Below are 111956 nucleotides of genomic sequence, written 5' to 3'. Positions count from 1 at the left end.
TCGAGGTGGCAGTCGAGACGAACGGCACGCGTGTGCCCCCCAAGGGCATCGACTGGCTCTGCGTCAGCCCCAAGATCGGCTCTGAGCTGGTCGTGACCAGCGGTGACGAGTTGAAGTTGGTCTACCCCCAGTTGGGAGGTGACCCCCGTCAGTTCGAGCAGTTGGACTTCCGGTACTTCCGGCTCCAGCCCATGGACAACCCTGACGTTGAAGCCAACACCAGGGCGACGGTCGAGTACTGCATGAAGAACCCGCGCTGGATCCTCTCTCTCCAGACGCACAAGTATCTGGGAATTCAGTAATGGAAATCTTCCGCGAGTTCACGTTCGAAGCCGCGCACCGCCTGCCCCGGGTTCCCGAGGGACACAAGTGCGCACGCCTGCACGGCCACTCTTACAAGGTCATCGTCCATGTAGAGGCGCCCGTGGACCCTGAGGCGGGTTGGGTCATGGACTTCGGGGACCTCAAGAAGGCCTTCAAGCCCATCGAAGCGCAGCTCGATCACTACTACCTCAACGACATCGAGGGCCTGGACAACCCGACCAGCGAGGTCCTCGCCCGCTGGATCTGGGATCGGCTGAAGCCGGCCCTGCCTGACCTCTCTGCGCTCACGGTCCGCGAGACGTGCACCTCCGGCTGCACCTATCGGGGCGAGTGAGCATGCACGACATCCAGAACGAGACCGATGCCCGAGGTATCGAGATCGACGACGTAGGCATCAGCGGCCTTCGGTACCCGCTGTACTTCGAGGACGGTCACCTCCGCCAGGAGGGCGTCGCCGAGATCGAAGTAACCGTGCGGCTCCAGCACGACCGCCGCGGAACCCACATGAGCCGCATGGTGGCCTTCGCTCATGAGCACCTGCGCCGGTTCGATCCCCGCAAGCTGCCGTACCTCCTGAAGGTCGGGGCGGACCTCCTGGATGCACCAGCATTCGCTGTGGCGATCGATGTTCCCTTGAGTACGACCGTGGTGGCACCTGCAAGCGGTCAAGAATCGCTGCAGGTCCACGATGTCCGCTTCGAAGGCCGCTGGGACGACGGTGCCGCGACGGTGATCACCTCCGTCACCACCGAGGTGACCAGCCTCTGCCCGTGCTCGAAAGCTATCTCGGACTACGGTGCGCACAATCAGCGCAGCCGAGTCACCCTTTCCGTGACGGGAGACGGAGATACGCCGTACCCCTTCGGCGTACAGCAGGCCGTAAGGCTCTTGGAGCGGTGCGCGTCCGCGCCGGTCGTGCCCTTGGTCAAGCGCCCCGATGAGCGAGTGCTGACGATGCAGGCGTACGACCACCCCATGTTCGTCGAGGACATGGTGCGGAAAGTCAGCCACGACTGCCGGGAGCGAGGTCTTCGTCACCGTGTGAAGGTCCGCAACCTGGAAAGCATCCATAGCCACGACGCCGTCGCTTACGTCGCTGGATGATCTCTACGGCCGATGTAGGGACCTGCACCCATCGTTCTGCTCATTGCATTTTCCCTGGGGCTCCTTCCAGAGGGAGGGGAGTTGGGTCGTGAGGCCGTGCTGTGCGGCTGACCCGAGCGGCAGGCAGGGGACGGACGGACCGTTCGCCGAGTTCGATCGCGCCACACTTGGTGCCGCGAGCGCGGCGAACGCCCGCCTGGTTCTGCCGCTCGTCACCTCCTGCTCCGTCACCCGAAGCGAATCGGGAGCTCTCCAGTGACAGCGACACGAAGGTTGTACGACAGTTGTACAACCTGAAGCCTTGGTGTTGCGGGTGTGAGCATTGGGCCCACAGCGCCCCGCACCGGACGCCTCGTAGGCGGGAGCGCAGCAGTTAGGGTGCGGCATATGGCGCGTCTCCTGGTTCTCTTCGACCTCGACAACACACTCGTGGACCGACGGAGAACGCTGGCTGACTGGTCCGCCGAGTTCACCGCCCGGCACGGTCTGGCTGACGAGGAGCGGGCGCACGTGCTGGGCATGGTGGCCGAGCGGGCCTATCCGTCCACATTCGAAGTGATCCGCGCCCGGTACCAGTTGCCCTTGTCGACCGTCGAGTTGTGGCGCGCGTACTGCGCCGACATCGCGACCTCGGTCTCGTGCCCGGAGGAGATCCTCGACGGCTTGGACGAGCTGCGTGGAGCCGGCTGGCGGGTGGGTGTAGCGACCAATGGTGCGGTGGACATCCAGCGCGCCAAGTTGAAGACCACTGGTATCGCCGAGCGTGTGGACGGCGTCTTCGTCTCCGAGGAGGCTGACGCACGCAAACCGCAGCGTCGGCACTTCGCTTTGGCTGCGGCCCGCTGCGGCGCCGTGCTGGCCGATGGTGGCTGGATGGTCGGTGACAACCCCGTCAACGACATCGGCGGCGGACGCTCCGCGGGGCTGCGCACTATCTGGGTCGGCAACAGCCGCTCATGGTCGCTCGCCGACCCTGATCCAGACCACACGGTGCCCCATGCGCGCGCCGCCGTCGACCGCCTGCTTCTGCACGGCGCCGACCAGGCAAGGGCCACGGCATGACGTACACCGTCGGACTGCTGCACCCCGGCAGCATCGGATCCGCCTTCGGCTCCCAGTTGCGCTCATGCGGCCACACCGTTTTGTGGTCTCCTGAAGGACGCAGCGACACTACTCACCGCAGGGCTGAGCACGCGGGTCTCGAACCCGAGACACTGCCCGAACTCGTCTTCCGCTCCGATGTGCTGCTCTCCCTGTGCCCGCCGGCCGCCGCGGAGGAGGTGGCCGCCCAAGTGGCCGAGCTCAGTATGGCCGGCGCGGACACGATCTATGTCGAAGCGAACGCCGTCGCGCCGCCGCGCGCGCAGCGCATCGCCGACCGCCTGGCCCCCATGCCGGTCATCGACGCCGCGGTGGTTGGATCGCCTCCGGTGGGCGGCAAGACCCCCACGCTCTACCTGTCCGGCCCCAGAAAGCAGGCCGACAGGATCGCCGAAATCTTCGCTGGAACCGATGTCCGGCCTCACGTCCTGGGGGACAGCATCGGCCAAGCCTCCGCACTCAAGCTCGCGTACTCCAGCTACCAGAAGGTCTCCCGTGTCCTCGCCGCCGTGGCGTACGGAGCAGCTGAATCGTACGGAGTCGCGGACGAACTGCTGGTGATCGCGGCCAAGCGCACCCGTAGCTACCTTGCGGAGACCGACTACATTCCCAAAACCGCCGCGCGCGCCTGGCGGTGGGGCCCGGAGCTTGAGGACGCGGCGGCCCTGCTCGCCGATGTCGGCCTGCCGGACTCCCTTATGCACGCCGCTGCCGCGACGCTCGCACGGTGGAACGGCAACAAGGACGAGCGCCTGGACATCGCCGAGGCGCTGGAAACCCTGCGCGGTGAGCGAGATCAGGACGACCCGAGTTGAGCTGACAGCACTCGCTGGGTCGCCGAGTCCTGGCCTCAGGCGCGAGGGGACGTTGTGCGGACGATGTCGTCGATCCTCTTCGCGGCTTCACGGGGCGCCGTCGTATCCGTATCCACGCGCAGCTCCCACTGCGCCCGCGGATGAGCCGCAAGATCGGCCTCGGTGGCGTCCCACGCGGCCAGCCGAGCCGCGGTGTCGTTGTCGCCTCGCTGCGGTGAGCGTAGCGCGGTGGTCTGCTTGGAACACCACAGCAGAACGCGCACCCAGTGCGCCGAGAAGAGGGCGGATACCTGCTGCATCCCGGCCATCTGGCCAAGGTGGACAACAGGGGTCCGGCCACCCTCCATGGCCTGCTCGAGGCCAGGCTGATCAACGATGTAGATGTTGCCGTACCGCTCGTTGCGGTAGATGACGTCACCACGGGCTTCCAGGTCGGCCAACTGCTCCGGCGTACCCATCCGGTAGTCCTTGGTATTCCCCGCCCCGATCTTGAGTCGGGTGAACCGCACATATCGCGCGTCGAGCTCGGTGAGTACGTCGGTGACCGTGTCCTTGCCTGCCGCCGGCGGTCCGTACAGCAGGATGCCGTGCCTCATTGGAACACCGTCCCGAAGACCTGGCGCACCTGGTCCGTGAGCGATATCGCGGCACCTAGCCGGTTGTCGACGACCAAGTGCGGCACGACAGGCCGCAGATCGGGATCGATCCCGGCGGCGTATGCGTTCCAGTTCTGGAGCTTCCAGCTGTCCCGTGCGGCGGAACGGAAGCTGATGTACTCGTGCATCGTGTCGATGTCGCACTGGATCCAGACGACAGCAACGGTGACGCCACGGGCTTCGCAGCGGTTGATCAGGCGCCGCATCCAGCGAGGGTCGGTTGCCTCGGCGATGAACGGCGCGGTGAGTACGGTGCTGATCGCGCAGTCGATGTTGGCGTAGGCGGTTTCCAGCAGGCACTGGTACTCGAGCGGACGGACCTTCTCCCGGTAGAGGTCGGTGTGCCGGTCGTTCGGGTCGCTGCCCATTTCCACGAGGAGTCGTTCGACGAGTGGGCGCGTGATCGGATCCTTGTCGAGGACGGGCCAGCCAGTGAGTTGGGAGATGAAGCGGGCGAACTCTGACTTCCCGCTGCCCGCATAGCCACCGACCATCATCAGGGTCGGCTTGTTCGGGTCACCGCCGGTGTGACGGCGCTTCCAGGCGTCGAGGATGCGCTGCTGAATGCCCTGTCCGTCGGTGTCCTCCGTACCAGGTGAGAGTTGGAGCAGCGCGCGCTCCACAGCCAGCACGTGGGCTCCAGTGTGTGGTTCGCTCGACGCAGTGAATTTGAGCTTCCTGGCCTCGTCCGGCAGGGCGTTACGGAAGCCGAGTTCGGGCTCGGTCGCGCGGTACAGCAGGCAGTACGCGCGACGATAGTGCGGTCCGGGATAGACCTCACCCTGCTCGTGCTGCCACAGCGTCTGGAAGTTGGCGGCCGGCACCGCGAGTCCCGCAGCCCGGGCCACCTCGCGCAGCTGCTCGCCCGCGCCTTCGAGCGTCAGGCCGTGGGCTTCGCGTTGCTGCCTCAGCTTGTCCGGGCGCCACCCCGGGCGACTCTTCCCCACTGCGCCTACCGCCTGCCCATCCCTGATCACGATCCGGAGCCTAAGTCAGCCTCTCATGAACGCATGTGAAAGCGGATGTTGAAAAGTCAGGTCAGTCGGCCATGAGTTGCTGATGAGCAGCTTCGGCAACGGCTCGTGATACTCCGCACACCTCCGAACCGCTGTCATGGTCACACCGACGCGGTCGTTGTAAGTCCGCCTCTCTCCAATAGCGATCTACTGATGGAGCCTCACCATGCGCTGCCCGAGGACGTGCATACCTTCATCGACGAGTCCGTCTGCGCCGCCGTACCGAGCCCAGCACCCGCATCCTCGCTACGCCGCCGCGGTGAGCTCCCTGGCGCGCTCGTTGAAGTCGGCCACGAGCCGATGACTGCCGAAGGGTCGCATACGTCGTTGAAGGTCATGCACGGCCTCTACGGCACGCGAGGACCTCACCTGTCTGGTCAGGTTCAAAGTGCGAACGCCAGCCGCGTGGGCCGCTTCCAGGTCGTTCCTCTGCAAGTGAGCGACGGCCAGAGCGGCTTGCGACATGGCCCCGCGTCGAGCGCGCTTCTGGCTCCTGGCGTGGTCAATAGACCTGCGGGCGTGCTCGTCTGCGGAAGCCGCGTCCCCAAGGTCCCGGAACGTATTGGCGTGCTCGCCGTGCAGGTAGGCCGGGTCGATGAACGCCGCCCACTCCGGTTCCTCATCCAGCCGTGCGTTCGCGTACGCCTGCTCCGACTCGACCACGGCGCGAGCCGCCGCGGTCTTGTCGCCGAGCAGTGCGAGCGCCCGTGCCTCCAGGCACCAGAGGTCCGCGAGGCAGGCCGGCGAGTTCGCGCGGGAGAGTCCGAGACGCCCCGCTTGGGCCAGGCGCCGTCCTTCGGCGGGATCTCCGAGCAGGGTCGCCTGGTCGGCCATACCCGCGAGCACGTGGGAGCCCAAGGCAGCGTTGCCGGATTCCTCCGCGAGACGCAAGGACTGGATGAGATACCTCTGGGCTACGCCGTGCTCGCCGCTGTCGTAGGCCATCCACCCGAGAAGGTATGTCTGCTCGGCCGCCGCTTCGCAGAGTGCCCGTCGCACGTCATCGCTGTAGGTGCGACGGAGCAGGGGGTAGACGTGCTGGTTCATGTACTCGGCGAGGATCAGGCGACCAGAACCGCCTCCTTGGAGTACGTCCATCTTCTGGAACTCGCCGAACATGTTCTTGACCGCCGTCACGTCCTCAAGTCGTACGCGGGGGCCGGGCTCTGGACTCTGGTCGAGGGTGTTCATCAGCCAGTCGCGCGATGGCCCTATGCCGGCAAGGGCTGCGAACGGCACGCCTGCAAGGAAGTTACGTCGATCCACGTCAGCTCTCCCGAGGTCTGCGACAACCTCCACGGTAGCCGCGTAGGAAGAGTTGTACACGAGCGCGCGTTCAGTGCCCGCGCCTTCGCCGAGCCCGAGATCGTACGTTGTGACCTGGTATCCGAAGTGATCCGAGAACACGGCCGCGATGACGTCGGGTAACGGGTGGCGCGGAATCTGGCCTTCGATCCAGAAGCGGACCCGCGTCGTGCTGGTGGCGACATGAGGCTCGTTCCACAGCAACGCCTTGGCCTTCACGCGTCGCGCCAACTCGCCGCGACTCAGTCCTGAGCGGTCTAGCCAACTCGCAAGCCGATCGTTCGTCATGCAGCACCCCCTGGCCGAGGTAACGGAAACGACACCCTTCGACACCCCTGATCACGGTACCGCGCAACTCCCTTCTGAAGTTGCCTAGTTGTCAGCCAAGCCAGCCACCGGGAGGGCCTGATTCATGATGAGCAGTGCAGGGCAGAGCATGGAGACCGAGCAGCAGCCCGCGTCGCATAGCCACGAGCACGCGCCGGTCCGCCCTACCCGCCTCGGAGTCCTTCAGCGTCAGCTCGGGGGCTACGGGCCGGCGACGGTCAAGCCCAACTCGATCACGCGCTGGGCCACCGACGGCCGGTCAGTGCTCAAGATCTACCGCTGTGTCTCCCCACACGAGAGGCGACGCCGGGAGGTCGAGGCTCTGGCTTTCGCCGCCAACTGGGGGTTCTCTGTGCCCCGCGTCCTGGCGACTGGTGAACGGAAGTCCCATGCCTGGACCGTCCTGTCGACCGTGACCGGGGAGCCTTGTTCATTCAATACGGCCCGCGGGATTCAGGATTACCTCTGTCACGTTGTCTCGACGACCGAGCGGTTACATGGTCAAGTCGTTGGACGACTGCCTCCCGGAGCCGGCTGGACTTGGCAGAAGGGCGACGCGATCAGAAGCAACCGTTGCTTCCTTCTCGACCAGATGTCTCCCGCCTGCCGACGACTGCCATGGTGGAAGTCGCTGGAGGCTTCACTCGAACCTTGCGACACCCGGCCGACGGTTTACCTTCACGGTGACCTCAAACCGGACCATCTCGTGTTCGACGGCAGTCACCTTCACGTTCTCGACTGGGAGGCCAGCGGACGGGGGCCAGCGTCCAGCGATCATGCCGACGCGACCTTCCATCTCATACGTGACCTGATCTACTCGTCGGTTCCAGTCCACCGAATCCCCGTCGGGCTCATCAGCCAACTTCATGTCCCGAGCGCGGTGTTGGCCTGGCGTCTGGCCCTATGGCTCGACCGACGGAGAGTCGGAGACATCCGGCTCCTGCCATCGCATGACCTTTATCGGCTCGTCGCGCATGACGATCCCGCGGCAGCCTGCAGGGAACTCGCTCGAACGATCTTCCACCTGCGCGCGGCCGGTGTTCCGCGCTGAGAACGGCGCTGTCCCGCCCAACGAGGCCCGCGAGTCCCGCACGCCCCCCTTCAAACCCTTCGAATCGGAGTAGGCCATGCAACGAACCAGCTCGACCTTCGGCAACAGCCACGTAGTGATCGAGGCCGGGGTGATCCCCCCCGACGCGACGACCATCGTCGAGCGCAAGGGCCTCGGTCACCCGGATACGCTCGCCGACCACCTCGCGGAGCGATTGTCCCGGGCGTACAGCCGGTACACGGTGGAGCACTTCGGCGCCGTGTTGCACCACAACTTCGACAAGCTGGCGCTCCTCGGCGGTGCGAGTGAAGTCCGGTACGGCGGCGGGCGGATGACCTCTCCCGTGCGTGTGCTGGTCAACGGGCGCGCGGCTCCCATGTGCGGAGGTGAGACCATCCCCGTCACCGAGATCGTCGAGGCAGAGGTAAGGGCGTTTTTCGCCGAGCGCCTGCCGGAGGTAGCTGACCACCTCGACATCGCGTACAACATCACGAGTAACTCAAGCCCTGGTGCGGTACTCACCGGAGACGACGTTCCGGACCGAACTCGCTGGTTCAGCCCGCGGTCGATCGACGACCTCCGCGAGCGTCGGGTGCGCCTCTCGAACGACACATCGCTCGGCACGGGTTGGGCCCCCGAGAGCCCGTTCGAGACCTTCGTTCGCGACCTGGTGGATCACTTCTCAGGACAGAGTGACTTCACGCGGGCTCACCCGTGGTGCGGCTCGGACGTGAAGCTCATGGGCTACTGGGACGGCCAACGCGCGGACATCGTGCTGTGCGTGCCCCAGAAGTCCCGCCATGTCGCGAGTCGAGCCGAGTACATCCAGAACACGGAGGCCATCCTCGCGGAGTGCCGACGCCTCGCCGACAGCAGGCTGCCCGGCGCGGACGCTGACTTCCGTCTCAATGCGCGGGACATGCCCGAGAAGGACGAGCTCTACCTGACGTACACCGGCAGCTCGATCGAATCCGGGGATGAGGGCGTCGTCGGTCGAGGGAACCGCGTCAACGGCCTCATCACGCCTCTGCGACCGATGAACCTGGAGGGAGCCAGCGGTAAGAACCCCGTCTACCACGTTGGCAAGCTCTACAACATCGCGGCTCTCCGGCTCGCCCGCCGGCTCAACGAGGCGACGGGCGAGCACGCAGAGGTGCACCTGGTGAGCACCACGGGGCAGAGGCTCGACCAGCCCTGGCGCGTCCTGGTCCGTCTCGCAGCGCGGGAGCTCGAGGTCGACAAGGTGCAGGCGCTCGTCAACGAGGCCCTGGAGGAGTTCCCGGCACTCACCGACGAGCTCGTTCACGATGGGGTCGTGCTGAGCTGATGACGACGCGGATGCTCGGCAAGGTGCCCCCGGGATGTCGAGAGCGGCTACTCGCTCACTACGGACCGAAGGCTCAGGAGTGGCTCGACGCCGTTCCGTGCGTGCTGGGGCAAGTGGCGGAACGCTGGCAGCTCTCCCTCGGCGGGTACCACGACGCTGGACACGCCTCGGTGATCGTGACGGCTACTGCTCTCGACGGGCGTCCGCTGATTGTCAAGGTGTGGGTGGACCCGGCCCGCTACCGCCACGAGATTCGAGCGTTGCGGCTGTGGGCCGGCGGCCCGACGGCGGACGTCGTTGAGGCTGACGACAACATGGCGGTGGCTGTTCTGGAAATGGTGGGCGGCCGTCCGGGAGGTTCCAGTTGGCGCCAGCGAGAGACACAAGTCGTGGCCGCCGCACTGCAAGGGCTGCACACTCTCGGACGGGCCAGACCCCTCGCGGGTCCCCTCCCCCTCCTCGGTGACTACCTCCGTTTCGAGGTCTTCCCGAGGATCAAGAAGCGGGCGGAAAGCCTCGATCTCGGCTCCTGGCAGCCGCTCGCTGGCCACGAGTTCCAAGCGATCCACAGACTCGGGGAGGGCACAGGTCAGCCCACCGTGCTGCACGGGGACTTGTACCGCGAGAACGTGACGTTCGACAGCACCGGACATCCGCGGCTGATCGACCCGGTGCCCATGGTCGGAGACGCGGTGTTCGACTGGGCCTTCTGGACCGTGTACTACGACCTCGGTCGTGAGACGAACATACGGCTCGCGACGGCGTCCAGAGTGTCCCGCATCCCGGTACCGGTGATCGCCCCGTGGTGCAGGTTGCTGTCCTTGGATGGCCTCCTCTACTACGTGGACACCGGTGATCCGCGAGCACCTCGGATGCTGGAGGTTCTGTCCTTCTTATCCGCCCGAGGCTCAGGGAGCGACGGATGAGGACGCACATCCTCCGCCACGGTCAGACCGAGTACAGCCTGAAGTACCTCGTCAACGGGGATCCCTCCGTGCCCGTCGAGCTTAGCGAGGAGGGAATCCGGTCGTGCCAGCGAGCCTGGGCCGTGCTGCCGCTTCACAGCACGCGAACCTGGATCGCCAGCGGTTTCCCGCGAGCCCAGCAGACCGCCCTCCTGCTCACCGGAGTCCCTGCCGCCGAGCTGGTAGTCGAGGCCAGGCTGAACGAACTGGACTACGGCGACTTCGAGGGCGGCCCATTCCTCACATACGGCGATTGGCTTGATCGTCACGGTGCCTGGCGGCGCCCGTCAGGCGCCGCAGAATCCCAGCGGGAAGGGATCCGCAGAATGCTCCTCGGGCTGCGGGACTGCCTATCTGTGCCTGGGCCTCGCCTCGTGGTGTGCCACGGTCTGCTGGTGTCCGTGCTGCTCTGGCAGCGGGATCGGTCCGGGGGTGAGGCGATGCCTCTGTTCTTTCCCGAGGCCCCGTGCGTCCAGCCGCTCGATGTCGCGGACGACACGCTCACCGTCTGGATCGAGGATCTGCTTTCTGATCTTGCTATGGAGTCTCGCAGAGACCCCGGAGAAGAGGGTGACGCGGCTATATAAGCGGGGCGGCGCCATCTCGGCAGTTGCTACCGTCGGAGCAATAGCTCACTTTCCGGAGGAGAAGGACCCCTCATGCATGATGCCCGCGCCCTGATCGACATGGGTGCCGAAGCGGTTCGTCGGCTCGCTCGTCGCGGCTACACCCTGGACCTGTCCGAGCTGGAGTCCCTCCAGTCTCGGCGCAACCAGAACATCCGCTCGGCCGACGAGCTGCGGGCAGAGTCCAAGCGGGTGGCGAGCGAGGTCCAGCAGACAGCCAAGCAGGGCGGCGACATCACCAAGCTCAAGGAGCGCGCCCGCGAGCTCAAGGAGCAAATCCGAGAGATCGAAGCCGACCAAGAGCAAATCGAGGCCCAGCTCCGTGACCTGCTCCTGAGCATCCCGAACCTGCCGGACGACTCGGCGCCCGATGGCGACTCCGAGGAGTTCGCGGTCGAGATCCGGCGTGTCGGCACGCCCCCCGCCTTCACGTTCGAGCCGAAGGACCACGTTGATCTGGGCGAGGCCACCGGCATCCTCGACTTCGGCCGAGCCACGAAGCTGTCCGGACCGCGCTTCGCGGTCTCCCGTGGCGCCGGTGCCGCTCTGGAGCGTGCTCTGGCCACGCTCTTCCTCGACCTCCATACCCGCCGGCATGGCTACGTCGAATACGCGGTCCCCTACCTTGTCTCTCGCAAGACCATGACCGGTACCGGCCAGCTCCCGAAGTTCGAGGAGGACCTGTTCAAGACCGGGGTTGCCGACCGCGAACTGTTCCTCATCCCGACGGCCGAGGTTCCGCTGACCAACCTCTACGCTGACGAGATCATCCCTCCGGCAGAGCTGCCGCTCGCACTCACCGCGCACACCCCGTGCTTCCGGTCTGAGGCGGGTTCGTATGGCCGAGACACCCGCGGGCTGATCCGTCAGCACCAGTTCGCCAAGGTCGAGATCGTCCGCATCGTCGACCCGGCGGACGCCGATGCGGAGCTGGAGAAGATGATCGGCCATGCCGAGGCGTGCCTGAAGGAACTCGGCCTCGCCTACCGCGTCATCAAGCTGGCCGCCGGCGACACGGGCTTCTCCGCCCAGCTCACCTACGACATCGAGGTCTGGATCCCGAGCCAGAACACGTATCGCGAGATCTCGTCCGTCTCGAACTTCGGGACCTTCCAGGCCCGCCGGGCGAACATCCGGACCCGCGGTGAGGACGGCAAGCCCAAGCTTGTCGCCACCCTTAACGGCTCCGGCCTGCCCATCGGCCGCACTCTGGCCGCTCTCCTTGAGCAGTGCCAGCAGCAGGACGGCTCCATCCTCCTGCCCGAATCCCTCGTCCCATACCTCGGCTTCCGCCGGATTTCGGCGGACGGAACACCGGAGGCATAGTGCTCGTCGGCGTCTGCGACTTTCCTGGTAGCTACGCTTTTCCCCCTGCCGGATACGGCGGGATCGAACGATGGCTGTGGGCGGTCGCGGTAGGCGCCCGTGCCGCAGGCGCCGACGTACACCTCCTTGGTCCGGGCTGGCTCCCGGACCTCGAATCCGAATGGGTCCGCAAGCCGGTCCGTCTCGAAGACGTCGCTGCTGGATCACTGGCCCAGCGCGACCTCCGAGACACCGGCTACGACCTCCTTGTGGTCGGCCACGAATACCCCTCGCTGGCTACGTGGACTCGCACCTGGGACGAGCTGGACTGCGACGTGGCCACGTTCCAGCACTCTCCCGTCTTCCAGCACACCGCCACAGCGTTCGACGGCAAGCGGTCACGGCTGTACTGCTACTCGTCCGAGATGATTGAGCGGTACGCCGACCACCAACCGATCCCTGAGCTTGCCGTTCACTTGGGGCTCCATGAGGACGAACCGCCAGCCGTTGGCGGTCGGGACCTCGTGTGGCTCGGACGAATAGATGAGGAGAAGGCTCCGCACCTCGCCGTGAGGGCGGCGGAGCTTCTCGGCCGCCGCATCCGCATCGTCGGACCGGTCTTCGACGAGGGATACGTCCGTCGACAGAAGCTCTTCGCTGGGGATCACGTCGAGTGGGCGAGCGAACTCGGCGGCCCGGCCAAGACCGCCGCCATCCGCGACGCGTCGGTGTTCGTCTACACGTACGCGCGGAACTATGTTGAGGCGGGAGCGGCAGTGTTCGGCGAGTCCCTGCGAGCCGGCACGCCTATCGCCGCACTGGCTTGGCGCGAAGGAACTTGTGCCGAGGCAGCCTTGTGCGGTGAGACCGGCGTGATCGCGGTCGCCAGTCCCGAAGTGGACGACGAGACCGCAGCCCGCCGACTGGCCGAAGCTATCGAACAGACTCAGCCGCTCGATCACCGTCGGGTGCAGGCGATCGGACAACAGCGATTCGATCCCGCACGGCACTTCGAGGCCATGGCGACTCGGCCATGCTGAGAAGGGAGCTTGCCCAACAGATTCCAGGGCTTCTACGCCAAGCGTTAGGCGTTCATTGGGAGTTCTACCAGGATGGGGACACGCTGGAGGTCACGCATCCTCATCGCAGCTCCCCGTACCGCCCGCCTCGCGGCCCACTGTCCTGGGAGCAACTGCTCGGCACTCTCGAAGACGCCTTCGCCACTCAAGGCTTTCTCCGGGACGCGTGCCTTCCCCTCCGATGGGGGCGCGAGACCGAACTGACCATCTCTGCCGTGCAAGCACTTGACCCGCTCCTCAAGGAGGGTCGTCCTTCAACCTATAGACGCGGCTTCATTCCTCAACCGGTGGTCCGATTCACAGGGCAACGCTCTGCGTCCGGAGAACTGTGCGACGGATTTCTCACATCATTCGTCAACGTCTCGTGCGTCCAGCCCATAGAACATATTGACGAATATGGGCAAGTCCTCGACGCCTGGCTTTCGGTGCTTTCTCGACTTGGCTTCCACGCCAGGCATATAAGCGTATACGGTCACCTAAAGGTGTGGAGGCGAAGCCAAGTCGAGGGGATCACCCTGCGGTTCCGGCACTTGGACCTCACCTTGGGCGACATCGTCCTCCTCTGGAACGTTAAGGACCCTCGGTGCATGGCCGTAGATCTAGGAACCGGTCTTGAGCGGTTGGCCTGGGCCCGAACTCGTCGAGAGTGGAATGAGCTCGTCTTTGGGCCCCTTGTTGAGGCAGCGCCTCCCTCAACCCTCGACGCTCTGCGGACGGCGACACTCCTCCTTGGGAGCGGCATCATGCCCGCCCCGAGGGGTGCAGGAGGGATAGCCCGCCGCGTCCTGGCAACGCTCAAACCGGAGGCAGTTCGCCTGGGAGTGAGCGCCGCAGTTCGATCATCCCACCGGTACTGGACGACCATTGCGGGTCTTCCTGTGCCGTGGCCCGCAGTTGCCGCTCGCATCGAGCACGAAGTCGTGAGTCGCCACGGCAAAGGAAGCAGTCCTTTCGGTCTGTGATCAAAAGGTGCGTCCACGACGTCCGACAGCGCCGTTAGCGTCGGCTGAATGGATCACACGACCGACCCGAACAACCCCCGGCGCGTCGAGATCACAGCGCGGGGCGATCGAGCGGACATCGAGATCGACGGCACTCGGATCGACCCGAGTGCCGTCAAGGCGTACTCCGTCAACCACTTCGCCGGGGAATGGCCCGAGGTCCTGCTGCACGTTGCTGATCGAGGCGATACCCGCTGGTCGGGGATGGCCCGCGTCGCCGTGGCTGACCTGCCGGCCCCTGGCCCGGCAGCGGCAGTCTTCCTCGACGCCATCGACCCGGACGCCCTGGAGCGCGCGGCTCTGTCCCGGCCCGACCTGGGCACCGAGCCGTACTCGCTGACGAAGGCGATGCTCACCCAGCTCGGAGAGTGGGCCCGTGGCCTTTGACGTGGAGGGTGCCCGCCGGGTCGTCGGCCGCGTCCTGGACGACAAGCTGGAAGTGTGGCGGGACAGCGCAGGCCGTACTGACGATGTGCTGGACGAGACCACGGGCAGGCTGGTGCCGCCCGCGCCAGACGAGGAGCTGGTCTGGGATGGGCTCGGCGCGGTGATGCCGCTCGGTCGGCCGGCCATCACGCAGCCGGTGGGCGGATCAGTTGCCGTCGAGCCGCCGACCACCGACTACCAAGCCGTTCTCCCGGTCGATGCCCCGGCGCTGCGCCGCGACGACATGATCCGCGTGGCCGGCTCTGTCCGTCCTGGAGGCCCCCGCGACCCGCATCTGGTGGGCCGCCGCTTTCGCGTATCCGACGAGGCGGTGGGCACCTACAGTGTCGTGCGGATCGTCCGGGTCCAGGTGATCGATTGATGGCCGGTGCGAACCTGCATCCGAACGCGCACCCCGACGCCGCGGCGTTCCGTGATCCGATCGCGCTGGCCGCGGCACTGGCCCGCATGGGTCCGGCCGCTCGTGCCCGCACACGGACGATCACGCGTCATCACGCCATGCTGCTCCGCGTACGTATCCAGCGGAACGCGTCCGGAAGGCCGGGGCCGAACGTGATCACCGGGCAGTACCGCGCCTCCTGGGACGTGCGGATGCGGACCAGCGGCGGGGAGGTCACCGCGGAGGTGTTCTCCGACGCCCCGCAGGCGCGGCGGCTGGAGTACGGCTTCGTCGGCGTGGACTCTCTCGGGAGGCACTACCGGCAGCCACCCTTCCCGCACGTCGAGCCCGCGTTCTGGCAGACCGAGCCTGCGTTCATCCAGGCCCTTGCCGACGGGGTGCTGCCGTGACCGCCCGGCTTCCCGTGACCCGGGCGCTCGCCGCGCTCGTCGCGAAAACCACCGGCTACCCGTGCGGCATCGGCGAACTTCCGCGCGCGCAGGGCAAGTCCGGCTGGAAGCCCGCACCCGCCCCGTACACGATCCTCGACTCGCTGCCCGCCGAGTTCGGCGGGCCGCCGCTGTGGGACTGGCACGCGGACGCGGCCTGGAGCTACCAGGTCACCTCGGTCGGAGAACGGGCCGACCAGGTCCAGTGGCTGGCCGATCGCGTACGCGCCGGCGTCGTCGGCCGGACCGACGGCGCCTGGACCTACGACCTGCACATTCCGCAAGCCCGCGTCATCGACCGCGAGTTGACCTACGACGCTGGAGGAGAGCCCTCGGTGTCGGCGGCAGGCGCTATCGTGTCCTACGTGCAGCGGGTCACGATCACCGTGACGCCTGCATGAAGAAGCGTTTTTGATCCTCACCGCGGAGGCCCGCGCGGACGCTAGGCCCCAGGCCAGGCGAACCCCCTTTGAACCTCAAGGGGCAGGGCCTCGGCACGGGACGCTGCCCCAGAAGTGGGAGCGGACCTGTGTCCACCAGCACCAAGAAGACCCAGACCCGATTTCTGCGGCGCGGCATCTCCAAGATCCTGTGGTCGAAGGACCTGGGCGACCCGAAGTACCCCAGCCGCCGCGAGTTCAACAGCGCCTTCGGCCTGACCGACGCCGTCTCTGACATCGAGGGCTGGGCGCTGGAGAACGACCCCATCGAGACGCCCGACATGGGCTCGACGTTCAACTCCTCGATCCCGGGCAACGACAAGGCCGAGAACAGCTCGCTGACGTTCTACGAGGACCGGTTCTCCGACGCGATCGAGCAGCAGCTCCCCAAGGGCGCGAAGGGCTACGTCATCCTGCTCCGCAAGGGCGACCTGCCCGGCAGCCGCTCGGTCGACGTGTTCCCCGTCCAGGTCGCCACCCGCGCCGCGACCTACTCCACCGGCAACGAGGCCGCCAAGTTCAAGGTGGACTTCACCATCACCGACGAGCCGTCGCTGGACCGCCCGGTGCCGCAGGCGCATCCGCACCCGCTGCCGGACGGCGACTGCGACGAGCACGGACACGGCCACCACGACCACGATGGTGAGCAGGTCGACGTGACCGTGGTCAGCACCACGAAGACCAAGACCGAGGCAACGGTCCGCGAGCACGACGCCGACGAGGCCTGACCATGTCGCGCCCCGCACAGGCCAAGCGCCCGTCCCCCTCCGCCAGCCCGGCAGAGGGGCCGTGGGCGGCCAAGATGGAACGCCTCCGCCGCCGGGCCCGCCCGCAGAACCGGATCCGTGTCTGCGACGACAACGAGCTGCGCCAGCGGTACGACGACGCCGAGCAGGCAGCCCGGCGCGCCCGGTTCGTCGCCGAGGCCAACCCGGGAGACGAGCTGGCCGAGCGCCAGGCTGCCGAAGCCGACACCGCGCGGGAGGAGGCCCTGGCGGCGCTGGATGCCGCCTCGGACTTCCTGACCTTCCGCGCACTGCCGCGCCCGGTGCTGGAGGAGCTGATCGCCCAGCACCCGGCGACCGAGCAGCAGGCTGAGGAAGGGGCGATCTTTAACGCCGGCACCTTCCCCGCCGCCCTGATCGCCGCCGCCTCCGTGGACGGCATGAGCCGCGAGGAGGCCGAGGAGCTGCTGAACGGCTGGTCGGCGCCGGACGCGAACGTCCTGTGGGACGCGGCCTGGCAGGTCCAGCAGGAAAGCCGGGTCGAGCTGGGAAAAGACTGAGCCGCGACGCCGTCCTGCGCGCCGAACTCTCGCTGTGCGAGAAGTTCCGCATCCCGCACTCGCAGTTCCTCGGCGGCGACGGCCGCTGGTCTGACCTCGATAGGGCCAAGGCGCTGGCCTGGGCCGAGTGGCAGCGGTCGGTGTGCCCGGAGTGCCACACCCGGCTGGAGGAGTGGGACCACGAACGCGGCGGCGACCCCCACGCCTACGTCACCGACACCCTGCGCTGCCCCGGCTGCGAGCTGATCGAGCAGGAACGCGACCACGTCCCCCAGGACCGCTCCGGCTACGGCGTGAAGATCCAGCTCCTGCCGCGCGAGCAGTACCAGCCGCGCCCCTGATCCACCCCCGCACCATGTAAGGAGGCCGCCCGCGGTGGCCGGGTTCACCCTGACGGTCGCGATGCGCGCCGAGGTCCGCGACCTGATCGCGGGAACCCGTGCTGCCTCCGCGCAGATGCGGACCTTGGGAGAGCGGACCGATGCCGCGAACCGGTCCCTGGCACGGCTGGACGCCAACGGGGCCCGGCTCGCTTCGCAGTTCGCCGCGCTGAATCGTTCCTCCCGCGCGGCCGTCGGCGAACTGAACCGGATCACCGCCCGCGCCGCAGCAGCCCGCACCGCCCTGCGCACGGCCGGAGACGACGGCGCACGGTCGATGTCTCGGCTCCAGCGGGCCACCGCCGGCGCCGGGCGGCGCGGCCTGTCCGCCACGAACATGCTCGCCGGCGGCGCCCTCATCCTCGGCACCGGGCAGATCATCGAGGAGGGCAACCGCTACCAGCGGCAGATGAACCTCTTCCGTGCGGTGACCGGCGCGACCGCCGCACAGATGAAGAGGGCGGCCGTGGTCGCCCAGGAACTCGGTAACGACCTCACCCTGCCCACCACGACCTCGGCGGACGCCGCCGAGGGCATGGTCGAGCTGAGCAAGGCGGGCTTCCGCGCGGATCAGTCGATCGACGCCGTACGGGCTTCCCTCCAGCTCGCCGCGGCGGCCGACGTCAATGCCGCCACGTCGGCCAAGTACTTGGGCGACATCATGGATCAGTACGGTCTTGGTGCTGATCAGGCGGCCAAGGCTTCCGACACGCTCGCCGCCACGGCCAACAGCGCCTCCGGGTCCATCACCGACATCTACTACTCGATGCGGTACGCGGGCCCGGTCGCGCACGCCCTGGGCGTCAGCCTGCAGGACACCGCCGCCGCAGTCGGCATGCTCGGCAAGAGCGGCATCCTCGGCCAGACCGCCGGCACGAGCTTGCGCGGGATCTTCGCCAACCTCGCGGCGCCCACACCCCAGATGCGGGGTGCCCTGAAGGACCTGGGGATCGAAGCATTCGACACCCAGGGGCGTTTCCGGGGCCTGCGCACGGTGATCGACGGCTTGTCGAAGGCCGAACGCACCATGTCCCAGCAGGACTTCGCGGCCGCGGTGACCCGCGCGTTCGGCAAGCCCGCGCTCAGCGGCGCGGTGGCGCTCGCCCACCAGGGAACCGAGACCTTCGACGCCCTGTCGATGGCCGTACGGCAGACCGGGGCCGCGGCGTCCATCACCGCATCCCGCGGCCAGGGCCTGACCGGTGCGATGACGCAGCTGCGCACCCAGGCCCGGCAGGCCGGCATTGCCCTGTACGAGGGGATGGCACCCGGCCTGGAGTGGGTGACCCGTCTGCTCACCCGTGGAATGGCCGGGGCCACGCCGTACCTGACCACGGCCCTCAGCTACGGCCGCGACCTGGCCACGCTGTACGGGCCGGACCTGAAGGCGAGGACTGAGGCCGGACTGGGCGGGCTCATCGATGAAGCCCGGCAGCTCGTCGGCCCGCTCAAGGAGATCGGCGAGCACTCCCTGGCCACCGGTCTCAATGTGCTGATCAACGCGGGAAGCACCCTCGGCGATGTCCTGTCCAACGCCGCCGACGGTGCCGAGCCGCTGTTGAAGGCCGTCGCGGGCCTGGGGGAGGAGGGCGGCGCGGCGGCCGGCACGCTCGACATCGTCGCGACCGTAGCCAACGCGGCCATGGACGCCGTCTCCGGCCTGTCCCTGGTCCTTGTACCGGTCGGTCACGTCGTCGGTGGCCTCGTCACGGCGTTCGGCGCCCTCCCGGCCCCCATCCAGTCGGCCGCCCTGGCAATGCTCCTGTTCCGCCGCACCCAACCCGCCCTGACGAACCTGGCCACCACCGTCAGCGGGCCGGTCCGCTCCGGAATTCGGGCGTTCAACGACGAGATGCGGGTGCAGCAGTCGTTGGCCGCCGCATCCGGCGTCGCCCTCTCCCGGTACGGCGCCGCCTGGGCAGCGGTCCAGGCCCGCATCGGGTTCCTCGGCAACATGACGGCCGCGTTCCGCAGCGCGAACGGCGCCGGAGTCACTTTCACCGGCACGCTCAACGGGACCGGCCGGGCGGCCGGCTCGGGGCTGCGCTCTGCGCTCAGCGGCGTGACGAACGCCCTCGGCGGCCCGTTCGGTGTCGTCATGGCGGGCGTGTCGGTCGGCCTCGGGCTGCTCGCGGCACGCCAGCAAAAGGCCGCGCAGGCCGCCGCTGAACACCAGCAGCGCATCTCCTCGCTCACCTCCGCGCTGCGCGAGTCCGGCGGACAGATCGACAGCAACGTCCGCCAGCAGGCGGCCCAGGTCCTGCTGGATACCAAGACCAGTCAGGGCCAGCTCACCAAGGTCCTCGATGAAGCGGGCGTTCCGCTGGCGACCCTGACGGACGCCTACCTCGGGCAAGGCACGTCGCTGGAGGCGTTGCAGAGGCAGCTCATGGCCACCGCTAACGCCCACCGCGAGTACAAGGACCTGGCAGCCGACAAAGCCACCGTCCTCGACTACACCGACGTCGGCCAGCGGTACAAGGACGCCGCCGACGCGCTCGGCAGCGTCAAGGGCGAGATGGCCGATGCCGTCAAGAACGCCAAGGAACTCGCCAACGCCACGAAGGGAACCGGTGACGGCACCTCCGCCTACGACCGGCTGAAGGCGGCCGTCGGCGGCCTCGCCGACGAGACGGCGGACGCCGACACCCGCACCCGTTCGCTGAAGTCGGCTCTCGACCTGCTGTCCGGTGGCCAGATCTCCCTGCAGGCCGCCAAGGCCAAGGTGAACAGCGCCGTCTTGGATCTGCGGGAGGGCAGCAAGAACGTCAATCGCGGGCAGGGCTACGGCGGCAAGCAGCTCGTCAACGAGGACAAGACCCTCAACACCACCACCCGGAACGGTCAGCAGCTGTACACCCAGCTCACCGCCCTGTCCGACGCGGCGGCCGACGCCTCGGTGGCGACGTTCGATCTGGCCAAGCGCAACGGCGAGACGCTGCCGGCGGCGCTCGCGAAGGCACGCGAGCAGATGAGCCGCGCCCGCGCGGAGGCGATCAAGGCCGCCCAGGGCTACGGCCTGACCAAGGCCCAGGCCGAAGGCGTCGCGGACAGCCTCGGCCTGCTGCCGTCGAAGGTGTCCCTGCTGCTTCAGACCAAGGGCATGGACTCCACCCTGGCGAACCTGATCGCCGTCCAGGCCGAGTTCCACCGCCTGCCCAAGCAGCGGACGATCAAGGTCGACTCCCTCAGCGACGGCGCGCAGAAGAAGCTGCGCGACCTCGGGTTCACCGTGAAGACGGTGCCAGGCACCCGCCAGATCAAGATCACGGCGCCGACTGCGGCGGCGAAGAAGAACCTGGACACCCTGATCGACAAGCTCGGCCGCACGCCGAGCAGCAAGAAAGTCACCGTCTCCGCGCCGACCGCCGCGGCGATCAAGAGCCTGCAGGCCGTCCAGGCCAAGATCCGCGCCACGCCGGGCGCGAAGTACGTCGTCGTGCAGGCGCCGACGGCCGAGGCACGTAAGCAGCTGCAGGCGCTCGGCTTCCGGATCGAGAAGGTACCCGGGTCGAAGAACGTCAAGGTCATCGTGCCGACCAGCGGCCCGCGCAAGGCCGCCGACGCCATCCAACAGCGCATCAACGCCTTGCGCGGCAAGGAGGTGACGGTCACCACCCGGCACGTCTCCGTCTTCAGCCAACTCGCCGAGCAGAACACCAACATCGCGGACGCCATCGAGAAGCAGGCCGAGGCACAGGCCCGCGCCGCCAAGCGGCATGCCGACGGCGCGGTGGTCGACTACTTCGCCGACGGCGGGCTCACCGGCACAGGGCGCCGCGAGCGGCACGTGGCACAGATCGCCCCGGCCGGCAGCTACCGCATCTGGGGTGAGCGGGAGACCGGCGGGGAGGCATACGTGCCTTTGGCCGCCTCCAAGCGCGAGCGCAGCAAGGCGATCGTGGAAGAAGTCGTTGACCGCTTCGGCGGCCAGGTCGAGTGGTACGCCAACGGCGGCATCCGCGGCGCCCGCCGTGACTACACGCCGATGCTCGCCAGCTCCTTCAGACAGGCCCGCAGCGTCGAGGCCATCGCCGGTGTCGTGCGCTCCTTCGACATCCGCACCAGCAGCGACCGCGCCCGCACCCGCGTGGTCGACGCCCGCGCCGGCGGCCGGGTCCAGGTCGTCGTCGTGCGCGAGCAGCAGCCGCTGATCGGCTCCATGCCCATCAGCGTCACCGACAGCGCCGCCACCCCCGAGCAGATCGGCAACGAGATGATGCGCACCCTGCGCAACGCGCAGCGGGGCGGGAGAGTGTGATGACCACAGCACCGAATGAGCACAGCCGCCCCGAACTGGCCCCGTGGCAGTACGAGATCGGCGGCGTCGTCCTCGGCACCGGCACCTACGTCCCGGTCGGCAACGTCGAAGGGCTAGGGTCGCCCGCCACCCGGCCGCAGGACGCCGACAACGCCAACAGCGACGGCACCACCCCGGGCCGGGACTTCTACGGCCCGCGCTCCCTGCGCTTCGAGGCCGGCATCAAGACCCCCGGCGACCCGGTGAAGGCCACCGACATCCTCGCCCGGCTGGAGCGGGCCCTGGACACCCCCGACGCCCGCACCAGCCCCGACGGCCGCCACATTCTGCGCGGACGGTGGCCAGGGCACACCATCCGCCGCATGTACGGGCGACTTCGCCGTATGGAAGCGACCAGCACCGCCAATGCCGTGCACGGCTGGATCCCCCTGGATATTGAGTTCGTCGGCCTGGACGATCCGCGCTGGTACGACGACGAGCTGTCGACGCTGACGCTCGGCCTCGACCAGGCGGCGCGCACCGACCGCGCGGACCGCAGCGTCGACGAGGCGATGGGCCACCCCGCCGACTGTCACCGGCCGCCCGGGTCGGAGCATCACCCGGCCGACCAGAGGCCCGGATGGGTCACCAATCACGGCGACGTGCCCACTCACCCGAGCCTGCGCGTACACGGCCCGGTCGCCAACCCGCGGATATGGAACACCGCCACCCGCCGCGTCCTCGAACTCGGCCTGTCGCTGCGCGAGGGCGAGTGGGTGGAGATGGATACCCGACCCGGGACCTGCTGGGCCCTGCGCAACGGCACCGTCAACGTCGCAGGCGACCTCAGCCCCGCCTCCCGTCTCGACCTGTTCGCCCTCCCGGCCGGGCGGTCCGAGATCGCCTGGAGCGCGAACGACCCGTCCGGCACCGCGCGCCTCGAGGTGGCGTGGCGGTCGGCGTACACCACCTTGTAAACGGAGAGACTCGTGACGCTGCAACCCCCGATGATGGTGCGTGGGGCCGACCACTCCGCCCGCGCGATGCGCCTGATGATCCGCGACCTAGCCCGAGGCCGGCAGGGTGTCGCGGGCGGTGAGGACCTGAGGGTCCGCCCCTTGGAGACCTCGGGCCCCGGTGTCCGTGTCGGCGACGGCTCTGCTCTCATCCACGGCGCCCGGCCGTGGCAAGGGGCCTACACCCAGTCCAACATCGGCGACACCCTGGTCGACGTGCCGCCGACCGGGCCGGTCGCCCGCACCGACCTGCTCGTGCTGCGCATCGAGGACCCGGAGTTCGAAGGCGACCGCGACCCGCGCCGCCAGGAGATCGGCTACTTCCACCTCATCCAGGACATCGGCTCACAGGACACCGCCGCGCTGCGGGAGATGACGGCGATCCCGCTGGCCCGCCTCACCATCCCCCGGAACGCCGCGACGATCACCGCCGAGATGATCACCGACCTGCGGCGGCTGGCCAACCCGCGCACCGAGCGCACGCTGCGCACCGTGCACCCCCAGACCACGGAGAAGGTGCCCGGCAAGCACGGCCAGTGGGCGCCCTGGCCCAGGGAAGCCGCCTGGGACGTGGACATCCCCGCATGGGCGACGGAGGCCGCCATCGTCGTTACCCTGTCCGGCCTGCGTGCCGAGGCAGGACCGGTCTACGCCGAGCTGCGCACGCGGCTCGGCGAGCGCGCCGCGAACCCGACCGTCGTGGACGACGACGGGACGACCACCCGCCGCGCCAGCGTCACCCTGGCCGACACCCTCGCCGTGCCGCCCGCCTACCGGGGCACCCGCCAGCACCTGGCCGTCGAGATCAACCAGAACGACAAGTACGGGGACGGGGACCTGACCGTCGCCAAGGGCACGACGGTCACCCTCGACGTCGCCTTCACGGAAGGACCCGTGTGAGGATGGCCGACTACCGCTACATCGTCGCCCGTGCCGCGACCGGCGACGTCCTGCACTGGAACCTGCCGCTGAGCGAAGTGGAGTACGGCCCGGAAATCTCCGGGCCCGGCTCGCTGAAGGCCACCCTGCCAACCTCGTTTCGCCGCCAGCTCAGCGACACGCTCGACGCCGGCGACACCGTGCTCCTCGTCGAGCGCAACGCCCGCCTGGACTGGGGTGGGCTGCTGTGGCGGGCCGAACCGGAGGGCAACACCCTGCCCATCGAAGCCTCCGGGTTCGGCAGCTACCTCCACCGGCGCTTCGACCTGCACGGCAACCTCGACGGCCGCGGCCCCTACATCGACGCCGACCCGTGCCAGGTCATCCGCGACGTGTGGGCCTACGCCCAGGCTCAGCCGGACGGCGACCTCGGCGTGGTCGTGGACGACACCAAGTCCCTGGCGAAGACCGGCACCGCGAAGGACCCCTACACCACCTCCAAGACCGACCCGCGCAACCTCGGCGACATGGTGGACGAGATGGCCGACATCCATGACGGCCTGGAGTGGTCGGAGACCGTGGCATGGCGCGGGCGGCGCGCCGAGCGGCGCATCATCCTTGGCGCACCCCGCCTCGGACGGCGCCGGGAGGACCTGACGTTCACCACCGGCGCCAACGTCGTCGGCACGCCGCACGTCATCAAGGACGCCGACTCCTACGCCCAGTGGGTCATCGGGCTCGGCGCGGGCGAGGGCAAGAAGCGCAAGGTCGTCGTGGACTGCGTACGCAACGGACGCCTGCGCCTGGAACACCGGCTGGAGACGAGCGAGAAGGACGAGGCCAAGCTGAAGCGGCGCGCCCGCCGCGAACGCCTGGCCCGCCAGGTCCTGCCCACGCTGACCGAGCTGGAGATCATCGACCACCCGGCCGCCCCGATCGAGGCGCTGCGCATCGGCGACGACGTACGCATCCGCTTGTTCGAGCCGCACACCGAGTACGACGGCTGGTGCCGCATCGTCGGCTGGACCGTACGGCCCGGCGAGGGGGAGACCGCCGAACGCGTGACGCTGAAGCTGGAGCGCACCAACAAGCCCGAGGACGAGACGGGCCAGGGAGAGGAGTAGTAGATGCCGGACACGATCGCCGCCCTCGGCCGGAGACTGGCCCGCCTGGAGAAGCGGGTCACCACCCTGGAACGCGCCAGCCGCGCACCCTACCCGGAATGGCACGACCTCCCCCTGACCGGAGAGACCACCGCCCCGGATGGGGAGCAACCGCCGCAGTTTCGCGCCAACCCCTGGGACACCGCGGAGCTTTGCGGCCGTATCGGCCTGGTCGGCGCGCGAGCCGCCGACGAACAGCTGATCGCGCTGTTACCCGAGGGCTACTGGCCCGAGGCACCACGCACGGTCGACGTCGCCTCCGATGCGCAACGCCACATCCTCCAGCTCGACATCGACCCCAAGGGCCTGGTGCGGTTGCGTGTCCAGGGTGGGGGAAGCGTCCGCGCGACCTGGATCAGCCTCGACGGCACCTCGTTCCGCACCGACCGCGACGACGCCTGACCGGCCCCGTGTCCCGTCCGCGGGCCGGGTGCCGCCGGTAGCATGACGCACGGGTGACCCTCCACCCGCTTCGCAACCCCGAGGGACCGGACCGCCGCGGCGGCCACGGCCGACTGCGATCCGGCGCAGGGGAGAAGGACGAAGCGCGTGGCTACACCGCTGAGCGCGGACAGGCTCCTGTCCGTGCTGAAGGGCGCCGGGCTCGGCGTGGTCGAGCACGGCAACTGGCGCACCCACAACCGCAACACCCACGGCAACTGGGGCCCCGTCAACGGGGTCATGATCCACCACACCGGCCCGTACAGCTCCGAGAAGGACATGGTGGAGCTGTGCCGGACCGGCTACCAGGACTTGCCAGGCCCCCTGTGTCAGGGAGTGATCGACCGCTCCGGCACTGTGCACCTGGTGGGCTATGGACGCTGCAATCACGCCGGGATGGGTGACACCGACGTCCTGCTCGCCGTCATCGCGGAGAAGGCCACCCTCCCGCGCGACAACGAGGCCGACACCGACGGCAACCGGCATTTCTACGGCTTCGAGTGCATCAACACCGGCAGCCAGCCGTGGCCGGCGGCGCAGCTCGACGCCATGGCGCGAGCGGCAGCGGCGATCTGCCGCGCGCACGGCTGGAACGAGCACAGCGTCATCGGCCACAAGGAGTGGCAGCCGGGCAAGCCGGACCCGGGCGGCATCGACATGGACGACTTCCGCGCCCGGGTCGCCCGGCACCTCAGGGGCGGAGACAAGCTCAGGCCGCACCCCGAGCCGAAGCCGAAGCCCCGGCCCGAGCCCAAGCCCCGGCCGAAGCCGAAGCCCAAGCCGACGTCGAAGTACGCGGCGTACCCGGGTGCCCAGTTCTTCCGCGAGGGCCGCTCCTCGCCGGTGATCGCCGCGATGGCCAAGCGTCTGATCGCTGAGGGCTGCGACTGCTACGACACGCCGCCCGGCCCAGTGTGGAACGAGGCGCACCGCCGCTCGTACGCCGCCTACCAGATCAAGTGCGGCTTCCACGGCGCCGACGCCAACGGCATTCCCGGGCCGGAGACCTGGGCGGATCTGCGCGTCCCCCGCCAGGCCGGCACCACCGAACCGACCCCCACCACCCCGAACCAGGAGCACGACCCGATGCCGCAGTTCCTCGCCGACATCGCCGAGCGCACCCTCGCAACCTACCTGCAGGCGCTGTTGGGGTTGATGGCCGCCTCCAGCACGACCGACATGGTTTCCCTGTCGGCGTGGCAGGCCGCGGCCGTCGCCGCGATACCCGCCGCGCTCAGCGCGCTGAAGTCCACCCTCGGCACCGTCGTGGGCAGGCGGGGCACAGCCTCCTGGCTGCCGGCGAAGCACGATCCAGCCACCCCTAAGTACTGACCGGCCCGTGACGTAAGGGAAGGAGGAGGCCGTGCCCGAGGGAGAGGTGGCGCTCGCCCTGGCAGAGCTCCGGTCGGCGCTGGAGGTGGGGTTCGCGCGCATCGACGGCCAGCTCGCGCTGCTGGTCCAGCGCAGCGACCAGACGGACAAGGCCCTTGAGGAGCTGGAGGAACGGGTGAGTGCCCTGGAGAAGACGCGGTGGCCGCTGCCGACCATCGCCGTGCTGGCCAGCATCACTGCGGTGGCGCTCACCATCGTCAGCCTGTCGCGGTGATGTGAACACATCTGCCGTACAGCGGTGTTGTCCAACAGCGCGCATAGTGTGAAGGCGCACTTGTTCTGTGCAGCGGGATGAAGCCGTCGCTCTGGACGTACCGGACGTGGAGCTCGCAGACCGCCTCTTAGGAGGCTGAGGGGTGCTGTTTGATCAGGGCTCGCGACAGGATGCCAGCGACTTCCTCGGCACCCGTGTCCAGCGCGGCCTGGCTGGTGGACTCATCCGGCTCGGTTCGCAGCGTGAAAGAGCGCATGTAGGAGCTGAGTTGAGCACGCGTACGTGACTGATGCGGGTTAAACCTGTCGACTTGGGTCAGCTTGGGGTCTGACACACCGATCGCCACGACGATGCGTTCAGTCTGGATCAGATCTAGTGCGCCGCTGAACCTCAGCAGGGAGGTGACTTGCCGGGGCAGCGCGTCGTGATCGAGGATGGAGCCCATGCTGTCTCGGGGGAGTGTGGCCCGCAGGGTGACCTGGCCCGATTTGTGCAAGCGAACTTCCACCAGTTCCTCAGGCTGAGGGGCATCCCACGTACGGGGCCGGCTGACGGGGATGCTGACGATTGCATGCTCGTGGGAACTGGACGACATCAGGGCAACGTCGTTCTTGACTGTCCCGGTCCGGCGGATCCGGTCCGCCAGCGATGTGCCGACCTCCTCCAGCTCCCTTGCCGAGTAGCCGGCGAACCCCACCGGAAAAACATGTAGTTCCAGCAGAGGGAGGCTGACGCCGCCTTCGACGCCAGCCTCGTCGAGGCTCCAACGTAGTGGGACTGGCTGTGCCAGGGGCGCGAAGGACAGCGGGGACGGGCCTGACTCCAGTTCCTTGACCTTGCGTACCACTTTGGTCATCAGTTCGGCGGTGTCGTGGAACGAGTCACGGAACACCCCGGTGGCGTAGGCCTCCACGGTTCGGGCGAAATCCTGCTGGGTGTCCTCGAACGTGACGCCCAGCTTGCGATAGACCCAGCGCGGCTTGCCCGCTGTTTTGGCCGCGACCCACTCATCGTGTGTTGCCGACTGCCCTGTCTCGGGGAATACGTGACCGTAGGACGGTCCGAGTAGGAAGACGCAGACATCCGCAGAGTCGAGAGCTGCCAGACACGCCTGTCGGCTGGGCGTGGTCTGCGCGGAGAAGTCCTCGAACAGGACCGGGGTGTGCCCCAGCGCGCGAATGAGTCCAGGCAGCGCGTCGCGCTCCTCTTCCAGTCCCTTGCGGACGCTGCTGATGAAGATTCTCACGCTACGGTGTCTCCACTACTGAGGGGTTCGTCGAAGTGAACCGGATGACCGGCGAGTGCCTGGGATGCGGGGGTTCTTCATGGCTGAAGTCTCGGAAGAGGCGATACGCGCCTACTGGAAGGAGCACCGGGAGCAGCTACGACAGTGTGAGACCCAACGCTCGGCACTGACCAACCTCCTGCTCGTCATCACGGCTGCCTTGAGTGCTCTCATTGTCCAGCAGAAGTTCTCGACGTACGTCATGCCTCTGTGTCTCTTCGTGGCGATGACCGGTGGGTACGGGGCGGTGGCAGTCTCCAAGTACTTCGAACGGGCTTCCTACCACCTCTCTCAGGCGCGGGCCTTGACGAAGGACCTGGTGGAGCTGGGTGTGCTGGGCTCCGACGAAGGACTGGTACGTGCCAGAGCCGATCATTACCGTCGGTTTCCTCGGCTGCATCGCATTCGTCTTCATCGCCTGTGGGTGATTCTGCACCTTGCCATCGCCCTGTACGGACTGTGCCTCTTCTGCGTGTGTGTGGCAGTGGCCTGATGTTCGTCTGGAGGGCTGTCGGCTGAGCCTCGCCTGCAAATGATGCCGCCGACCGCACCGCCGCCAGAGTGCAAAGCCGGGCATTTCATCCCCTTCACCAGCATCGCCTGCACGCTCATCTGCGACCCAGACACCAAATGACATAACGTCTTAATGTTTCGTTTGGCTCAGCGGGCGGACCCGTGGAAGATTCTCGCGATTGGGAGTCCGGCTGGGCAGATGGTGGCCGTCTTCTCGCAGCGGCTGCCGATTACCTGACGGGTCCGAGATCGAGGCGCTACGCTCGGCCCCCGGGCGGTCACTCTCCGCCCGTGTTAACGCACGACCCTGTGCACGGGGGAACGATGAGTCAGGATCTTGAAGGCGTCGAACTGGCGAGGGCCGTCCAGTCGTTGCGCGACGAACTGCTGGAAGCAGCGGCGCGGGGCGCTGATCAAGCGGTCCGCTTCGCGGTGGACTCCATCGAGTTGGAGTTCACGGTCGAGCTACGCAAGGACGTCACGGGCAGGGCTGGCGTCAAGGCGTGGGTGGTCACCGCCGGAGCCGATCTGTCGCGTGGCCGGGTCGACACGCACCGGGTGAAGCTCATGCTGAGCCCCAAGGACGCGGCGACGGGACGCGCCCTGGAGATCGGCAACACCGACCGTGGCGGCACAGCCAGCTTCACACGGACCCCCCAGTCACCCGGTGACGGGTCGTGAATCCGCACCGCTCGCGTGTCGCGGCCGTCTTCGGCACGCAGCAGGGCAGCGGCTACCTCCTTGGGCCACGGCTGGTACTTACGGCCGCGCACGTCGTAGGGGAGAAGGACACTGCCGAAGCAGTGGTGTTCGGCGGCGTCGGCGAGGTGCCCTGCGATGTCGTGTGGAGACGCAAGGACGACGCGTGCGACGCGGCACTGCTAGTGGCCCGTGCCCCTGTCGTGCCGGATGACGTGTCGGACAGATTCGCCCCGCTGCGCTGGGGCGAGCTGATTCGCCTCGACACGCAGGAGAACTGCCAGGCCATCGGCTTCCCCCTGGTCCAGCGTGACGAGCGGGGCAACCTCGACAGCGAGCAACTCTCGGGCCGGGTCAAGCCGGGGTCCTCGATCCTGGGCGGGCGGTACGTGCTGGAGAGCAGCGGCACCCCACCACAGCCGACGGCGGACCGGTCGCCCTGGTCTGGCCTGTCGGGGGCCGGTCTGTTCTGCCAGGGTGCCCTGATCGGCGTGGTCATCACAGCACCGGCCGGCTGGCACAACGGGCGTGTGGAGGCGATACCGGTGCGGGTGATCGCCGACGATCCGGGATTCCGGGAGGCTCTCGGCAGGCACTGCGGCGCGGACGTCGCTGTGGAAGCCCTGGACGAACTCTCCGACCGGGAGCGCGAAGACCACGAGTTCGAGGTGCGGTACCGGGGTTATGTCGCGCACCGGTACGGAAAGGTCGAGACGCTGGGCCACGGCTCAGCACTCGGCAGGATCGTATGGCCCCTCGACACTGCCTTCCTGGCCCTCGAACTCGCCGAGACGGCACCCCGTCGCAGCCCCGACCGCTCCGCCGCTGAGGTGGCGACCGGCAAACGCGTGCAGGCCGCGCTGCAAGGACGAAGCCGGATCCTCCTCCAGGGCACAGCCGGTTCCGGAAAGACCACGCTCATGCACTGGCTCGCGGTGCGGGCCGCCCAGGGGGATTTGCCCTCCGAGCTGGGCCAGTTGCAGAGCAGGGTGCCGTTCGTGGTCCCGCTGCGCGCCCTCACCGGTTCGCAAGGGCTTCCCCAAGTGAAGCAGCTGCTCGGCGAATTACAATATCCAGCGGCGGACAACCAGCCCGTTGGCTGGCTGACGCGTGTGCTGGACCGGGGTCGGGGCCTGCTCCTGGTCGACGGTATCGACGAGGTCCAGCACGACCAGCGCCCACGGGTGCGTTCCTGGCTGGAAGGGCTCCTCTCCCTCTACCCCGACACTGCTGTTGTGGCGACGTCGCGTCCGTCCGCTGTGCCGGACGACTGGCTCGCCGGGTATGGCTTCACCACCTTCAGCGTGCTGCCGATGAGCCCGGCGGACGTAGGCACCTTCGTCGACCGCTGGTTCGCCGCCTTGCGGGAGAGCGAGGACTGGAGCTGGTTCAGGCACCAAGCGGAGGACTACCGCAGAGCCCTGCGGGCCGCGCTTGACACCAGGGCGTCTCTGACGGAGATGGCAGCGAACCCCCGCCTCTGTACGCTGATCTGCGCGGTCTGGTTGGAAGAGCGGGGGTGCCTGCCCGACGACCCCATGTCGCTGCACCGAGTCGCCCTCAACCTCCTACTTGGTCGGCGCGACATACAACGTGCAATCGCCTCCACCGAGGGAATCACCCTGGGCCAGGAACCACAGGAGCATCTCCTCGGGGCCCTTGCGCTGTGGATGACTTTCAATGGGGCGGCCGACATCAGCAGGAGCCGTGCGTCCCGTATCCTCGCAGCGGACCTGGCCCAGTTCGACGTACGCCAGGCGAAGGCGGAGTCGGCGCTGCGCCATCTCCTGATCCGCAGCGGAGTCCTGCGCGAGATGGCCAGCACCATCACGTTTCAGCACAGCACCTTCCAGGACTTCTTCGCCGCCCACGCGCTTGTGGACAGGGGCCACTTCGGCTTCCTGATCAATCACGCGCACGACCCACAGTACGAAGACGTCGTGCGCATGGCCGTCGGCCACTGCCGCGAGCGCGAAGCCAGTCAGCTGCTGCTGGCCCTCGTCAACCGTGGTGACCGCGAGCCGGAACACCGCACGCGGATTCACTTGCTGGCAACGGCGTCCCTTGGGTACGCAACGCGGGTCGACCCGGAGGTCAGCAAGGAAGTGCTCCGCCGGGCCGAGGCGCTCGTCCCGCCCCGTGACGACGCGGCGGCCGATGTACTGGCGGGTGCAGGGGCGGCGGTACTCGAGCTGCTACCTGGTCTGGACGGGCTCACGGTGGAGGAAGCGCGAGCCGTGGTCCTGACGGCCTGCAAGATCGGCGGGCCCGCCGCGGCGGCTGTCCTGGAACTCTTCCAAGGACATGCCGATCCCGCGGTGCGTGCGCGGGTGCGCTGGGGACGCAACCGTATCGGAGGGGCGCCGGGCGGTGCCCCGAACGGCAGCGCCTAGAAACCCTGTCGTCAAAGGGCTGACGAAGGCCGAGGTGGCGACCGCCTTCCGCGAGGTCACCATCGGGCGCACCACCCACGCCCTTCGGTTCACGCGACAGAGGGAGGAGCAGGGCTCGACCTGGCTCAGCTCCACCGCCGACCAGCCCGAGGGCAAGACCGCGTAGAGAGCGCGGCAACGCACACGGCCCCCGCCGAAGCAGGGGCCGTTTGGCCTCTTGGAGAGAAGACCGCTGGCCACGATAGCAGCGACCGTCGCGTACGCCGGCGTGGCCGGGCGGCTACGCTGCCCTCTGCGTTCAGGACCGACAGCGGAGGACGGGGAATGAGTCGGCGCAAGCCGTATCTGGTCGGGCATCAGGAGTTCGCCGCCCTGTACCGCGTCGATCCGAAGATGGTCGGTCAGTGGCTGGCACCCAGTCGCGGCGTGCTGGATCCGTCGACTTCCATCGTCGTCAGCGGCGTGCGGTACTGGCCATTGGGCTTCGCGGTCCGATTCGGCAGCACGACGAAGCGGTTCCGCCCGGTTGACCTCGAGGTCAAGGCACGCATCATCACTGAGCAGGGCGAAGGCTGGGAGGCCGACCTGGGGGATGAGCTGCCGCCGATCGTGGGCCAGCAGGAGATCATCGAGATGTTCCACCTGCCCGCGCAGGGGAACCTTGCTATGACGATCACGACCGGGCGGTTCCCGGAGCACGACTGGTTGCTGTCCGGGTCGATGCTTTGGCTGCTGGACACCGTGCTGGACGCTGTTCCGCAGCTGCGTGACAGCGCGCGCAGCCTGCCGTGGGAGGTGGACGAGGCGGTCGTCGCCGCCTTGCGGCACGGCACCTATGACGGGCCCGGAAGCCGTGTCCTCACCCGTGGTCGTCACGCCCGGAAGGTGCTCTGACCTGCTCAAACACTGTACTTAGCCTCGATTCGCGAATAAGATATAAGCAATCCCTTTACGGGGGTCGCAATTCACCAAGGAGGCCCAGTAGTGCAATTCATTACCACCCCGGGCGGCGGCGAGGTCGCCGTCATGGACAGCCGTGAAGTGCTCGTCATTGAAGGTGCCCTCTCGCTCTACGTCGTGAAGCACCCCGACTCCAACGTCGCCATTGAAGCCTTGCGGGACGTCTCGCGGTTGAACCAGGCTCGCGAGGCGCGTATGGAAGACGCGGCTGAGAGCACCTCTGTCTGACCTGCGCTAGATGTGAAGTTGCCCCTGCCTTCGGTGGGGTTGATCGCCGGCGCACCCTCCCTGCAAGATAGGTGACATTCTTGAAACTGGTCATCAGGGGGTGGGTATGGCAGCCGTCCAGGACGAAATACCGGGCCTGGTCATCCACACCGTGCGGCAGCCCAAAGGACAGGAGCCGTCGATCCAGGCGCAGTTCGAGACGTTCCACCAGCTCAACCCCTGGGTGCTCCGCGCCCTGGAAACCCTGACCGCCGACTACCTCAAGCGCGGCGCGAGCCGCATCGGCATCGGGATGCTGTTCGAGGTCCTGCGCTGGCGCTACGTCACGGCGACCGAGGGCGACGAATTCCGCCTCAACAACAACTTCCGCAGCCGGTACGTCCGGCTCCTCATCGAGCGCCACCCCGAATGGGCGGGCGCCTTCGAGGTCCGCAGCCTGCGGACCGACTGACTTCTTGGAGAGAAGAGTGAGCGACGAACAACCCGCCGAGCCCACCGCCGTGGAGGGCGCGGTGGTCAAAACGGACAAGGCAGCACACCCGGCCGTGCGGCCGAGCGCCATCGTCCTGCGCGCCGACCAGGAAGAGTTCGACCACAAGCAGCTCTCGACGCTGAACCTGATCAGTCCCGGCCTGGCCAGCGCCCCGCGCGGCCACCTGGCCATGTTCTTCCACTACTGCGTCCGCACCGGGCTCGACCCGTTCGCGCGGCAGATCTACATGATCGGCCGCACCAACTGGAAGGCGGCCGACAACCCCGACGAGCCCGAGAAGACCTGGACCATCCAGACCGGCATCGACGGCTTCCGCACCGTCGCCCACCGGGCGGCGGCGAGGGCGGGGGAGTCCATCTCCTACGAGGACACCGTCTACTACGACTCCGAGGGCAACGCCCACGACGTCTGGCTGTCCAAGGCGTACCCGGCCGCGGTCAAGGTCACCGTCGTGCGCGGCACCGCGCGCTTCCCGTTCATCGCCCGCTGGGACGAGTTCGCCCCGACCTACTACGACCGCAAGCAGGGCGCGTACGTCGTGGCCAAGATGTGGCAGCAGATGCCTGCCCACATGCTGCGCAAGTGTGCCGAGGCCGGGTCGCTGCGCATGGCCGCTCCGCAGGACCTGTCCGGCGTGTATGTGGACGAGGAGATGGAGCGGGCCGACGCCGAAGCCGTCGTGCGTGAGGCGGAAGAGGCCACGCGGCGCCTGCGCGAGGCCGCTGGTCTCGAAGCGGGCGGCGGCTCCGGCGGGGATGGAAAGGAGGAGCCGGCCGACGAGTCGGAGGTCGAGGCCCAGGACGCGAGCGCGGCGAAGCCCACGCCGAAGAAGCGGGCGCGTCTCGCGAAGAGGACGGCTGCGACTGCACCGCAGAACGCCGACGCGGACGCCGATTCCGGCGAGGCCCCGGCGCCGGCGAAGCGTGCGCCGCGAAAGCGGGCCGCCGCTTCCCGCCGCGCCGCCTCCTGACTTTGCGACACGGGTACCGCCCGCGGCCAGCGGGCGGTACCCCGATCCTCTTGGAGAAGTTCGTGACCACCCTGTTCATCACACCTGAGCGGCCCGTCAGCCTGTGGCCCGCCGCTCACGCGGCCGACGCACGCCGTCCCCGCTCCCGGCAGACGAAGCTCGGCGCCAGCGACACCGTGTGCGCACGCCGCGCCGGATATCTCCTGCACGGCCGTCCCCCGACCGACACCGGCGAGAAGCGCAAGGCCATCCTCGGCACCTGGCTGCACGCCGGGATACTCGAAGCGGCTCGCGAGGAGTACGGCTGGCTCGTCGAGCGCCAGGTCGAGGACCACACCGTGCGCGGCCACATCGATGCCGTCCAACTCGACAGCACGACCGCGGCCCGGCTGCCGAAGCGGCTGCGCCCCGCGCTCCCGTCCGAGGAGACGACGGTCGAGGACGTGAAGACCAAGAGCACCTATCAGTGGGACAACGTCCTGCGGTACGGCGCCAGCGAAGCCGAACTGCGACAGGTCTACCTGTACGCGGACCTGCTGCGCACTGAAGGGTTCGCCGGCGTCCGGGGTCAGCGGCAGATTGCCCGCCTCGGGCCCGTGCCAGTCACCCGCATCCGCTTCCGGTTCATCAACCGCGACAACGGCGACGACCATGTGCAGGAGATCGCCTACGACGCCGAGCGCGCCCGCCGGGCTCGTTGGTGGGTCCAGCAGGTTCGGGCCGCCGCCTCCCCGGAGGAGCTGCCGCGCACCTTCCAGGGGCCGGGCATCTCCGCGATCTGCGACCACTGCCCGTTCCGTACGGCGTGCTGGGGGCCGCTGGTTGCCGGTCGCTCCCCGCAGAGCCACCTCATCCACGACGACGAAGAACGCGCCAAGGCGCTGGCCGAGTACGCCGAGGTCTCCGAGCAGATCAAGCCGCTCAGGGAGAAGCAAAAGTTCCTGCGAGCCAAGCTCGACGGCTCCGAGCCGGGCGTCTACGGCGACAACGTCCTGAAGTGGAGCGGCGGCAACCCGACCCGGGTCGACGACGTCGAGGCGATGGTCGCGCTGTACCGCCGCGCTGGTCTGCAGGTGCCGATGGTGCCGGACGCGGCGGCGATGAAGGCGACGCTCAAGGAGGTGGGCATCCCCGTGCCCACGCGCCTCGATCACGACCGGCGGACAGCGGTGAGCATCAACGTCACCGCGTACAAGGAGCCCTGATCGCGCTACCCGGCGGGGGCGGGGCCGACGTGCGCTCCGCTCCCGCTCCAGCGCGGCGGGAAACGGACGGAACACGGAGAGGTGCCGGTGAGCATCCAGCTGATGGTGGTGGCCGCCTACCTGCCGAAGGAGGTGATCAACACCACGCAGAAGTTGGTCCTCATGAAGATCGCGGATTCGGCCGACGATCAGACGCGGCTGGCCCGGCCGGGACTGGAGCGGATGATGGCCTGGGCCGGCGTGGGGGAGAAGCAAGTCATCACGGTCGTCACACAGCTCGTCGGCCTGGGCCTGGTCGAACGTATCTCGGTCGGCCGCGTCGGCCGCCGCGCCGAGTACCGGGTGTTCCCGCATGGCGTGCCGCCCATCCCGTCGACGGAGGAGCTGGTCGAGCGGCGCCGTGCAGCGCAGAGCGCGCCGACCAATCCCCGGCTGGCACGCAAGACCTCCCGCCGCAAACCATCCTCGGCCGCCCGCACCCAGCAGGACGTCGTCGCCCGCGAGGAAGCCCGTGCGGTGCATAGAGGTGCGGAGGCGACAGGGTTGCTCCAGGGGAACCCTGGTGAGCCCGAAGACAGGGTTGCCCCAGGGGAACCCAGTGGGTTGCCGCAGGGAAACCGAGCGGGTTCCCCTGGGGAAACCCCTTCTCTTCCCCCTCCTTCCTCCTCTCTTCCTCACCCCCCTACCCCCACGGCTGACGCCGCGGGCGAGGCCGAGGCGCGCCGCGGGGAGCAGCAGCAGAGGGGCTGCCCGAAGCACGCCGAGCCGGTGGGGAACTGCCGCGGGTGCGGCACGAACCCCCGTGCCGGGCGGGAGCAGGTGCGCCGCGAGGTGGCCGACCGTGCCCACCGCCAGCAGCAGGACTGGCTGAGGGAGTTCTTCGCCGAGCAGGAGCGCCGAGTGGCGCAGACGGACCCCCAGGCGCTGGAGATGGCCCGCCAGCGCACCCGGGAACTCGCCCGCATGGGACGGGAACAAGCGTCCAACTCCTGGCGCAGACAGGGCGGTTAGCAAGATCAGCAACATTGACGCCTCCGTGTCTGCAAATAAAATATAAGTATGAGTTCGGAACTGGCCGAACTCACCGACCTCTTGGAGACTGTCAGTGACCGACACCGACACCCTCACTCCCGCCCCCGACGCCTACGTCGTGGTCGCTGAAGTGATCCACGGCCCCCGCCTCACCCCGCGCCTCGGCGGCGCCCTGTACTGCTCGGCCGAGTGCGCCGAACACGGCGTCCGTGAACTCGTCAGCGACCTGCGCGCCGAGCAGGGCGGCAGTGGCTTCGTTCTGCCCTACCGGGGGCGCGCGGTCGGCTGCGTCGTCACACCCGGTGGGCGGATGTGGGCGGTGCAGATCCTCGCCCGCAGTGAACTGCCCGCCATCTGACATCCGCTTTCACCTCAGATAGGTGACATTTTTCAAGGCAGGCGGGCGCGTCTGATGCGTGCCCGCCGTGCACACACTCTTGGAGACCAGACCATGACCACCCCCATCGCGGCCCTGCCCGACCACAACCGCCTCAACGACCCGCAGTGGCAGCGGCTGTTCCACGCCTACCGGCACCTCATCACCCCCCTGCGCTACTCGGGATGGATCACCGATCTGGAGACCTGCGGCGGGCAGTACCACGTCCGCGCCGACCTCGGCGACGGAACCGAGCTGATCATCGCCTCTACCGACGCCCTTCCCAAGGACCCGGCCGACGTTAACGGCTGGCACGCGCTGCGCCAGCACCGCGAGGACCCGGCCCGCCACACCGTGCTGTACGACTCCACGCCCAACGGCCCGCAGCGCCACCACGGCAACAGCCTCATCCCGCTGTTCGCCCGCATCGACTCGCTGGACGTCCTCCGCCGCGCACCCCGGCTGATCGTCTCCGCCACGCACACCTCGCCGTACGGCGCCAACCACAACCAGACCGCCGGGATCGAAGGCCCGGCCACCGCCATCACCCGGTTCACGGAGTGGTCGAAGCGGCTCACCGACCACGAGGGCTACCGCCGCGTCTGGCAGCGGTCCGAGCGCGACGGCTACCCGCTGGCGCTGTTCGAGAGCGCGGGACACATCACCACCGTCCGCGTCACCGTCAGCGATGGCTGACCGGCCACGCCGCGCCCCGCGTCCCATCGGGAGCGCGGAGCGGTGATCTGGCTGCTGATCGTGTGCGCCCTCGGCCTGGTGGCGTTCACCGCCCTCGGCATCGAGGACAGCCGCCACAACCGCGCGTTACGCGCCCCTGACCAGTCCTGAACCACGGCCGCCCGGCCCGCCGGGCCGTGCGGCCCCAGATGTTGGAGACAAACCCGTGCCCCGATCCATCCACCTGCTCTGCGGAGCGGGCGGAGACGCAACCGGCCTGCTCGAAGCCGGATTCGACCCCATCTTGGGCATCAACCACTGGCAGACCGCTGTCGACACCTTCGAGTTCAACCATCCGACCGCAGCCGCGCGCTGTGCCGACATCCGGAACTACCCCATGCGCTGGCTCCCGAAGGCCCTCGTCCTGTGGGCTAGCGTCATCTGCACCGAGATCAGCCCCGCCGGCGGGAAGAAGCGCCCCGATCCCATACAGGACGCCCTCTTCGAAGAAGAGGAGCAGTGGCGCGAGCTGCCGCCGGAAGCCTTCGAGATGACCCGGGTGACCGCCTGGTGCGTGCTGCGCGCCGCCGAGGCAAAACGGTTCCCCTGCGTTGTCGTGGAGAACGTGGTCGAGTTCGTCACGGACTGGATCTTGTTCCCGGAGTGGATCCGCGCCATGAAGAAGCTCGGCTACCGGGTCCAGATCGTCTCCGTGTCCTCCGCGCACATCGGCTCCGAGACCAACCCGTACGCCCCGCAATGGCGCGACCGCGTCTACCTGGTGTTCACCCTCGCGGGCGTGCGCCGCCCCGACCTCGCGCCGCGTCCGCTGGCGTACTGCGTCGAGTGCGGCCGGGACGTCAAGGCACGCCAGAGCTGGCGCGACCCGCGGGTGAAGGTGGGCAAGTACGGCGTCCAGTACGACTACCGGTGCCCCAACACCCGCTGCGGCCACGCGCTGGTGGAGCCGTACGTCCGACCCGCCGCCGACGTGATCATGTGGGACAACATCGGCCAGCGGATCGGGGACCGGGCCAAGCCGCTAGTGCCGAACACGATGCGCAGGATCGCCGCCGGGCTGGCGAAGTTCCCCTACCAGCCGTCCGTCGTCACCCTCACGCACGGCAAGGACGGCACCGACCGCGCGTTCGCCCCGCACACCCGGCCGCTGCCCACCCGCACGGCCAAGCTCGGCGAAGCCCTCCTGGTGCCGGTCGGAGACTCGTGGAACGACACCGCCTCCTCGGCGGACGAGCCGATGCGCACCCGCACCACCCGCGAGAGCGAAGCCCTGGTGACGGTGGACCCGTTCATCGTGGAGTTCCGCAACAACTGCGACGCCGCGCCGATCGACGCCCCGCTCAGCACCATCGCCACGGCCCGCCACCACGGCTTGGTCGTGCCCGGCGGGGACGTGCGCTCCCAGGCCCGCAACACGCTGGTCATCCCGTACCGCAAGGCGGCGGCGAAGACCGCGTCCGAACCCCTGCACACCCTGTCCACCCGCGACTCGACGGCCATCGTACGCAGCGCGCCCGCACTCGAGGACTGCTACTTCCGCATGCTCCAGCCACGCGAGCAGCTGTCGGCCCAGCGGTTCCCGGAGGGCTACGAGGTCGTCGGCTCCAAAGCCGCCCAGACCCAGCAGGCCGGCAACGCCGTGTCGGTCAACGTCGCCCGCTGGATCGGCGAACGCCTCAAGCCAGTCCTCGCCTGACCACCACCCCCGAAGAAGAAGGGACATCTCTGCCATGACACCGGCAGCCCATGACCAGTTGGCCGTCCTCGCCGAGCAGCGCGAGGACCTGGAGGCCGAGCGGCTGCGAATCGACAAGGCGTACTGCGTCGCCGTGCTCGACCACATCACCGCCAAGATCCGCGCCGCCTGCCCGGAGGCCGTCTACGTGACCTTCGCCTACTACGGCTCCCGCACCCTCGACCTGCACGGTGTGCTGGGCGCGCAGCCGAGCCCGCTGGGGACGTGCCCCGAACTGTGGGACAACCGCGAAGGGGAAGGCGAGCACCCGCTCGACCTGATCGTGGACGAGATCGAGTCCGACCTGCAGACCGCGCTCGCCCCCTACACCTCCCCGGTGTGGGCGTCGGTCCACCGCAACACGGCCTCCGACGGCAACTCCTGGTTGCTGGAGCTGCCCCCGCCTGACAGGGCCGCCCGCGTGGCCGAGCTTGTGCGCGAACACCACCCCGAGGCCACCGCGGTCATCATCGATGGCCGCAGGGCAGGCCGGATCATCGAGGTCCTCGAAGGCGTCGCCGACGACGGCACACGGGTGCTCGTCCCGCGACCGAATTGGTCGCCCGCCTACGACACCGCCCTGACCCGGCTGCTCGGCCAAATGCTCGCCCTCCCGGCTCTGTCCGACCGGCACCTGATGCCCCTGCCCGGCGACTACCTCCACCCGTACGGCTTCAGCACCAGCGACCAGATGCGCCTGATGCCGCTACCGCCGACCGCCTAGCTCACGGAGGAGGAGCAGATGAGCGGCAACGGGTGGGTCCGGACGGCCCCCTGCGCCGGGGATTCCCGCTTCACGTCCGAGGAGACGGCGGCCGAAGACCCGACGACGCCGCTGGTCGCTTCCCTCCTCTCCGTCTGCCAAGGCTGCCCGTTCCGCGCGCAGTGCGTCGAGCTGGTCTTGCCGAGCGTGAGCCTGTTCGACGGCGTGTGCGGCGGGCGGCTGTGGCGCAACGGGCAGGTCCTCGCCACCTGCGAGGGCGCGCGACCCGGCGAGCTGCGCGAGCGCGGGCGACGCCCGATCACCCACGGCACCGAAGCCGGGGCCCGCGCCCACAACCGGCGCGGGGAGCGCGCCTGCTCCCTGTGTCTGGAGGCCGGACGGCTCGCCCAGCAGGCCCGCCGGGCCCGCAAGCGCGCCACCGGCACCTGATTTTTCAGCGAGATAGGTGACATTCATGCATCAACGATTAGCTTCCTCTGACTCCAGGTGTGACTGCCACGCGGAGCCCGGCTACGCCTTGAGGCCTCTGCCTGCCGCGTGGCTCACCCGCCCTGCACTCCTGCGGCCCATCCCGCGAAGCGAAAGGAAGAACTCGTGAACAAGGCCCAGCTCATCAAGGTGGTGGCGGAGGCGATCGGCAGCCGCGCCCAAGCGACGCTGGCCGTGGAAACCACGTTCGACGCCATGGTCCGCGCCGTCGCCGCAGGCGAAACCGTCTCCATCACCGGCTTCGGCAGCCTCACCCCCGTGGTGCGCGTGGGCCGCACCGGCCGCAACCCGCAGACGGGGGAGCCGGTGCAAATCGCCGCGCGCCGGGTGGTGAAGTTCCGCCCCGGCGTCCGCTTCCAGGACCTCGTCGCAGGTCGCCGGGCCATGCCTGCCTCCGGCAACTGCATCCAGAAGGACCCCAAGACCCCCAAGGCCACCCGCCCGTAGCCGCTGCACACCAGGGGCCGCCCGGTCTTACGGCGGGCGGCCCCGCCGAAGGAGATCGACAAATGAATGACCGTTCCGTGGGGGTCGAGATCGAAGCCACCGCGAAATGGCTGGAGCAGCGCGGTATATACGGCGCGGCGAGTCTGCTGCGACGCGTCGCCCGCCAGAGGGACAACGCCGTGCGACAGCTCGGCCTCCGCCCTCACTCGCCCGCATCCATACCGGGCGGCGCCGAACGCGCCGTCGCGCGGAACCTGGACGCCGCCGCCGAAGCGGCAGTGCTGCGAACCGACTTGGCGCGCTTTCAGGCCCTGGCCGAGCGTGCTGGCTGGGTAAGCGACACCGACGGCAAGCGCCTGTGGCGCTGGCGCGACGGCTGGTGGGAGCTGAGCTACCGCCGCAGGAACCCCAAGGACGGCTACCACGACACCGGCTGGTACCAGTGGGGACCGCTCGGCAGATACGACGGCGAGTGGGCCCACCGCAACAAGGGCCCGGCCAAGACTGAGGCCGATCGGCTGATCACCAAGCACCGCACGACCACTGGCGAGGGCAGCCGGTGAGCGGTCGGATTCAACGCCCCGAGCTGGCCCGCGAGTACGCCGACTGGGAGGCGGAGACGGGCTCCCCGTTCCGGAAGGACCTGCCGATGGCCGACGTCATCCGGCAAGCAGGGGGTGCCGCGTGACCGCCGAACTGCAGAGCGCCCCGGTGACCCTGCCCAGCGTGCAGGAGAAGGGGGAGTGGCAGCCGCGCGTCATCGGTCTGGATCTGTCGCTCACCTCGACCGGCATCGCGGGAACGGACTGGGCGCGCGCCTGCCGGCCCGGGCGCCGCCGCAGCCATGAGCGCCTGGACTGGCTACTGTCGGCCGTCGCGCTGAGCGTGAAGGACAGCGCGGACCTGGTGGTGGTCGAGGGCGCGGCCTACGCCCAGGGTGGCCAGGCCGGGCACCACGAACTGGCCGGGCTGTGGTGGCTGGTCACTCAGTACCTGTGGCGCCACCGCATCCCGTACGCCGTCGTCACCCCACATGGACGCACGATCTACGCGACCGGGCGGGCGAACCCCGCTCAGGACTACCCGCGGAAGGACCGGGCCCGGATCGCGAAGGGCATGGTGCGCGCGGTGGCCGTAGAGCGGTACGGCGTCGAGTGCGAAGGGTCGGGCCGCTACGACCAGGCGGACGCCACGATCCTCGCCGCGATGGGCCTGGACTGGCTCGGCTACCCCACCGTGCCCGTGCCCGACACCCACCGCCGGGCGCTGGAAGCGGTGAAGTGGCCCGAGCTGCTGCCTCCCGCCGCGAATTAGGGATTTCGAATTCTCTGAATTAGTTGGAATGTAAAGCGGTAAAACTTGCTTTGGAGGTATTTGCCATTAAGATATAAGTAACGAATTCGGGAAATGCCGAATGGAAAGGAAGCGGAAATGCACGGCTGCCCGTGTGAATGCAACCGATGCGGATTCTGCGGCGGCTGCGGCCACGCCGGATGCGGCGGACGCAGCTAACTCCACCACACCCGAGCACCTTGCGCCCCCGGCCCACCGCCGGGGGCGCATCCATACGCGCAAGCGTCCTCTTGGAGAGCCCCATGACCAACTACTCACCCGGAGTCCTCAAACTCGCAGACGAAATAGGACTCGACCCCGAACACGTCGCACACGCCGTGCGCCTCGCCTCTCACACTTTCGCCCGCGTACAGATGACCACCGGCATGACCGTCGAGCAGTTCCGCCGCCTGTTCACCCAGGACCGGCACTCCATCGCCATCGTCGCGAACATCGCCATGCGTCACGCCGGCCGCCGCGACGACGCCCAACTGCTGATGGAAATCTACAAGGCCAGCGTCGGCGCCACCCCGTACCAGCAGCCCATTCACACCGGCATCGGCACCCTGCCCGAGTGCCACGACCACCCCTACGTCCGGCAGGCCGTGTGCATCCTCATCGCCGCCGGGCTCCCGCCTATTCACACTGACGGCGTCCACGAGCTGCGCCCCGGCTTCCAGGTGTTGCCCGACGACACCGGCCACTTCCCCGGCTGGGTATTCATCGCGCCGGACCCCGAGGCCAAGGCCCGTACTGGCTTCGCCGGCGGAGACCTCGGCTACCTCGCGGTCATGCGCTGGGCCGGATGGGGCGTCCTCACCGAACGCCTGCCGGGCGGCCTGTACGGCGCCTGCCACCCCGACCACCGGGACAACCCCTTCCCCGCCACCCCGACCTCCTGACCCTGTCCGGGCCGCGGTCGCCTGTGCGGTCGGGCCCGGCCCTCGAGAAAGGCGCCAACCCCATGAAGCTCCCCGTCGACGACGCCACCCTGGCGTCCTGGTCTGCCTCTTCTGGGCCTCACCGAGAAGCAGACCGCAGCGACCCTCGCCGACATCGAGCAGACCCTCCGAGTCGGCTACGACAACCGGCCTGACGAACTGCGCGACGCCACCTTCGAACAGCTCGTCGGCGACATGGACGCCGACGAGGCAGCCCTGATGTTCCTCATCAGCGGCCTGCGTCAGGCCGGACACCCCGAAGCCGCGTACGCGGTCGAGGTCCGCGGCATCTTCGCCACGCTGCGCTCCCTCCAGCAGAGCGCCTGAACCACACCCATCACCAGCCCACGCCGCCCCGCTGCGCACCGCGCACCGGGGCGGCCCCATGCGCGCTCGCAGAAAGGATTCCGCCCCCATGTCCGACGACTTCTTGCCCCGCGCCGCAGCCCCGGCCACCGCCGCGCGGCCCGCGCCGTCGTGGGCGAAGAAGCCCCCGCCCAAGTCCAAGGCCCGCCCCACCGGCAAGATCTCCGCCCGTCGCTACGCCGCCCCGCGCGACCCGCACGAGCACGCCCGCAAGATCGCGGAGAACGTCCTCGACGCCTGGTACCAGTCCTTCGGCGGCAGCAGCATCGACGTACCCCTCGGCACGGTCGCCGGGCTCTGCCTGCTGCGCAACGTCCCCAGCCTGGCGGACTGGCTGCTCAACCTCCAGCCCGAACAACTCCCGCAGCTGCTCAAGGAGATCTACCTCGGCCACTGGATCAAGCGCCCCGACCTGATCAACCGCGCGATACGCCTACACGACTGGGCCTGGAACCCTGACCCGGACAAGCAGCAGCTCCGCGCCGTCCACGCCGTCACCCGCGCGGCCATCAACACCGGCCTGCTCGACCTCACTGGCCACGACGATCCCGGGCAACGCTCCGAAGCCGACGTCCTGAGCCCCCTGCTCACTGGCCTGCGCCACAAGAGCGACAAGAAGTGGCGCGGCGAGTACCACACGCCGGCGTGCATCACGGACCTGATGGCGAACATGACCGTGGACAAGGACTTCGCCCAACCCGGCATGTCCTTTCGCGAACCCGCCGTCGGCTCCGGCACCATGTTCCGCTCCGTCGCCCAGCGCCTGCGCGACCTCGGCCTCAACCCGCACGACTTCCACTGGTACGGCAACGACATCGACTCGCTGTCCGCCGGGTGCGCCGCCGTCAACGCGATCATCTGGGACCTCGGCCCGCACTGCCTCATCGGCTGCGCCGACTCCCTCGCACCGGACGACGACTACGCCCAGACACGCGCAGAAGCGAAAGAAGCCTTCGAGCAGCGCGACCGGTACGTCGAGACCGCCACCACGATCGTCGCCCACCGCCGCGCCCTCGCCATCCTCGACCAGCTCATGCCCAGCAAAGAGAACGCCGCGTGACCGAACCCGATCCCTTCGACCGACCCGGCACCACCCCAGCACCACGCCGCCGGCGCCCGGCCTTCGCCGGGCCCCGCGACGAGATCGACGTGCCGCCCCTGGACCAGGTCGCCCCGACCCTCGACCCGCCCTGGCGCAAGGAGGACACCGACACCCCCGACCGAACCGCCGCCTACCACCACCCCGATGGTCACCGCATCGGCCTGCGCGTCCAGCCCCGCGGCCTCGCCGTCCAGACCTGGATCACCGCAGGCCCCCACCTGCCGCCGATCCCCGACGGCACTGACATCGAGCAGGCAGAAGCACAAGCCGCCAACGATGCCCGGCTCCAGCCTGGTCGCACCTGGAACGCCGTCCTCGCCACACGCAACAGCAAGGACCTGGCCGCCGACCTCGACGCACTCGTCCACGACGACCTGCTTCCAGCACTCACCCGCAAGCCCAAGCGCGTCAGCACAAGCACCGACACGCAGCAGACCGACACCCCAACCGAAGGACCCGCGACATGACCCAGCCCCTCCGCATCGCCAGCCCCAGCGACTTCCTCGAACTGATGCCATTCCTCCTCGGCTACACCCCGGAGAACACCCTCGTCCTGCACGGCATCACCAACATCGGCCTCGCCGGACCCGTCATGGCCCTGCCGTTCCCTGCCGACCCCACCCAATGGCGTCCTCTCGCCGAAGCCGCTGCTCCTGAATTCATCCACTCCACCCGAGGCCGCGGAATCGACATCCTCGACGTCGTCGTCTGCCTCTACCGCACCCCACAGCCCGGACAGACCCCTGAAACCACCGCACACCTTCTCGGCCACATGGCTGACTGGATGGTCGACGCCTTCTGCGACTTCGGCGACGCTCCGGTCAAGCTCGTCCTCGGCATCGTGGGAAACCAGTGGTGGGACTACACCTGCCACTGGCCCGGCTGCTGCGAAGGTGCCCCCCTGCCCGCCGGCGACCACCCAGAGAGCGTCACCGCCCAACTCCGGGCTCTCGGCCGCATACCCGGCCGCCTCAGCAGCGAGATCGCCAACGAGTACCGGCCCACCCACACTAACGCCGCCCGCTACCGGCGAGCCCTCCATGAGGCCAGCACCGACTTCCTCACCAATAGCCGCACCCCCCGCGGCCGACTCATCGCCCGGCAGGGCACCCTCAACATCATCGACGGGGCCTTGAAGGACGTGCGAAACAGCACTCCCATCGCCGACGAGTCCGCCGCCCGCATCATCCTCGGCCTCCAGGACCGGCGCGCCCGCGACCGCGCCCTCTCCTGGGGACCGAAAGCGGACCTGCCGTACGAGCGGCAGCTCTGGGCAGACCTCGCCCGCCGCTGCGTGCCCCCCTACACCGAACTCGCCCCCGCCCTACTCACCCTCCTCGCCTGGGTCATGTGGCGACAGGACGACACCGCCACCGCACGCCTCGCCCTCCGCGAGGCCATGACTATCGACAGCGACTACCTGCTGGCCCAGTACCTCCACCAAGGACTCAATCAGGACGTGCCGGTAGACCGCCTCCTCGAGGTCTTCCGCACCGCGGCCGCCCAGGACCACGCCGACGACGAAGCCGCGCTCCGCACCCTCTGACCACCACCGCAGCCTTGGCCCCGTGCGCCGGGGCCACCTGACCAGAAGCGAACCGTGACCCACACGAACGAACTGCGCGGCGCCATCGCCGGACACACGACCTACCCGCCCCACTACTGGAACAAGGACAGCAACTACCGCGACATCTGGCGCATCGCCTGGGGCCACTCCGGCTGCGCCCGCCGACCTCAGCCCGAGTCGACACCTGAATACCGACCCACCATCCTGGCACCAGCAAGCAGCTACGACCTCCTCATCGGGCCGCTGAAGAGGCGGTCTTCAACGGAGTTCATCGAGGCGCTGTCTCTCGAGTGCGACGCGAGCGAGGCGGCGTGAGCGAGCACCAGTCCGTCACATGGCTACGTCCTGAGTACAAAGGACGCGAGGATGAACTGATCAACCTTGCTGCCGGAGCCGAGCTTGTAGGCGTTACTCGCTCCACGGTCAGCAACTGGGCCAAACGCCACGGAAACTTCCCGAAGGTCGCGTTGCTGACCGGCATCGGCGACAGACGCATGAAGTACGTCCCACGCGACGAGTTCCTCGCCTTCGCCCGTGACCAGATGAACAAGAGGCGTACTACGCCACGCAGGTCGGTGACTCGTCGACCTGCGGCGCTTCGGAGAGCAGAGGAAATCGCTCACTCCGAACGCCAAATCGCCAGGCTCGACGAACTGGAGAAACGCCAGGCAACAGCCCTCGCCCGGACCCGGGAGGCATTGAAGAAACACAGTGAACGCCTTGAGCAGGCCCGGCAGGCCTTCGCTGCTGAGGTCGCTGCGGTCCACCGCCTCGAGCAGGCCGAGGGCGCCTCGGCCGTAGACTCCGCAAACCCACCAGGGGGACACATGACCACGTAGCCCTGTGAAGATCTGCCGGCCGTGGAGGGACCATGCGGCGCCACCCCAGAAGGGGTGGCGCCCTGCCCGTCGCTTTGGGTAGAGACGATGCTTGCGCTACTACACCGTCCCCGTCAGACGGAGTTCCACATGGATGTGTGTGCTTCTGGTCCGTACGGACTCCACCCCTTGAGGTAGGGCTTGAGGTCTTCAGGCTCGAACGCAAGCCCAGACGGCATGGTCGGCAGTTGCGTCAGCGGGTCCAGAGCCTCCGCATATTCGCGTGCCCACTGCAACCAGGAACGCGCCGACTCGACGTCTGAACTTTCTTCCGTCGCTGAATCCAGCCGGCACTCCAGAGCGTCGCAATACCGGCGGAGCGCCTGCGCTTCCTGCCAATGCTTTGCTTGCTCACGGAGAATCGTCCCGAAGCGAGCCTGAGCAGCCTTGTCTTTGGCGGCAGCTATGGCCGCTTCCCATCGGACACGGCGCTCTTCCTTCGCTCGCTTCTCATCCAACTCCCTCTGCCGCTCCTCGACGGCGCGGGTCTCTAGTTCCCGAAGCACGATCCCCAGGACGTCCTCGAGTTTCGACCGCTTGCGGTCGCCCCAGTGGTGCTGCCTATGGGATCGGCTGTAACCGATGTCCAGGGCGAGTTGCTGAGAGCGATCTGGGTCAGCAGACTGGGGAAACTCCTGCTTGATCGTGACGCTGCAGGTGAAGTCATCGACGACGATGTCCAGCACCCCTTCGCGGCAGCTCGCGGGGAAGTACCGGCCGTTGTAGTAGTGCGCTGAACGATTGTCACGCTCGGGGGCGGGATGCTCTCGGACCTTGTACCCCCGGCGCTCAGCTTCTGCGGCCAGTCCCTGGAGCATCAGCAGAGCCCGGCGGCGCAGGGAGGGCGGCATGAGAAGCCGGCGCTCACTATCTCGCAACCCCGCCACGACGCGGTGCGGCGAGCGCAACTGCGCAGGTACTGGAACTCGCGGGTTGTCCACCGAGGACCTGCGCCCCGAGTTGGCGTGCGGGCCATCCACCAGCGATATTTGCAGGTCCCGACCCGCATTCCACAGTCGCTGCTTCTCGATGCGCTTGCCCGGCGGAGCAAGTCCGTGTCGCTTGGCAAAGTCGACGACACGCCGCCACTCGATGATCTCAGCTTCGTCCGGCTCCGAGATGACAACATGGTGCTCTGCGACCAATCGCTCGACGAGCCTGGTTGCCTGCGCCCGGCGCGCCACGGGGATGGGCCTTTCACTATGGGGCGTTGGCGGCTTCTTCTGCGTCGTCTTGCCCTTGCGTCGGAGCTGTGCAGTTGCCGTCTCGGAAACGCCGCCCGTGCCCGTCGCCACAGTCACCGAGGTCTTTGACGCTTCACCCGGAACACTGCCAAGTGTCGGATGCTCTGGATGATGACCGCGCTCCAGGTAGAACTGACCAGCCTCGGTGACTTGCGTTTGCCAGCCGCCACCCTGACGACTGACCGTCACCAGACCTCGATCACGCAGTGCATAGGTTGACCGCCGCATGCCCGGGTCCTGGGCGCTGGGATCTTTTCCGTCGGCGATGTTTCTGAGGAGTGTGAGCTGCCGGTCGTTCAACGCTGTCCAGCGGTGCATGCAACAAGTTCACCGGCAAATGAGGTGGCTCACAATAGCGGCCGTCGCGGTGCTCTCGACCAGAGCTGCCCGGGCGTAGCGAGCTAGCAGGTCGCTACGCCCGCGTCATTTGGAGCTGTGGCTTTGCTACGGTGTGAGTAGGCGGCTGACCTGCGAAAACGCCGCGCGGCTCCACCCTCGGGCGAAGAGGGCGGAGCCCTTCTCATCGGTAAGGCACTCCGCTGTGGCCGAATTCAACCGGGCCGCTTCTCGCGGCGGCGACCAGCGCCTTCGCGAATGAGGCGGCGCCGCAGCCCTCTCATCACACGTTCAGGGACCCGGGGCAGGGGTCTTCCAGGGACCCGAAAGGTGCCCAGGGGCCGCAAGGGACCGGAAGGACCCGGAAAGATCGGGAAGGGTGCTGGCACAGGCGCATGCCAGCACGGCTGTGACCTGCGGTAATAGGAAGCGAAGGGCAGGATCAGGAAGATCGAGGAAGATCCCCAAAGGACTCATAATCCGTCGGCCGTGGGTTCGAGTCCCACCCGCCCCACCAGGCACCGCAGATGCAGAAGCGTTTCTACCTGCGGAAACGTATGAAGGAGGGCCGCCACGCCAGCGTGGCGGCCCTCCTTCACTCCCTCAGACCAAGATCCAGGAGACACACAGGGGACACGGTGCGGGCGACATACGAGTCATAGGCGAAATCAGCCGTATCACCTGATCGGTGCCGTGGAGGGAAAGTGTCGCGCGAGGCTCTCTGTCGCCTCTTCCGCACGCCGGGCCGCCGCAGCTCTTGGCGCGGCGTATCGCTGATCTCGGCTCACCGGGACTGCGGCCGTGTCCATTGGTTTCGGGATTGCCCCCTCGGCTGGAGCGAGGGCTCGACAGCGGCTACCCGTCTGACCCGCGAAACGGGAACACACAGGCGAGATCGAGGCCGGGGCCGAACGGGGGGCAGGGGAACGCATTCCGCACCTGCCGCTTCGCGGTTGAATGGCGGGCGTGGCACGGAAAGTGGTGGGGTTCGACGAGGACGATCTGCGGGCGCTTGCGGGGGCTCGGTCGTTCGAGCGGGGGCTGGGGTACCTGGACGCGGTGAGCGGTCTGGAGGTGGGGGACGGCTCGGTCACCGCCGTGGTGCACGGTACGGATGTCTACGAGGTGGAGCTCACCCTCGGCGGGGACGACGGGCTCTCGGGATGGTGCGACTGCCCCTACGGGCAGGAGGGCAACTTCTGCAAGCACTGTGTGGCCGTGGGGTTGACCGTGCTGCGGCGGGCGAAGACGATCCCGCACCAGCGGGCAGTGGCACAGGCGCGCGCCTCCGGGCTGGAAGCGTGGCTCACGGCGCTGTCACGTGACGAACTCCTGGCGCTGGTGCGGGAGCAGATCGCCGAGGACCGACGGCTGCGCAGGCGACTGGAGTTGCGGGCCGCCGCCGCTCACTCCGACCTCGGCACGCTCCGGGACCGGATCATGACCCTGATCGATCCGCGCCCCTTCGCCCGCTACGGATATGTCGAGTACGCCGATGCCCCCGGGTATGCGCGGCAGGTGGCAGAGGCGGCGGCCGCACTGCGCGCCCTGAGCGCCGACGGACGAGCGGCGCACGCGGTCGGCCTGGCCGAGGAGGCGATCCGGCTGCTGGGGGAGGCCTATCGGGAGATCGACGACTCCGACGGCGTGGTCGGGGAGGCCGCGGCCGCGGTGGCCGCGGCCCATCTGGAAGCATGCGGAGCCGCGCGCACCGACCCGGAGCGGCTGGCCGAGTGGCTGGTCGGCCACGTACTCGGCGACGACAGTGAGGTGACGGATCTGGATCCGCTCGACTACGCCGAGGTGCTGGGGCCGGGCGGGCTGGCCCGCATGCGGCAGCTGGCGACCGAGGCGCGGCGGCGCAGCCCGTCCGGCTGGGCGGAGCGGTATCTGATGAAACGTCTGGTCAAGGCGGAGGGTGACGTCGACGCGCTGGTCGCCCTGTATGCACAGGACCTCGACCCGTCCGGTGCCACGCATCTGCACATCGCTGAGGAGCTGGAATCGGCGGGCCGCGCGGACGAGGCGCTGGCCTGGGCGGAGCGCGGACTGCGGGACTGCGCCGCCGAGACGCACATCGATGGCCGCCTGGCCGACTACGTGTGCGCCCGGTACGTGAAGGCGGAGCGGTCGGCGGACGTGGTCGGGGTGCGCCGGGCCCGGTTCCGTGTCGAGCGGTCCCTGGCCGCCTACCGGCAGCTGCGCGTTGCCGCCCGGGCGGCGGAGTGCTGGGAGGACGAGCGAGCATCCGCGCTGGCCGCCCTGGAAGAGGACACCCGCCGTGAGCGCGGCGGTTGGTACGGCGGGACCGTTCTGATCGACGCACTGCTCGACGACGGCGACCTGGACGCCGCCTGGCGGGAGGCGGCCGGCCGGGCCGACGACCAGCAGTGGGAGCGACTCGCCGACCTGTCGCGCGGGACGCGTCCGTCCGAGGCGCTCGCGGTATACCTGCGGCTGGTCGAGCGGCTGAAGGAGCCGACCGGCGACCGCGCATACGAGCACCTGGCACGGCTGCTGCTGGGTGCTCGCGACTGTCATCGCGCGCTGGGGACCGAGGAGGCGTTCACCGCGTATCTCACCGGCCTGCGGACGGAACTGAAGCGCAGGCGGAAGCTGATGAGCATCCTCGACCGCTACGGGCTGTGAATGGAGTGCGATCAGTCCTTGAGATCGATCATCTGTACTGGCTGTCCGGTCGCACGGGCGATCGTTTCGAAGTCGCGGTCGTAGTGGAGCAGCGTCAGCCCCGCCTCCTCCGCCGCAGCGGCGACCAGCAGGTCGACGGGGCCTGCACTGCGATGCTCGCCCTTGACGGTGAGCAGTTCCTGGACGACGCGTGCGCGTCGGTAGATGCCGTCGGGCATGGGGCACCAGGTGTAGTGGGCGTTCAGCGTGCGCTTCACACGTTCCCGGTCCGCCGCCGAGCGTGCGGAATAGAGGACTTCCAGTTCGGTGATGTCGCACAGGGCGACGAGCCCCGCGCCGATCCTGTCGTCCCACTCGGCCGTCGTCCGGCCGAGGAGGACGCGGGCGATGGCGGAGGTGTCGATCAGGTAGTCGGCGACGGTCACTCATCCGCTCCTGCATCGCGAACACCGTCCGGCCCGCCGGTGGGCCGGTACTTGCTCTTGTGGAGGAGGACATCCATGTCGAGGGCGCCCTCCGCGACCAGTTCGCGGGCTTCTCCGAGAGCGCGCAGTCGCCGGTAGCGGGCGGTGACCTCCCGAAGGGCGGTGTTGATGGTGTCGCGCTTGGTCGTAGTGCCGAGTTCCTTGGCAGCGGCCTCCAGCGCCTCGTCGTCGAGATCGATCACGGTGCGGCTCATGGGCGCCTCCATGTGTATACGCGGCTATATATCAATATACATGATCCAGTATGTTCGACGGTGCGCGTTGCCCGTTACGAGGGGCCTGGCAGCAGCCCGGCGCAAGGAATGTCGACCGGGGCTGCCGCAGCCGAGTGGCGTCGCGAGGCATGGATCGCGGCTGGGCTCCTCAAGGACGCCCCCTCCTCCACCGTCTCGCTCTCGGCCCACACCCACGCTCTCGACTGGTCGACGGACGCAGGTGAACCCGTGGTCCTGATCCCGCGTCAGCTCACTCGGTACCCGCCGCGCACGGCACCCGCCGTGGTCCCTCGGCGTGCGCATCGAGGAGGACGCGGTACTCGGCGACCTGTTGGCCGACCTCGGCCAGTGAGCGGGGGCGGTGACGGCGCCGTGGCCATCTCGCCGCGTGTCCAGCGCCGCGGCAGGGCCTCGCCGGCGGAGGTGGTGGGGACGCCTATGGCCATTCCGTTGGACCACCAGGGGACGCGCAGGGGACGGAAGGGCCCGGAAGGAGCAGGAAGGCCGGCGCAGAGCCAGAACGACGGATGGCCTCTGACCTGCGGTTATAGGAAGGGCGAGGCAAAGGCCGGGACGGATCGGAAGATCAGAAAAGGACTCATAATCCGTCGGCCGTGGGTTCGAGTCCCGCCCGCCCCACCATGCAGGTCTCTGACCTGTAGAAGCGTCTCATCAAGGGCGCGGATTCAGGGCTTTGGGCCAACGGACTGAATCCGCTGCTCGTGAGTTCAACGGCGCCTGAGGCGCCCTCCGGCCCCGACGGGCGGGGCTGGCGGGTGGGCTTGGCAGGCGAGCGAGTCGCCTTGATCGCTGGGGGGCTCTGCGGCCGTCGGGGGCGGGGGAAACGGCCCGTACTGAAGATGGCCCGAGGAATCTCCCGTATACAAGGTGGCTGGCTCACAGAGCGTGGCTGCTCTGAAACTGCGAGTGCAGGCGGGACAGGGCTGGGGCGGGGGCTGGGGCGCCCGATGGAGTTGGCATGGGGGTCAACTCACTTTCGGAGGATTCCTGTGATGGCGTGGCAGCCCGAGGCCGAACCGGCCTACCGGGCAGAGGACTTCGTCGCAGATGGAGCACTGCGGGACGTCTGCGTCCTCGACACCACGATCGACGACTGGCGGCGTATGTTCGACGGGCTGCGCTCGGTCCCGGGACACCATGTGCTTACCTGGACGCTCTCCGGCACGACGGAGAGCGGTGCCTTGGACGGCTCTGCCGTGTGGTCCCGACTCGAGCAGGATCCGGAGGAATCGGCGAGCCTGGCCATCGACGTCGACGGTGTGCGGTTCACCTGCTACTTCTCCGACATCGAAGAGATCGAGTTCACCTTCGATCCTTCCGACGTAGTCGACAAGGCGACCTTCGCCCCCGTTCACGCCTTCGTGACCTGGCTGGGAACGGCGACGGGCCGGGAAGTCGTCGTGACAATGGAAGGCACCGACCACGCTGCCATGCCTGCTCTGATCCGGTGGCGGCCGTGATGTTCGTCAAAGCTGGCTGGGCTCCCGAGCTGCACGGCTTCCGTTTGGACTGCGGAAGTCTGTCTCGACGAGCTGCCGCAGTGGCGTGACGGTCTGTTCCCGAGGGCGCGATCCTTCGCGTACGATCCGGCACGCCGGATCCGTACCTTGGGAAAGGGCTGCACACCGTGATCACTGTGCGGTTCACCGTACGGCCTGGCCAGGGCGACGCCCACGGATTCGATTTGGGCGACATGGCCGTCACCGGGGACCTCGGCACGGCCGACTCGGCCGGCCACGTTCCCGATCAGGGCATGATGATCTACCTTGCGGTCGTCCAGTTGCTGGACAGCCTGGGCGACTTTCTCCGGGGCAACAGGCGTGTGTTCACCTTCACCGGTGCCGACACCTCGTTCGGCCTTGTCGTTCGACGAACCAAGAACGGTCTGTCGGTCGCCGGCAAGAACGGCGTCGTCGCTCGGACGACGGCTCCGGAGCTCGCCTCCGCCGTGCTGAACGCTGCGCAGGTCCTTGGCCGCGGTCTCCCTCCGGAAGACCCCGTCACACCCGACTGGAAAGCCGCCCTCACCATGGCCCGCCTCTCGTACCAGGCGGTCTCGACGACGGCCGAACGGCGACCCGCTGACGGCGGATCAAAGTGACCCACTTGGTGATCTTCCTCTGACCCTGACCTTGGCGACGAGGTCGGGAGACAAGAGGTGATCTGTGGAGGACTGGGCAGAGATCCGCATGCCGACAGGAACAGACCGACAAAGACGGATGGGCGGCGACCTGCCGCGCCGCTGATCCGCCTGCGCCGGGAAGCAGTCCGAGGGGAAATACCTCGGCATCCTGCCCTCCCTTGAGCGGTCTGTTGCGAGCGGTGGGCGTAGCAATGTTGGCGATGTATCTTGATGCCATACATTGCGTACATGGGAGGTGTCCGGTGTCCGTTACTCAGATTGATCTCGACGACGAGGCGCTGGCCGAGGCCATGCGGCTCATGGGTGCCACGACGAAGAAGGAGACCGTCAACGCGGCGCTTCGGGACTACGTGGCGCGGATCAGAAGGCTTGAGGCTGCGGAGAAGCTGGCCGCGCGAGGTGAGCGCGGCGAGTTCGAGCAGGCCGCAGCGGCGCATGAAGCCGAGAAGCGTGCGCGGCGCGAGGTCTTCGAGTGATCACGTATCTGGTGGACGCCTCGGCTCTGTGGCATCTGTTCCGTACTCCAGGTGCGCTGCGACCCTGGGAGGGACACATCGCCGCTGGGGTGTTCCACCTCTGCGAGCCGACACGTGCCGAATTCCTCTACTCGGCGACCAGCCCGTCTCACCGAGATGAGCTGGCCGAGGAACTGGACGCGCTCTTTCTGCTCTCCCCGGTTCCGAAGAACGCCTGGCGGTGGGTCGACACCGCCCAGTACAAACTGACCCAGAGGGGCCAGCATCGGGCGGCGGGAGCGATCGACCTGTTGGTGTGTGCGACAGCTGTACACCATGGGCACACCGTCCTCCACGTGGACAACGACTTCGCGACGGTGTCCGGAGTCCTCAAGGAAGTCCAGCAGCGAGACGCACGAGCCTGATCTCCGGAGGCAGGAACGCGTCTGTCGGCTTCTGCCCTCGGTGATCGATGTCTCCGGGGTGCGTCACCTATGCCCGTGTGGGGCCGGGGAAGCACCCCAGCCGTTGCGGGTCCGCTGGCTGAACCTGGTCAAGCCGGTGACGGGATTGCAGGTGGGGCCGCTGATGCAGGCCCCGGTGCCGGGGTTCAACAGGGCGACGTTCATGCCGTCGACGACGCCGGTTGCAACCCTTCGGCGCGGCGCGGTGTTCTGTTCGGTGATGGATGAGAAGGCCGAGCGGCAGCTGACCGAGCTTCTGGCCGTGGACCTCGATGCCGGCTTCACCGAGCTGGTCCGGGTTCACGGCAGGGCCGTGTACACGTTCCTGCTCCGGGTTTCCGGCTCGGCCACCGAGGCGGACGACCTGGGACAGGACGTCTTCCTGCGCGCCTACACCGCTCTGCGGGGCTACGACCCCGAGCGTCGGCGGCAGCTCAAGTCGCGCGCCTGGCTGCTCACCGTCGCCGCCAACGTCTGGCGCAACCACCTGCGCACCTGCGCGCGCCGGCCGGCCCTGACGGGCGTGCCCCCGGAGGACACCGGCGAAGCCTGGACGGACCGCAGGCCGGGACCGGAGGAGCGGGCCGCGCTCGCCGAGGACCGGCGGCGACTGGTCATGGCGTTGCTGGAACTGCCGGAGCACCACCGCACGCCCGTGGTGCTCCGGCATGTGCTGGGACTGAGCTACACGGAAGTCGCCGAGGTACAGCGGTGCGCGGTCGGGACGGCCAAGGCACAGGTGTCCCGCGGCCTGAAGGGCCTGCGCCGGCTGCTGGAGCCGGAGTCGGCCGTGCTGGAGGAGGTGACGACATGAGGAGTGACCGAGAGGTGGCGGACGCGGCCCGGCCCGGCCTGGCCGGACTCGTCACGGAACCGCCGGCGGACTTCGCCGTGCGCGTGCTGCGCCGCGTCGGCGTCCCGCGTGAGCACTACGACACCTATGTCCGCCTCGACACCGCCGCCGGCGGTCTCTTCGTGGCGGCGAGCGCGGAGGCGGTGACCGGAGCCGCGCTGGACAGCGGCGGGCTGACCGCGCCGGGCTTCGAGGAACTGCACCGCTCCCGGACCCGCCGTTCGGCCCTGCGGACGGCCAGGCCGTTCCCCGGGGTCGTCACCGCGCTGCGGACGGGCCGCGCCCGGCGCCTGCCCATCGACCTGTCCCCGCTCGGCCCGGTGGACCGGGCCGTGCTGGAGGCCGTACGCACCATCCCCGCCGGGCAGCTCCGCCCGCTCGGCTGGATCGCCCGGGAGGCCGCGGTGGCCCCCGACGACGTGCTCGGCGCCCTGGCGCACAACCCGGCCGCGGTGCTGATCCCCTGCCACCGGGTGACGTACGACAACGGCATCCCCGTCGACGCCGGCCACCTGCCCGCGGCGGGCGAGGCGCTGCGGGCCGCCGAGGGCGTCGACCCGGCGCGGGTGGCCGAGCTGCGCCGGCGCGGTGTGGTGTTCCTCGGCAGCGACACGACCCGGATCTACTGCCACCCCACCTGCGCCCACGCCCGCCGCATCACCCCGCCCCACCAGGTGCCGTTCCGTACCGCCCGGGAAGCCGGGCGGGCCGGGTACCGGGCCTGCAAGAGCTGCCGGCCGGTCACCGTATGACGGGCCGTCGAACCAACCGTCACGAGCGGACCAACCGTCACGAGCGGACCAACCGTCACGACCGGACCGACCGTCACGACCGGACCGACCGACACGGCCGGACCGACCGGCACGGCCGGCACGGCCGGCACGACCGAACCGGCCGGACCGGCCGCCACGACCGGGCCGACTGGACCGACCGCCGCGATCGGACCGGCCGCCACGACCGGCACGACCGAACCGACCGGCACGACCGAACCGGCCGACACAACCGGACCGACCGCCGCGACCGGACCGACCGCCACCACCGGACCGGCGGCCACCACCGGACCGACCGACACGACAGTCACGACGAACACGACAGTCACGACGAACACGGAGTTGTCTTGCGAACCACTCTCACCCCCGGCGACACCGCGGCGGCGATCGCGGTGCACCCCACACCGCTGGGTCCGCTCGTGCTCGCCGCCACGGCCGACGCGCTCGTGCTGTGCTGCTACGGCGCGGTGGAGCTCGCCGTCGCCCGCCTCACCCGGGGCGGGCTGCATGCCGTACCCGAGGAGCGCGCGGACCCGGCCGCGCTGAAGGTGCTGGCGGAGACCCGGGACCAGCTCGACGCCTATCTCACCGGCGCCCGCCGGGACTTCACCGTGCCGGTGGACCTGCGGCTCGCCACCCCGTTCAGCCGGCAGACCGTCAACGCGCTGGAGGCGTTCGTGCCGTACGGGCGCACCGCGACGTACGGGCAGCTCGCCGCCGCGCTCGACCGGCCCCGGGCCGCCCGCGCCGTCGGCACGGCCCTCGGCGCCAACCCGGTCTGCGTCGTGCTGCCCTGCCACCGGATCGTCGGTTCCGCCGGCGGTCTCAACGGGTACGCGGGTGGCCTGGACGCCAAGCGCTTCCTGCTCGGCCTGGAGGCGGGCGACGGCCCGGCGGCCCCCTGACCGGTGGGCGTCGGCCCATCCCCCGTCGCCGGCGCCCACCACCTTCCTCCCCCGTCCATCCGCCACGGAGAGCCACTCGCGTGAACAGCTACGACACCCCGACCCTGCCCGGCCTCGCGGAACCGGGGCCCGCCGCCGGACCCACGCCCGGCGGTGACGGGCCCGGCATCCTGCCGCCCCTGGACTGGACCGCCCTGGCCGCCGAGCTGGACGCGGAGGGCGTCGCGCTCACCCCGCCCCTGCTGTCCGCCGAGCAGTGTGCCCGGGTACGGGAGATGTACGACGATCCGCGGCTCTTCCGCAGCACGGTGACGATGGCCAGGCACCGGTTCGGTGAGGGCGCCTACCGCTACTTCACGCACCCGCTGCCCGACCCGGTCGGGGCCCTGCGCCGGGAGCTGTACCCGCCCCTGGCGCGCATCGCCAACACGTGGGCCGACCGGCTCGGCGAGCCCGGGTTCCCCGACCGCCACGAGGACCTGGTCGCCGCCTGCGCCGCCGCCGGCCAGCACCGGCCCACCCCCCTGCTGCTCCGCTACGAACAGGGCGGCTACAACTGCCTGCACCAGGACGTGTACGGCGACCTCACCTTCCCGCTCCAGGTCGCGGTGCTGCTGGACCGGCCGGACGAGGACTTCACCGGCGGCGAGAGCGTGTTCGTGGAGCAGCGCCCGCGCGCCCAGTCCCGGCCCCTGGTGCGGCGCCCGGCGCAGGGGCAGGGGCTGATCTTCGCCGTCCACCACCGCCCCGTACGCTCCGCGCGCGGCTGGAGCCGGGTGATGCTGCGCCACGGGGTGAGCGCCGTGCACAGCGGGCAACGCCATGTACTCGGTGTGATCTTCCACGACGCCCGCTGACCCGGCGGCGCCCGGAGGTTCGTCCCGTGCCACGGCGAACCCGTGGACGACCGCCGTATACCGGCCCGGTTCTGCCGCCTGGCTCCAGCGGAGCCCCGGTCCCGGCAACCGGGTCTGGTCACGGCCGCCCGTCCCCGCTCCGGAAACTGCCGCACCGGCTGGAGAACCGCTGAAGTTCGGCAACAAGGCGGTTACCTACGGTGGCTGTGCGACGGCAAGGAGGATTCGCTTCCTGCCTCGTACCACTGTCAACCCGGCGACACAGCGTTAAGGAGCAGTGGCACACATGCGGCACGTACAAGAGGCACGGGCCACGCCCGCGGAGCACGAGGCCCGACCGGTCCCGGCGACCACGCCGGCGAGCGGTTCGCCGTACCGTCTGGGAGCGGCGCTGCTCCAGTCGCTCGCGCAGGAGATGAACGCGCTCGCCGAACAGGCGTCGGCGCTGGCGAACATGCCCCCGGAGGAGCTGTCCCTGGACGCGGAGGTCTTCGCGCAGATCGCCCGCAGAAACGTTCCACGCTGGCACTTCGCCATGCTGAACGACACCGATCGCAACACCGCCCTGATGACCGCCCTGGAGCGGGGCATCCCGGCCGGGGCGACCGTGCTGGACATCGGTTCCGGCAGTGGACTGCTCGCCATGGCCGCCGCCCGGGCCGGCGCGAGCAGGGTGTTCACCTGCGAGATGAACCCGCTGCTGGCCGAGATCGCCCGGAACGTGGTCAACGCGCACGGGCTGTCCGACGTCATCACCGTCATCGGCAAGCCGTCCACCGAACTGGACCCGGTACGCGACCTCGGCGGACCGGTGGACGTCCTGGTGTCGGAGATCGTCGACTGCGGCCTGATCGGCGAGGGCCTGCTGCCCTCCCTGCGCCACGCACGCGAGCACCTGCTGAAGCCGGACGGGATCCTGCTGCCCTCGGCGGCCCGGCTGCACGGCCGGCTGGTCAGCAGCGAGGCGGTGCTGAAGCTGAACCAGGTCACCACGGCCGGCGGCTTCGACGTCTCGCTGATGAACACGCTCGCGACCCGCGGCCACTTCCCGGTCCGGCTCGACACCTGGCCGCACCGGTTCCTGTCCGAGACGGCGACGCTGGTCGAGTTCGACCTCGTGCGCGACCCGCTGGAACCCGGTGAGCGCCCCCTCGCCCTGACCGCCTCGGCGGACGGCGAGGCCCAGGCCCTCGCGGTCTGGTTCGAGCTGGACATGGGCAACGGCATCACCTTGTCCAACCCGCCGGACAACCCCCGCTCGCACTGGATGCAGGGCTGGGTCCCGCTGGAGAAGCCCGTGCCGACCAAGGCGGGCGAGACGGTCGCCCTCCGGCTCGGCTGGAGCGACTTCACCCTCCGCGCGAGCATCTGACACCGCCTCACCCCGGCACCGGCCACGAGCCGGCGGCCGTACCTGTCTGGACCAGGACTAGGGAGCAAGCGATGAGTCACGTCCCCCCGCACGTCCCGTTCGAACTCAGCGGCGCGGAACTGCGCGACGCGATCGTGCAGTACGCCACCGCCCCGATCTACCACGACAACCTGGACTGGCTGAACCACGACAACCCCTACCGCCGTCAGCTCAGGCCGCAGGTGCTGCCCCACCTGGACTACGACGCGGTCCCGGGCCGGGAGAACATCCTCAACTACCCGAGCCTGGCCGTGCAGCGGCTGCTGACCTCCATCTACGAGGCCGACCTCGTGTTCTTCCCCAAGTCCGGGCTGAAGGGCAAGGAGGAGGACTTCCGGGCGTTCTACAGCCCCGCCAACCGGGCGCTCGGCGAGCGGATACGGCCGGCGCTGGAGCGCTACGCCTTCGGCTTCCTCGACGACGAGGTGGAGACCTCCGGCAACTGGACCGCCGAGAGCCTGGACGCCTACCTGGACTCCCTCGACACCGCGGGCGGCGAGGAGCAGTCCCCGGTGGAGAAGACCATCCTGGGCTCGGCCGACCCCGAGCGGGCGGCCCGGATGTGGCTGGTGCAGTTCGCGCCGGACTTCCTCTCCGAGGCCTCGCCGATGATGCGCAACGTGCTCGGCTACTACGGCCCGGCCCAGTCCGAGTGGTTCAAGGTCGTCATCGACGAGTACGGCTACGGCGTCCACGAGACCAAGCACAGCACCCTGTTCGAGCGGACCCTGGAGTCGGTGGGCCTGGAGTCCGACCTGCACCGGTACTGGCAGTACTACCTGAACAGCAGCCTGCTGCTGAACAACTACTTCCACTACCTGGGCAAGAACCACGAGCTGTTCTTCCGCTACGTCGGCGCGCTGTACTACACGGAGAGCTCCCTGGTGGACTTCTGCCGCCGCGCCGACACGCTGCTGCGCGAGGTCTTCGGCGACACGGTGGACACCACCTACTTCACCGAGCACGTGCACATCGACCAGCACCACGGCCGGATGGCCCGCGAGAAGATCATCAAGCCGCTGGTGGAGGCGCACGGCACCGGCATCATCCCGGAGATCGTGCGGGGCATCGAGGAGTACCGGGTGCTGCTGGAGGTCGGCGACTTCGACTTCTCCGAGCAGATCGCGTGGATGGACGCCCAGCCGGAGCTGAAGAAGCTGCACGGCCCGGTCTTCGAGGGGCTCAAGCAGGGCAAGGTCGACGCGCCCGTGGCCCACCTCGTCGAACCGCGCGGCGAGCTGTCCAACACCCACTGCCACGACGGCGACGAGCTGTGCCACATCGTCTCCGGCACCATGCGCTTCGAGAGCGGCCTGGGCTCCTCGCTGACCCTCCAGGCCGGCGAGGGCGTCGTCATCAAGCGCAACCGGCTGCACGGCGCGAACATCGAGTCGGACGAGTGCGTCTACGAGATCCACTCGGTGGGGGACTACCGCAAGTGCCTGTCGTGACCTTCGCCGCCGAGGGGCGGGACAACTGCGTGGTCATCGAGGGGACGCCGTACGTCTACGCGACGGTCGGCGGCCGGGGCCTGGTGATGCGGGCCCGGTGCTCGCACCGCGGCGGCCCCCTGCACCTGGCCGGGGTGTCCGAGGACGGCATCCGGCTGGTGTGCCCCTGGCACGAGCGGGGGACCTCCGTGGCCCGGATGCGGGCGGAGATCCCGGCCGTACGGGTGGGCGACCGGGTCACCGCCGTCTTCCCCGAGCGCCCGCCGGCCGGCGGCTGGCCGGCCCCGCCCGGGGACTGCGCCGTCGGCCTGGAACACCGGCCGCTGGCGCCCGGTCTGAGCCGCCCGCGGGCGGCGGCCGGCTGACCGGCCGGCCACTGCAACGCCCCGGCGCCGGCCGGTGTTCTACAGACGGCCGGTCCGCGGCCCGCGCGGCCCGCGGACCGGCCCACGAGTGACCACATGTGAGGAGAGCGGAACATGGGCAGGGACGGTGACAAGCCGCTGCTGCTGCTGATCGGCAGCAGCTCGCGGCGCAGCCGGGAGTTCATCCTGCGATCGGTGAGCCGGCGCTACGCGCTCTGGCTGCTCCAGCCGGCGCCGGTGACCTGGGAGGAGCCCTACGTCGTCGGCAGTACCCAGGTGGACAACACCCGTCCCGAACTCCTCGTGGCGGCCGCCCGCCAGGTGGCCGCCGAGCACGAGGTGACCGGCGTGTTCTGCTACGACGAGGGCCTGGTCACCCCGGCCGCCCATGTGTCCGAGGCGCTGGGGCTGCCGGGGAACTCGCCCGACACCGTGGCCGCCTGCCGGGACAAGAACGCCACGCGGACCGCGCTGGAGCGGGCCGGGGTCGCCCAGCCCGTCTCCATCGGCGTGCGCTCCCTGACCGAGGCCCGGGAGGCGGCGGACAAGATCGGCTTCCCGGTCGTGCTCAAGCCGCGCGGACTCGCCGGCGGGATGGGCGTACGCCGGGCCGACGGACCCGACGAGGTGGAGAGCGCCTACCGCGCGGCGACCGGCGTCTCCTACCCGGGCGTGCCCGTCTTCGAGGTGTCGGTGCTGGTCGAGGAGTACGTCGACGGGCCCGAGATCAGCGTCGACGCCGTCTTCTTCGAGGGCGAGGGCACCCCGCTGGCGGTGGCCCGCAAGAAGGTCGGGCTCGAACCCTTCTTCGAGGAGACCGGGCACGAGGTCGACGCGGCCGACCCGCTGCTGTCCGACCCGCGGCTGATCGAGGCGCTGCGGGCCAGCCACGCCGCGCTGGGCTTCCACACCGGCGTCAGCCACACCGAGTTCCGGCTCACCGCCGACGGCCCCCGCCTGATGGAGGTCAACGCCCGCCTCGGCGGCGACATGATCCCCTACCTCGGCGAGCTGGCCACCGGCGTCGACATCGCGATGGCGGCGGCCGACGCCGCGGCGGGCCGGCGCCCCGAGACCACCCCGAGCCGGCAGCGGGCCGCGGCGATCACCTTCCTGTACCCCGAGCGGGACACCGAGATCGAGTCGGTGACCGTCCACGAGGACCGGTTCCCGCCCCACCTCCACAGCGCCGACCCCATGACCGACCCGGGAGCCGTGCTGCGGCTGCCGCCGCGCGGCTACATCTCCCGGTACGCCCGGGTCATCGCCCTCGCCGACACCATGGAAGAGGCGCGGGCGGCCCTGCTGAAGGCACCGGAGATCGTGGAACTCGCGGGCCGCCCGGTGGCGGAGCCGCCCCGATGACGACCGGACAGACGCCCGCCGAGCCGGGCGAGGCGGGCCGGCCCTCGGTCCTGGAGGCCCTGCGCGGGATCCCGGGCCCCATCTGGCTCGTGCTCGTCGGCATGCTGGTCAACCGGCTCGGCAACTTCCTCCAGATCTACCTGGTGCTCTACCTGACGGCCAAGGGGTTCTCCGCGACCGAGGCCGGGTTCGCGCTCGGCGCCTACGGCCTGGGTTCGGTCATCGGCGTGCTGGTGGGCGGCTCGGCGTCCGACCGCATCGGCTACGCGTGGACGATCGTCGGATCCATGGCGCTCGCCGGGCTGGGCACGCTGAGCCTGCCCCACCTGGACAGCCTGCCCCTGGTCATCGCGGTGGCCGCGGTCATCGGTCTGCTGGCGCAGATGTACCGGCCGGCCTCCTCCGCGCTGCTGGTGGAGCGCACCCCCGCGCACCACCACGTGATGGTGTTCGCCGTCTACCGCATGGCGTTCAACCTCGGCACCACGGTGGGCCCGCTGCTCGGCGCCCTGCTCATCAGCCACTCGTACAACCTGATCTTCGATCTGGAGGCGGGCGCACAGCTCGTGTTCGCCACCTTCGCCCTGGTCCTGGCGCGCTCCGGGGGCATGGCGAAGCAGGCCGAGCAGCACGCCGACGCGCCGAACCGGTCGTACGCCGCCGTGCTGCGGGACACCCGGTACGTGCTGTTCCTGCTGGCGCTCTTCCTCAACGCCGTCGTCTACATCCAGCACACCTCCGCCCTGCCGCTCCAGATCAAGGCCGACGGGCACAGCGTGGCCTTCTACTCCAGCCTGCTGTCGCTCAACGCCGTCATGGTCATCTGCCTGGAGCTGCTGTTCACCAAGTACGTGCAGCACCTGCCCGGCAAGGTCGCCGTGGCGCTCGGCGTCGGCCTGGTCGGCGTCGGCATGAACCTGTACGTGGCCGGGCCCGCCATGGCCATGTACGTCGTGGCGACCGTGGTGTGGACGGCCGGCGAGATGATCGGCACGCCCACCGCCTCGGCCTGGCCGGGCAAGGTCGCCCCCGAGCACCTGCGCGGCCGCTACATCGCCGCCGCCGCCTTCCCGATGCAGATCGGTTACGCGGTCGGCCCCGTGCTCGGCGTCGCCGCCTGGCAGATGTCCCACGCGTCCGTGTGGTGGCTGTCCGGGCTGCTGACCGTGGGCGCTGTGGCGGCCGCCCTGGCCGGCATGAGCGAGCGCCGCACGGACCCCGGCGCGGACCCCGCACCGGCCGACGACACGACGGCCGGGCGCGGCGGACCGGTCGCCGCCGACACCCCCTGAACCGCCCCACCGCACCCTGGATTCGGAAGCGAGCGAGCCGCGCATGGCCTACGCAGATGGCATAGAGAAGTTCGTGGAGACGGTCAACGGCGCGCTGCCGCCGGACTTCTACACCTACCCCGTCGACCGGCAGCGGGTCCTGTACGACGGGCTGACCGAGGTCCTCCCCATCCCCGTCCCCGAGGGCGTCCGGCACCGGGACGCCACCGTGGAGCACGAGGGCCGCACGGCCCGGATCCGGATCTACGAGCCGGCCGAACGCACCGGCGACGCCGTGCTGTTCTACATCCGCGGCGGCGGCTTCGTCATCGGCTCGCTGCACAGCCACCACAGCCTGGTCGCCGAACTCGCCGACCGCACCGGCCTGGTGACGGTCGCGCTGGACTTCGGCATGGCCCCGGAGAACCCGTTCCCCGGCCCGCTGGAGGACTGCTACGCGGGACTGTGCGGCACCCTCGCCGCCCTGCCCGCGCTGGGCCTCGGCGACCTCGACCCGGACGGCGCGGTGGTCTGCGGGGAGAGCTCGGGGGCCAACATGGCGGTGGTGCTGTCGATGATGGCCCGCGACCGCGGCGGCCCCCGGCTGCGCGGCCAGGCGGTGATCAGCCCGGTGCTGGACTTCACCCGCTGGCGCGACGGCGGCGAGGACGCGCCCCTGCTGTCCGGCGGCGAGATGGAGTTCTACACCGCCTGCTACTGCCCGAAGCCGGAACAGGCCGCGAACGCCTACGTCTCCCCGCTGCTCGGCGGGGCCTTCCACGACCTGCCGCCGGCCTACGTCGTCGGCTGCGCGATGGACTCCCTGTGCGTGGACGCGGAGAAGTACACCGCGCTGCTCAAGGAGCACGGCACACCGGTCACCTATGTCCGGGAGGAGGGCATGGTGCACGCCCCGGTGCGCGCCCGGCGGGTCAGCGAGCCCGCGGCGCGGTTCTTCGCCCGCTACTGCGCCGCCGTGTCCGCGCTGGCCCGGAAGGAGAGCGTCGATGACGGACGCTGACCCGCGCGACCTGCCCGGGGCCGGCCCCTGTGTCGTCGTCGACCCCTACTCCTCCGGTGCCCTCTTCGCCGACGCCCTGCGCGCGCGGGGCGTCCCGGTCGCGGCGGTCGTCACCAGCGCCCGCCCGCCCGAGGCGTTCGCCTCCTCCTACCGGCCCGGGGACTTCCCCGACGTCATCACCTACGACGGTGATCTGGACGAGGTCGTGGAGCGGGTCCGGGCGCTGGACCCGCGCTGTGTCATCGCGGGCTGCGAGTCGGGTGTCGAACTGGCCGAACGGCTCTCCCCGCGGGTGCTGCCCGGCCTGAGCAACGTACCCGCCCTGGCCGGGGCCCGCCGGGACAAGAGCCGGATGGCCGCCGCCGTACGGGCCGCCGGACTGCCGGTCATCCCGCAACTGTGCACCGCCGACGTCGAGGAGGCGGCCGCCTGGCTCGAGCGCGAGGGCCTGACCGGGGCCGACCTCGTGATCAAGCCGCCCAAGAGCGCCAGCACCGACGGCGTGACCAAGGTGCCCGGCGGGGCGGACTGGCGGGCCGTGTTCGAGCGGCAGCTCGGCCGGGTCAACCAGTTCGGCGAGGTCGACGACCGGCTCATCGTGCAGAAGTTCGTCACCGGCACGGAATACGTGGTGGACACCTTCAGCCACGACGGCAAGCACTCCCTGGTCGACGTGTGCGCCTACGGCAAGGTCGACAACGGCCCGCACATGGCCGTCTACGACACCATGCGCTGGCTGCCCCCGGGCGACCCGGCCGTGGCCGCGCTGACGGAGTACGTCTTCGGGGTGCTGGACGCGGTGGGCATCCGCTTCGGCTCCGCCCACGTCGAGGTGATGGACACCGCCGACGGCCCGCTGCTCATCGAGCTGGGCGCCCGTCCGCACGGCGGCGGCCACCCGCGGTTCAACCGCAACGCCACCGGCGACAGCCAGATCGACCGGACGGTGCGCTGGCTCACCGGCGGCGAACTGCCGCAGAGCTACGAACTGCTGACCCACCAGATGTGCGTCTTCCACATGGCCCGCCGCTCCGGGACGGTGCACGGCACCGCGGTCCTGGACGAGATCCGGACATTGCCGAGCCACCACTTCTCGGTGCAGAACCTGTCCGACGGTGACCGGGTCCACGTCACCAAGGACCTGGTCGACAGCCTCGACTTCGGGTTCGTGATCCTCGCCCACCCGGACCCGGAGCAGATCGAGCGGGACTACCGGGCCGTGCGCGCCCTGGAGCAGCGGCTGTCCATCACGGACCCATGATCCATGCGCTCGCCTTCCTGGCGAGTTCCCTGGTGGTGATCATGGCGCCGGGCCCCGACCTGGCCCTGATCACCCGCCTGGTGCTCACCGGCTCCCCGCGCACCGCGACTCCCGCCGCGTTCGGGATGATCACGGCGGGAGCCCTCCAGGCGGCGCTGGGCGCCCTGGGCCTGAGCGCGCTGCTCGCCGCCCGCCCGGACCTGTTCGCCGCCTTCCGCTGGGCGGGCGCCGCCGTCCTGCTCGTCTGGGGGTACCGCGCCCTGCGCGCGGCCCTCGCCGCCTCCGCCGTCACGGCGTCCGGCACGCCGACGGAGGCGCCGGGCACCCCGCGCGGCCGGGGGAGGTCCTTCGCACTGGGGCTGCTGTGCACCGGCTCCAACCCCAAGGTCGGCATCTTCCTGATGGCGTTCCTGCCCCAGTTCGTGCCGGCCGGCGTGCACCCGGCCACCGGGGTGGCGGTCCTGGCCGGCTGCTACCTGGCCCTCGTCCTGGCCTGGCTGCTGCTGTGGACGAAGCTGGTGCACCGGCTGTCCCGGCACCTGTACTCGGCGCGGGCCCAGCGGCTCACCAACGGGCTGACCGCCGTCGTCTTCGGCGTCTTCGCGGTGCGCCTGGCGGTGGGCGGATGAGGACGCCCCACGGCCGGGCCGGTGCCGGTGCCGGAACGGGAACCGGAAGCGGAACCGGAGCCCGGTCCTCAGGCCGTCCGGACCGGCTCCGCCCCCTCCGGGCCGTGCAGCGTCCTCGCGTACCGCAGCAGCGGGGCGGGCACGTCGAACCGGCCGAGCGCGTGCTCGCGCACCAGGCTCGCGTCGGCCAGGCGGCACAGGGCCCACCGGGCCTCGCCCGGGGTCAGGCCCGCCAGCTCCTCCATGGTGTACGCGGTGACGTCGGTCCCCCTGGTCCGGCCGAGCAGCCGGAACACCCGGCGGACCGCCTCGGGCAGCGCCGTGTAGGACGGCTCGAAGGCCGCCTCGACCGAGCACAGCAGGCTGTCCCGGGCGTCGCAGGTCTGCCGCATCTGCCCGCCGGCCTGCAACTCGACGTAGTACTGGGCGATCCCCAGACCGGGGTGCTGCGCCAGCCGTGTCGACAGGATCCGCAGCACCAGCGGCAGACCACCGCAGTACTTGCCCAGGTTCAGGGCGGCGAGGGACTCCCGGCCGACGCGCTCGGGACCCAGCAGCCGGCCGAGCAGCGCCAGCGTCTCGTCGTCGTCCAGCCCGTCGACGGCGACCCGCTGGGCACCCTCCCGGGCGGTCAGGTCGGGCAGGGCGTTGCGGCTGGTGACGAGCACGGCGCAGCCCGCGTCCCCGGGGATCAGGGGCCGGATCTGCTCCTCGTCCCACGCGTCGTCCAGCACGACCAGCACGCGCCGGCCGGACAACCGGGTGCGGTACAGGTTCGTCGCCTCGCCGAGGGTGCCGGGGATACGGTCCCCGGGGACGCCGAGGGCGCGCAGGAACGAGGACATCGCCTCCAGGGCGTCCGGCGGGCGCTGCCGGGCGTGGCCCTTCAGGTCGGCGTAGAGCTGGCCGTCCGGGAAGCGGTCGAGCATCCGGTGCGCCCAGCGCAGCGCGATCGCCGTCTTGCCCACGCCGGGCGGTCCGGTGATCAGCGCCGCGGGGACCTGCCCGTCCCGCTCGCCCGGGGCGAGGAGCAACCGGTCCAGCTCCCGGAGCTGTGCGGTACGTCCCACGAAGTGCCGATTCAGCCCCGGCAGTTGGGACGGCCGGACCTCGGACGGCTCGGACGGGACCGGCATGGCCGACGGGGCCGGCGGTGTGGTCTCCCGCGGGGCCGGTGCCGTCCGCCGGGCCGGCCCGTCGCCCGCGGGGCCGGTGAGCTGCTGTTGCAGGACCTGCACCTGGGCCTGGCGCAGCTCCGGGCCGGGCTGGAGGCCCAGTTCGGCGTCGAGCCGCCGGCCGACCTCGGTGAACACCCGCAGTGCCTCGGACTGTTCGCCGCAGCAGGCCAGCGCCAGCATCAGCCGCCCCTGCAGCCGCTCGTTCAGCGGCTCCTCCTCGGCGGCGGTGTACAGGGCGGGCACCACCAGCTCCGGCTGCCGGAACCGCAGCGCCAGGTCCGCGTACAGCAGCAGGTTCTCGGTCCGCTGCCGGGTCGCCGCCGTGGCCGCCGGATGCAGCGCCAGCTGGGGTTCGTCGGACAGGACCGGGCCGCGCCAGCAGCGGTGGGCCTGGCTGGCGAACTCGTAGGCGGCCGTGGTGTCGCCGTCGGCGTGGGCCCGCCGCGCCATGTCCGCCAGGCCCTGGAAACGGGTCAGGTCGACCTGGTCGCGTCCGAGGGACAGCGCGTACCCGATCGGGGTGCGGACCAGGCACGAGGGGGCCTGGTCCGCGGAACCGGAACCGGGGCAGCGCAACAGCCCGCGTGCCTGGCTCACATAGGTGTGGATCAGGTTCTGGTACGAGCGGGGCGGTTCCTTCGGCCAGAGCGTCCGGCCTATCTCGTCCAGACTGGCGGACTCCGGATGGCACAGCGCCAGCAGGGACAATAACCGGCGCAGCTTGCCGGCGCGCACTTCGGTCACCGTGCCGCCGCGGTAGATGGTGAGGGCGCCGAGAATGCCGATGCACAGGCCCGGTTCGCCCCGGGGCACGGGTTTCCGGCTTCGTGACACGGAATGCCGGATGTCGTCGACCTCGAGACCGAGGACGTCGGCCAGCCGCCGCAGGGTACGGGCCTGGGGCTGCTCCACCCGGCCGCTCTCGATGTCGCGCAGGGCGCGCACACTGATCCCGGACAGCTCGGCGAACTCCCGCTGGGTCAGGCCCGTGCGCTCCCGGAACGTCCGGACCTGGATGCGGAAGGGAAGCGATGGCCTCGGGTGGATCGGACGATCTGTGACAGTTCCGGTGGTTCGAAGGTACGGCATGCCCCCCCCGGTGCCGCGTCATGATTCAGGCCCCTGGCAGTGCTCGAATGCTGGCGATCGTAAGTCGAATGGCCCGGTGGCGCAAATGACACCGAGTTAACTCCGAATAGGGCCAACGCATATTCAAGGTGGCGTAAACCAGGCGCCTCTAACTCATTGACCGGAAACCACTATTGACAAGTGCGGGCCGGATGAAATGCGCGCGGGGCGCGGCGGGGTGGCGGTGTGCGGACGGGGGGTCGCCGGGACCGTCCGGGACCGGACGCCGGGCGGCGAACGACTTGGCCCGTCCAGGCTTGAACCGGTCATGTCCTGGGCACGGACCACCTACCGGCGTCCAGCCGGGCGGTGTCGGCAGGAGGAGGGCGTCATGGACCGTCGGATCCGGGTACGTGTCAGCCGGCGGCCCGCCGTGCCGCGCGGGCAGGAGATCGACCGCAGGACCCCGTCCGGGCGCATCCTGCCGTACTGACGGCGCGGCCCGCGTCGGCCGGTGCGGGCCGCAGTGCCTCCCACGAGGGGGGGGCGGACTCGGCTCCCCGAACTCCGGGCGCGGCGGGCCGGGTTTCGCCTGTATGGGATGTTTCCTCACGTTTCTCCACGCATCGCCCGCTCCCGGTCCGCCCCCGTGTCCGGCCCCACACCCCGGCCGGGCGGGGGAGGCGCATACTGGAGGCCCATGTACCTGCGCGGCCGGGAGGCGACGTGAGCGGACCGGAGCCGGCGCGGCCCGTACCGGTCGCCGCCGAGCCGATGCCCGCGACACCGCGGCTCGACGTGTACCCGCTGGACGGGCGGACCGGTTTCCGGGCGGCGGGCGAGGTGAGCCTGCCGACGCGCGGCATCTGGGAACGCGCACTGGAGCGGGTCGTTCGCGAGGGCGAGGACGTGTACTACTTGGAGCTTTCCGCGTTGACCTTCGTCGACGTCGCGGGTGTCGGGGCGCTGGCGGCCGCCGCCCGCGGCCTCGGCGGGCGGCGCCGGCTGGTCCTGGACCGGCCACCGGACGCCGTACCGCGGATACTGGAGCTGCTGTGGCCCGGCCTGCCGGGGATCGAGGTGTCGGCGCCATGACCAGAACGTCCGAGGCCGTGGACCGTGGCCACACCGACCCGTTCGCGCACCCCGCGCTGTTCTACGGCGACACCCGGGAGTACCTGGCCGGCACCGTGCCCTTCGTGCGCGCGGCGCTCGCGGCGGACGAGCCGGTCGCGGTCGCCGTACCCGGCGACAACCTGCGGCTGATCCAGGACGAGCTGGGGGCCGACGGCGCCGCCGTGCGCTTCCTGGACATGCGGGACGCCGGACGCAACCCCGGCCGGATCATCCCCGGCGTGCTGCGCGCCTTCGCCGACGCCCAGCCGCCCGGCCGGCGCGTCCACATCATCGGCGAGCCGATCTGGGCGGGCCGCAGCCCGGCCGAGTACCCGGCCTGCGCCCAGCACGAGGCGCTGATCAACGCGGCGTTCCAGGGCCGCGAGGTCACCATCCTGTGCCCGTACGACACCTCCAGCCTGGACGAGCGGGTCCTCGCCGACGCGCACGCCACCCACCCCGTCGTCATCCCCGCCGGTTCCGCCGCCGAACGCGCCAGCGCGGCCTACGACCCCGACGGCGTGGTCTCCCGCTACAACGAGCCGCTGCCGGCCGCCCCCGGCCCCGGCCCCGGTGTGCTCGCCGTCGCCTTCGACGAGGAGTCCCTGTCCGCCGTACGGCACCTGGCCACCGGCCACGGCGCCCGGCTGGGCCTCGCCGGCCTCGGCCTGGAGAACCTGGCGCTGATCACCGCCGAGCTGACCACGAACAGCGTGGTCCACGGCGGCGGCACGGGCGCGCTGACCGTGTGGTCCGAGGACGGGTACGTGCTGTGCGAGGTCCGCGACAAGGGCCGCCTCACCGACGTGCTGGCCGGCCGCCGTCCCGCCGCCCGCGACCAGCGCGGCGGACGCGGACTGCTGCTCGTCAACCTGTTGTCCGACCTGGTGCGCACCCACACCGGCCCGGAGGGTACGACGATCCGCTCCTACCTGGGCCGCTGAGGCGACCGCCGCCCCCTCGGTCGCCTCAGGCGGCGAGCGGGTTCAGCACCAGCGGTTCGATCCGGCCCTCCAGCATCGCGCCCAGGCCCTGCGCGGCGCACACGTCGGGCCGCTCGGCGATGTGCACCGGCATCCCCGTGGCCTGCCGCAGCATCTGGTCGAACCCGGGCAGCAGCGCCGAACCGCCGACCATCATGATGCCCCGGTCGGCGAGGTCGGCCACCAGGTCGGGCGGGCAGTCGCGCAGCACCTTGCCGATGGCGTCCAGGACGGCCGTCAGCGGGGTCTGGATCGCGTCGCGCACCGCGGCGGTGTCCACCCGGACGCTGCGCGCGAGCCCCGTCGCCACGTCGCGGCCGTGGATCTCGGTGGACGCCGGGCCGTGCGGGGTGAGCCCGTTGCCGGACAGGGCCAGCTGCAGCGGCCGTACCGACTGGCTGGGCAGCATCAGCGCGTGCGCGTGCCGCAGGTGCTGCACGATCGCGTGGTCGACGGCCTCGCCACCCACCGGGATCCGCTCGGCGGTCACGATGGAGCCCAGCGAGAGCACCGCGACCTGGGTCGCCGCCGCCCCGCACACCAGGACCATGGTGGCCTCGGGCCGCTCCACCGGCAGCCCGCACCCCACGGCGGCGGCGATCAGCGTGTCGACCAGCTCCACCCGTCGGGCGCCCAGCCCGACCAGGGTCTCGATGGTCGCCCGCTGGGCCAGCGGATCGGCGTCGTGCGGGGCGCAGGCCGCCGCGCGCAGCCGGGGCTTGCGGCGCAGCGCCCGGCGCATCTTGTCGCCGAGGAGGTGGCGCAGCATCCGCTGGGCCATCTCGATGTCCACCACCGTGCCGCCGGAGACCGGCCGTACGACCCTGATGTAGTCCGGGGTGCGCCCCGTCATCTTCTCCGCGAACTCGCCCACGGCGATGAGCGCGCCGGTACGGGTGTTCACGGCCGCGACCGAGGGCTGGTCCACGACCAGGCCGGCGCCCTTCACATAGACCCGGGTGCGGGCCGCCCCCAGGTCGACGGCGAAATGGCAGCGGCGCAACTGCTCCAGGCTGACGGTCACGACGGATCCTCCCGAGGGCGCGGGGCCTTGAGGTCCCCGCCTGTTCGGCGGGCTCACTGGCATCCTGCGCGGCCCCGGAACCGGCCGCCCGCTGTGCGCGCCCGCCCGGGGCGCCGCTGAACGGGCGTATTTCCGCCCCGTACCGGAGTGTCGCCACGCCGAAGGCACCGGACGGGGTGCAGGCGAGCAGCCGGTGCCCCCGCCACCGGGGCAGGCCTTCAGGCCGGCGCCGGCCCCGTCTCCGCCGGCTGCCGGTCCGGGGACCAGCTGAGCTTCACGACCAGGTGGCCCTCCGTCGATCCCTTGGCGATGACCGCGCCGGCCTCTGCCGAGAGGCGTACGCCGAACTCGATCTCCACCGTGTCGGGGCGCAGGGTGCCGTCCCGGAAGACGCGCAGCGCGGCCGCCGCCGCCGCCCGTACGCCGTCCAGCGCACCCTCGAAGGTGCGCGCGGCCTGGGCCGGTCCGTCGCCGCGTGAGACGAGGCGGGTCCCCGAGCGGGTGCCGGCCTCCTCCACCACGACGCGCGCGCCGTCCTCGGTCCTGAACTCGACCAACCCGTCCATCGTGGCTCGCCCCCCGTGGTAGCCGACCAGTGATCCCCCTCATGGTAGGAGCCCGGCGAGAAGCCGGCCCGGCGTCTTTCCGTCAGCGTCGCTCACCAACTGATGCCCCGGACCACCCCCAGCTCCACCAGGTCCTGCGGCCGGATGCGCAGCTGGTCCGCGGTCGCCTCCGCCTCCCGCGGCGGGCGCTTGAGGATGGCCGCGGCGAGTTCCGGGGCGATCACCGAGAAGTAACTGTCCGGCGTGGCCCAGGTGTTGCCGGGCGCGGCCAGCGCGAGGGCGCCACCGGAGCCGCCCTCGCCGATGACGAGGGTGCTGATCGGTACCCGGGCGGCGGCGACGGCGCCGAACAGCTCGGCGATCGCCGCGCCGGCGCCCTGCCGTTCCGCCTCCGCGTCGTTCGCGGCACCCGGGGTGTCCACCAGTGTCAGCACGGGGATGCCGAGCCGGTCCGCCAGCCGGATCAGCCGGACCGCGGTGCGGTACCCGGCGGGCCGGGTCGCCGCCCCCGTCTGCGCCGCGTACGCCACGGTACGGCCGTCCCGCTCGCCGAACCCGCACAGCATGCCGTCGGGATCGGCACCGCCGCACCGGTCCCCGACGAGGGCCGTCCGGTAGGTGAAGTAGGCGTCCAGATACGCCCCGGCGCGCGGTCGCCCGGCCGCGCGGGCCCGGCGTACGGCGTCCCACCCGGTGGCCGGCAGCGCGGCCCCGCCGAGCGCGGCCGGAACGGGGGCGGGCTCCACGCCCCCGGTGGGCGCACCGCCTGGACCGGTCCCCGTCCCGCGGGACAGCAGCCGCAGCCACGCGCCCAGCACGCCCCGCAGCGCGGCCGGTTCCACCACCGCGTCCACCGAGCCCGCCGCCAGCTGGGACTCCGCCGTGTACGCGGCCGGGTCGGCGTCGGGCGGGCGGACCCGGGAGCCGGCGAAACCCACCTGGGCGGCGGGCAGGGCGAGAACGACGTCCGCACCGGCGCCGAGGGTGGCCCATCCGCCGCCGGTGGTCGGGTCGCGCAGGATCGCGATCTGGGGCAGCCCCGCCTCGCGGGTGAGCGCGGACTGGCGGGCCACCCGCTGGAGTTGGGTGAGCGCGAGCATGCCCTCCTGCATTCGGCTGCCCCCGGTCGCGATCAACGGCACGACCGGGAGCCGGTGCGCGCGGGCGTGGGTGTACGCCGCCTCCAGCCGGTCCCCGGTGCCGCGGCCCAGCGAGCCGCCCAGGAAGCCGAACTCGAAGGAGATCAGTACGGCCCGGGTGCCCTCGACGGCCGCCGTGCCGCAGACGACCGACTCCTGCTCGCCGGTGCGTGCGGCGGCGCGGGCGCGGGAGGCGTCGTAGCCCTGCCAGCCGAGGGGGCCGTCGGGCGGTGACTCCCGGGCCGGCGCGGGCAGTTCGCGGAAGCTGCCCGGGTCCGCGGCCAGCGCCAGCGCCTCCCGCGCGGACAGCCGCTCAGGCATCGGCCAGGGCCCGCTTCATGATCTTCCCCATGTCGTTGCGGGGGAGTGCCGTCAGGTAGCGGACGACGCGCGGGCGTTTGTGCGGGGCGAGCCGCCGGGCCACATGGTCCGCCAACTCCTCGGCGCCGGGCGGCGATTCCGGCTCCGCCGGGACGATCCAGGCCACGATCCGCTCGCCCAGGTCGGCGTCCGGCTCCCCGGTGACCGCCGCCTCCCGCACCCCCGGATGCTCCAGCAGCGCGTTCTCGATCTCCCCGGCACCGATCTTGTAACCCCCGCTCTTGATCAGGTCGGTGGCCTTGCGGCCGACGATGCGGACACAGCCGTCGGGCTCGCGCACGGCCATGTCCCCGGTGCGGAAGAACCCGTCGGCGGTGAACGCGGCGGCGGTGGCGTCGGGCCGGTTCAGGTAGGCGGTGAACAGGTTCGGGCCGCGCACCTGGATCTCGCCGACGCTCTCCCCGTCGTACGCGACGATCTCCGTGCCGTCCTCCTCCACCAGCCGCAGCTCCACGCCCGGCAGCGGCACTCCGACCGTGCCGGGCCGGGCCTCGCCGTCGGCCCGTACGGCGGTGTTCATCAGCGTCTCCGTCATGCCGTACCGCTCGATCACCCGGCGCCCGGTGGCCGCCGTGATCCGCTCGTGGTCGTGCACCGGCAGCGCGGCCGAGCCGGACACCAGCAGCCGGGCCCCGGCGAGCGCCCGGGCCAGCTCCGGGTCGCCGGGCAGCGCCTCGGCGATCCGGTGGTACATCGTCGGCACCCCGAACACCATGGTCGCGCCGCCGGCCAGTTCGCGGGCCACGCCCTCGGGCGAGAACCGCCCCAGGTGCCGCACCGAGCCGCCGCGCCGCAGCGGCCCCAGGACGCCCAGCACCAGCCCGTGCACGTGGAACAGCGGCAGGCCGTGCACCAGCACGTCGTCCCCGGTCCACTGCCAGGCGTCGGCGAGCGCGTCCAGGGTCGCGGCGAGCGCCCGGCGGGGGAGCACCGCGCCCTTGGGCGGGCCGGTGGTGCCGGAGGTGTAGACGACCAGCGCCGGGTCGCCGTCCGCCGCCCGCTCCCCGGGCAGGGCGCCGGAGGCGGACGCGTCGACCTCGACGCGGGGCAAGTCTCCGAAAACGGCCGGGAGTTGCGTGCCGGGGGCGGTGAGGACGAGCGCCGGGGCGCTGTCGGACAGGATGTGCGCCAGTTCCTTCTCGCCCGACCTGGGGTTGAGCGGCACCGCGGCCACCCCGGCGAGCAGCGCGCCGGTCACCGCGACGGCGGTCTCCAGCTCCGGCGTGGCCCACACCGCGACCCGCCCGGCCCGGTCGATCCGGGCGGCCAGGGCACCGGCGGCGCCCGCGAGTTCGCCGTACGTCAGGGTCCGGGGCCCGAACCGCAGGGCGACCCTCCCCCGGACTCCGTCCGGGGGGAGCCCCGACTCGCTGCGCTCGGCCGGACCGTCCGCCAGGGCGGGGAAGAGAGAGGACACGCGGCGCACTCCTTACTGTCGGCGCTGCCGACTGCCGGGGACGACAGCACCCTTACTACACCAGGACCCGCGTCCCGACGACCGTGCACAGACCGGCCGCGATCCGCAGCTCGACCGCCCGCAGCGCGGGATGCTCCAGCCAGTGCAGCCGCGCCCGGTCGATCCGGCCCTCGTGCAGCGGGGGCCACCCGGTGGCCGGCGTGAAGTCGTCCACGACGACCGTCCCGCCCGGCACCAGCAGCCGCTCCACGTCGGCGGGCGGGTCCCCGGGGGTCTTGCCCTGCCCGCCGCCGTCGAGGACGAGCAGGTCGAAGGGGCCGTACTCCTCGATCCGCCGCCAGTCGCCGGTGAGCACGGTGACCTCGGGCCGGCCGGCGAACACCCCGGCCGCGCCCCGCGCCCGCTCCGGCTCCCGTTCCACGCCGTACAGCCGCACACCGGCCGGGGCCCCCGACGCCAGCCAGGCCAGCCCGACCCCGAGACCGGTGCCGGTCTCCCCGATGCGCAGCCGCGCGCCGCCCGCCAACACGTGCAGGAGACGGCCCTGTTCCGGCCGGCACGAGTGGGGGAAGTTCTGCTCCAGGGCGGCCGACAGGGCGGTGCGCACCAGGGGCGGCAGCCGGGGCTCCGAGGTGTGGGCATGTGTTCCGGTGAGGGCCATGGCCGTGATCCTGCCCGGTCCCTGTGCCCGGTTTCCAGGGGGCTTGTTAGCCTCGCAACCGCAGCGACCACCGAACCGTCGTACGACAGGGAGCCCCGCCGTGCCCCGGATAGCCCTCGCCACCTACGATCCCGGAACCGAGCCGGGCAGGGACGTCGATCTGCCGGTGCTGGTGCGGGCGCTCGCGGACGCCGGTGCCGAGGCGGAGGCCCGGTACTGGGACGACCCGGCGGTGGACTGGGGCGGGTACGACCTCGTCGTGATCCGCTCGACCTGGGACTACAGCTGGCGGGCCGCGGAGTTCGGGGCCTGGGTCGACCGGGTCGGCGCGCTCACCCGGCTGGCCAACCCGGCGCCCGTCGTGCGATGGAACGCCGACAAGCGCTACCTCGGGGAGCTGGCCGCCGCCGGTGTCCCCACCGTCCCCACCCGGTACACGGCGCCGGGCGAGGCGGCCGCCCTGCCCGCCGGCCACGAGTTCGTGATCAAGCCGACGTCGGGTGCGGGCGCCCGGTTCGCCGCCCGCTACCTGCCCACCGAACACGACACCGCGATAGGGCACCTGGCGCGCATGCACGCGGAGGGCCTCACCGCGATGGTGCAGCCGTACATGCCGGGCATCGACGTAGGCGGCGAACGGGCGCTGCAGTTCTTCGGCGGGCGGCTGCTGCACGCCAGCCGCAAGGGCGCCGTCCTGTCGCCCGGCACCCCGTACGACGCCGACAAGGTGCCCCACCCCGGCCTGGAGCGCTGGGAGCCCACCGACGCCGAACTCGCGGTCGCCGAGAAGGCGTTGGGGGCCGTACCCGGTGCCCCCGGCCTGCTGTACGCCCGCGTCGACCTGGTCGACGGCGACGACGGCGCACCCTGCCTGATGGAACTGGAACTGGTCGAGCCTAACCTGTTCCTGCACCTGCACCCGGACTCGCTGCCACGGGTGACGGGGGCGATCCTCGCGGCGGCCGAGGGCCCGACGGCCCCCCTGTCGCGCTGAGGTTCAGGCGGCGACGGCCGTCCGCTGGAGCAGCCCCCAGGTGAACTCGGCGACCAGCTCGTGCCGTACGCCCTCCCGGTCGGGGGCGGTGAGGGCCAGGCCCCAGCGGGTGGGCGCGGTGCCCTCCAGGGGGCGGGCCGGCGGGAAGGCGCGGGCGGCCTCGTCCACCGTGCAGGACCAGGGCGTCAGGTCCTCCAGGGTGCGCAGCTCCGGCGCCGGCGCGCCGGGCGCCCGGACCAGCCACTCGTTCCACACCGCGCCGTCCGGCCCGACCAGCACCTCGAAGCGCAGCCCCGGCCAGAGCGGCAGCGTCCACCGCCGGGCCTCGCAGTCGACGTCACCGAGGCGGCGGGGCGCGACGGACTCGGGCACGCCGAGCACCGAGCGGTACCGGGAGGCGGCGCCACGCGCCCGCGGCGAGCGGACCATGGCCTGCCACCGCCGGTTGGCCTCCCGCATGTCCGCGGCCGACGCGCCGAGCCGCCGCCGGGCCTCCTCGACCAGGTCCGGGTTGTGGTCGGCCATGCGGCGCAGCAGCACCAGCTGGAAGTCGAGATCCATGGCCTCCATGGTGCCGTGACCACGGGTGTCCGTCCCGACCCATTGCCCGCACCCCCCACCATGACTAGCCTGTGTTCGTCATGCCGATCGTCTGTTGAAATCTCGAACGGATCTCGAACGGACGCCTAAACCCAAGGGAGGGGGGCCGACGTGGGACGCCTCGTGCCTGCCGTGACCCGGGCTCTCGACATTCTTGAGCTGTTCCTCGACGGGGACGGGACACTCTCCGCCCCCGACATCGTGCGCAGGCTCCAGCTGCCGCGCACCACCGTGCACGAGCTGGTCACCACGCTCGCCGCACGGTCGTACATCGTGCAGGTACCCGGACAGCCCGGACGGTACCGGCTCGGGGTGCGCCCGTACCAGCTCGGCAGCCGCTACGCCGAGCAGCTCGACCTCGCCGCCGAGGGCCAGCAGGTGGCCCGCTCGGTCGCCGAGACCTGCGACGAGACGGTCCACGTGGCCATCCTCGAAGGCACCGACGTCATCTACATCGCCAAGGTCGACTCCACGCACGCGGTCCGCATGGTCTCCGCCGCCGGCCGCCGGCTGCCCGCCCACTGCACCTCCGTCGGCAAGATGCTGCTGGCCTCGCTGCCCGAGCCTGAGCTGGGCGCGCGGATCCCCGACGGGGCCGCGCTGGCCGCGATGACCCCGAACAGCATCACCGATCCGGCCGCCCTGCGCGAGGTCCTGGCGGACGTCCGGCAGCGCGGGATCGCCGTGGAGAACCGCGAGTCCAACCCGGACGTCTCCTGCGTGGCCGCGCCGGTCCGCGACCGCACCGGGCAGGTGGTGGCCGCGCTGTCCATCTCCGTGCCGATGATCCGCTGGAGCGAGGAGCGCCGGGCCGAACTGGAGCAGCTCGCCGCGAAGGGCGCGGCGGAACTGTCGGAGCGGCTGGGCCACCGGAGCGCGGTGTGACGGCGTACGAGGTCGCGGTGCGGGCCGAGGCGACGCTCGGCGAGGGGCCGACCTGGGACCCGGCGACGGGCCGGCTGATCTGGCTGGACATCCTGGGCATGCGGCTGCACACCTACGACCCGGTGTCCGGCCGCCGCACGGTCCGTACGACCCCCCAGCACATCGGCGCGGCCAAGCCCCGGGCGGGCGGCGGCCTGGTGCTGAACCTGCGGGACGGCGTCGGACTGCTGGACCCCGACGACGGCTTCCGCTGGCTGCACCACGAGCCGGTGCCCGGGCGCCGCGCGAACGACGCGGCCGTGGCGCCGGACGGCTCCCTGTGGGCGGGCACGATGCGGTACGACGAGGCGCCGGGCGGCGGCACGCTGTCCCGGCTGACCGGGGACGGCACGGTGGTGACGGTGCTGCCGGACGTCACGGTCAGCAACGGCACCGGCTGGAGTCCCGACGGCCGCCTCATGTACTACGTCGACTCCCCGACCCGGCGCGTCGACGTGTTCGACCACGACGCCGACGGCATCCACGACCGCCGGCCGCTGGTGCGGATCGAGGAGGGCGCGGGCTTCCCGGACGGCCTCACGGTCGACGCGGAGGGCTGTGTGTGGGTGGCGCTCTGGGACGGCGGGGCGGTACGCCGCTACACGCCGGCCGGCGAGCTGGACCGGGTGATCACCGTACCGGCCCCGCGCACCACGGCCTGCGCCTTCGGCGGCCCGACCCTGACCGACCTCTACATCACCACGGCCCGCACCGGCCTGACGTCCCCCCACCCCCTGTCCGGCTCCCTCCTGGTCGTCCCCGGCGCGGGCAAGGGCCTCCCCCAACCCCCCTTCCAGGGCTGACCCGGTTCAGGACAAGCCCCCAGCCGCCCCCCTACACCAGCCCCGCCGACCTGCGTTCCTCCGGTGTCAGCGGTGGGGCGGACAGCGGGGGCTTCAGGGGGCCCGCCACCGCCGCCACCAGGACGCTCGGGGCCAGTAGCGCCTGCGCGCCCCGCTCCAGGGCCGTCACGTCGGTGACCCGGCGGGCGATGCGGCCGTTGCCCGTGGCGGTCCGCAGCAGACGGCCGACGTACGCGGCCAGCACCCGGTCCCGCAGCGTCGGCCCCTGCTCGGTCGCGCCGGGGTAGAAGACGTCCGCCCCGACCGCGAGGTCCCACGCGGCCCGGACCGTCCGCCCTACCGCCTTCTGCGCCTCCCGGGCCAGCCCCCGGCTCCCGAGCCCCTGCCGCCGTACCACGTCCCGCAGGGCCGACGCCGACCGCGCGGCCACCGCCATCCCGTGGCCGTACACCGGGTTCAGCGCGCACACCGCGTCCCCGAGGACCACGAACCCCTCCGGCCACACCGGCATCCGCTCGAAGAAGTGCCGCCGGTTCGCCGTGGACCGCGTGACCGCGACCCCGCCCAGCGGCTCCGCGCCCCCGCGCAGCAGCTCCCCGATCAGCGGATGCCGCAGCTCCGCCCGGGCGTACCGCTCGAACTCCGCCGCGTCGGCGGGCGGTTCGTCACCGCGCCCGCCGAACAGCGTCACGATCCACCGGCCGTCCTCCACCGGCATGAGCACGCCCCCGCGCCCGGATCCGGCGCCCCGGGGGTCGGGTTCGATGTTGACGATCGGGAAGCCGGCCCGGGCCGCCTCCGGTGCCCGGTAGAGGCGACTGGCGTACACCAGCCCGGAGTCGACCTCCCGCCGCTCGACGGCCGGCAGCCCCAGCCCGGCCAGCCAGTGCGCGGCCCGCGAGCCGCGCCCTGTGGTGTCCACGACCAGCCCCGCCGTCAGCGCGCGCTCGGTGTCGTCGTGGGCGCGGATCCGCACGCCGGTCACCGCGCCGCCCGTGCCCGTCAGCCCCGTCGCCTCCGCCCCCTCGACCAGCTCGATCCGCCCGTCGGCCAGCACCAGTTCCCGTACCACCCAGTCCAGCAGGTCCCGGCTGGCGGGCAGCATGAACGCGGACTCCGCCCAGCGCCGGTACCAGCCGTACGGCGACAGCGCCACCATGTCCGTCGTCATCGGCACCCGGCTCACCCCGGCCGCGCGCAGCCGCCCGATCGCCCCGGGCAGCAGCTCCTCCAGCGCCCGCGCCCCGCCCGACCACAGCTGGTGCACATGCCGGGCCTGCGGCAGCCCCCTGCGCGGCTCGGGCCCGTCCGGCAGGGCGTCCCGCTCGACGACGGTCACCCGGGCGCCGTGGTCGGCGAGGGCGCGGGCCGCGAGCAGACCGGCGAGGGAGCCGCCGAGCACGACGGCGGTGGGCCTGTGTTCACTCATGTGCGGCAACGCTCTCTGCCGGGGCGGCCGCACGCGCGCGCACCGCCTCGATGTCGTCGGGGCGGCGCAGGGCCCGGGAGACGGCCCCGATCTCCTGGAGCAGGTTCGTCGTGTCGGGCCCGGCGGCCGGCCCGGCCGGCTCCGGACTACGGTCCCTGGTCCCGATCGCGTCGAGGATGCTCACCGCCGCCGCCAGCGCGCGGGCCCGCTCGGCCGGATGGCCGAGGGCGAGCGCGGCGTCGTAGGAGCGCCGGCCGAGACCGGTGTCGATGTGCCGGGCCAGCGGCAGCAGCACGTCCCGGATGAACGTCTCGCGCCGGGTGAGCCGCAGTTCGGGCGTGGCCCGCAGCACGAACGGCACGCCCTCCCCGCTCACCGTGCGCATCAGCCGGTACAGCGGCCGCAGTTCGCGGTGGGCGAGCCGGACCCGCCAGCGGTCGAGCAGATACTGGCCGGCGTGCGGCAGGATGAAGCCGACGGCGATGAGGATGGCGGACAGGGCCGCCACCGGCGGGGCCAGATTGGTGCTCAGCCAGTCCAGGTCCCGGCCGAACCAGCGGGCGACCACGGCGGTCAGCTTGACCGCGTCGAAGATCAGGTTCAGCACGTAGCCGGCGCCCAGCAGCTTCAGCGCCCAGCGCAGCCAGGCGTCCAGGCCCTCGGTGCGCACCCAGTTCCAGATCAGCCGGGAGGTGATCAGACAGGCCACGGCGTGCGCGACCAGGTAGAGCAGGATCTCCTCGCGCATGAACGGCGTGGTCGCGTAGTAGGTGTCGAGGTCCCGCAGCCGTTCCTCGGGGGCGTCGGCGAGCAGGAACAGCGCCCACAGGGCGACGATCACCCCGGCGTACACGGAGATCACCCAGCGCATCGCCCGGCGGGTGGCGGCCGAGCGGTCGGACAGGCCGTTGCGCCAGGTGATGATGAGCAGCAGGCAGGAACCGCAGAACGCGGTGATGAGCGAGTAGCACCAGGGCGCCGAGATGTTGGGCACGCCGGTCAGCCGGTTGACGGCGGCGATGGTGGACGGGGTGCAGAACACGAACACCGCGCAGGCCAGCAGCAGCAGTCCGCCGACGGCGCGCAGCAGCGGGTCCCGCCACAGCCGGATGATGGTGGGCAGCTTGATCACCAGGGCGGCGGTGAGCACGGCCGTGGGGATCCAGAAGGAGATGTACAACTCGCTGAGGAATCCCGAGGGGTTCCACGCCAGCAGCGTCACCGCGCCGTTCCTCCCCGTCCGCGATAGCCGAGGGAACGCTGGACGGGGTCCAGCGGGGTGGGGCGGGTTCCGCACAGGTGGCCCCGGAACAGGGTGGCCAGGCGGTGCCCGAAGTCGTCGGCCTCCGCCTCGTCGGTCTCCCGGGAGCCGTTGCGGGCGGCCACGGTCAGGGCCGCCTCCCGCCAGCCGGGCGTGTCGGCGAGGGCGCGGGCGGCGGCGGCCCCGGCGAGATGGTGGTGCCGGTGCCCGGCGTGCAGATGCCACAGCTCGTGGCCCAGGATGACCAGTTGCTGCACGGCCTCGGCCCGTTCCTCCACGATGACCAGGTCGAAGTCGGCGAACTCCACCCACAGTCCGGTGACTTCGATCTCGTCCGGGAACCGCTCGAAGCGCAGCTCCACCGGCCGTCCGCCGCGCAGCGCGCTCATCTCCTCGCACAGGGCCCGGCACAACGCCCGGACGCCGTGGGGCGGTTCGGGACGGGCGCGGACGGCGGCGGCGAGGCCGGCGGCCAGGGAGCGCATCGAGGCGCCGGGACGGGAGCGCCGTAGCCGTGCGGCCAGGCGTAGCGCCTGCGCTCGCGCACCCCCGAGGCTCATCTGTCTCCCTTCCCACCGGCGGTTTCGGCTGGTCCGAGCGTACGCGCCCGGATGTGCTCACGTCATGCGATCCGGTGACCGTCGTTCAACGGGGAACCACCAGGGGCCCGTGCCCGACCCATTGACGCGGAAGCGCTTCGAACCTACGGTCCGTTCGAAGTCGCGAGCGTCATCCGACATGCCGAACAACGGGGGCATGTGACCCGGAAGGAATCCATGAGCCAGCGCACCGCCCGCTTCACCCTCGACCCCGCCTTCACCGTCGGCGAGGTGAACCCCCGCCTCTTCGGCTCCTTCGTGGAACACCTGGGCCGCTGCGTCTACACCGGCATATACGAGCCCGGTCACCCCACGGCGGACGCCGAGGGCCTGCGCACCGACGTCCTCGACCTGGTCCGCGAACTCGGCGTCACCGCCGTCCGCTACCCGGGCGGCAACTTCGTGTCCGGGTACCGGTGGGAGGACTCGGTCGGCCCCCGCGCGGAGCGGCCCCGGCGCCTGGACCTGGCCTGGCACTCCACCGAGACCAACCAATTCGGCCTGTCCGAGTACATCGCGTTCCTGCGCAGACTCGGCCCCGAGGCCGAAGCCATGATGGCGGTGAACCTCGGGACGAGAGGCGTGGCCGAGGCCCTCGAACTCCAGGAGTACGCCAACCACCCCGCCGGCACCGCCCTGTCCGACCTGCGCGCCGCCCACGGCGACGAGGAGCCCTTCGGCATCCGCCTGTGGTGCCTGGGCAACGAGATGGACGGCCCCTGGCAGACCGGCCACAAGACGGCCCGGGAGTACGGACGGCTCGCCGCCGAGACCGCCCGCGCCATGCGCCAGCAGGACCCCGGCGTGGAACTGGTCGTCTGCGGCTCCTCCAGCCAGGCCATGCCCACCTTCGCCGCGTGGGAGGCGACCGTCCTGGAGGAGACCTACGACCTGGTCGACCACATCTCGCTGCACGCCTACTACGAGCCCGTCGACGGCGACGTGGACTCCTTCCTCGCCTCGGCCGTCGACATGGAGTCCTTCATCGAGAACGTGGTGGCGACGGCCGACCACGTGGGCGCCCGGCTGAAGTCCACGAAGAAGATCAACCTCTCCTTCGACGAGTGGAACGTCTGGTACCTCTCGAAGTGGGAGGAGCACGCCAGGACCATCGACCCGTCCGACTGGCCCGAGGCACCCCGCCTGCTGGAGGACAGCTACAGCGCCACCGACGCGGTCGTCTTCGGCTCGCTCCTCATCGCGCTGCTCCGGCACGCCGACCGGGTCACCGTCGCCTGCCTCGCCCAGCTCGTCAACGTGATCGCCCCCATCATGACCGAGCCCGGCGGCCCGGCCTGGCGGCAGACCACGTTCTTCCCGTTCGCGCAGGCCTCCCGGTACGGCCGCGGCCGGGTGCTGGACGTCCGCGTGGACTCGCCGACGTACCCGACGAGGAGGTACGGCGAGACGGACCTGCTGCACGCCACCGCCGTCCGCGCGGACGACGGGACGGTCACCGTGTTCGCGGTCAACCGCGGCCGCACCGCACCCCTGCCCCTCGAAGTCGCCCTGCACGGCCTCAGGCTGACGACCGTCACCGAGCACAGCGTGCTCGCGGACGCCGACCCCGACGCCCGCAACACCCTCACCGACCCCGACCGCGTCACCCCGCACCCGGCCGAGGGCACCGCCCTGACGGACGGCACCCTCACCGCCGTACTGGAACCGCTGTCCTGGAACGTGATCAGACTGGCCTGACCGGCACGCCGCCCGTCGCCCTGCCGAGCAGCGCCAGACGTACCGACCCGGGGCCCGACAGCGTGGTGAACTCCGAGAGGACCGCCAGCGCGAGTGTGTTGGTGCCCCGGGTGCGCAGGACGCCGTTCGGCAGGACGAAGGTGTGCTGCGGGCCGACGTTGTTGATGTACTGGCCCAGGTTCCAGCCGTTGAGGAAGATCTGGGCACGGTAGGCGCGGTACGGGTCGTCGTCCAGGACCAGGCCCACCGAGGCGTCGACGTCGGCCGGCACCGACAGCCGGAACGTGGTCCGGTACCAGGTCACGCCCTGGTACCGCGCGGCACGCGGGAAGTCCACCCGCTCCCAGTCCCGGTCCCGGAAGCCGGGCAGGTGCCAGCCCTCCCGCTCGCCGTACAGGCCGCCGTTGTTCATCGGCCCGCGCACCGGGTCGGGGGCGCCCGCGCCCTGGACGCGCCAGCGCACCTTCGGCGACGCGCCCTCGAAGGTGACCGCCGTCAGCCCGCGCGCCGCCTTGTGCGTGTCGAGCGCCTTGCCGTCCTGGTCGTGCTGCATGCGCCGGACCAGCACCGACAGCACGTGCCGTCCGGGGGAGCGCAGCCGCTCGCGCACCGGGAAGACGGCCGTCTCCGTCCAGGTGCCCTTGCGGATGGTGGCCGTCCTGTCCGGCACCGGCATCCGGTGCGTGCCCAGCGGCTCGCCGTCCAGCCAGGCCATCAACAGGCCCTGGGTGCCGGTCGAGTACGCGAGCGAGACCTTCTCGACGCCGGTGGTGTCGTCGAAGGTGCCCCGGTACCAGACGTCCCCGTAGTGGAAGCCGTAGTCGTCGGCGAAGAGGACCGGCTGCCCGTCCGGGACGGCCGTGGTGCTGTACGAGGTGGTCCGGTCGGCGACCCGCCACGAGGAGTCGTCGAAGCCGGGGCCCGCCTCCGGGTTCTCCCTCCGCATCCGCCAGCCGCCCAGCTCGGGCAGCCGCACCTCGGGCGTGTCCGGCAGCATCTCGGTGGTCATCAGGCTGCCGGAGAGGGTGACCCGGGTGGCCAGCCGCCGCCCGTTCCACACCAGGGTGTCGATCCCGCGCGGCCCCCACACCTCCATGCTGGTCCGCTCGGTGATGTCACCGGTCAGCCGCACCTCCGAGCCGTGCACCTCGGCGTGGCGCAGCAGCGCCGGGCCGTAGACGAGCAGCGTCCCGGACGGGGTGTCGTAGGGGAAGAGGCGGACGGCGGTGGCGTCGTCGGCGAAGAGCAGCAGCAGCGGGGTGTCGGGGCCGCCCTTCTGCACCACCACCCGGGTCAGGCCGCCCTGCCCGAGGGGCGCGTTGACATGCAGTTCGCCCTGGTCGTAGGCCCAGCCGGCCTCCTCGTCCAGCCGCTGCACCAAGGGCTCCGCCGGGCAGTCCAGCACCAGCTCGGCCATCTGGCCGTGCCGGCCCGCGAACACCGCGATGTCCTGCCGGCCCGCCGTCAGGAGGGCCATGGGCGAGGCGGTGGCGTACTTCAGGGTCCGCTCGCCCAGCGGCAGCCCGGTGGTGACCAGCGTGGCGTCCTTGCCGGGCACCGTGATCGGCAGGCGGCCGGCCCCGGTGGGCAGCTCGGTGGTGACCGGGTCCGTGCCGTCGTTGCGGGCGACGTACACATGCGTGCCGGTGTCCGGGTTGGCCAGGTGGTAGACCTTCAGGCCCTCGGCGGTCACGTCCGCCGCCCGGTCCAGCTTGGCGAAGTCGGGCACCCGCTGGAGCAGGTGCCCCAGCTGGTGCATCGGCGCGATCTTGTCCGTGACGTTGCGGGCCTCGTCGATGGCGGCGCCGTAGTCGTACGACGTGTAGACCACCGGCGCGGGCAGCCAGCCCCACGAGGTGCCACCGAAGGTCATGTACACGTTGTGCAGGGTGAGGCCGTTGGCGAGGTTCGTCAGGTAGAACCGGCGCTCGTACGCGGCGTCCCGGGTGCGCCGCGACTCGGCGTACCCCTTGCCGTCGAACCAGGCCCCGCCCCACGGGTCGAACCAGCCGCCCCCGAACTCGGGCACGAACCCGGGCGTGGCCGGCGAGGCCGTGGCCCCGCCCTTCGCGCCGCCGGGACCGAAGTGCCCCCAGTCCGGCGGGGTCTGGGACGGCGACGGATACCCGTCGAACCCGTACAGCCAACCGCCTCGCTCACCGCCGGTGTCGAACGACCCGGGGGTCCAGTACCCGTTGCGCCCCTTGTCGTTGTGGAACAGCGGTACGTCGATCCCGTCGGCCCGCACCTTCCGGTACAGATGGGACATGTACGCCCGCCCGGTGGCCTCCCCGGCATGGGCGTCGTACTCGTTCTCGATCTGGTACAGCAGGACCGTACCGGTGCCCTGCGTGAACAGGTGCCGGCGGACGATCCGGTTCACCTGGGTGAGCCACTCGTCCACGTACGACAGATACGTCGGGTCGTCCGTGCGGGCCGTGCCCTTCGTCGCCGTCAGCCAGCCCGGGAAGCCGCCGCCGTCCACCTCGGCGTTGATGTACGGGCCGGGCCGCAGGACGACGTACAGCCCGGTCTCTGCGGCCGTCCGCAGGAACAGGTCCAGGTCCCGCACGCCCGTGAAGTCGTACCGGCCGGGCGCGGGGGAGTGGTAGTTCCAGGCCACGTAGACGCTGACGGCGTTGAAGCCGTGCGCGCGCATCTTCTGCAGCACGTCCCGCCACAGGGACGGGCTCGGCAGCCGGAACGGATGCATCTCGCCGGACCACAGCACCAGCCGCCGCCCGTCCACGAGCAGCGAGTAACGGTCGTACCCGAGGGAGTGCCGCCGGCCGTCCGCGCGCGGCGGGGCCGGCGCCGGACCGGTCGGCGCGCTGGCGCCCGCGTACGCCGAGGGCGCGCCGGGGCCGCCGCTGCCGCCCAGGGCGAGCCCGAGCGAGGCCGAGCCGGCCAGGGCACTGAAGGTACGTCTGCTGAGCGCCAAGGTGGATCCTCCCGGGCGATCGTACGGGGCGCGGTCCGGCCATTCTCCCCGCGCCCACGCCCCACAATGGACCCATGAGGATCTCGGCACGGGCGGACTACGCGGTACGGGCGGTACTGGAGTTGGCCGTACGGCAGGGTAACGGCCCGGTGAAGGCAGAGGAAATCGCCGCCGTGCAGGACATCCCGCACAAGTTCCTGGAAGGGATCCTCGGCGACCTGCGCCGGGCCGGGATCGTGGACAGCCGGCGCGGCGGGGGCGGCGGCTACCGGCTGGCCCGGACCGCGGCCTCGGTCACCGTGGCCGACGTCATCCGGGCGGTCGACGGCCCGATCGTGTCGGTGCGCGGCGAACGCCCGACCGGTCTCGCCTACACCGGCACCGCCCAGCCCCTGCTGCCCCTGTGGATCGCCCTGCGCGCCAACGTCCGCCGCGTCCTGGAGGGCGTCACCCTCGCCGACCTCGCGGCGGACGCGCTGCCCGAACCGGTGCGCGCCCTGGCGGCGGAACCGGCGGCCTGGGAGAACCCGTAGGGGCCACCGGCTCGGCCGGCCGGGGGACCCCGTGCGTTGCCCCGCCGGACGCCGGTCGTTAGCCCCGGCATGATCAAGAAACTCGCCTGCCTCTCCGTCCTCGCCGCCGCCCTCCTGGCGTCCGCGCCCGCCGCCGAGGCCGCCCAGCGTCCCGTACCGCCCGCCGCCGTCCCCGGCGGCGCCCTCCTGGCGGCCCTCCTCGGCTCGGTGGAGACGGGCCACCCGGCCACCTCCCTGAGCACGCTGCTCCCCGCGGGCGTCGCGGGCCGCTGAACGACGGCCACCGGGGGCGCGCCTGAAGGTGCGTGAAAAGCCCGGTGTGAATGGCCGAAGTTCCCTCTCCCGGGCCCGGATGGGGGTCCCTACGCTACCCACGCCTCCCTCTCCCCTTCACAGGGACCACACATCTCCTTCAAAGATGAACGGCTCTGGAAGGGGCGGCGGGAGGCGCAACCCCCCACCCGACAACCGACGGAGAGACCATGGCTGGTGGACTCCTCATGAGCGGCGCGTTGGCCGCCCTCCTCACCACCGCACTGCCCGCGCACGCCTCGTCCCCGATCGACAACCCGCCCCCGGACAAGATCGTCATAGACGTCGCGACGGTGAACGGCTCCGGCTGTCCGGCCGGCACGGCCGCCGTGGCGGTGTCGCCGGACAACACCGCCTTCACGGTGACCTACAGCGCCTACCTGGCCCAGGCCGGCGGCAACTCCGACCCCACCGCCTTCCGCAGGAACTGCCAGCTCAACCTGATCGTCCACGTCCCGCAGGGCTTCACCTACGCGGTGGCCAGCGCCGACTACCGGGGCTTCGCCTCGCTCCAGCCGGGCGCCACGGCCACACAGAAGGCGTCGTACTACTTCCAGGGCTCGTCCACCACCGTGCCGAGGACGCACCCCTTCAACGGCCCCTACAACGACGACTGGCAGGCCACCGACTCCACCGACTGGGCCCAACTGGTCTGGGCGCCCTGCGGTGTGCTGCGCAACTTCAACATCAACACCGAGCTGCGCGTCAACGCGGGCACCGCGAGCGCCGGCAAGGTCAGCTTCATGACCATGGACTCCACGGACGGCGACATCAGCACGACGTACCACCTGGCGTGGAAGGAGTGCCCGCACTCCTAGGCCCTCTCCTCCGGATCCTGCCGGCGTCATGGAAGGGGACGGCGTCGGCGCCGGGCCGTCCGTCGCCCGGGTTGCTCCGAACGTGTGCATCCGTCATCCGAACGGCTGGGCCTCGGCCGCTCAGGATGCCCGCACCGCCCTCGCGCGGCCAGGATGGCGGATGACCGACGCCATCGCGTGGGCGGTCGGCGAGCATCGGGAGACGGACGACCTGTGAGCATCCTGAACGAACCCCAGGGCGGTGCGGACGAGGCCGAGGACTCGTACGAGAACGAGCTGCCGCTGCGGCGCAAACAGCCCGGCAACGTCGTGGTGCGGTGGCTGACGACCACCGACCACAAGACGATCGGCACGCTCTATCTGTCGACGTCGTTCGCGTTCTTCCTGTTCGGCGGGGTGATGGCGCTGATCATCCGGGCCGAACTGGCCCGGCCGGGCCTGCAGTTGATCTCCAATGAGCAGTACAACCAGCTGTTCACGATGCACGGCACCGTGATGCTGCTGATGTTCGCCACCCCGCTGTTCGCCGGTTTCACCAACTGGATCATGCCGCTGCAGATCGGCGCGCCCGACGTGGCGTTCCCGCGGCTGAACATGTTCGCCTACTGGCTGTACCTGTTCGGCTCGACCATCGCGGTCGCGGGCTTCCTCACCCCGGACGGCGCGGCCGACTTCGGCTGGTTCGCCTACACCCCGCTGTCCGACATGACACGCACCCCCGGGCTCGGCGGCGACCTGTGGGCCATGGGCCTGGCGTTCTCCGGTTTCGGCACCATCCTCGGCGCGGTCAACTTCATCACCACCATCATCTGCATGCGCGCCCCCGGCATGACGATGTTCCGCATGCCGATCTTCGTGTGGAACGTGCTGCTGACCGCCGTGCTGGTCCTGCTGGCCTTCCCGGTCCTGGCGGCCGCGCTGTTCGCGCTGGAGGCGGACCGCAAGTTCGGCGCCCACGTGTACGACCCGGCCAACGGCGGAGCGCTGCTGTGGCAGCACCTGTTCTGGTTCTTCGGCCATCCCGAGGTGTACATCATCGCGTTGCCGTTCTTCGGGATCATCACCGAGGTCATCCCGGTCTTCTCCCGCAAGCCGATCTTCGGCTACATGGGCCTCGTCGCCGCGACCATCGCGATCGCCGGTCTGTCCGCGACGGTGTGGGCGCACCACATGTACGTCACCGGCGGGGTGCTGCTGCCGTTCTTCTCCTTCATGACGTTCCTCATCGCCGTCCCGACCGGCGTGAAGTTCTTCAACTGGATCGGCACGATGTGGAAGGGCTCGCTGTCCTTCGAGACACCGATGCTCTGGGCCACCGGCTTCCTCGTGACGTTCCTCTTCGGCGGCCTGACCGGGATCATCCTGGCGTCGCCGCCGATGGACTTCCACGTCTCCGACTCGTACTTCGTGGTCGCCCACTTCCACTACGTCGTCTTCGGCACGGTCGTCTTCGCGATGTTCGCCGGCTTCCACTTCTGGTGGCCCAAGTTCACCGGCAAGATGCTGGACGAGCGCCTCGGCAAGATCACGTTCTGGACGCTGTTCGTCGGCTTCCACGGCACGTTCCTGGTCCAGCACTGGCTGGGCGCCGAGGGCATGCCCCGCCGGTACGCCGACTACCTCGCCGTCGACGGCTTCACCGCGCTGAACACGATCTCCACGATCAGCTCGTTCCTGCTCGGGCTGTCCATGCTGCCGTTCCTCTACAACGTGTGGAAGACGGCCAAGTACGGCAAGCGCGTCGAGATCGACGACCCGTGGGGCTACGGCCGCTCGCTGGAGTGGGCGACGTCCTGCCCGCCGCCGCGGCACAACTTCGTCACCCTGCCGCGGATCCGCAGCGAGTCCCCGGCGTTCGACCTGCACCACCCGGACATCGCGATGCGGGAACAAGAGGCGTACGCGCTCCCGGCCACCGACGACCGGGGCCACGGGTGAGCGGTCTGCCCAAGCAGGGGGCCGGCGCCGGCGGGGACCTCGGCAACGAGGTGGAGGGCTACCTGCTGTGGCAGGCCCGGGTCGCGGAGGCGGAGCGACGCGCCCGGGAGTTCACCGGGCCGCTGGACTGGCTGACCACGGCACAGCGGGAGCAGGTCGAGCAGCGGTACGTCTCCGACAGTCTGCAGCGGGCCAGGGGGGACCTTGAGCGGGTCGCGGCTCGGTGTGTGGCGTTGCGGGCGGAGTACGAGGAGCGGTACCGGGAGGTGCGGCGGCGGTGTGTGGGGGCGGCGGTCGCCGCGCTGGCCGTGTGCGTGGGCATGCTGGCGGTGCTGCTGGCCCTGTGACGTGCCGTCCCCTGGTGTTCCGCCCCGGAGTCAGCCCGCTGCCTGGCTCGTCCCCGCCGCGTTCGGCCAGCTCTGGGCGTTGGGCCAGCCTGTCGCGGGGGCCGGGGTCAGGCCCGCGGCGGGGGCCGGTGCCGTCATCCCGCGCACCTGAGCCGCGGTGAGCCCGCCCCGGGCCGGAACCCCGGGCGGTGTGGGCGTGAACGCGGGCTGCGGCGCCGGGGCGGGCGCCGGTGCCGGTACGGGGGTGAACGCGGGCTGGGGTGCCGGTACGGGGGTGAACGCGGGCTGGGATGCCGGTACGGGCGTGAACGCGGGCTGCGGTGCCGGTACCGGAGTGAACGCGGGCTGGGGCGCCGGGGCGGGTGCGGGTGCCGGTACGGGGGTGAACGCCGGTTGAGGGGCCGGCGGCGGGGTGAACGCCGGTTGAGGGGCCGGCGGCGGGGTGAACGCCGGTCGGGGTGCCGCCGGCATCGGCGTTCCCGCGCCGGGGGATGCCACGGCGGCGGGGAGCGGCATGCCGGTGCCGGCGGCCGGAGCGGGGACGGGCGGGGTGAGCCGCATTCCGGCCCCGTTGGTCTCGCTGACCAGCCGGTCGACCGCCGCCGTACCCGAGCTGTAGCTGGTCCCGGTGCCCGGCTCGGGTACGGCGGCTCCCCTCCTGGTCCCGTAGAGCACCTGTTCCAGGCCGGACACCAGGCGACGCACGTCGACCTGGGGGCGCACCACGAGCCGCAGGAAGCGGCTGGAGGATCCGATCTTGTTGCCGCACTCGCGGACCAGGATCCGGTGCTCGGTGAGCATCCGGTCCCGGACCACCGTGCCCTCGGCGCCCACGGGCAGGCGCACGAAGAGGAAGTTCCCCTGCGAGGGGTAGACGGTGAGGCCGGGGAGCGCGGAGAGGTGGCTGGCCATCTCCAGCCGGTCGCGGCGGATCTGCTGCAGGCTCTGCGCGTACTCGGCGCCGTGCTCCTTCAGCATGAACACCACGTGCTCGGCGAAGGAGTTGAGGTTCCACTTCGGCAGCATCGAGCGGACCCGGCCCGCGAGCGCGGGGTTGGCGACGAGGTAGCCGAACCGGACCCCGTGCAGGCCGAAGTTCTTGCCGAGGCTGCGCAGGACGATCACGTTGGGGCGGAGCACGGCCTCCTGGACGACGCTGGGCTCGGCCTCCGCGTCGGCGAACTCCAGGAACGACTCGTCGACCACGACGAGGTCCAGGTCGGCCATGGCGTCCATGAACTGCACGATCTGCTGCCGGCGCAGGAAGCCGCCGTCGGGGTTGTTCGGGTTGCAGATCACGGCGACCCGGGTGCCCCGGGCGCGGACGAACTCGGCGTACTGGGCGAGGTCCAGGGCGAAGCCGTTCGCCTCCTGGAGCGGGAACATGTCGACCCGCTTGCCCGTCTCCATCGGCTGGTCGGTCCAGCGCCCGAAGGCGGGGACCGGGACGGCCAGGGACTCACGGACCAGGAGGTGGTCGATCCAGGTGATCAGCTCCGTGGAGCCGTTGCCCATCGCCACGCACTGCGGGGGCAGCCCGAGCAGCGAGCACAGTTCGTCGGTGATGGTGTCGGCGCTGCTCGGGTAGTACGTGACGATCTCCCGCAGCCGACCCGCCATCTCCTCGAACATGGCGGGCGTGGGGAAGTACGGATTGCACGGAATGCAGAAGTCCACCGGGCCGGTCCCGTCGCCGCCCTCCCGCGTCAGCGCCGCCATGGAGGGGCTGACGCGGCGGTACCGCGGAACAACGAGGTGACGTTGCCGGCCAAGGGAACCTCCGTCCAGGGTGGCCCGTGCGGGGGAGCACGGGCCACCCTTCGATACGGAGGGGACCGCGGTGGCGTTCAACTCACCGGCGGCGTGAGCCGCTTCACGCCCCGAAGGTGTGGACCGTGGTCGTCCGGTACGTCCGCCCCGGCCGCAGCACCGTCGAGGGGAAGTTCGCGTGGTTCGGCGAGTCCGGGAAGTGCTGCGTCTCCAGGCACAGGGCGTCGCCCTGCCGGTAGGTGCGGCCGCCGGTGCCGGTGAGCGTCCCGTCGAGGAAGTTGCCGGAGTAGAACTGCAGGCCCGGCTGGTCGCTGGCGATCTTCAGGGTGCGGCCGGAGCGCGGGTCGCGCAGGGTCGCGATGTGCTCGGGCTTCGCCGTGATCCCCTTGTCCAGGACCCAGTTGTGGTCGTACCCCTTGGCCTGCACCTGCTGCTCGTGGCCCGCCCGGATGTCCCGGCCGATCGGCTTGGCGTGCCGGAAGTCGAACGGGGTGCCCGCGACCCCGGCCAGCTCGCCGGTGGGGATCAGACCCGAGTCGGTGGGCGTGTACCGGGACGCGGCGATCGTCAGCTCGTGGTCCTCGATCGTGCCGCTGCCCTCCCCGGCCAGGTTCCAGTAGACGTGACTGGTGAGGTTGACGACGGTGGCCTTGTCGGTGGTGGCCTCGTAGTCGATGCGCCAGTCGCCGTGTCGGGTGAGGGTGTACGTCACCTTCGTGCGCAGCGTGCCCGGGTAGCCCATCTCGCCGTCCACGCTGGTGTAGCGCAGGTGCAGCCCGACGTCCGAGCCCCGGGTGAACGGCTCGACGTGCCAGACGTGCTTGTCGAAGCCCTTGACCCCGCCGTGCAGGCTGTTGACGCCGTCGTTCACGGAGAGCTGGTACGCCGTGCCGTCCAGCGTGAACCGCCCCTTGCCGATGCGGTTGCCGTACCGGCCGATCAGGGCGCCGAAGTACGGGCTCTTCGCCACGTAGTCGGCGAGGTTGTCGAAACCGGCCACGACGTTGGTGTGGCGGCCGTGCCGGTCGGGTGTCTCCAGCGTCTGGACGATGCCGCCGTAGGAGAGCACCTTCAGGCGGGTGCCGCCGTTCTCCAGCGACCAGCGGTGGACCTTGGTGCCGTCGGCGAGGGTGCCGAAGAGTTCCTTCACCGGCCCGCCCGGCCCCTTGCCTCCTCCCGGGGCGGTGGCGGCCTGGGCGCTGCCCGTGCCGAGGGCGGTGGCGGCCAGTCCCGCCGCCGCTGCTCCCGCGATGACCGTGCGTCTGTTCAGTTCCATGGTGCGGCTCCGTGTTGTCTGGGCGCTTACGAACCGGACTTGCGCTTGTTCCACACGTCGAACCCGACCGCCACCAGCAGGGCGAGGCCCTTGATGACCTGCTGCCAGTCGGTGCCGACGCTGAGGAGGTTCATGCCGTTGTTCAGCACGCCGAGGACGAGACCGCCGATGATGGCGCCGAGGACGGTGCCGACACCGCCGCTCATGGACGCGCCACCGATGAACGAGGAGGCGATCGCCTCCAGTTCGAAGTTGACGCCCGCCTTCGGCGAGGCCGCGTTCAGCCGGGCGGCGACCACCATGCCCGCCAGGGCCGCGAGCACGCCCATGTTCAGGAAGACGTAGAAGGTGACCTTCTTGTCCTTCACGCCGGACAGCTTGGCCGCCGGCAGGTTGCCGCCGATCGCGTAGATGTGCCGGCCGAAGACCGCGTTGCGCATGATGTAGCCGTAGCCGACGACCAGCGCGCCGAGGATGATCAGCACGATCGGGGCGCCCTTGTAGCTGGCGAGCAGCAGGGTGAGCACGAGGACCGCGGCGACCAGGGCGGTCAGCTTCAGCAGGAACAGCCGGACCGGCAGCACGTCCAGGGAGAACTCCTGCTGGCGGCGGCGGTCCCGGAACTCCTGCCAGACCACGGCGGCGATCAGGACGATCCCGAGCAGCAGGGTGAGGTTGTGGTAGTTGGTGTTCGGGCCGACCTCGGGCAGGAAGCCGTTGCCGAGCTTCTGCAGACCGTCGGGGAAGGGGCCGAGGGTCTGGCCCTTGAGCAGGATCTCGGTGAGGCCGCGGAAGAGGAGCATCCCGGCGAGGGTGACGATGAACGACGGTATGCCGAGATAGGCGATGAGATAGCCCTGGACCGAGCCGGCGATCGCGCCGACCACCAGGCACAGGACCAGCGCGACGGGCCAGGCCACCCCGTGCTGCACGGTCAGCACGGCCGCGAAGGCACCGACGAACGCCGTGAGCGAGCCGACCGACAGGTCGATGTGCCCGGCGATGATCACCAGCATCATGCCGATCGCGAGGATCAGGATGTAGCTGTTCTGCAGCACCAGGTTGGAGACGTTGCGCGGCAGCAGCAGGTCCCCGTCGGTCCAGACCGCGAAGAGGACCACGATCAGGCCGAGCGCGATCAGCATGCCGTACTGGCGCATGTTGCGGCGCAGTCCGGCCAGCACCAGTCCGAGCAGCCCCCCGCCGGCCGCCGATCCGCTCCTGCCCGGCGGCGCGGGGGCCGGGCTCTTGGCGGTCACATCCGTGCTCATCGCGTTACCTCTTTGTCCTTCGTCATATGGCGCATCAGCACTTCCTGCGTGGCTTCGGCGCGCGGCACCTCGCCGGTCAGCCGCCCCGCGGCCATCGTGTAGATGCGGTCGCACATGCCGAGCAGCTCGGGCAGCTCGGAGGAGATGAAGACGACCGCCTTGCCCTGGGCGGCGAGCTGGTCGATGACCGTGTAGATCTCGTACTTGGCGCCCACGTCGATGCCGCGGGTCGGCTCGTCCAGGATCAGCACGTCCGGACCCGCGAAGATCCACTTGCTGAGGACGACCTTCTGCTGGTTGCCGCCGGAGAGCTTGCCCACCGGCTCGAACACCGTGGGCGCCTTGATGTTCATGGACTTCCGGAAGCGCTCGGCGACCTGCCGTTCCTCGTGCTCGTCCACCACACCCCGCTTGGCGACCTTGTCCAGCGCGGTCAGCGAGATGTTCCGGTTGATGGTGTCGATGAGGTTCAGGCCGTAGTGCTTGCGGTCCTCGGTGACGTACGCGATGCCGTGACCGATCGCCTCCGCCACGGTCCTGGTACGGATCTGCGCACCGTCCTTCAGGACCGTGCCGCCCGCGTACCGGCCGTAGGCCCGCCCGAAGACGCTCATCGCGAGTTCGGTACGGCCCGCGCCCATCAGGCCCGCGATGCCCACGATCTCCCCGCGGCGCACGGTCAGCGACACGTCGTCCACCACCTTGCGCTGCTGGTCGATCGGGTGGAACACGGTCCAGCCGCGGATCTCCAGCGCCGGTGCCGTGCCCTCCTCCGGCTGGTGCGGGCTGCGCTCGGGGAAGCGGTGGTCGAGGTCGCGGCCGACCATGCCGGCGATGATCCGCTCCTCGGTGGTCTCCGGCGCCTTCACGTCGAGGGTCTCGATGGACCGGCCGTCCCGGATGATGGTCACCGAGTCGGCGACCTTGCGGATCTCGTTGAGCTTGTGGGAGATGATGATCGAGGTGATGCCCTGGTTCTTCAGCTCCAGGATCAGATCGAGCAGCTTGTCGCTGTCCTCGTCGTTCAGGGCCGCCGTCGGCTCGTCCAGGATCAGCAGCTTCACCTGCTTGGACAGCGCCTTGGCGATCTCCACCAGCTGCTGCTTGCCCACGCCGATGTCGGCGACCCGGGTCTCCGGGTGCTCGTCCAGGCCGACCCGGCGCAGCAGTTCGGTGGCGTGGCGCAGGGTCTCGCGCCAGTTGATGAGACCGCGTGTGGCGTGCTCGTTGCCGAGGAAGAGGTTCTCGGCGATGGACAGGTGCGGCACCAGGGCCAGCTCCTGGTGGATGATCACGATGCCGTGCTGCTCGCTCGCCCGGATGTCCCGGAACCGGCAGACCTCTCCCTCGAAGAGGACGTCCCCCTCGTAACTGCCGTGCGGGTGGACGCCGGACAGCACCTTCATGAGGGTGGACTTGCCGGCGCCGTTCTCCCCGCAGATGGCGTGGACCTCGCCCTGCCGGACGGTCAGCGTGACGTCCGACAGCGCCTTGACACCGGGAAAGGTCTTGACGATCGAGCGCATTTCCAGGACGGGTCCCGCCATGGTCGTGCCTTTCACTCCGTAGGAAAAGGGCGGGTTACTTGAGTTCGGCCTCGGTGTAGTAGCCGCCGTCGACCAGGACCTGCTTGTAGTTGCTCTTGTCGACACTCACCGGCTGGAGCAGGTAGGCGGGCACGACCTTGGTGCCGTTGTCGTACGTCTTGGTGTCGTTGACCTGGGGCTTCTTGCCCTTCAGGGAGTCGTCCATCATCGTGGCGGCGACCTCGGCGAGCTTGCGGAGGTCCTTGTAGACCGTCTGCGTCTGCTGACCGGAGATGATCGACTTCACCGAGGCCAGCTCCGCGTCCTGGCCGGTGATGACCGGCAGAGGCTTGTTGCCCGAGCCGTAGCCGTCCGACTTCAGCGCGGACAGGATGCCGATGGAGATGCCGTCGTACGGCGACAGCACCGCGTCGACCCGGCCGCTCTTGTAGGCGGAGGTGAGGACGTCCTCCATGCGCTTCTGCGCGGTGGTGCCGTCCCAGCGCAGGGTGGTGACCTGGTTGAGCTTGGTCTGCCCGGACCTGACGACGAGCTGCTTCTTGTCGATGTAGGGCTGGAGCACCTTCATCGCGCCGCCGAAGAAGTACTTCGTGTTGTTGTCGTCGTTGGAACCGGCGAACAGCTCGATGTTGAAGGGGCCCTTCTTGCCCTTGCCCAGGCCGAGCTTGTCCACGATGTACTGGCCCTGGAGCGTGCCGACCTTCTCGTTGTCGAACGAGGCGTAGTAGTCGACGTTCTTGGTGCCCAGGATCAGCCGGTCGTAGGAGATGACCGGGATGTTCGCGTCCGCGGCCTCCTGGAGGACGTTGTTCAGCGACTTGTTGTCGATCGCCGCGACGATCAGGCCCTTCACGCCCTGCGTGATGAGGTTCTCGATCTGCGAGACCTGGGTGTCGGGGTCGTCCTCGCCGTAGACCAGCTTGGTCTTGTAGCCCTTGGCCTCCAGGTCCTTGACGACGTTCTTGCCGTCGGAGATCCAGCGCTCGGAGGACTTCGTCGGCATGGCGATGCCGATGGTGGCGCCCTTGACGTCGCCCGTCTTCTCCTTGCTGCCGCCGTCGCCGCTCTGGCCGCAGGCGCTCAGGGTGAGGGCGAGCGAGGCGGCGCCGGCTATGAGGGTGAGGGCGCTTCTACGAGTGCGCATGGTGATCGTCCCTGTTCTTGTCTTCGTCGGGATACTTGGCGAGGTCGGTCCGAGCGTTCCGAAGGGGTGTGCGGGACCGTGGTCGGCATGCGGCCCGCGGCCCCCGTCGGTCATCTCGTGGCACTCTCGGTGGGGAACCGGTGCAAGGGCCCCGGCAGCCGGGAGCCGAGCGGCGCCATGTCGCCGTCCGCGCCGTGCCGGGCGAGCAGGTCCAGGGCGAGGCGGCCGCGCCGCACCCGCTCCCGGGCGGTGTCCAGGGTGACGTCTCTGAGGTGGGTGCCCCACGGGTAGATGCCGGGCGCCTTGGACAGGCCGAACTTCAGGTAGAGCGGTGCGCCGCGCCGGATCAGCTCGGCGACCTCGTACATCCGGACGTAGCCGCCGAGGTCGTCGGGTGCCTCGATGTACATGTCCATCGGGGCGCCGGACACCCGGCGGATCTCGGTGAGGTGGTCCAGCGTCAGATCGCTGGGCACGTTGACGGAGTCGGCGCCGAGCCGCTCGTAGACGGCGTACGCGGCCGGGTTGACGGGGCCGATGAGCGCCGAGACCTTCAGCGTGGTGTCGGCCGGGATGATGCCGGCCTCGCGGGCCCGGTGCAGGGTCCACAGCACGCCCTCGTCGGCGACGAGCAGGCACTTGACGCCCAGTTCGGTGGCTCGGACGGCGTCCTCGACACAGCCGGCGACCGCGTCGTGGCCCCGGGCGCGCAGTCCGGCCCCCCGCGAGTCGGACCGTACCGAGCCGCCGATGTCCCAGGTGCCGCGCGGGCCGGTGAACAGGCACAGTTCGATGTCGCGTTCGCCGGTGGCCTCGACCATCTCGGTGATCTCGGCGTCGGTGAGCATCCACACGCCGCTGCCCTGGCTGATCCGGTGGATCGGCACGTCGAGGCGCGAGGCCTCCTTGAGGACGACCGCCAGCGCTTCGGGCCCCTCGCACGAGGGGATCTCGGTGCGCCAGCGGCCACCGCCCGGGAAGGAGTGCGCGGAGGCGTCGGCGGGGTCGAGGGCGGGCGCGGCCAGGCCGAGTGCGGCGAGCACCTGCTCGCCGGGCCTGCGGGCTGCCGGAGCGGAAGCGTCGGTCACAAGCTGTCCTTCGTGTTCGGTATGCCGGACAAGGTTCGCGGCTCTCGGTACGGAAAAGCGCTGGTGTACGCCGGGCGGGGCGCCGTCAGGTCACGCCCCGCCCGGCGTACGGTCAGGGGCGGAGCAGCACCTTGCCCACCTTCGGATCACCGGCCCCCACCAGCTCGATGGCCCGCGGGAACTCGGTCAGCGGCAGCTCGTGCGTGACCAGCGGCAGCGGATCCAGCAGCCCGGCGCCGAACACCCGCACGGCGTGCGCCCAGGCGTCAGGGGGCGCCCCGAAGACGGTGTGCACCTCCAGCTGCCGTACGACGAGGTCGGTCGGGTCGAGCCCGTCCGCGCCCGCGGCCGGGATCCCGGTGAGGACCAGCCGGCCGCCGCGCCGCAGCAGCGAGGCGGCGGTGCGCGCGGCGGACGCCGAACCGGCGGTCTCGATCACCACGTCGAAGTCGTCGGGCAACGGCCGGTCCTTCAGCCGGAAGTCGCTCGCCCCGAACCGCCGGGAGAGCGCCTCGCGGTCGTCCCGTGTGCCCACCACGAGCAGCTCCGCCGGCGACACGGCCCTCAGGAACTGCACCGCGAACATGCCCAGCGTGCCCGTGCCGACCACCGCGACCCGCTCGCCCGGCCGGGCGTTCGCCTTCAGCGCGGCGGCCGCGATGCAGGCGGCCGGCTCCAGCAGCGCGGCGGCGGTCAGGTCGGCGCCGTCCGGCAGGACGTGCAGCAGCCGGGCGGGCAGGGTGAGCGTGGCCGCCATGGCGCCGGGCCGCGTGAAGCCGGTCTCCTCGTAACCGGCCGTGCACAGCGTGGTCTCGCCCGCGTGACAGCGGTCGCAGACCTGGCAGTTGCGGAAGCCCTCGCCGACCACCTTGCGGCCGACGAGCGAGCCGGGCACCCCGGCCCCCACCGCCCGCACGGTCCCGGACCACTCGTGCCCGGGCGTGAGCGGATACCGCACGTACCCCTCGGGCCGGTTGCCCTGGTACACCTCGCGGTCGCTGCCGCAGATGCCGGCCGCGTGCACCGCGACCAGCGCCTCGCCGGGACCGGGCTCGCGGGGTGTGTGGGCCTCGACCCGGTGCACGCCCGGCGCCTCGACCAGGACCTGGGAGCTCACTTGGTCGCCTTCGGCTTGCGCTGCTCCCAGCCCTCGGCCCACAGGTCGAACCGGGCCTGCTGCTGCGGGAACTCGGCCGCCGCGTCGACGTCCAGCTCGACGCCGAGACCGGGCGCGTCGGAGAGGTGGAAGTAGCCGTCCACGACCTGCGGCGCGCCCTTGACCACCTTCTTGATCTCCGCGTCCGCGAAGTCGTTGAAGTGCTCCAGGATCTTGAAGTTCGGGGAGGTGAACCCGACCTGGAGGGAGGCGGCGGTGAGCACCGACCCGCCCACGTTGTGCGGCGCGACCAGCATGTAGTGGGTCTCGGCGGTGGCGGCCAGCTTGCGGGTCTCCCAGATGCCGCCGATGTGGCCGACGTCCGGCTGGATGATGTCCACGGCCTGGCTGTCGAACAGCTCGCGGAACTCGATCCGGTCGTGGATCCGCTCGCCGGTGGCGACCGGGACGTCCACCTTGGCGGCGACCTTCTCCAGCGCCTTCAGGTTCTCCGGCGGCACCGGCTCCTCCAGCCAGGCCGGCTTGAACGGTGCCATCTCCTTGGCCAGCCGGACGGCGGTGGCGGGGGAGAAGCGGCCGTGCATCTCCAGCATCAGCTCGGCCTCCGGGCCGATGGCGTCGCGTACGGCCTCGATGAGGGAGACGGCGTACAGGGTCTGCTCGTGGTCCAGTTCGAAGTGCCCGGTGCCGAACGGGTCGATCTTCAGCGCCCGGTACCCGCGCTCCATCACCCCCTGCGCGGCCTTGTGGTACGCCTCCGGCGTTCGCTCGGTCGTGTACCACCCGTTGGCGTACGCCTTGACCTTGTCGGTCACCTTTCCGCCGAGCAGCTGCCACACCGGCACGCCCAGCGCCTTGCCCTTGATGTCCCAGCACGCCATCTCGACGACCGCGATGCCGGACATGACGATCTCGCCGGCGCGGCCGTAGTCGCCGTACTTCATCCGGCGCACCAGGTCCTCGACAGCGAACGGGTCGGACCCGAGAATGTGGTTGGCCTCGGCCTCCCGCAGATAGCCGATCAGCGCGTCGGTGTGCCCGAGCATCCGGGTCTCGCCGACTCCCGTGATGCCCTCGTCGGTGTGCACCTGGACGTAGGTCAGGTTGCGCCACGGCGTGCCGACCACGTGCGTGCTGATTCCGGTGATGCGCACGGCAGTTGCCCCTCAGCTGTTCGATATTTCGTCACACGTTCGAAATGCTGGCGTGACAGTAAGGATGCTCCGGCAGGGGTGTCAATGGGTCGTAGGGGTAACGGTTTCGGCAAGGCTTTCGAGAAATCTTTCGAGCTCGCACGAAACCTTCACCGTCCCGCCTGGAACAGCGCCCGCGCGGACCTTAGTCTTCCCGCGTCATGGACTACTGCCCCCCGTGCCAACGGCACCTCAACGGCGCCCTGGCCTGCCCCGGGTGCGGAACGCCGGCTGCCCGCCTCGCGCAGCCGCACCCGCACACGTACGGGCACGGGCACGCGCCACCACGAACGGCGTACGACCATCAGTACGACGACCCGTACGACGCCCCCTACGACCCGCTCGGCGCCCCCGAGGCCCCGGACCACCCGGACCGGTGGCCGGACCCCGCCGACGCCGAGGCCGCCGAGTACGCCGGGGCCGAACCCGCCGACGGCGACGCGGAGAGCGCCGAGGACACCGCCTCCGGTGGCCGGCGGGCCGCGCGGGCCGGGGCGAGCCGGCGGGACCGCAAGGCCGCCGTGCACCGCCGCCGCCGTCGCCGCACCGTGCTGGTCGTGGCCGGGTTCGTGCTCGCCGCCGGCGGGCTGAGCCTCGCCGAACTCGGCACGGACGCGCCCTTCTCGTCGTTCTCCGGCGACACCCCGGCCCCCGCCGGGGACACCACCGCGAACGGCGGCGCCGCCTCCGCCGCGCCGGACAGCACCGCGGACCCGATCAACGCCGACACGGGCACCTCCCCGGGCACCCGCGACCCCGCCTCCCCGGACGCCTCGTCCTCCGCGTCCCCCTCGAAGTCCGCACGGGCCAAGGACTCCGCCTCCCCCTCCGCCGAGGACACCGCCGAAACCCGGCCGACGGCCACCACGGGCTCCGGCGCGACTGCGACCACTCCCACCACCCCGGCCACCGGCGCGCCCGCCGGCACCCCCACCGCGGCCCCCACGACCGCCGCCCCCACCCCCCGGCCCTCGCCCACCAGGACCTGCGACCGCTTCCTGTGGTGGTGCACCTGAGCGTGCCCGCGGCCCGCCCCTGCGCCATCCGGGGCATCCACGACACCCCCCGGCCCTGACGGGGGTTGAGTCGAACGGGCACGTCCCGCCGTACCGATCTCGGGAACGCCCGGGATCGACAGGGCGTTGCGCCGACGGGTGAGCAGCGAGCAGCGGATCGGTCAAGGAGAGCGGATGACGCAGGAGATCACCGTCCAGGGCACGGTCGCCGAGGGATTCGAGCCGGTGCGCGAGGAGTTCGCCGCCGTCGTCGCCGGGGAACGGCCGGACTACGAGGGCCAGTTGTGCGCGTACGTCCACGGCCGCCGGGTCGTGGACCTGTGGGCGGGCCCGGGTGTGACGGGCGACGCGCTGTACGCCGTGTACTCGGCCACGAAGGGCGCGGCCCACCTGGTCGCGGCGCTGCTCGTGCAGGAGGGCACGCTGGAGCCGGACCGCAAGGTCACCTACTACTGGCCGGAGTTCGCCGCCGAGGGCAAGGGCGCGCTGACCCTGCGGGACCTGCTCGCACACCGCGCGGGACTGGTCGGCACCGACACCGGGTTCACCCTCGCCGAACTCGCCGACGACCGGATGATCGCCGAACGCCTCGCCGACCAGCGGCCCTTCTGGCGGCCGGGCACGGCCTTCGGCTGCCACGCGCTGGTCATCGGCGCGCTGACCGGCGAGGTCGTCCGCCGGGCGACGGGCCGTACCCTCCAGGAGGTGTACGAGGAGCGGATCCGCGCCCCGCACGGCCTCGACCTCCACCTGGGCCTGCCGGCCGCGCACGAGCCGCGCTTCCGCACGGTCCAGCCGATGCTGCCGACCCCCGCGCAGCAGGGCCGGCTCGACGCCCTGCCGGCCGGCCCGGGCACCCTCGCCTCGATCGCCCTCAACCGGCACGGCGCACAGCCCACCGATCTGGAGAGCCTGCCGAACGAGCGGCTGGTCCGCGCCAAGGGCCCCGCCTCGGTGGGCGGGGTCGGCTCGGCCCGGGGGCTCGCGGCCATGTACGCGGCGATGGCCGGCGAGGTGGACGGCAGAGCGCCGCTGCTGAAGGAGGACACGCTGGCGGAGTTCGGCCAGATCCACTCCACGGGCTACGACCTGGTGGCCCGCGCCCACAAGTCCTTCGGCCTGGGTTTCCAGGCGACCTCCGACACCTGGCACCCCTTCCTCGGCGCCGGCAGCCTGGGCCACAGCGGCGCCAACGGCGTCCAGGCCTTCGCGGACCCGCGCGCGGGCATCGCCTACGCCTACACGCGGCGCAGGTTCGCGTTCCCGGGCGGGGCGGCCCCGGAGAACGACAGGCTGGCGGCGGCCGTCCAGCGGGCGGCCCTGGCCACTTCGTAGGGCGAAGCAGCCGCACCCCACGTCCAAGGATGCGGCTGCCGATGTGCTAACGACGGGGTCAGACCAGCGTCACGGTGACGTCGCCCCGGGTCGCCTTCGAGTAGGGGCACACCTGGTGGGCCTTCTCCACCAGGTCCCGCGCGGTCGCCGCGTCGACCTCCGGGATGTTCGCCGAGATCTCCACGATGATCCCGAACCCGTCGTCGTTCCTGCCGATCCCGACCTTCGCGGTGACGGTCGAGCCGGAGACGTCGGCGCCCTCCTGCCGGGCGACCACGGCCAGCGCGCCCTGGAAGCAGGCGCTGTACCCGGCGGCGAACAGCTGCTCCGGATTGGTCCCGGAGCCGCTGCCGCCCATCTCCTTCGGCGGGTTGACGACGACGTCGAGCCGGCCGTCGTCCGTGGCGACCCGCCCGTCGCGGCCGTTCTCGGCGGTGGCGACGGCGGTGTACACGACGTCGGACTGGGTGATGGGCATGCGGATGTCCTCCTCCTCGGTCCGCCGCGACTCGCGCCCACGATCGCCGACGGATTTCGGAAAGAAGTTACCGCATACCGAAAACGCCGTGAAGGCTAGAGCTTGACGACCATCTTGCCGACGTTGTCGCCGCGCAGGACCCCGAGGAACGCCTCCAGGTTGTTCTCGATGCCCTCGACCACGGTCTCCCGGTACTTCAGCGCGCCCGAGGCGACCCACGGACCGACCTCCTGGACGAACTGCGGCTGGAGGTCGTAGTGGTCGCTGACCAGGAAGCCCTCGATGCGGCCGCGGGTCTGGATGAGGCGGGCGAGGTTCTTCGGGCCGGGCGCGGGCTCGGTGTTGTTGTAGACCGAGATCATGCCGCAGACGGCGATCCGGCCGCCCTCGTTCAGGGAGCCGATGGCGGCCTCCAGGTGGTCGCCGCCGACGTTGTCGAAGTAGACGTCGATGCCGTCGGGCGCGGCCTCGCGCAGCTGCTCGGCGACCGGGCCGTTCTTGTAGTTGAACGCGGCGTGGAAGCCGTACTCCTCCACCAGCAGCTTGACCTTCTCGTCGGAGCCGGCCGAGCCGATGACCCGGGCGGCGCCCTTGAGCCTGGCGATCTGGCCCACCTGGCTGCCCACGGCCCCGGCGGCGCCCGACACGAACACGGTGTCGCCCTCCTTGAAGGAGGCGGTGCGCAGCAGGCCGGCGTAGGCGGTCAGGCCGGTCATGCCGAGGACGCCCAGGTACGTCGACAGGGGCGCGGTCCCGGCGTCGACCTTGACGGCCTGCCGGGCGTCCACGGCCGCGTACTCGCGCCAGCCGAGGAAGTGCAGGACGTGGTCGCCGACGGCGATGCCCTCGGCGCGGGACTCGATGACCTCGCCGACCGCGCCGCCCTGCATGACCTTGTTCAGCTCGAAGGGGGCGACGTACGACTTCGCCTCGCTCATCCGGCCGCGCATGTACGGGTCGACGGAGAGGTACGTGTTCCGCACCAGCACCTGACCCTCGCCCGGGGTCGGGACCGGCGCCTCGACCAGGGCGAAGTCCTCGGGCTTCGGCCAGCCGACGGGACGGCTGAGCAGGTGCCACTCGCGGTTGATCATGACGTGCCTTTCCTTTTACTTCAGTACCTGAAACAACACTGCACCTGAATATTTCATGATGTCAAGTAACCGGGTATCCTGGTTCCCATGTCCACCCCATCGAAAAGCCATCGCCCCGACGCCCTCACCCTGGAGGTCGTGGAGCTGATCGGTGACGTCGTGGCTCGCTTCTACGCGGACTACGAGAAGGCGGCGGGTGAGTTCACGCTGACCGGTCCGCAGGCCCGGCTGCTCAGCCTGCTCTCGCTGGAGCCGCTGCCCATGCGCAAGCTGGCGCAGAAGCTGAAGTGCGAGCCGTCGAACGTCACCGGGATCGTGGACCGCCTGGAGTCCCGCGGCCTGGTGGAGCGCCGCCCCGACCCGGCCGACCGCCGGGTGAAGGTGGCCGCCGCCACCGAGGAGGGCCGCCGGATGGCCCGGGAGCTGCGCGAGGGCCTGCACTTCGCGCGCGAGCCGCTCGCCGCCCTCACCGACGACGAGCGCGGTTCCCTGCGCGACCTGCTCCGCCGCATGCTGGACGTCCCGGCACCCGCACCGGCCCGGCCGGGCCAGTAGAGTCCTCGCCATGCGCGATCTCGGGGTGGGGTTCGGTTATCTGCTGAAGGGCCAGCGCTGGGTGGCCCGGCACGGCCGGCAGTACGGGTTCGGACTGCTGCCCGGCCTGATCACGCTGGTGCTGTACGCCGCCGCGCTGGTCGCGCTCGCCCTGTGGGGCGCGGACGCGGTCGGCTGGGCCACCCCGTTCGCGGACGACTGGTCCAGCCCCTGGCAGGGCCTCTTCCGCGGCTTCCTGACGGCCGTCCTGTTCGCCCTCGGCCTGCTGCTGGCCGTGCTCACCTTCACCGCCGTCACGCTGCTGGTCGGCCAGCCCTTCTACGAGAGCCTCTCGGAGAGGGTCGACGCCGACGTCTCGCCCGACGGCACCGCCCCCGCGTCCGGCCTCCCGCTCTGGCGCGAGCTGTGGGTCTCGGCCCGGGACAGCCTGCGCGTCCTGGTCCGGGCCGGCCTGTGGGGCGTCCTGCTCTTCGCCCTCGGCTTCCTGCCGTTCGTCGGACAGACGGTCGTCCCCGTGATCGGCTTCTTCGTCACCGGCTTCTTCCTCACCGAGGAACTCGCCGCCGTCGCGATGCAGCGCAGGGGCGTCGACCTGCGCGCCCGGCTCGCCCTGCTCCGCTCCCGCAGGATGCTGGTCTGGGGCTTCGGCACGCCCCTGGGCCTGGCCTTCCTGGTGCCCTTCGTCGCGGTGTTCCTGATGCCGGGCGCGGTCGCGGGCGCCACCCTCCTGGCCCGGGACCTGCTGGGCGAGGAGCGTGCCGACGCCACCGAGGAGGCGGCGCGGAACGCCACCCGCTGACGGGGGTGCGGCCTACTCGGCCGGCTCGCCCAGCAACCGCAGGAAGTCGTGGAAGGCGGCCGGCATGTCCACCGAGGCGGGGTCCAGGAGCCACTGGTACTGCAGGCCGTCCATCACCGCCACGAGCAGCGGGGCGGTCCGCTCGGGGGTGAGCCCGTTCGGCAGCCGGTCACCGTACTCGGCGCGCAGGACCGCGGCCATGGTGGTGCGGACGCGGGCGTACCGCTCGGTGAAGTAGTCCCGCGCCGGATGACCCTCCGTCACGCTCTCGCCGAGCAGCGCGGAGAAGGTCTGGATGATCGCCGGCCGCATCGCGTTGTACTCGACCAGCGAGGCCAGCAGGTCCATCCGCCACCGCGAGTCCGGCACCGCGTCCCACCGGTCCCGCTCCTGGAGCACGGCCACCAGCAGGGCGTCCTTGGTGGGGAAGTGGTGCAGCAGGCCCTGCTGGGTGAGCCCGACGCGCTCGGCCACCGCGGCCAGGCTCGCCCCCCGGTACCCCCGCTCGGCGATCACCTCCAGCGCGGCCCCCACGATCTCCGCGCGCCGCTCGTCGCCCCTGACCCTCGCGTTCATGACGTCACGGTACGACATCCCCCCACCCCGAACATAACGGCAAGATAACGAAACCTACCGCTCTACAGGCCACCCGTGCACGATGGTCCCACCGCACGGACCCGACGAGGAGGAACCGATGGCGCGATCCCAGCCCACCCCGGCCGAGGAGGCCCGCGAGGCGGTCGTGGAGGCCGCCCTCGGCGCGCTCGACCTCGACGCCAAGGCGCGACTGCTGGCCGGCCAGGACATGTGGACCCTGCCCGCGCTGCCCGGGATCGGCCTGGAGTCCCTGGTGATGTCGGACGGCCCCATCGGCGTCCGGGGCGTGCGCTGGACCGCCGACGACCCCTCGGTAGCCCTGCCCTCCCCGACCGCGCTCGCCGCCACCTGGGACCCCGAACTCGCCCGCCGCGCCGGTGTCCTGCTCGCCCAGGAGGCCCGCCGCAAGGGCGTCCACGTCCTGCTCGCCCCCACGGTCAACCTGCACCGGTCCCCGCTCGGCGGCCGCCACTTCGAGTGTTACAGCGAGGACCCGTACCTGACCGGCGTCATCGGCGCCGGCTACGTGCGCGGCGTCCAGTCCGGCGGGGTCGGCACCACCGTCAAGCACTTCGTCGCCAACGACGCCGAGACCGACCGCCTCACGGTCAACAACCTGGTCCCCGAACGCGCCCTGCGCGAGCTGTACCTGGCCCCCTTCGAGGCCATCGTCGAGCACGCCCGCCCCTGGGGCGTCATGACCGCCTACAACACCGTCAACGGCACGACGATGACCGAGCACCACCACCTCGTCAACGAGGTCCTGCGCGGCGAATGGGGCTTCGACGGCGTCAACGTCTCCGACTGGACGGCCGCCCGGGACACCGTCGCCGCCGTCGACGGCGGCCTCGACATCGCCATGCCCGGCCCGCTGACCGTCTACGGCCCCGCCCTCGCCCGAGCCGTGCGCGACGGCCGGGTCGACGAGGCCACGGTCGACGCGGCCGTCCGCCGGGTCCTGCGGCTCGCCGCCCGCGTCGGCATCCTGGCCGGCGCCGAACCGGAGGTCGCGCAGCCGCCCGCGCCGGTCGACGGGGAGGCCCTGGCCCGCGAGACCGCCCGCCGCTCCTTCGTCCTCGTCCGCAACGAGGGCCGGGCCCTGCCGCTGCCGCCGCACGGCACCGTCGCCCTCATCGGCGCCGCCGCCCGCGACGCCCGCGTGCTCGGCGGCGGCTCCGCCACCGTCTTCCCGGCCCGGACCGTCTCCCCGCTCGACGGCCTCGCCGCCGCCCTCCCCGAGGGCGCCCTCAGCTACGCCGTCGGCGCCGACCCGGCCACCGAAATGGCCGTCGCCGACCGGGGGTTCGGCCTGCGGGCCGTCTGCCGCGACGCCGCCGGCGAGGTCATCGGCACCCGCTCCGCCCCCGGCGGCCTCGTCCAGTGGATGGGCTCCGACCTCCCCGACGGCGTCACCCTCGACGCCCTGCACACCGTCGAGCTGACCGGCACCTTCACCCCCCGCGAGTCCGGGCCGCACACCTTCGGGATCAAGGGCACGGGCCCCTTCACCCTCACCGTCGGCGGCACGACGTACTACGACGACGTCCAGCGCCCCGGCCAGGACGACCCCTTCGAGACCTTCTTCGGCGCACCCGTCCCCCGCGCCGAGGTGGAGCTGACCGCCGGCGAACCGGTCGACGTCTCCCTCACCCACGTCGTGGAGATCCCCGAGGACCTGCCGATGAAGGTGGTCGGCTTCGCCCTCGCCCACTCCGGCCCGTGGCGCGACCCCGACGAGCTGATCGCCGAGGCCGCGGAGGCCGCCCGCGGCGCGGACACGGCCGTCGTGGTGGTCGCCACCACCGACCGCGTGGAGTCCGAGGGCTTCGACCGCCGGGACCTGGCCCTGCCCGGCCGCCAGGACGACCTGGTCCGCGCGGTCGCCGCCGCCAACCCCAACACCGTCGTGGTCGTCAACGCCGGCTCCCCGGTCGAACTGCCCTGGCGGGACGAGGTGGCCGCCGTCCTGCTGACCTGGTTCCCCGGCCAGGAGGGCGGCGCCGCCCTCGCCGACGTCCTCACCGGTGCCCACGAACCCGGCGGCCGGCTTCCCACCACCTGGGGCTCCCTCGCCGACGCCCCGGTCACCCAGGTCGTCCCGGTCGACGGCGAACTGCCGTACAGCGAGGGCGTGTTCATCGGCTACCGGGCCTGGGAGCGGGCCGGCCGCACCCCCTCGTACCCCTTCGGCCACGGCCTCGGCTACACCGACTGGGCCTACGACTGCCTGGACGTCGACGGCACCACCGTCCGCGTGCGGGTACGCAACACCGGCGAGCGGGCCGGCCGGGAGGTCGTCCAGGTCTACGTCTCGCCGGCCGAGCCCGACCCCGGGCGCCCGGCGCGTTGGCTCGCGGGCTTCGCGTCCGTCGAGGCCGGGCCGGGGGAGAGCGCCGAGGCCACCGTGGAGCTGCCGCGGCGGGCCTTCGAGGTCTGGGACGAGACGGGGAAGGCGTGGGCGTGTGTGAAGGGTTCGTACGAGATCACCGCCGGACGCTCGATCGCGGACCGCGGGCTGAGCGCGCCGATTAACGTCTGATCCGGGACAAGCCTCCCGCATGAGCAGCCCCGGCCCGGGACCTGACCCCTGGGCCGGGGCTCGGCATGTGCGTTTAACACCGTTATGTCCGGTTCGTCAAGCCACGACTTCCCGGAACCTGACCGGGGTGCCGCCGCCGGGGTTCATTTGAAGCAGCCCGAGAACGGCTCGGGCACAACCCCCCACGGAGGCGGATTCCCATGACGAACATCGAGCGTAAGTCCCGCAAGAACCGGCTCGCGATGCTGGCCACCACGGTCGCCCTGGCCGCCGGTGGTGTACTGCTCCCCACCACCGCTTTCGCCGCCCCGACGGTCGCCCCGCAGATGGTCCACACCCAGATGCACCAGGGCCACCACGGCGGCCAGCACAGCTCCAGCCACAACCACCACAACGATCAGCACCAGCAGAACCAGGGCAACGGGGCGGGTGCGGGAGCCGGCGCTGGTGCGGGTGCCGGGGCTGGCGCAGGCGCTGGGGCCGGTGCGGGCGCGGGTGCCGGTGCTGGTGCTGGTGTTGGTGCTGGCGCTGGCGCAGGCGCTGGGACCGGTGCGGGTGCCGGTGCGGGCGCTGGTGCGGGTGCTGGCGCCGGAGCCGGTGCTGGTGCTGGGGCCGGTGCCGGTGCGGGCGCGGGTGCCGGAGCCGGTGCGGGTGCGGGTGCCGGAGCCGGTGCGGGCGCTGGTGCGGGTGCTGGCGCTGGGGCCGGTGCTGGTGCTGGTGCCGGAGCCGGTGCGGGTGCCGGTGCTGGTGCTGGGGCGGGTGCGGGTGCGGGCGCGGGTGCCGGTGCCGGAGCCGGAGCCGGCGCGGGTGCTGGGGCGGGTGCGGGTGCGGGTGCTGGTGCCGGAGCCGGTGCGGGCGCTGGCGCTGGCGCCGGTGGCTGATCACAGCCGCGGCAGACCCCGGTGGTGAGGTTCCTCGCCCCGGTCGAGGCCTCCGGGCCGGTGGGACGGACGTCCCACCGGCCCGGAGGCCTCCCCGCTGCCCGCCGGGAGGCTACCGCGCGGAGACGGCGTACACCGTCTCCGACCGGAACACCTCCCCGGGCCGCAGCACCGTGCTCGGGAAGCCCGGGCGGTTG

General features: G+C 70.6%; 116 protein-coding genes and 2 pseudogenes (2 of these 118 running past the window's edge). 87 read left to right on the top strand and 31 right to left on the bottom strand.

From position 1 onward, the window contains the following. The 5 genes from queE to ACZ3ZD_RS06450 form a co-directional block, all read left to right on the top strand. A protein-coding gene (gene queE / locus ACZ3ZD_RS06470; protein WP_467394172.1) for a 7-carboxy-7-deazaguanine synthase crosses the window boundary here: on the top strand, window positions 1-302 show its 3' portion. The gene continues 334 nt to the left of window position 1, outside the view; 302 of the gene's 636 nt are visible here — the last part of the coding sequence; its start codon lies beyond the left edge, outside the window; its stop codon occupies window positions 300-302. Beyond that, window positions 302-658 carry a 6-carboxytetrahydropterin synthase QueD gene (gene queD / locus ACZ3ZD_RS06465; protein WP_397948885.1) on the top strand — a complete coding sequence of 119 codons (357 nt, stop codon included), beginning with the start codon at window positions 302-304 and terminating at the stop codon, window positions 656-658. Before queE ends, queD begins: the two co-directional genes overlap by 1 nt. Before the next feature lie 2 nt (window positions 659-660). After that, a complete protein-coding gene (locus ACZ3ZD_RS06460; RefSeq protein WP_397948884.1) occupies window positions 661-1428 on the top strand; it encodes a GTP cyclohydrolase I FolE2 in 768 nt (255 codons plus the stop codon). Window positions 1429-1815: 387 nt separating this feature from the next. Further along, complete coding sequence (locus tag ACZ3ZD_RS06455) at window positions 1816-2490, top strand: HAD family hydrolase (protein ID WP_467394169.1); 675 nt, start codon at window positions 1816-1818, stop codon at window positions 2488-2490. Further along, window positions 2487-3344 (top strand): DUF1932 domain-containing protein, encoded by an 858-nt coding sequence (locus ACZ3ZD_RS06450; protein ID WP_467394167.1) that lies wholly within the window; start codon window positions 2487-2489, stop codon window positions 3342-3344. The genes ACZ3ZD_RS06455 and ACZ3ZD_RS06450 overlap by 4 nt, the downstream gene beginning before the upstream one ends. A gap of 35 nt (window positions 3345-3379) precedes the next feature. On the opposite strand, the gene ACZ3ZD_RS06445 is transcribed toward ACZ3ZD_RS06450, so the two are convergent. From ACZ3ZD_RS06445 to ACZ3ZD_RS06435, 3 genes are all read right to left on the bottom strand, one after another. Then, window positions 3380-3940, bottom strand: coding sequence for a guanylate kinase (locus tag ACZ3ZD_RS06445; RefSeq protein ID WP_467394165.1), 561 nt, complete (start codon window positions 3938-3940; stop codon window positions 3380-3382). Continuing rightward, window positions 3937-4977: an AAA family ATPase gene (locus tag ACZ3ZD_RS06440; protein ID WP_467394163.1), complete on the bottom strand. Its 1041-nt coding sequence runs from the start codon at window positions 4975-4977 to the stop codon at window positions 3937-3939. Before ACZ3ZD_RS06440 ends, ACZ3ZD_RS06445 begins: the two co-directional genes overlap by 4 nt. Window positions 4978-5262: 285 nt before the next feature. Continuing rightward, complete coding sequence (locus tag ACZ3ZD_RS06435) at window positions 5263-6609, bottom strand: transcriptional regulator (RefSeq protein ID WP_467394161.1); 1347 nt, start codon at window positions 6607-6609, stop codon at window positions 5263-5265. A 148-nt stretch (window positions 6610-6757) separates the two neighbouring features. On the opposite strand from ACZ3ZD_RS06435, the gene ACZ3ZD_RS06430 reads away from it, so the two are divergent. The 21 genes and pseudogenes from ACZ3ZD_RS06430 (at window position 6758) to ACZ3ZD_RS06330 (ending at window position 26727) form a co-directional block, all read left to right on the top strand. Further along, a complete protein-coding gene (locus ACZ3ZD_RS06430; protein ID WP_467394159.1) occupies window positions 6758-7699 on the top strand; it encodes an aminoglycoside phosphotransferase family protein in 942 nt (313 codons plus the stop codon). 76 nt (window positions 7700-7775) lie between these two features. Further along, a complete protein-coding gene (locus ACZ3ZD_RS06425; protein WP_467394157.1) occupies window positions 7776-9026 on the top strand; it encodes a methionine adenosyltransferase in 1251 nt (416 codons plus the stop codon). Further along, window positions 9026-9952 carry an aminoglycoside phosphotransferase family protein gene (locus ACZ3ZD_RS06420; protein WP_467394155.1) on the top strand — a complete coding sequence of 309 codons (927 nt, stop codon included), beginning with the start codon at window positions 9026-9028 and terminating at the stop codon, window positions 9950-9952. Before ACZ3ZD_RS06425 ends, ACZ3ZD_RS06420 begins: the two co-directional genes overlap by 1 nt. Then, window positions 9949-10578, top strand: a complete 630-nt coding sequence (locus ACZ3ZD_RS06415) for a histidine phosphatase family protein (RefSeq protein WP_467394153.1) — start codon at window positions 9949-9951, stop codon at window positions 10576-10578. The genes ACZ3ZD_RS06420 and ACZ3ZD_RS06415 overlap by 4 nt, the downstream gene beginning before the upstream one ends. Before the next feature lie 72 nt (window positions 10579-10650). Continuing rightward, entirely contained in the window at window positions 10651-11943 is a 1293-nt protein-coding gene (serS, locus tag ACZ3ZD_RS06410) for a serine--tRNA ligase (RefSeq protein WP_467394151.1), read from the top strand. Next, window positions 11943-12962: a glycosyltransferase gene (locus ACZ3ZD_RS06405; protein WP_467394149.1), complete on the top strand. Its 1020-nt coding sequence runs from the start codon at window positions 11943-11945 to the stop codon at window positions 12960-12962. The genes serS and ACZ3ZD_RS06405 overlap by 1 nt, the downstream gene beginning before the upstream one ends. Window positions 12963-14011: 1049 nt before the next feature. After that, window positions 14012-14389 carry a hypothetical protein gene (locus ACZ3ZD_RS06400; protein ID WP_467394147.1) on the top strand — a complete coding sequence of 126 codons (378 nt, stop codon included), beginning with the start codon at window positions 14012-14014 and terminating at the stop codon, window positions 14387-14389. Beyond that, complete coding sequence (locus ACZ3ZD_RS06395; RefSeq protein ID WP_467394145.1) at window positions 14379-14810, top strand: DUF6093 family protein; 432 nt, start codon at window positions 14379-14381, stop codon at window positions 14808-14810. The genes ACZ3ZD_RS06400 and ACZ3ZD_RS06395 overlap by 11 nt, the downstream gene beginning before the upstream one ends. Further along, complete coding sequence (locus tag ACZ3ZD_RS06390) at window positions 14810-15238, top strand: HK97 gp10 family phage protein (RefSeq protein ID WP_467394143.1); 429 nt, start codon at window positions 14810-14812, stop codon at window positions 15236-15238. Before ACZ3ZD_RS06395 ends, ACZ3ZD_RS06390 begins: the two co-directional genes overlap by 1 nt. Beyond that, window positions 15235-15678 (top strand): hypothetical protein, encoded by a 444-nt coding sequence (locus ACZ3ZD_RS06385; RefSeq protein WP_467394141.1) that lies wholly within the window; start codon window positions 15235-15237, stop codon window positions 15676-15678. Before ACZ3ZD_RS06390 ends, ACZ3ZD_RS06385 begins: the two co-directional genes overlap by 4 nt. 128 nt (window positions 15679-15806) lie before the next feature. Continuing rightward, the gene (locus ACZ3ZD_RS06380; protein WP_467394139.1) at window positions 15807-16445 is read left to right on the top strand and encodes a phage tail tube protein; all 639 of its coding nucleotides are present in this window, start codon (window positions 15807-15809) and stop codon (window positions 16443-16445) included. A 2-nt stretch (window positions 16446-16447) separates the two neighbouring features. After that, on the top strand, window positions 16448-17002 hold the full coding sequence (locus tag ACZ3ZD_RS06375) for a hypothetical protein (RefSeq protein ID WP_467394137.1): 555 nt from the start codon (window positions 16448-16450) through the stop codon (window positions 17000-17002). Next, a complete protein-coding gene (locus tag ACZ3ZD_RS06370; RefSeq protein ID WP_467394135.1) occupies window positions 16945-17343 on the top strand; it encodes a TFIIB-type zinc ribbon-containing protein in 399 nt (132 codons plus the stop codon). Before ACZ3ZD_RS06375 ends, ACZ3ZD_RS06370 begins: the two co-directional genes overlap by 58 nt. A gap of 34 nt (window positions 17344-17377) precedes the next feature. After that, window positions 17378-21643 carry a phage tail tape measure protein gene (locus ACZ3ZD_RS06365; RefSeq protein WP_467394133.1) on the top strand — a complete coding sequence of 1422 codons (4266 nt, stop codon included), beginning with the start codon at window positions 17378-17380 and terminating at the stop codon, window positions 21641-21643. Then, window positions 21643-22599, top strand: coding sequence for a phage tail family protein (locus tag ACZ3ZD_RS06360; protein ID WP_467394131.1), 957 nt, complete (start codon window positions 21643-21645; stop codon window positions 22597-22599). The genes ACZ3ZD_RS06365 and ACZ3ZD_RS06360 overlap by 1 nt, the downstream gene beginning before the upstream one ends. Window positions 22600-22611: 12 nt before the next feature. Next, entirely contained in the window at window positions 22612-23538 is a 927-nt protein-coding gene (locus ACZ3ZD_RS06355) for a hypothetical protein (RefSeq protein WP_467394129.1), read from the top strand. Between the two features lie 2 nt (window positions 23539-23540). Next, window positions 23541-24641, top strand: coding sequence for a hypothetical protein (locus ACZ3ZD_RS06350; RefSeq protein ID WP_467394128.1), 1101 nt, complete (start codon window positions 23541-23543; stop codon window positions 24639-24641). A gap of 3 nt (window positions 24642-24644) precedes the next feature. After that, entirely contained in the window at window positions 24645-25082 is a 438-nt protein-coding gene (locus tag ACZ3ZD_RS06345) for a hypothetical protein (RefSeq protein ID WP_467394126.1), read from the top strand. A gap of 147 nt (window positions 25083-25229) precedes the next feature. Beyond that, window positions 25230-26150 (top strand): annotated as a pseudogene (locus ACZ3ZD_RS06340) (peptidoglycan-binding protein); the annotation flags it as partial. A gap of 57 nt (window positions 26151-26207) precedes the next feature. Further along, on the top strand, window positions 26208-26453 hold the full coding sequence (locus tag ACZ3ZD_RS06335; RefSeq protein ID WP_467394553.1) for a holin: 246 nt from the start codon (window positions 26208-26210) through the stop codon (window positions 26451-26453). 31 nt (window positions 26454-26484) lie between these two features. After that, window positions 26485-26727 (top strand): hypothetical protein, encoded by a 243-nt coding sequence (locus ACZ3ZD_RS06330; RefSeq protein ID WP_467394124.1) that lies wholly within the window; start codon window positions 26485-26487, stop codon window positions 26725-26727. A 127-nt stretch (window positions 26728-26854) separates the two neighbouring features. On the opposite strand, the gene ACZ3ZD_RS06325 is transcribed toward ACZ3ZD_RS06330, so the two are convergent. Next, complete coding sequence (locus ACZ3ZD_RS06325; protein ID WP_467394122.1) at window positions 26855-27973, bottom strand: DUF4062 domain-containing protein; 1119 nt, start codon at window positions 27971-27973, stop codon at window positions 26855-26857. Window positions 27974-28052: 79 nt separating this feature from the next. On the opposite strand from ACZ3ZD_RS06325, the gene ACZ3ZD_RS06320 reads away from it, so the two are divergent. The 26 genes from ACZ3ZD_RS06320 to ACZ3ZD_RS06195 all read left to right on the top strand — a co-directional run bounded on the left by ACZ3ZD_RS06320 (window position 28053) and on the right by ACZ3ZD_RS06195 (window position 47119). Continuing rightward, window positions 28053-28505 carry a hypothetical protein gene (locus ACZ3ZD_RS06320; protein WP_467394120.1) on the top strand — a complete coding sequence of 151 codons (453 nt, stop codon included), beginning with the start codon at window positions 28053-28055 and terminating at the stop codon, window positions 28503-28505. A gap of 344 nt (window positions 28506-28849) precedes the next feature. Beyond that, entirely contained in the window at window positions 28850-29206 is a 357-nt protein-coding gene (locus ACZ3ZD_RS06315; RefSeq protein ID WP_467394118.1) for a trypco2 family protein, read from the top strand. After that, window positions 29203-31617, top strand: a complete 2415-nt coding sequence (locus tag ACZ3ZD_RS06310) for an NACHT domain-containing protein (RefSeq protein ID WP_467394116.1) — start codon at window positions 29203-29205, stop codon at window positions 31615-31617. Before ACZ3ZD_RS06315 ends, ACZ3ZD_RS06310 begins: the two co-directional genes overlap by 4 nt. Window positions 31618-31651: 34 nt before the next feature. Then, the gene (locus tag ACZ3ZD_RS06305) at window positions 31652-31783 is read left to right on the top strand and encodes a hypothetical protein (protein WP_467394114.1); all 132 of its coding nucleotides are present in this window, start codon (window positions 31652-31654) and stop codon (window positions 31781-31783) included. A 158-nt stretch (window positions 31784-31941) separates the two neighbouring features. Beyond that, window positions 31942-32511: a hypothetical protein gene (locus ACZ3ZD_RS06300; protein WP_467394112.1), complete on the top strand. Its 570-nt coding sequence runs from the start codon at window positions 31942-31944 to the stop codon at window positions 32509-32511. Between the two features lie 90 nt (window positions 32512-32601). Beyond that, complete coding sequence (locus ACZ3ZD_RS06295) at window positions 32602-32805, top strand: hypothetical protein (protein WP_467394110.1); 204 nt, start codon at window positions 32602-32604, stop codon at window positions 32803-32805. A gap of 106 nt (window positions 32806-32911) precedes the next feature. Next, window positions 32912-33256, top strand: coding sequence for a hypothetical protein (locus ACZ3ZD_RS06290; RefSeq protein ID WP_467394108.1), 345 nt, complete (start codon window positions 32912-32914; stop codon window positions 33254-33256). Window positions 33257-33272: 16 nt separating this feature from the next. Then, window positions 33273-34268 (top strand): recombinase RecT, encoded by a 996-nt coding sequence (locus ACZ3ZD_RS06285; protein WP_467394106.1) that lies wholly within the window; start codon window positions 33273-33275, stop codon window positions 34266-34268. A gap of 62 nt (window positions 34269-34330) precedes the next feature. Continuing rightward, window positions 34331-35473 (top strand): PD-(D/E)XK nuclease family protein, encoded by a 1143-nt coding sequence (locus tag ACZ3ZD_RS06280; RefSeq protein WP_467394104.1) that lies wholly within the window; start codon window positions 34331-34333, stop codon window positions 35471-35473. Window positions 35474-35560: 87 nt separating this feature from the next. After that, window positions 35561-36484, top strand: coding sequence for a helix-turn-helix domain-containing protein (locus tag ACZ3ZD_RS06275; RefSeq protein WP_467394102.1), 924 nt, complete (start codon window positions 35561-35563; stop codon window positions 36482-36484). Window positions 36485-36578: 94 nt separating this feature from the next. Continuing rightward, window positions 36579-36863: a hypothetical protein gene (locus ACZ3ZD_RS06270; protein WP_467394100.1), complete on the top strand. Its 285-nt coding sequence runs from the start codon at window positions 36579-36581 to the stop codon at window positions 36861-36863. Between the two features lie 93 nt (window positions 36864-36956). Continuing rightward, entirely contained in the window at window positions 36957-37577 is a 621-nt protein-coding gene (locus ACZ3ZD_RS06265; RefSeq protein WP_467394098.1) for a hypothetical protein, read from the top strand. 205 nt (window positions 37578-37782) lie between these two features. After that, complete coding sequence (locus ACZ3ZD_RS06260) at window positions 37783-39273, top strand: DNA cytosine methyltransferase (protein WP_467394096.1); 1491 nt, start codon at window positions 37783-37785, stop codon at window positions 39271-39273. Window positions 39274-39307: 34 nt separating this feature from the next. Next, on the top strand, window positions 39308-40036 hold the full coding sequence (locus tag ACZ3ZD_RS06255; RefSeq protein WP_467394094.1) for a hypothetical protein: 729 nt from the start codon (window positions 39308-39310) through the stop codon (window positions 40034-40036). 18 nt (window positions 40037-40054) lie between these two features. Continuing rightward, window positions 40055-40465: a hypothetical protein gene (locus ACZ3ZD_RS06250; protein WP_467394092.1), complete on the top strand. Its 411-nt coding sequence runs from the start codon at window positions 40055-40057 to the stop codon at window positions 40463-40465. Between the two features lie 165 nt (window positions 40466-40630). Further along, window positions 40631-40972 (top strand): HU family DNA-binding protein, encoded by a 342-nt coding sequence (locus ACZ3ZD_RS06245; protein ID WP_467394090.1) that lies wholly within the window; start codon window positions 40631-40633, stop codon window positions 40970-40972. Window positions 40973-41034: 62 nt separating this feature from the next. Further along, window positions 41035-41535: a hypothetical protein gene (locus ACZ3ZD_RS06240; RefSeq protein WP_467394089.1), complete on the top strand. Its 501-nt coding sequence runs from the start codon at window positions 41035-41037 to the stop codon at window positions 41533-41535. Then, complete coding sequence (locus tag ACZ3ZD_RS06235) at window positions 41532-41660, top strand: hypothetical protein (RefSeq protein WP_467394087.1); 129 nt, start codon at window positions 41532-41534, stop codon at window positions 41658-41660. Before ACZ3ZD_RS06240 ends, ACZ3ZD_RS06235 begins: the two co-directional genes overlap by 4 nt. Further along, a complete protein-coding gene (locus ACZ3ZD_RS06230; RefSeq protein ID WP_467394085.1) occupies window positions 41657-42286 on the top strand; it encodes a hypothetical protein in 630 nt (209 codons plus the stop codon). The genes ACZ3ZD_RS06235 and ACZ3ZD_RS06230 overlap by 4 nt, the downstream gene beginning before the upstream one ends. A 281-nt stretch (window positions 42287-42567) precedes the next feature. After that, a complete protein-coding gene (locus ACZ3ZD_RS06225) occupies window positions 42568-43206 on the top strand; it encodes a hypothetical protein (protein ID WP_467394083.1) in 639 nt (212 codons plus the stop codon). 234 nt (window positions 43207-43440) lie between these two features. Then, a complete protein-coding gene (locus tag ACZ3ZD_RS06220; protein ID WP_467394081.1) occupies window positions 43441-43572 on the top strand; it encodes a hypothetical protein in 132 nt (43 codons plus the stop codon). Between the two features lie 88 nt (window positions 43573-43660). Further along, entirely contained in the window at window positions 43661-44671 is a 1011-nt protein-coding gene (locus ACZ3ZD_RS06215; RefSeq protein WP_467394079.1) for an N-6 DNA methylase, read from the top strand. Next, the gene (locus ACZ3ZD_RS06210; RefSeq protein WP_467394077.1) at window positions 44668-45180 is read left to right on the top strand and encodes a hypothetical protein; all 513 of its coding nucleotides are present in this window, start codon (window positions 44668-44670) and stop codon (window positions 45178-45180) included. Before ACZ3ZD_RS06215 ends, ACZ3ZD_RS06210 begins: the two co-directional genes overlap by 4 nt. After that, entirely contained in the window at window positions 45177-46259 is a 1083-nt protein-coding gene (locus ACZ3ZD_RS06205; protein ID WP_467394075.1) for a DUF4192 domain-containing protein, read from the top strand. The genes ACZ3ZD_RS06210 and ACZ3ZD_RS06205 overlap by 4 nt, the downstream gene beginning before the upstream one ends. Before the next feature lie 54 nt (window positions 46260-46313). After that, complete coding sequence (locus ACZ3ZD_RS06200) at window positions 46314-46595, top strand: hypothetical protein (protein WP_467394073.1); 282 nt, start codon at window positions 46314-46316, stop codon at window positions 46593-46595. Next, on the top strand, window positions 46592-47119 hold the full coding sequence (locus ACZ3ZD_RS06195) for a hypothetical protein (protein WP_467394071.1): 528 nt from the start codon (window positions 46592-46594) through the stop codon (window positions 47117-47119). The genes ACZ3ZD_RS06200 and ACZ3ZD_RS06195 overlap by 4 nt, the downstream gene beginning before the upstream one ends. 113 nt (window positions 47120-47232) lie before the next feature. On the opposite strand, the gene ACZ3ZD_RS06190 is transcribed toward ACZ3ZD_RS06195, so the two are convergent. Continuing rightward, the gene (locus ACZ3ZD_RS06190; protein ID WP_467394069.1) at window positions 47233-48720 is read right to left on the bottom strand and encodes a hypothetical protein; all 1488 of its coding nucleotides are present in this window, start codon (window positions 48718-48720) and stop codon (window positions 47233-47235) included. A 984-nt stretch (window positions 48721-49704) separates the two neighbouring features. On the opposite strand from ACZ3ZD_RS06190, the gene ACZ3ZD_RS06185 reads away from it, so the two are divergent. Further along, window positions 49705-51387, top strand: a complete 1683-nt coding sequence (locus tag ACZ3ZD_RS06185) for an SWIM zinc finger family protein (protein WP_467394067.1) — start codon at window positions 49705-49707, stop codon at window positions 51385-51387. Window positions 51388-51398: 11 nt separating this feature from the next. On the opposite strand, the gene ACZ3ZD_RS06180 is transcribed toward ACZ3ZD_RS06185, so the two are convergent. Both ACZ3ZD_RS06180 and ACZ3ZD_RS06175 read right to left on the bottom strand, forming a co-directional pair. After that, window positions 51399-51812, bottom strand: a complete 414-nt coding sequence (locus tag ACZ3ZD_RS06180) for a PIN domain nuclease (protein WP_132783600.1) — start codon at window positions 51810-51812, stop codon at window positions 51399-51401. Then, window positions 51809-52066, bottom strand: coding sequence for a type II toxin-antitoxin system VapB family antitoxin (locus ACZ3ZD_RS06175; RefSeq protein ID WP_132783601.1), 258 nt, complete (start codon window positions 52064-52066; stop codon window positions 51809-51811). Before ACZ3ZD_RS06175 ends, ACZ3ZD_RS06180 begins: the two co-directional genes overlap by 4 nt. Before the next feature lie 1034 nt (window positions 52067-53100). Between ACZ3ZD_RS06175 and ACZ3ZD_RS06170 the strand changes: the two genes are divergently transcribed. From ACZ3ZD_RS06170 to ACZ3ZD_RS06095, 16 genes are all read left to right on the top strand, one after another. Continuing rightward, the gene (locus ACZ3ZD_RS06170) at window positions 53101-53568 is read left to right on the top strand and encodes a hypothetical protein (protein ID WP_467394063.1); all 468 of its coding nucleotides are present in this window, start codon (window positions 53101-53103) and stop codon (window positions 53566-53568) included. A 176-nt stretch (window positions 53569-53744) separates the two neighbouring features. Continuing rightward, window positions 53745-54209: a hypothetical protein gene (locus ACZ3ZD_RS06165; RefSeq protein ID WP_467394061.1), complete on the top strand. Its 465-nt coding sequence runs from the start codon at window positions 53745-53747 to the stop codon at window positions 54207-54209. Between the two features lie 284 nt (window positions 54210-54493). Then, window positions 54494-54727, top strand: coding sequence for a type II toxin-antitoxin system VapB family antitoxin (locus ACZ3ZD_RS06160; RefSeq protein WP_397959236.1), 234 nt, complete (start codon window positions 54494-54496; stop codon window positions 54725-54727). Continuing rightward, window positions 54724-55131, top strand: coding sequence for a PIN domain-containing protein (locus tag ACZ3ZD_RS06155; protein ID WP_467394057.1), 408 nt, complete (start codon window positions 54724-54726; stop codon window positions 55129-55131). The genes ACZ3ZD_RS06160 and ACZ3ZD_RS06155 overlap by 4 nt, the downstream gene beginning before the upstream one ends. Window positions 55132-55390: 259 nt before the next feature. Then, entirely contained in the window at window positions 55391-55984 is a 594-nt protein-coding gene (locus ACZ3ZD_RS06150; protein ID WP_467394055.1) for an RNA polymerase sigma factor, read from the top strand. Next, window positions 55981-56775, top strand: a complete 795-nt coding sequence (locus ACZ3ZD_RS06145; protein ID WP_467394053.1) for an MGMT family protein — start codon at window positions 55981-55983, stop codon at window positions 56773-56775. The genes ACZ3ZD_RS06150 and ACZ3ZD_RS06145 overlap by 4 nt, the downstream gene beginning before the upstream one ends. Window positions 56776-57140: 365 nt before the next feature. Then, complete coding sequence (locus ACZ3ZD_RS06140; RefSeq protein WP_467394051.1) at window positions 57141-57698, top strand: methylated-DNA--[protein]-cysteine S-methyltransferase; 558 nt, start codon at window positions 57141-57143, stop codon at window positions 57696-57698. Window positions 57699-57778: 80 nt separating this feature from the next. After that, window positions 57779-58555, top strand: a complete 777-nt coding sequence (locus ACZ3ZD_RS06135) for a 2OG-Fe(II) oxygenase (RefSeq protein WP_467394049.1) — start codon at window positions 57779-57781, stop codon at window positions 58553-58555. Between the two features lie 286 nt (window positions 58556-58841). Continuing rightward, window positions 58842-59927 (top strand): 50S ribosomal protein L11 methyltransferase, encoded by a 1086-nt coding sequence (locus ACZ3ZD_RS06130; protein ID WP_467394047.1) that lies wholly within the window; start codon window positions 58842-58844, stop codon window positions 59925-59927. 71 nt (window positions 59928-59998) lie between these two features. Continuing rightward, window positions 59999-61417, top strand: a complete 1419-nt coding sequence (locus ACZ3ZD_RS06125) for an iron-containing redox enzyme family protein (RefSeq protein WP_467394045.1) — start codon at window positions 59999-60001, stop codon at window positions 61415-61417. Beyond that, entirely contained in the window at window positions 61405-61782 is a 378-nt protein-coding gene (locus tag ACZ3ZD_RS06120) for a Rieske 2Fe-2S domain-containing protein (protein WP_467394043.1), read from the top strand. Before ACZ3ZD_RS06125 ends, ACZ3ZD_RS06120 begins: the two co-directional genes overlap by 13 nt. Window positions 61783-61896: 114 nt before the next feature. Then, window positions 61897-63147 carry an ATP-grasp domain-containing protein gene (locus tag ACZ3ZD_RS06115; protein ID WP_467394041.1) on the top strand — a complete coding sequence of 417 codons (1251 nt, stop codon included), beginning with the start codon at window positions 61897-61899 and terminating at the stop codon, window positions 63145-63147. Beyond that, window positions 63144-64439 carry an MFS transporter gene (locus ACZ3ZD_RS06110; protein ID WP_467394039.1) on the top strand — a complete coding sequence of 432 codons (1296 nt, stop codon included), beginning with the start codon at window positions 63144-63146 and terminating at the stop codon, window positions 64437-64439. Before ACZ3ZD_RS06115 ends, ACZ3ZD_RS06110 begins: the two co-directional genes overlap by 4 nt. Window positions 64440-64482: 43 nt before the next feature. Next, window positions 64483-65439, top strand: a complete 957-nt coding sequence (locus ACZ3ZD_RS06105; protein ID WP_467394037.1) for an alpha/beta hydrolase — start codon at window positions 64483-64485, stop codon at window positions 65437-65439. Further along, on the top strand, window positions 65426-66700 hold the full coding sequence (locus ACZ3ZD_RS06100) for an ATP-grasp domain-containing protein (protein WP_467394035.1): 1275 nt from the start codon (window positions 65426-65428) through the stop codon (window positions 66698-66700). The genes ACZ3ZD_RS06105 and ACZ3ZD_RS06100 overlap by 14 nt, the downstream gene beginning before the upstream one ends. Next, complete coding sequence (locus ACZ3ZD_RS06095) at window positions 66697-67329, top strand: LysE family translocator (RefSeq protein ID WP_467394033.1); 633 nt, start codon at window positions 66697-66699, stop codon at window positions 67327-67329. The genes ACZ3ZD_RS06100 and ACZ3ZD_RS06095 overlap by 4 nt, the downstream gene beginning before the upstream one ends. Window positions 67330-67397: 68 nt before the next feature. Here ACZ3ZD_RS06095 and ACZ3ZD_RS06090 read toward each other — a convergent pair whose 3' ends face one another. After that, window positions 67398-69596 carry a BTAD domain-containing putative transcriptional regulator gene (locus ACZ3ZD_RS06090; protein WP_467394031.1) on the bottom strand — a complete coding sequence of 733 codons (2199 nt, stop codon included), beginning with the start codon at window positions 69594-69596 and terminating at the stop codon, window positions 67398-67400. 705 nt (window positions 69597-70301) lie between these two features. Here ACZ3ZD_RS06090 and ACZ3ZD_RS06085 point away from each other — a divergent pair. Beyond that, entirely contained in the window at window positions 70302-70670 is a 369-nt protein-coding gene (locus tag ACZ3ZD_RS06085) for an STAS domain-containing protein (protein WP_467394029.1), read from the top strand. Continuing rightward, window positions 70667-71635 carry an anti-sigma factor RsbA family regulatory protein gene (locus ACZ3ZD_RS06080; protein ID WP_467394027.1) on the top strand — a complete coding sequence of 323 codons (969 nt, stop codon included), beginning with the start codon at window positions 70667-70669 and terminating at the stop codon, window positions 71633-71635. The genes ACZ3ZD_RS06085 and ACZ3ZD_RS06080 overlap by 4 nt, the downstream gene beginning before the upstream one ends. 25 nt (window positions 71636-71660) lie before the next feature. Here the strand turns inward: ACZ3ZD_RS06080 and ACZ3ZD_RS06075 are convergent, their stop codons facing one another. The 5 genes from ACZ3ZD_RS06075 to ACZ3ZD_RS06055 form a co-directional block, all read right to left on the bottom strand. After that, window positions 71661-72698 (bottom strand): rod shape-determining protein, encoded by a 1038-nt coding sequence (locus ACZ3ZD_RS06075; protein ID WP_467394025.1) that lies wholly within the window; start codon window positions 72696-72698, stop codon window positions 71661-71663. Between the two features lie 218 nt (window positions 72699-72916). After that, window positions 72917-73264: a CU044_2847 family protein gene (locus ACZ3ZD_RS06070; RefSeq protein ID WP_467394023.1), complete on the bottom strand. Its 348-nt coding sequence runs from the start codon at window positions 73262-73264 to the stop codon at window positions 72917-72919. A 92-nt stretch (window positions 73265-73356) separates the two neighbouring features. After that, a complete protein-coding gene (locus ACZ3ZD_RS06065; RefSeq protein WP_467394020.1) occupies window positions 73357-74724 on the bottom strand; it encodes a carboxyl transferase domain-containing protein in 1368 nt (455 codons plus the stop codon). Next, window positions 74717-76201: an acyl-CoA synthetase gene (locus ACZ3ZD_RS06060; RefSeq protein WP_467394018.1), complete on the bottom strand. Its 1485-nt coding sequence runs from the start codon at window positions 76199-76201 to the stop codon at window positions 74717-74719. The genes ACZ3ZD_RS06065 and ACZ3ZD_RS06060 overlap by 8 nt, the downstream gene beginning before the upstream one ends. Window positions 76202-76256: 55 nt before the next feature. Beyond that, on the bottom strand, window positions 76257-76862 hold the full coding sequence (locus ACZ3ZD_RS06055) for an O-methyltransferase (RefSeq protein WP_467394016.1): 606 nt from the start codon (window positions 76860-76862) through the stop codon (window positions 76257-76259). Window positions 76863-76962: 100 nt separating this feature from the next. Here ACZ3ZD_RS06055 and ACZ3ZD_RS06050 point away from each other — a divergent pair, with 100 nt between their 5' ends. Next, a complete protein-coding gene (locus ACZ3ZD_RS06050) occupies window positions 76963-77856 on the top strand; it encodes an ATP-grasp domain-containing protein (protein ID WP_467394014.1) in 894 nt (297 codons plus the stop codon). A 3-nt stretch (window positions 77857-77859) separates the two neighbouring features. Here ACZ3ZD_RS06050 and ACZ3ZD_RS06045 read toward each other — a convergent pair whose 3' ends face one another. Further along, a complete protein-coding gene (locus tag ACZ3ZD_RS06045) occupies window positions 77860-78417 on the bottom strand; it encodes a hypothetical protein (RefSeq protein WP_467394012.1) in 558 nt (185 codons plus the stop codon). A 150-nt stretch (window positions 78418-78567) separates the two neighbouring features. On the opposite strand from ACZ3ZD_RS06045, the gene ACZ3ZD_RS06040 reads away from it, so the two are divergent. Beyond that, entirely contained in the window at window positions 78568-79341 is a 774-nt protein-coding gene (locus ACZ3ZD_RS06040) for an IclR family transcriptional regulator (RefSeq protein ID WP_467394010.1), read from the top strand. Beyond that, window positions 79338-80183 carry an SMP-30/gluconolactonase/LRE family protein gene (locus ACZ3ZD_RS06035; protein ID WP_467394007.1) on the top strand — a complete coding sequence of 282 codons (846 nt, stop codon included), beginning with the start codon at window positions 79338-79340 and terminating at the stop codon, window positions 80181-80183. Before ACZ3ZD_RS06040 ends, ACZ3ZD_RS06035 begins: the two co-directional genes overlap by 4 nt. 31 nt (window positions 80184-80214) lie before the next feature. Here the strand turns inward: ACZ3ZD_RS06035 and ACZ3ZD_RS06030 are convergent, their stop codons facing one another. From ACZ3ZD_RS06030 to ACZ3ZD_RS06020, 3 genes are read right to left on the bottom strand one after another with little or no spacing between them, the layout of a single operon-like run. Further along, window positions 80215-81612: an NAD(P)/FAD-dependent oxidoreductase gene (locus ACZ3ZD_RS06030; protein WP_467394005.1), complete on the bottom strand. Its 1398-nt coding sequence runs from the start codon at window positions 81610-81612 to the stop codon at window positions 80215-80217. After that, entirely contained in the window at window positions 81605-82834 is a 1230-nt protein-coding gene (locus ACZ3ZD_RS06025) for an MAB_1171c family putative transporter (RefSeq protein WP_467394003.1), read from the bottom strand. Before ACZ3ZD_RS06025 ends, ACZ3ZD_RS06030 begins: the two co-directional genes overlap by 8 nt. Then, on the bottom strand, window positions 82831-83433 hold the full coding sequence (locus tag ACZ3ZD_RS06020) for a toxin-antitoxin system, toxin component family protein (protein ID WP_467394001.1): 603 nt from the start codon (window positions 83431-83433) through the stop codon (window positions 82831-82833). Before ACZ3ZD_RS06020 ends, ACZ3ZD_RS06025 begins: the two co-directional genes overlap by 4 nt. Before the next feature lie 216 nt (window positions 83434-83649). Between ACZ3ZD_RS06020 and arfA the strand changes: the two genes are divergently transcribed. Continuing rightward, window positions 83650-85170: an arabinosylfuranosidase ArfA gene (arfA, locus tag ACZ3ZD_RS06015; RefSeq protein WP_467393999.1), complete on the top strand. Its 1521-nt coding sequence runs from the start codon at window positions 83650-83652 to the stop codon at window positions 85168-85170. Here arfA and ACZ3ZD_RS06010 read toward each other — a convergent pair. Then, window positions 85157-88111, bottom strand: coding sequence for a beta-galactosidase (locus tag ACZ3ZD_RS06010; protein ID WP_467393997.1), 2955 nt, complete (start codon window positions 88109-88111; stop codon window positions 85157-85159). The genes arfA and ACZ3ZD_RS06010 overlap by 14 nt on opposite strands. Window positions 88112-88185: 74 nt before the next feature. Here ACZ3ZD_RS06010 and ACZ3ZD_RS06005 point away from each other — a divergent pair, with 74 nt between their 5' ends. The 6 genes from ACZ3ZD_RS06005 (at window position 88186) to ACZ3ZD_RS05980 (ending at window position 92059) form a co-directional block, all read left to right on the top strand. Next, the gene (locus ACZ3ZD_RS06005) at window positions 88186-88644 is read left to right on the top strand and encodes an RrF2 family transcriptional regulator (RefSeq protein WP_467393995.1); all 459 of its coding nucleotides are present in this window, start codon (window positions 88186-88188) and stop codon (window positions 88642-88644) included. A 69-nt stretch (window positions 88645-88713) separates the two neighbouring features. Continuing rightward, complete coding sequence (locus ACZ3ZD_RS06000) at window positions 88714-88917, top strand: hypothetical protein (protein ID WP_467393993.1); 204 nt, start codon at window positions 88714-88716, stop codon at window positions 88915-88917. Between the two features lie 209 nt (window positions 88918-89126). Further along, the gene (locus tag ACZ3ZD_RS05995; RefSeq protein WP_467393991.1) at window positions 89127-89774 is read left to right on the top strand and encodes a DUF4360 domain-containing protein; all 648 of its coding nucleotides are present in this window, start codon (window positions 89127-89129) and stop codon (window positions 89772-89774) included. 28 nt (window positions 89775-89802) lie between these two features. Next, window positions 89803-89991 (top strand): hypothetical protein, encoded by a 189-nt coding sequence (locus ACZ3ZD_RS05990; protein ID WP_467393989.1) that lies wholly within the window; start codon window positions 89803-89805, stop codon window positions 89989-89991. Further along, window positions 89988-91712 (top strand): aa3-type cytochrome oxidase subunit I, encoded by a 1725-nt coding sequence (gene ctaD, locus ACZ3ZD_RS05985; protein ID WP_467393987.1) that lies wholly within the window; start codon window positions 89988-89990, stop codon window positions 91710-91712. The genes ACZ3ZD_RS05990 and ctaD overlap by 4 nt, the downstream gene beginning before the upstream one ends. Beyond that, a complete protein-coding gene (locus ACZ3ZD_RS05980; RefSeq protein ID WP_467393985.1) occupies window positions 91709-92059 on the top strand; it encodes a cytochrome C oxidase subunit I in 351 nt (116 codons plus the stop codon). Before ctaD ends, ACZ3ZD_RS05980 begins: the two co-directional genes overlap by 4 nt. A gap of 30 nt (window positions 92060-92089) precedes the next feature. On the opposite strand, the pseudogene ACZ3ZD_RS05975 reads toward ACZ3ZD_RS05980, so the two are convergent. The 8 genes and pseudogenes from ACZ3ZD_RS05975 to ACZ3ZD_RS05940 all read right to left on the bottom strand — a co-directional run bounded on the left by ACZ3ZD_RS05975 (window position 92090) and on the right by ACZ3ZD_RS05940 (window position 102426). Further along, a pseudogene (locus tag ACZ3ZD_RS05975) lies at window positions 92090-93831 on the bottom strand (pyridoxal phosphate-dependent aminotransferase). 101 nt (window positions 93832-93932) lie between these two features. Next, complete coding sequence (locus tag ACZ3ZD_RS05970) at window positions 93933-95105, bottom strand: aldose epimerase family protein (RefSeq protein ID WP_467393983.1); 1173 nt, start codon at window positions 95103-95105, stop codon at window positions 93933-93935. 26 nt (window positions 95106-95131) lie between these two features. Then, on the bottom strand, window positions 95132-96376 hold the full coding sequence (gene mmsB, locus ACZ3ZD_RS05965) for a multiple monosaccharide ABC transporter permease (RefSeq protein ID WP_467393981.1): 1245 nt from the start codon (window positions 96374-96376) through the stop codon (window positions 95132-95134). Then, window positions 96373-97923 (bottom strand): multiple monosaccharide ABC transporter ATP-binding protein, encoded by a 1551-nt coding sequence (gene mmsA, locus ACZ3ZD_RS05960; protein ID WP_467393979.1) that lies wholly within the window; start codon window positions 97921-97923, stop codon window positions 96373-96375. The genes mmsB and mmsA overlap by 4 nt, the downstream gene beginning before the upstream one ends. Before the next feature lie 34 nt (window positions 97924-97957). After that, window positions 97958-99067, bottom strand: coding sequence for a multiple monosaccharide ABC transporter substrate-binding protein (chvE, locus tag ACZ3ZD_RS05955; RefSeq protein WP_467393977.1), 1110 nt, complete (start codon window positions 99065-99067; stop codon window positions 97958-97960). Between the two features lie 110 nt (window positions 99068-99177). Further along, window positions 99178-100155 (bottom strand): hypothetical protein, encoded by a 978-nt coding sequence (locus ACZ3ZD_RS05950; RefSeq protein WP_467393975.1) that lies wholly within the window; start codon window positions 100153-100155, stop codon window positions 99178-99180. A 112-nt stretch (window positions 100156-100267) separates the two neighbouring features. Next, window positions 100268-101272 carry a zinc-dependent alcohol dehydrogenase gene (locus ACZ3ZD_RS05945; RefSeq protein WP_467393973.1) on the bottom strand — a complete coding sequence of 335 codons (1005 nt, stop codon included), beginning with the start codon at window positions 101270-101272 and terminating at the stop codon, window positions 100268-100270. Then, entirely contained in the window at window positions 101269-102426 is a 1158-nt protein-coding gene (locus ACZ3ZD_RS05940; RefSeq protein ID WP_467393972.1) for a mandelate racemase/muconate lactonizing enzyme family protein, read from the bottom strand. The genes ACZ3ZD_RS05945 and ACZ3ZD_RS05940 overlap by 4 nt, the downstream gene beginning before the upstream one ends. A 200-nt stretch (window positions 102427-102626) precedes the next feature. On the opposite strand from ACZ3ZD_RS05940, the gene ACZ3ZD_RS05935 reads away from it, so the two are divergent. Together ACZ3ZD_RS05935 and ACZ3ZD_RS05930 are read left to right on the top strand one after the other, a co-directional pair. Further along, entirely contained in the window at window positions 102627-103481 is an 855-nt protein-coding gene (locus tag ACZ3ZD_RS05935) for an SCO2400 family protein (RefSeq protein ID WP_467393971.1), read from the top strand. A 174-nt stretch (window positions 103482-103655) separates the two neighbouring features. After that, window positions 103656-104816 carry a serine hydrolase domain-containing protein gene (locus tag ACZ3ZD_RS05930; RefSeq protein WP_467393969.1) on the top strand — a complete coding sequence of 387 codons (1161 nt, stop codon included), beginning with the start codon at window positions 103656-103658 and terminating at the stop codon, window positions 104814-104816. 58 nt (window positions 104817-104874) lie between these two features. On the opposite strand, the gene ACZ3ZD_RS05925 is transcribed toward ACZ3ZD_RS05930, so the two are convergent. Beyond that, window positions 104875-105294 carry an organic hydroperoxide resistance protein gene (locus tag ACZ3ZD_RS05925; protein WP_467393967.1) on the bottom strand — a complete coding sequence of 140 codons (420 nt, stop codon included), beginning with the start codon at window positions 105292-105294 and terminating at the stop codon, window positions 104875-104877. A 95-nt stretch (window positions 105295-105389) separates the two neighbouring features. Beyond that, entirely contained in the window at window positions 105390-106388 is a 999-nt protein-coding gene (locus ACZ3ZD_RS05920) for an NADP-dependent oxidoreductase (protein ID WP_467393965.1), read from the bottom strand. Between the two features lie 87 nt (window positions 106389-106475). Here ACZ3ZD_RS05920 and ACZ3ZD_RS05915 point away from each other — a divergent pair, with 87 nt between their 5' ends. Together ACZ3ZD_RS05915 and ACZ3ZD_RS05910 are read left to right on the top strand one after the other, a co-directional pair. Further along, the gene (locus ACZ3ZD_RS05915; protein WP_467393963.1) at window positions 106476-106943 is read left to right on the top strand and encodes a MarR family winged helix-turn-helix transcriptional regulator; all 468 of its coding nucleotides are present in this window, start codon (window positions 106476-106478) and stop codon (window positions 106941-106943) included. A gap of 10 nt (window positions 106944-106953) precedes the next feature. Further along, window positions 106954-107742 carry an EI24 domain-containing protein gene (locus ACZ3ZD_RS05910; protein ID WP_467393961.1) on the top strand — a complete coding sequence of 263 codons (789 nt, stop codon included), beginning with the start codon at window positions 106954-106956 and terminating at the stop codon, window positions 107740-107742. Between the two features lie 12 nt (window positions 107743-107754). Here the strand turns inward: ACZ3ZD_RS05910 and ACZ3ZD_RS05905 are convergent, their stop codons facing one another. After that, complete coding sequence (locus ACZ3ZD_RS05905; RefSeq protein ID WP_467393959.1) at window positions 107755-108336, bottom strand: TetR/AcrR family transcriptional regulator; 582 nt, start codon at window positions 108334-108336, stop codon at window positions 107755-107757. A gap of 100 nt (window positions 108337-108436) precedes the next feature. Between ACZ3ZD_RS05905 and ACZ3ZD_RS05900 the strand changes: the two genes are divergently transcribed. After that, entirely contained in the window at window positions 108437-110878 is a 2442-nt protein-coding gene (locus ACZ3ZD_RS05900; RefSeq protein WP_467393957.1) for a glycoside hydrolase family 3 protein, read from the top strand. A 143-nt stretch (window positions 110879-111021) separates the two neighbouring features. Here the strand turns inward: ACZ3ZD_RS05900 and ACZ3ZD_RS05895 are convergent, their stop codons facing one another. Further along, window positions 111022-111282, bottom strand: coding sequence for a hypothetical protein (locus tag ACZ3ZD_RS05895; protein ID WP_467393955.1), 261 nt, complete (start codon window positions 111280-111282; stop codon window positions 111022-111024). A 25-nt stretch (window positions 111283-111307) separates the two neighbouring features. On the opposite strand from ACZ3ZD_RS05895, the gene ACZ3ZD_RS05890 reads away from it, so the two are divergent. Further along, on the top strand, window positions 111308-111787 hold the full coding sequence (locus ACZ3ZD_RS05890) for a hypothetical protein (RefSeq protein WP_467393953.1): 480 nt from the start codon (window positions 111308-111310) through the stop codon (window positions 111785-111787). An 84-nt stretch (window positions 111788-111871) separates the two neighbouring features. On the opposite strand, the gene ACZ3ZD_RS05885 is transcribed toward ACZ3ZD_RS05890, so the two are convergent. Beyond that, window positions 111872-111956 carry the 3' end of an aldose epimerase family protein gene (locus ACZ3ZD_RS05885; protein ID WP_467393951.1) on the bottom strand. It continues 887 nt past the right edge of the window, so the window shows 85 of its 972 coding nt (coding positions 888-972); the start codon falls outside the window, past its right edge; it ends in the stop codon at window positions 111872-111874.

Source organism: Streptomyces sp. NPDC023481 (genome assembly GCF_055560195.1).
This window is presented reverse-complemented; position numbering and strand designations above follow the sequence as displayed.

Bases quoted from the DNA above. Each gene is read 5' to 3' on its own strand.
- ACZ3ZD_RS06220 (WP_467394081.1), top strand. From the start codon at position 43,441: ATGGACGCCGACGAGGCAGCCCTGATGTTCCTCATCAGCGGCCTGCGT.
- ACZ3ZD_RS06055 (WP_467394016.1), bottom strand. From the start codon at position 76,862: ATGGCCCTCACCGGAACACATGCCCACACCTCGGAGCCCCGGCTGCCG.
- ACZ3ZD_RS05900 (WP_467393957.1), top strand. From the start codon at position 108,437: ATGGCGCGATCCCAGCCCACCCCGGCCGAGGAGGCCCGCGAGGCGGTC.
- ACZ3ZD_RS06145 (WP_467394053.1), top strand. From the start codon at position 55,981: ATGAGGAGTGACCGAGAGGTGGCGGACGCGGCCCGGCCCGGCCTGGCC.
- ACZ3ZD_RS06225 (WP_467394083.1), top strand. From the start codon at position 42,568: ATGACCAACTACTCACCCGGAGTCCTCAAACTCGCAGACGAAATAGGA.
- ACZ3ZD_RS06430 (WP_467394159.1), top strand. From the start codon at position 6,758: ATGGAGACCGAGCAGCAGCCCGCGTCGCATAGCCACGAGCACGCGCCG.
- ACZ3ZD_RS06315 (WP_467394118.1), top strand. From the start codon at position 28,850: ATGAGTCAGGATCTTGAAGGCGTCGAACTGGCGAGGGCCGTCCAGTCG.
- ACZ3ZD_RS06000 (WP_467393993.1), top strand. From the start codon at position 88,714: ATGATCAAGAAACTCGCCTGCCTCTCCGTCCTCGCCGCCGCCCTCCTG.
- ACZ3ZD_RS06190 (WP_467394069.1), bottom strand. From the start codon at position 48,720: ATGCACCGCTGGACAGCGTTGAACGACCGGCAGCTCACACTCCTCAGA.
- ACZ3ZD_RS05910 (WP_467393961.1), top strand. From the start codon at position 106,954: ATGCGCGATCTCGGGGTGGGGTTCGGTTATCTGCTGAAGGGCCAGCGC.
- ACZ3ZD_RS06320 (WP_467394120.1), top strand. From the start codon at position 28,053: ATGGCTGAAGTCTCGGAAGAGGCGATACGCGCCTACTGGAAGGAGCAC.
- ACZ3ZD_RS05925 (WP_467393967.1), bottom strand. From the start codon at position 105,294: ATGCCCATCACCCAGTCCGACGTCGTGTACACCGCCGTCGCCACCGCC.
- ACZ3ZD_RS06080 (WP_467394027.1), top strand. From the start codon at position 70,667: ATGACCAGAACGTCCGAGGCCGTGGACCGTGGCCACACCGACCCGTTC.
- ACZ3ZD_RS05905 (WP_467393959.1), bottom strand. From the start codon at position 108,336: ATGTCGTACCGTGACGTCATGAACGCGAGGGTCAGGGGCGACGAGCGG.
- ACZ3ZD_RS06420 (WP_467394155.1), top strand. From the start codon at position 9,026: ATGACGACGCGGATGCTCGGCAAGGTGCCCCCGGGATGTCGAGAGCGG.
- ACZ3ZD_RS05935 (WP_467393971.1), top strand. From the start codon at position 102,627: ATGGACTACTGCCCCCCGTGCCAACGGCACCTCAACGGCGCCCTGGCC.
- ACZ3ZD_RS05995 (WP_467393991.1), top strand. From the start codon at position 89,127: ATGGCTGGTGGACTCCTCATGAGCGGCGCGTTGGCCGCCCTCCTCACC.
- arfA (WP_467393999.1), top strand. From the start codon at position 83,650: ATGAGCCAGCGCACCGCCCGCTTCACCCTCGACCCCGCCTTCACCGTC.
- ACZ3ZD_RS06445 (WP_467394165.1), bottom strand. From the start codon at position 3,940: ATGAGGCACGGCATCCTGCTGTACGGACCGCCGGCGGCAGGCAAGGAC.
- ACZ3ZD_RS06090 (WP_467394031.1), bottom strand. From the start codon at position 69,596: ATGCCGTACCTTCGAACCACCGGAACTGTCACAGATCGTCCGATCCAC.
- mmsA (WP_467393979.1), bottom strand. From the start codon at position 97,923: ATGGCGGGACCCGTCCTGGAAATGCGCTCGATCGTCAAGACCTTTCCC.
- ACZ3ZD_RS06375 (WP_467394137.1), top strand. From the start codon at position 16,448: ATGTCGCGCCCCGCACAGGCCAAGCGCCCGTCCCCCTCCGCCAGCCCG.
- ACZ3ZD_RS06105 (WP_467394037.1), top strand. From the start codon at position 64,483: ATGGCCTACGCAGATGGCATAGAGAAGTTCGTGGAGACGGTCAACGGC.
- ACZ3ZD_RS06045 (WP_467394012.1), bottom strand. From the start codon at position 78,417: ATGGATCTCGACTTCCAGCTGGTGCTGCTGCGCCGCATGGCCGACCAC.
- serS (WP_467394151.1), top strand. From the start codon at position 10,651: ATGCATGATGCCCGCGCCCTGATCGACATGGGTGCCGAAGCGGTTCGT.
- ACZ3ZD_RS06125 (WP_467394045.1), top strand. From the start codon at position 59,999: ATGAGTCACGTCCCCCCGCACGTCCCGTTCGAACTCAGCGGCGCGGAA.
- ACZ3ZD_RS06400 (WP_467394147.1), top strand. From the start codon at position 14,012: ATGGATCACACGACCGACCCGAACAACCCCCGGCGCGTCGAGATCACA.
- ACZ3ZD_RS05970 (WP_467393983.1), bottom strand. From the start codon at position 95,105: ATGGAACTGAACAGACGCACGGTCATCGCGGGAGCAGCGGCGGCGGGA.
- ACZ3ZD_RS06450 (WP_467394167.1), top strand. From the start codon at position 2,487: ATGACGTACACCGTCGGACTGCTGCACCCCGGCAGCATCGGATCCGCC.
- ACZ3ZD_RS06205 (WP_467394075.1), top strand. From the start codon at position 45,177: ATGACCCAGCCCCTCCGCATCGCCAGCCCCAGCGACTTCCTCGAACTG.
- ACZ3ZD_RS06065 (WP_467394020.1), bottom strand. From the start codon at position 74,724: ATGCCTGAGCGGCTGTCCGCGCGGGAGGCGCTGGCGCTGGCCGCGGAC.
- ACZ3ZD_RS06250 (WP_467394092.1), top strand. From the start codon at position 40,055: ATGAGCGGCAACGGGTGGGTCCGGACGGCCCCCTGCGCCGGGGATTCC.
- ACZ3ZD_RS06150 (WP_467394055.1), top strand. From the start codon at position 55,391: ATGGATGAGAAGGCCGAGCGGCAGCTGACCGAGCTTCTGGCCGTGGAC.
- ACZ3ZD_RS06300 (WP_467394112.1), top strand. From the start codon at position 31,942: ATGAGTCGGCGCAAGCCGTATCTGGTCGGGCATCAGGAGTTCGCCGCC.
- chvE (WP_467393977.1), bottom strand. From the start codon at position 99,067: ATGCGCACTCGTAGAAGCGCCCTCACCCTCATAGCCGGCGCCGCCTCG.
- ACZ3ZD_RS06360 (WP_467394131.1), top strand. From the start codon at position 21,643: ATGACCACAGCACCGAATGAGCACAGCCGCCCCGAACTGGCCCCGTGG.
- ACZ3ZD_RS06215 (WP_467394079.1), top strand. From the start codon at position 43,661: ATGTCCGACGACTTCTTGCCCCGCGCCGCAGCCCCGGCCACCGCCGCG.
- mmsB (WP_467393981.1), bottom strand. From the start codon at position 96,376: ATGAGCACGGATGTGACCGCCAAGAGCCCGGCCCCCGCGCCGCCGGGC.
- ACZ3ZD_RS06115 (WP_467394041.1), top strand. From the start codon at position 61,897: ATGGGCAGGGACGGTGACAAGCCGCTGCTGCTGCTGATCGGCAGCAGC.
- ACZ3ZD_RS06005 (WP_467393995.1), top strand. From the start codon at position 88,186: ATGAGGATCTCGGCACGGGCGGACTACGCGGTACGGGCGGTACTGGAG.
- ACZ3ZD_RS05930 (WP_467393969.1), top strand. From the start codon at position 103,656: ATGACGCAGGAGATCACCGTCCAGGGCACGGTCGCCGAGGGATTCGAG.
- ACZ3ZD_RS06435 (WP_467394161.1), bottom strand. From the start codon at position 6,609: ATGACGAACGATCGGCTTGCGAGTTGGCTAGACCGCTCAGGACTGAGT.
- ACZ3ZD_RS06130 (WP_467394047.1), top strand. From the start codon at position 58,842: ATGCGGCACGTACAAGAGGCACGGGCCACGCCCGCGGAGCACGAGGCC.
- ACZ3ZD_RS05915 (WP_467393963.1), top strand. From the start codon at position 106,476: ATGTCCACCCCATCGAAAAGCCATCGCCCCGACGCCCTCACCCTGGAG.
- ACZ3ZD_RS06110 (WP_467394039.1), top strand. From the start codon at position 63,144: ATGACGACCGGACAGACGCCCGCCGAGCCGGGCGAGGCGGGCCGGCCC.
- ACZ3ZD_RS06265 (WP_467394098.1), top strand. From the start codon at position 36,957: ATGACCACCCCCATCGCGGCCCTGCCCGACCACAACCGCCTCAACGAC.
- ACZ3ZD_RS06345 (WP_467394126.1), top strand. From the start codon at position 24,645: ATGCCGGACACGATCGCCGCCCTCGGCCGGAGACTGGCCCGCCTGGAG.
- ACZ3ZD_RS06100 (WP_467394035.1), top strand. From the start codon at position 65,426: ATGACGGACGCTGACCCGCGCGACCTGCCCGGGGCCGGCCCCTGTGTC.
- ACZ3ZD_RS06175 (WP_132783601.1), bottom strand. From the start codon at position 52,066: ATGAGCCGCACCGTGATCGATCTCGACGACGAGGCGCTGGAGGCCGCT.
- ACZ3ZD_RS06460 (WP_397948884.1), top strand. From the start codon at position 661: ATGCACGACATCCAGAACGAGACCGATGCCCGAGGTATCGAGATCGAC.
- ACZ3ZD_RS05990 (WP_467393989.1), top strand. From the start codon at position 89,803: ATGGAAGGGGACGGCGTCGGCGCCGGGCCGTCCGTCGCCCGGGTTGCT.
- ACZ3ZD_RS05920 (WP_467393965.1), bottom strand. From the start codon at position 106,388: ATGATCAACCGCGAGTGGCACCTGCTCAGCCGTCCCGTCGGCTGGCCG.
- ACZ3ZD_RS06350 (WP_467394128.1), top strand. From the start codon at position 23,541: ATGGCCGACTACCGCTACATCGTCGCCCGTGCCGCGACCGGCGACGTC.
- ACZ3ZD_RS06020 (WP_467394001.1), bottom strand. From the start codon at position 83,433: ATGAGCCTCGGGGGTGCGCGAGCGCAGGCGCTACGCCTGGCCGCACGG.
- queD (WP_397948885.1), top strand. From the start codon at position 302: ATGGAAATCTTCCGCGAGTTCACGTTCGAAGCCGCGCACCGCCTGCCC.
- ACZ3ZD_RS06070 (WP_467394023.1), bottom strand. From the start codon at position 73,264: ATGGACGGGTTGGTCGAGTTCAGGACCGAGGACGGCGCGCGCGTCGTG.
- ACZ3ZD_RS06290 (WP_467394108.1), top strand. From the start codon at position 32,912: ATGGCAGCCGTCCAGGACGAAATACCGGGCCTGGTCATCCACACCGTG.
- ACZ3ZD_RS06390 (WP_467394143.1), top strand. From the start codon at position 14,810: ATGGCCGGTGCGAACCTGCATCCGAACGCGCACCCCGACGCCGCGGCG.
- ACZ3ZD_RS06415 (WP_467394153.1), top strand. From the start codon at position 9,949: ATGAGGACGCACATCCTCCGCCACGGTCAGACCGAGTACAGCCTGAAG.
- ACZ3ZD_RS06255 (WP_467394094.1), top strand. From the start codon at position 39,308: ATGACACCGGCAGCCCATGACCAGTTGGCCGTCCTCGCCGAGCAGCGC.
- ACZ3ZD_RS06095 (WP_467394033.1), top strand. From the start codon at position 66,697: ATGATCCATGCGCTCGCCTTCCTGGCGAGTTCCCTGGTGGTGATCATG.
- ACZ3ZD_RS06240 (WP_467394089.1), top strand. From the start codon at position 41,035: ATGAATGACCGTTCCGTGGGGGTCGAGATCGAAGCCACCGCGAAATGG.
- ACZ3ZD_RS06030 (WP_467394005.1), bottom strand. From the start codon at position 81,612: ATGAGTGAACACAGGCCCACCGCCGTCGTGCTCGGCGGCTCCCTCGCC.
- ACZ3ZD_RS06455 (WP_467394169.1), top strand. From the start codon at position 1,816: ATGGCGCGTCTCCTGGTTCTCTTCGACCTCGACAACACACTCGTGGAC.
- ACZ3ZD_RS06170 (WP_467394063.1), top strand. From the start codon at position 53,101: ATGGCGTGGCAGCCCGAGGCCGAACCGGCCTACCGGGCAGAGGACTTC.
- ACZ3ZD_RS06335 (WP_467394553.1), top strand. From the start codon at position 26,208: ATGCCGCAGTTCCTCGCCGACATCGCCGAGCGCACCCTCGCAACCTAC.
- ACZ3ZD_RS06425 (WP_467394157.1), top strand. From the start codon at position 7,776: ATGCAACGAACCAGCTCGACCTTCGGCAACAGCCACGTAGTGATCGAG.